The 115,343-nt window shown below is 53.2% G+C and carries 83 protein-coding genes, 3 tRNA genes and 1 riboswitch (2 of these 87 cut by a window edge); of the genes, 43 read left to right on the forward strand and 43 right to left on the reverse strand.

From position 1 onward, the window contains the following. Positions 1 to 1,920 carry the 5' portion of a bifunctional alpha,alpha-trehalose-phosphate synthase (UDP-forming)/trehalose-phosphatase gene (locus ABD920_RS03005; RefSeq protein ID WP_345156668.1) on the reverse strand. Its footprint begins 297 nt before the window's first position, so the window shows 1,920 of its 2,217 coding nt (coding positions 1-1,920); it begins with the start codon at positions 1,918 to 1,920; its stop codon lies off the left edge, out of view. Between the two features lie 319 nt (positions 1,921 to 2,239). On the opposite strand from ABD920_RS03005, the gene ABD920_RS03010 reads away from it, so the two are divergent. Together ABD920_RS03010 and ABD920_RS03015 are read left to right on the forward strand one after the other, a co-directional pair. Further along, positions 2,240 to 3,328 (forward strand): mechanosensitive ion channel family protein, encoded by a 1,089-nt coding sequence (locus ABD920_RS03010; RefSeq protein ID WP_345156669.1) that lies wholly within the window; start codon positions 2,240 to 2,242, stop codon positions 3,326 to 3,328. A gap of 48 nt (positions 3,329 to 3,376) precedes the next feature. Then, positions 3,377 to 3,976 (forward strand): DUF2179 domain-containing protein, encoded by a 600-nt coding sequence (locus tag ABD920_RS03015; RefSeq protein ID WP_345156670.1) that lies wholly within the window; start codon positions 3,377 to 3,379, stop codon positions 3,974 to 3,976. A gap of 156 nt (positions 3,977 to 4,132) precedes the next feature. Here ABD920_RS03015 and glgB read toward each other — a convergent pair whose 3' ends face one another. From glgB to ABD920_RS03030, 3 genes are read right to left on the reverse strand one after another with little or no spacing between them, the layout of a single operon-like run. Beyond that, positions 4,133 to 6,607, reverse strand: coding sequence for a 1,4-alpha-glucan branching protein GlgB (gene glgB / locus ABD920_RS03020; protein ID WP_345156671.1), 2,475 nt, complete (start codon positions 6,605 to 6,607; stop codon positions 4,133 to 4,135). Further along, a complete protein-coding gene (treS, locus tag ABD920_RS03025) occupies positions 6,600 to 9,929 on the reverse strand; it encodes a maltose alpha-D-glucosyltransferase (protein ID WP_345156673.1) in 3,330 nt (1,109 codons plus the stop codon). Before treS ends, glgB begins: the two co-directional genes overlap by 8 nt. Before the next feature lie 53 nt (positions 9,930 to 9,982). Then, positions 9,983 to 11,962, reverse strand: a complete 1,980-nt coding sequence (locus ABD920_RS03030) for an alpha-1,4-glucan--maltose-1-phosphate maltosyltransferase (protein WP_345156675.1) — start codon at positions 11,960 to 11,962, stop codon at positions 9,983 to 9,985. Between the two features lie 225 nt (positions 11,963 to 12,187). Between ABD920_RS03030 and treZ the strand changes: the two genes are divergently transcribed. From treZ to ABD920_RS03055, 5 genes are all read left to right on the forward strand, one after another. Beyond that, on the forward strand, positions 12,188 to 14,032 hold the full coding sequence (gene treZ / locus ABD920_RS03035; protein ID WP_345156676.1) for a malto-oligosyltrehalose trehalohydrolase: 1,845 nt from the start codon (positions 12,188 to 12,190) through the stop codon (positions 14,030 to 14,032). Then, the gene (locus tag ABD920_RS03040) at positions 14,029 to 16,500 is read left to right on the forward strand and encodes a DUF3536 domain-containing protein (RefSeq protein WP_345156678.1); all 2,472 of its coding nucleotides are present in this window, start codon (positions 14,029 to 14,031) and stop codon (positions 16,498 to 16,500) included. The genes treZ and ABD920_RS03040 overlap by 4 nt, the downstream gene beginning before the upstream one ends. After that, positions 16,454 to 19,165, forward strand: coding sequence for a malto-oligosyltrehalose synthase (gene treY, locus ABD920_RS03045; protein WP_345156679.1), 2,712 nt, complete (start codon positions 16,454 to 16,456; stop codon positions 19,163 to 19,165). Before ABD920_RS03040 ends, treY begins: the two co-directional genes overlap by 47 nt. Next, positions 19,162 to 20,691, forward strand: a complete 1,530-nt coding sequence (gene malQ / locus ABD920_RS03050) for a 4-alpha-glucanotransferase (RefSeq protein WP_345156681.1) — start codon at positions 19,162 to 19,164, stop codon at positions 20,689 to 20,691. The genes treY and malQ overlap by 4 nt, the downstream gene beginning before the upstream one ends. A gap of 106 nt (positions 20,692 to 20,797) precedes the next feature. Next, positions 20,798 to 21,355, forward strand: a complete 558-nt coding sequence (locus ABD920_RS03055) for a thioredoxin family protein (RefSeq protein ID WP_345156682.1) — start codon at positions 20,798 to 20,800, stop codon at positions 21,353 to 21,355. Between the two features lies 1 nt (position 21,356). On the opposite strand, the gene ABD920_RS03060 is transcribed toward ABD920_RS03055, so the two are convergent. Continuing rightward, positions 21,357 to 22,190 carry a murein L,D-transpeptidase catalytic domain family protein gene (locus ABD920_RS03060; protein WP_345156683.1) on the reverse strand — a complete coding sequence of 278 codons (834 nt, stop codon included), beginning with the start codon at positions 22,188 to 22,190 and terminating at the stop codon, positions 21,357 to 21,359. Positions 22,191 to 22,360: 170 nt separating this feature from the next. On the opposite strand from ABD920_RS03060, the gene ABD920_RS03065 reads away from it, so the two are divergent. Together ABD920_RS03065 and ABD920_RS03070 are read left to right on the forward strand one after the other, a co-directional pair. Then, positions 22,361 to 23,731 (forward strand): peptidoglycan DD-metalloendopeptidase family protein, encoded by a 1,371-nt coding sequence (locus tag ABD920_RS03065; protein WP_345156685.1) that lies wholly within the window; start codon positions 22,361 to 22,363, stop codon positions 23,729 to 23,731. A gap of 149 nt (positions 23,732 to 23,880) precedes the next feature. After that, a complete protein-coding gene (locus tag ABD920_RS03070; protein ID WP_345156686.1) occupies positions 23,881 to 24,780 on the forward strand; it encodes a Ppx/GppA phosphatase family protein in 900 nt (299 codons plus the stop codon). A 314-nt stretch (positions 24,781 to 25,094) separates the two neighbouring features. On the opposite strand, the gene ppk1 is transcribed toward ABD920_RS03070, so the two are convergent. Further along, positions 25,095 to 27,197, reverse strand: a complete 2,103-nt coding sequence (gene ppk1 / locus ABD920_RS03075) for a polyphosphate kinase 1 (protein WP_345156688.1) — start codon at positions 27,195 to 27,197, stop codon at positions 25,095 to 25,097. Between the two features lie 376 nt (positions 27,198 to 27,573). Between ppk1 and ABD920_RS03080 the strand changes: the two genes are divergently transcribed. Then, positions 27,574 to 28,515, forward strand: coding sequence for a DUF5996 family protein (locus ABD920_RS03080; protein ID WP_345156690.1), 942 nt, complete (start codon positions 27,574 to 27,576; stop codon positions 28,513 to 28,515). Between the two features lie 46 nt (positions 28,516 to 28,561). Here ABD920_RS03080 and ABD920_RS03085 read toward each other — a convergent pair whose 3' ends face one another. The 3 genes from ABD920_RS03085 to ABD920_RS03095 form a co-directional block, all read right to left on the reverse strand. Further along, a complete protein-coding gene (locus ABD920_RS03085; protein WP_345156691.1) occupies positions 28,562 to 29,683 on the reverse strand; it encodes a Fic family protein in 1,122 nt (373 codons plus the stop codon). Positions 29,684 to 29,879: 196 nt separating this feature from the next. After that, entirely contained in the window at positions 29,880 to 30,407 is a 528-nt protein-coding gene (locus tag ABD920_RS03090) for a hypothetical protein (protein ID WP_345156692.1), read from the reverse strand. Between the two features lie 86 nt (positions 30,408 to 30,493). Beyond that, positions 30,494 to 31,006, reverse strand: a complete 513-nt coding sequence (locus tag ABD920_RS03095; RefSeq protein WP_345156693.1) for a carboxypeptidase-like regulatory domain-containing protein — start codon at positions 31,004 to 31,006, stop codon at positions 30,494 to 30,496. A gap of 280 nt (positions 31,007 to 31,286) precedes the next feature. Between ABD920_RS03095 and ABD920_RS03100 the strand changes: the two genes are divergently transcribed. Then, positions 31,287 to 32,309, forward strand: a complete 1,023-nt coding sequence (locus ABD920_RS03100; RefSeq protein WP_345156695.1) for an IS110 family RNA-guided transposase — start codon at positions 31,287 to 31,289, stop codon at positions 32,307 to 32,309. Between the two features lie 101 nt (positions 32,310 to 32,410). On the opposite strand, the gene ABD920_RS03105 is transcribed toward ABD920_RS03100, so the two are convergent. The 5 genes from ABD920_RS03105 to ABD920_RS03125 form a co-directional block, all read right to left on the reverse strand. Next, positions 32,411 to 33,238 carry a DUF4304 domain-containing protein gene (locus ABD920_RS03105; protein ID WP_345156697.1) on the reverse strand — a complete coding sequence of 276 codons (828 nt, stop codon included), beginning with the start codon at positions 33,236 to 33,238 and terminating at the stop codon, positions 32,411 to 32,413. Continuing rightward, complete coding sequence (locus ABD920_RS03110) at positions 33,166 to 33,480, reverse strand: hypothetical protein (protein WP_345156698.1); 315 nt, start codon at positions 33,478 to 33,480, stop codon at positions 33,166 to 33,168. The genes ABD920_RS03105 and ABD920_RS03110 overlap by 73 nt, the downstream gene beginning before the upstream one ends. A 90-nt stretch (positions 33,481 to 33,570) precedes the next feature. After that, entirely contained in the window at positions 33,571 to 34,017 is a 447-nt protein-coding gene (locus ABD920_RS03115; RefSeq protein ID WP_345156699.1) for a hypothetical protein, read from the reverse strand. A gap of 78 nt (positions 34,018 to 34,095) precedes the next feature. Next, positions 34,096 to 34,812: a DUF6438 domain-containing protein gene (locus ABD920_RS03120; RefSeq protein WP_345156701.1), complete on the reverse strand. Its 717-nt coding sequence runs from the start codon at positions 34,810 to 34,812 to the stop codon at positions 34,096 to 34,098. Positions 34,813 to 34,974: 162 nt separating this feature from the next. Next, positions 34,975 to 36,429 carry a tyrosine-type recombinase/integrase gene (locus ABD920_RS03125; RefSeq protein ID WP_345156702.1) on the reverse strand — a complete coding sequence of 485 codons (1,455 nt, stop codon included), beginning with the start codon at positions 36,427 to 36,429 and terminating at the stop codon, positions 34,975 to 34,977. 114 nt (positions 36,430 to 36,543) lie between these two features. Between ABD920_RS03125 and ABD920_RS03130 the strand changes: the two genes are divergently transcribed. Then, positions 36,544 to 36,939, forward strand: a complete 396-nt coding sequence (locus ABD920_RS03130) for a DUF2116 family Zn-ribbon domain-containing protein (protein WP_345156704.1) — start codon at positions 36,544 to 36,546, stop codon at positions 36,937 to 36,939. A 78-nt stretch (positions 36,940 to 37,017) separates the two neighbouring features. Here the strand turns inward: ABD920_RS03130 and gyrB are convergent, their stop codons facing one another. Continuing rightward, complete coding sequence (gene gyrB / locus ABD920_RS03135; RefSeq protein WP_345156705.1) at positions 37,018 to 38,976, reverse strand: DNA topoisomerase (ATP-hydrolyzing) subunit B; 1,959 nt, start codon at positions 38,974 to 38,976, stop codon at positions 37,018 to 37,020. Between the two features lie 281 nt (positions 38,977 to 39,257). Beyond that, a complete protein-coding gene (locus tag ABD920_RS03140) occupies positions 39,258 to 39,896 on the reverse strand; it encodes a hypothetical protein (protein WP_345156708.1) in 639 nt (212 codons plus the stop codon). Positions 39,897 to 40,060: 164 nt separating this feature from the next. On the opposite strand from ABD920_RS03140, the gene ABD920_RS03145 reads away from it, so the two are divergent. From ABD920_RS03145 to ABD920_RS03170, 6 genes are all read left to right on the forward strand, one after another. Next, a complete protein-coding gene (locus tag ABD920_RS03145) occupies positions 40,061 to 40,390 on the forward strand; it encodes a DMT family protein (protein WP_345156710.1) in 330 nt (109 codons plus the stop codon). A 145-nt stretch (positions 40,391 to 40,535) separates the two neighbouring features. Next, positions 40,536 to 40,961, forward strand: a complete 426-nt coding sequence (locus ABD920_RS03150) for a DUF2267 domain-containing protein (protein ID WP_345156711.1) — start codon at positions 40,536 to 40,538, stop codon at positions 40,959 to 40,961. A gap of 408 nt (positions 40,962 to 41,369) precedes the next feature. Then, complete coding sequence (locus tag ABD920_RS03155) at positions 41,370 to 41,738, forward strand: hypothetical protein (RefSeq protein WP_345156712.1); 369 nt, start codon at positions 41,370 to 41,372, stop codon at positions 41,736 to 41,738. Between the two features lie 382 nt (positions 41,739 to 42,120). After that, positions 42,121 to 42,549 carry a hypothetical protein gene (locus ABD920_RS03160; RefSeq protein ID WP_345156714.1) on the forward strand — a complete coding sequence of 143 codons (429 nt, stop codon included), beginning with the start codon at positions 42,121 to 42,123 and terminating at the stop codon, positions 42,547 to 42,549. Continuing rightward, a complete protein-coding gene (locus ABD920_RS03165) occupies positions 42,533 to 43,225 on the forward strand; it encodes an SCO family protein (protein ID WP_345156715.1) in 693 nt (230 codons plus the stop codon). The genes ABD920_RS03160 and ABD920_RS03165 overlap by 17 nt, the downstream gene beginning before the upstream one ends. Further along, a complete protein-coding gene (locus tag ABD920_RS03170; RefSeq protein WP_345156716.1) occupies positions 43,212 to 43,628 on the forward strand; it encodes a c-type cytochrome in 417 nt (138 codons plus the stop codon). The genes ABD920_RS03165 and ABD920_RS03170 overlap by 14 nt, the downstream gene beginning before the upstream one ends. Positions 43,629 to 43,775: 147 nt before the next feature. On the opposite strand, the gene nudC is transcribed toward ABD920_RS03170, so the two are convergent. The 10 genes from nudC to ABD920_RS03220 form a co-directional block, all read right to left on the reverse strand. Next, positions 43,776 to 44,711, reverse strand: a complete 936-nt coding sequence (gene nudC / locus ABD920_RS03175) for an NAD(+) diphosphatase (RefSeq protein ID WP_345156718.1) — start codon at positions 44,709 to 44,711, stop codon at positions 43,776 to 43,778. Positions 44,712 to 44,842: 131 nt separating this feature from the next. Next, a complete protein-coding gene (locus ABD920_RS03180; protein WP_345156719.1) occupies positions 44,843 to 45,346 on the reverse strand; it encodes a cupin domain-containing protein in 504 nt (167 codons plus the stop codon). A gap of 291 nt (positions 45,347 to 45,637) precedes the next feature. Further along, complete coding sequence (locus ABD920_RS03185) at positions 45,638 to 47,680, reverse strand: kojibiose hydrolase (protein WP_345156720.1); 2,043 nt, start codon at positions 47,678 to 47,680, stop codon at positions 45,638 to 45,640. 215 nt (positions 47,681 to 47,895) lie between these two features. Beyond that, positions 47,896 to 49,263 (reverse strand): vanadium-dependent haloperoxidase, encoded by a 1,368-nt coding sequence (locus tag ABD920_RS03190; RefSeq protein WP_345156722.1) that lies wholly within the window; start codon positions 49,261 to 49,263, stop codon positions 47,896 to 47,898. Between the two features lie 49 nt (positions 49,264 to 49,312). Continuing rightward, positions 49,313 to 52,786 carry a VCBS repeat-containing protein gene (locus ABD920_RS03195; protein ID WP_345156723.1) on the reverse strand — a complete coding sequence of 1,158 codons (3,474 nt, stop codon included), beginning with the start codon at positions 52,784 to 52,786 and terminating at the stop codon, positions 49,313 to 49,315. Positions 52,787 to 52,843: 57 nt separating this feature from the next. Then, positions 52,844 to 56,176, reverse strand: coding sequence for a VCBS repeat-containing protein (locus ABD920_RS03200; RefSeq protein ID WP_345156725.1), 3,333 nt, complete (start codon positions 56,174 to 56,176; stop codon positions 52,844 to 52,846). Positions 56,177 to 56,300: 124 nt separating this feature from the next. Continuing rightward, a complete protein-coding gene (locus ABD920_RS03205) occupies positions 56,301 to 57,833 on the reverse strand; it encodes a RagB/SusD family nutrient uptake outer membrane protein (protein WP_345156727.1) in 1,533 nt (510 codons plus the stop codon). Between the two features lie 52 nt (positions 57,834 to 57,885). Next, the gene (locus ABD920_RS03210) at positions 57,886 to 61,044 is read right to left on the reverse strand and encodes a SusC/RagA family TonB-linked outer membrane protein (RefSeq protein WP_345156728.1); all 3,159 of its coding nucleotides are present in this window, start codon (positions 61,042 to 61,044) and stop codon (positions 57,886 to 57,888) included. An 805-nt stretch (positions 61,045 to 61,849) separates the two neighbouring features. After that, entirely contained in the window at positions 61,850 to 63,499 is a 1,650-nt protein-coding gene (locus tag ABD920_RS03215) for a DUF6377 domain-containing protein (protein ID WP_345156730.1), read from the reverse strand. A 316-nt stretch (positions 63,500 to 63,815) separates the two neighbouring features. Next, a complete protein-coding gene (locus tag ABD920_RS03220) occupies positions 63,816 to 66,821 on the reverse strand; it encodes a PA14 domain-containing protein (RefSeq protein WP_345156731.1) in 3,006 nt (1,001 codons plus the stop codon). 566 nt (positions 66,822 to 67,387) lie between these two features. Here ABD920_RS03220 and ABD920_RS03225 point away from each other — a divergent pair. From ABD920_RS03225 to ABD920_RS03235, 3 genes are all read left to right on the forward strand, one after another. After that, positions 67,388 to 67,579 (forward strand): CsbD family protein, encoded by a 192-nt coding sequence (locus ABD920_RS03225; RefSeq protein ID WP_345156732.1) that lies wholly within the window; start codon positions 67,388 to 67,390, stop codon positions 67,577 to 67,579. Between the two features lie 256 nt (positions 67,580 to 67,835). After that, a complete protein-coding gene (locus tag ABD920_RS03230) occupies positions 67,836 to 68,237 on the forward strand; it encodes a hypothetical protein (protein WP_345156734.1) in 402 nt (133 codons plus the stop codon). Positions 68,238 to 68,381: 144 nt separating this feature from the next. Next, entirely contained in the window at positions 68,382 to 69,263 is an 882-nt protein-coding gene (locus tag ABD920_RS03235) for an SMP-30/gluconolactonase/LRE family protein (RefSeq protein ID WP_345156736.1), read from the forward strand. A gap of 146 nt (positions 69,264 to 69,409) precedes the next feature. Here the strand turns inward: ABD920_RS03235 and ABD920_RS03240 are convergent, their stop codons facing one another. The 10 genes from ABD920_RS03240 to ABD920_RS03285 form a co-directional block, all read right to left on the reverse strand. Beyond that, positions 69,410 to 72,562, reverse strand: coding sequence for a transglycosylase domain-containing protein (locus tag ABD920_RS03240; RefSeq protein ID WP_345156738.1), 3,153 nt, complete (start codon positions 72,560 to 72,562; stop codon positions 69,410 to 69,412). 503 nt (positions 72,563 to 73,065) lie between these two features. After that, positions 73,066 to 73,332, reverse strand: a complete 267-nt coding sequence (locus ABD920_RS03245) for a hypothetical protein (RefSeq protein WP_345156739.1) — start codon at positions 73,330 to 73,332, stop codon at positions 73,066 to 73,068. Positions 73,333 to 73,581: 249 nt separating this feature from the next. After that, a complete protein-coding gene (locus tag ABD920_RS03250; protein WP_345156741.1) occupies positions 73,582 to 74,667 on the reverse strand; it encodes a Gfo/Idh/MocA family protein in 1,086 nt (361 codons plus the stop codon). 101 nt (positions 74,668 to 74,768) lie between these two features. Next, a complete protein-coding gene (locus ABD920_RS03255; RefSeq protein ID WP_345156742.1) occupies positions 74,769 to 77,840 on the reverse strand; it encodes a PQQ-dependent sugar dehydrogenase in 3,072 nt (1,023 codons plus the stop codon). Between the two features lie 439 nt (positions 77,841 to 78,279). Continuing rightward, positions 78,280 to 78,846, reverse strand: coding sequence for an HAD family hydrolase (locus ABD920_RS03260; protein WP_345156743.1), 567 nt, complete (start codon positions 78,844 to 78,846; stop codon positions 78,280 to 78,282). Positions 78,847 to 78,909: 63 nt separating this feature from the next. After that, positions 78,910 to 79,686 (reverse strand): SDR family NAD(P)-dependent oxidoreductase, encoded by a 777-nt coding sequence (locus ABD920_RS03265; RefSeq protein WP_345156744.1) that lies wholly within the window; start codon positions 79,684 to 79,686, stop codon positions 78,910 to 78,912. Positions 79,687 to 79,869: 183 nt separating this feature from the next. Beyond that, the gene (locus tag ABD920_RS03270) at positions 79,870 to 80,772 is read right to left on the reverse strand and encodes an NAD-dependent epimerase/dehydratase family protein (RefSeq protein WP_345156745.1); all 903 of its coding nucleotides are present in this window, start codon (positions 80,770 to 80,772) and stop codon (positions 79,870 to 79,872) included. 959 nt (positions 80,773 to 81,731) lie between these two features. After that, a tRNA-Arg gene (locus ABD920_RS03275) sits at positions 81,732 to 81,805 on the reverse strand. Positions 81,806 to 81,874: 69 nt separating this feature from the next. Continuing rightward, positions 81,875 to 81,948, reverse strand: a tRNA-Pro gene (locus ABD920_RS03280). A gap of 121 nt (positions 81,949 to 82,069) precedes the next feature. Further along, positions 82,070 to 82,156, reverse strand: a tRNA-Ser gene (locus tag ABD920_RS03285). A 352-nt stretch (positions 82,157 to 82,508) separates the two neighbouring features. On the opposite strand from ABD920_RS03285, the gene ABD920_RS03290 reads away from it, so the two are divergent. Both ABD920_RS03290 and ABD920_RS03295 read left to right on the forward strand, forming a co-directional pair. Next, complete coding sequence (locus ABD920_RS03290) at positions 82,509 to 83,480, forward strand: VWA domain-containing protein (RefSeq protein WP_345156747.1); 972 nt, start codon at positions 82,509 to 82,511, stop codon at positions 83,478 to 83,480. After that, positions 83,477 to 84,439, forward strand: a complete 963-nt coding sequence (locus tag ABD920_RS03295; protein ID WP_345156748.1) for an aerotolerance protein — start codon at positions 83,477 to 83,479, stop codon at positions 84,437 to 84,439. The genes ABD920_RS03290 and ABD920_RS03295 overlap by 4 nt, the downstream gene beginning before the upstream one ends. A 10-nt stretch (positions 84,440 to 84,449) precedes the next feature. Here ABD920_RS03295 and ABD920_RS03300 read toward each other — a convergent pair whose 3' ends face one another. Then, positions 84,450 to 84,839: a VOC family protein gene (locus ABD920_RS03300; protein ID WP_345156750.1), complete on the reverse strand. Its 390-nt coding sequence runs from the start codon at positions 84,837 to 84,839 to the stop codon at positions 84,450 to 84,452. A gap of 154 nt (positions 84,840 to 84,993) precedes the next feature. Between ABD920_RS03300 and ABD920_RS03305 the strand changes: the two genes are divergently transcribed. The 3 genes from ABD920_RS03305 (at position 84,994) to ABD920_RS03315 (ending at position 88,352) form a co-directional block, all read left to right on the forward strand. Beyond that, a complete protein-coding gene (locus ABD920_RS03305) occupies positions 84,994 to 85,440 on the forward strand; it encodes a PaaI family thioesterase (RefSeq protein ID WP_345156751.1) in 447 nt (148 codons plus the stop codon). 201 nt (positions 85,441 to 85,641) lie between these two features. Further along, on the forward strand, positions 85,642 to 86,826 hold the full coding sequence (locus ABD920_RS03310) for an acetyl-CoA C-acyltransferase (RefSeq protein WP_345156752.1): 1,185 nt from the start codon (positions 85,642 to 85,644) through the stop codon (positions 86,824 to 86,826). A gap of 215 nt (positions 86,827 to 87,041) precedes the next feature. After that, a complete protein-coding gene (locus tag ABD920_RS03315; RefSeq protein WP_345156753.1) occupies positions 87,042 to 88,352 on the forward strand; it encodes a toxin-antitoxin system YwqK family antitoxin in 1,311 nt (436 codons plus the stop codon). Positions 88,353 to 88,528: 176 nt separating this feature from the next. Here ABD920_RS03315 and ABD920_RS03320 read toward each other — a convergent pair whose 3' ends face one another. Further along, positions 88,529 to 89,341 (reverse strand): multidrug transporter, encoded by an 813-nt coding sequence (locus ABD920_RS03320; protein WP_345156755.1) that lies wholly within the window; start codon positions 89,339 to 89,341, stop codon positions 88,529 to 88,531. A gap of 122 nt (positions 89,342 to 89,463) precedes the next feature. Here ABD920_RS03320 and ABD920_RS03325 point away from each other — a divergent pair, with 122 nt between their 5' ends. From ABD920_RS03325 to lysA, 9 genes are all read left to right on the forward strand, one after another. Beyond that, on the forward strand, positions 89,464 to 89,682 hold the full coding sequence (locus ABD920_RS03325) for a hypothetical protein (RefSeq protein WP_345156756.1): 219 nt from the start codon (positions 89,464 to 89,466) through the stop codon (positions 89,680 to 89,682). Positions 89,683 to 89,726: 44 nt separating this feature from the next. Next, a complete protein-coding gene (bioB, locus tag ABD920_RS03330; protein ID WP_345156757.1) occupies positions 89,727 to 90,728 on the forward strand; it encodes a biotin synthase BioB in 1,002 nt (333 codons plus the stop codon). Positions 90,729 to 90,737: 9 nt separating this feature from the next. Then, positions 90,738 to 91,871: an aminotransferase class I/II-fold pyridoxal phosphate-dependent enzyme gene (locus ABD920_RS03335; protein ID WP_345156758.1), complete on the forward strand. Its 1,134-nt coding sequence runs from the start codon at positions 90,738 to 90,740 to the stop codon at positions 91,869 to 91,871. After that, positions 91,868 to 92,482: a dethiobiotin synthase gene (gene bioD, locus ABD920_RS03340; protein ID WP_345156759.1), complete on the forward strand. Its 615-nt coding sequence runs from the start codon at positions 91,868 to 91,870 to the stop codon at positions 92,480 to 92,482. The genes ABD920_RS03335 and bioD overlap by 4 nt, the downstream gene beginning before the upstream one ends. 63 nt (positions 92,483 to 92,545) lie before the next feature. Next, positions 92,546 to 93,862: an adenosylmethionine--8-amino-7-oxononanoate transaminase gene (gene bioA / locus ABD920_RS03345; protein ID WP_345156761.1), complete on the forward strand. Its 1,317-nt coding sequence runs from the start codon at positions 92,546 to 92,548 to the stop codon at positions 93,860 to 93,862. Positions 93,863 to 93,952: 90 nt separating this feature from the next. Then, positions 93,953 to 95,155, forward strand: a complete 1,203-nt coding sequence (locus ABD920_RS03350; protein WP_345156762.1) for a beta-ketoacyl synthase N-terminal-like domain-containing protein — start codon at positions 93,953 to 93,955, stop codon at positions 95,153 to 95,155. A gap of 577 nt (positions 95,156 to 95,732) precedes the next feature. Beyond that, positions 95,733 to 100,193: a beta strand repeat-containing protein gene (locus tag ABD920_RS03355; RefSeq protein ID WP_345156763.1), complete on the forward strand. Its 4,461-nt coding sequence runs from the start codon at positions 95,733 to 95,735 to the stop codon at positions 100,191 to 100,193. Positions 100,194 to 100,337: 144 nt separating this feature from the next. Then, positions 100,338 to 101,669, forward strand: coding sequence for an aspartate kinase (locus ABD920_RS03360; protein ID WP_345156764.1), 1,332 nt, complete (start codon positions 100,338 to 100,340; stop codon positions 101,667 to 101,669). Continuing rightward, on the forward strand, positions 101,662 to 102,807 hold the full coding sequence (gene lysA, locus ABD920_RS03365) for a diaminopimelate decarboxylase (RefSeq protein WP_345156765.1): 1,146 nt from the start codon (positions 101,662 to 101,664) through the stop codon (positions 102,805 to 102,807). The genes ABD920_RS03360 and lysA overlap by 8 nt, the downstream gene beginning before the upstream one ends. 200 nt (positions 102,808 to 103,007) lie before the next feature. Here lysA and ABD920_RS03370 read toward each other — a convergent pair whose 3' ends face one another. The 3 genes from ABD920_RS03370 to ABD920_RS03380 form a co-directional block, all read right to left on the reverse strand. Further along, positions 103,008 to 103,679: a S8 family serine peptidase gene (locus ABD920_RS03370; RefSeq protein ID WP_345156767.1), complete on the reverse strand. Its 672-nt coding sequence runs from the start codon at positions 103,677 to 103,679 to the stop codon at positions 103,008 to 103,010. Positions 103,680 to 104,135: 456 nt separating this feature from the next. After that, positions 104,136 to 105,197 (reverse strand): homoserine O-acetyltransferase family protein, encoded by a 1,062-nt coding sequence (locus ABD920_RS03375; protein WP_345156768.1) that lies wholly within the window; start codon positions 105,195 to 105,197, stop codon positions 104,136 to 104,138. 14 nt (positions 105,198 to 105,211) lie between these two features. After that, a complete protein-coding gene (locus ABD920_RS03380; protein ID WP_345156769.1) occupies positions 105,212 to 106,537 on the reverse strand; it encodes an O-acetylhomoserine aminocarboxypropyltransferase/cysteine synthase family protein in 1,326 nt (441 codons plus the stop codon). A 255-nt stretch (positions 106,538 to 106,792) separates the two neighbouring features. Continuing rightward, positions 106,793 to 106,900, reverse strand: a riboswitch (SAM riboswitch). A gap of 464 nt (positions 106,901 to 107,364) precedes the next feature. Here ABD920_RS03380 and ABD920_RS03385 point away from each other — a divergent pair. From ABD920_RS03385 to trpS, 7 genes are all read left to right on the forward strand, one after another. Further along, positions 107,365 to 108,321, forward strand: a complete 957-nt coding sequence (locus ABD920_RS03385) for a phosphoribosylaminoimidazolesuccinocarboxamide synthase (RefSeq protein WP_345156874.1) — start codon at positions 107,365 to 107,367, stop codon at positions 108,319 to 108,321. A 45-nt stretch (positions 108,322 to 108,366) separates the two neighbouring features. Further along, the gene (locus ABD920_RS03390; protein WP_115567158.1) at positions 108,367 to 108,744 is read left to right on the forward strand and encodes an STAS domain-containing protein; all 378 of its coding nucleotides are present in this window, start codon (positions 108,367 to 108,369) and stop codon (positions 108,742 to 108,744) included. Between the two features lie 14 nt (positions 108,745 to 108,758). After that, a complete protein-coding gene (locus ABD920_RS03395; protein WP_345156772.1) occupies positions 108,759 to 109,676 on the forward strand; it encodes a ribonuclease Z in 918 nt (305 codons plus the stop codon). A 110-nt stretch (positions 109,677 to 109,786) separates the two neighbouring features. Then, the gene (locus ABD920_RS03400) at positions 109,787 to 110,578 is read left to right on the forward strand and encodes a queuosine precursor transporter (RefSeq protein ID WP_345156774.1); all 792 of its coding nucleotides are present in this window, start codon (positions 109,787 to 109,789) and stop codon (positions 110,576 to 110,578) included. Positions 110,579 to 110,923: 345 nt separating this feature from the next. Then, on the forward strand, positions 110,924 to 111,832 hold the full coding sequence (locus tag ABD920_RS03405; protein WP_345156775.1) for an EamA family transporter: 909 nt from the start codon (positions 110,924 to 110,926) through the stop codon (positions 111,830 to 111,832). A gap of 392 nt (positions 111,833 to 112,224) precedes the next feature. Beyond that, positions 112,225 to 112,782, forward strand: coding sequence for a copper resistance protein NlpE (locus ABD920_RS03410; protein WP_345156777.1), 558 nt, complete (start codon positions 112,225 to 112,227; stop codon positions 112,780 to 112,782). 85 nt (positions 112,783 to 112,867) lie between these two features. After that, positions 112,868 to 113,842, forward strand: coding sequence for a tryptophan--tRNA ligase (trpS, locus tag ABD920_RS03415; protein WP_345156778.1), 975 nt, complete (start codon positions 112,868 to 112,870; stop codon positions 113,840 to 113,842). A gap of 81 nt (positions 113,843 to 113,923) precedes the next feature. Here trpS and ABD920_RS03420 read toward each other — a convergent pair whose 3' ends face one another. Further along, a complete protein-coding gene (locus tag ABD920_RS03420; RefSeq protein ID WP_345156779.1) occupies positions 113,924 to 114,295 on the reverse strand; it encodes a methylglyoxal synthase in 372 nt (123 codons plus the stop codon). Between the two features lie 221 nt (positions 114,296 to 114,516). Beyond that, positions 114,517 to 114,915 (reverse strand): hypothetical protein, encoded by a 399-nt coding sequence (locus ABD920_RS03425; RefSeq protein WP_345156781.1) that lies wholly within the window; start codon positions 114,913 to 114,915, stop codon positions 114,517 to 114,519. A gap of 146 nt (positions 114,916 to 115,061) precedes the next feature. Here ABD920_RS03425 and hppD point away from each other — a divergent pair, with 146 nt between their 5' ends. Then, a protein-coding gene (gene hppD / locus ABD920_RS03430; RefSeq protein ID WP_345156783.1) for a 4-hydroxyphenylpyruvate dioxygenase crosses the window boundary here: on the forward strand, positions 115,062 to 115,343 show its 5' portion. The gene runs 813 nt beyond the window's last position; only the first 282 of its 1,095 coding nucleotides appear in the window; it begins with the start codon at positions 115,062 to 115,064; the stop codon falls past the right edge of the window.

Consider the following 115,343-nt stretch of genomic DNA (forward strand, 5'->3'; position numbering starts at 1 on the left):
CTGAAGGTTACTGTTTGAGGCGATAAAATTAAGATGGTTTACCAACTCGCGGGCGCGCATTTCGCCGAGTCCGGTTTCTACGCGGCGGTAATGCCACACCAGTGAGTACTCTTTTTCCTCGATAAAAGAAGCGGGCGTACGGTCAACGTACAGATCCAGGATCAGGCGGATGTCTTTCTTCCAGTCATCCAGGAGGCTCAGCATCGTTTGCCAACCGGTACCGCGCTGCTTGATCCACACGCCATGCTCCGCTATGATATCGATGTTCAGGTGACCAAGCCAATCCTGCATCGTCGCTTTTTCACGGCTGCTCACCACCACCACCCTGTTCTTGGAGTTCTTGCTGAGTCTTTCCAGTAAATCCATCAGCTCATCATCCGGGCGTGCCATCAGCGGCCGGTTGCGGTAATCTACCAGGGCACCGTCGTACTCCAGGAAGAACAGGCGGGAACTGGCCGAGTCATAGGCATCGTTCATTTCCATAATCGTCGCCTCATCGAGATAAGATGTAGCCAACGACATCTGCTTGATCTTAACATAAGACAGGCGATCCATAAACATACTCACCCAGTGGTGAATGTTATACCGCTGCAGCGACTCCTGCATGGTGGTCATGTGGGCGATCTGCTCCTCTTCCGGCATCGTGAGCGCAGTATACAATGCCTGCACCATCTGGTTTATATCATTCGGGTTTATGATCAGCGCATCAGACAGTTCCTTAGAGGCCCCTGCCATTTCACTTAATATCAGGACACCCTTTTTGTCTGACTTGCTCGCCACATATTCCTTACACACCAGGTTCATACCATCCCGCATCGGTGTCACGAGGGCCACATCGGCCATACGGTAGAAGGCAGAGAGCGTCTCAAGCGGATAAGAGCGGTAGAAGTACTGTATCGGGTTCCAGCTGATCCGGCTGTAGCTACCATTGATGCGGCCCACCAATTCATCCACCTCCTCTTTCAGCTCCTTGTATTTCTCCACCGCATCACGGCTTGGCACCACCAGCATCAGCAGCGTCACCTTCTCATGAAACTCCGGGTACTTCTGTAGAAACAGCTCAAAGGCCTTCAGGCGCTGGGCAATGCCCTTGGAATAGTCAAGCCTGTCGATCGATAGGATAACTTTCTCAGCATTCAGATTGCCCCTGTATATCTGCTCCCGCTTCTTAACTTCATCCAGGTCGGCTGTTTTGCTGTACTTTTCATAGTCGATCCCCATCGGGAAAGAGTCGACAAGCAGCGAGCGGCTGTTGGTGTTGATCCAGCCGTGCATGCTGCCGTATCCCACCAGCCGGTTAACCGAGCTCAGGAAGTGGCGCATGTCGTCATAGGTATGGAAGCCCACCAGGTCAGAACCCAACATCCCCTCCAGCAGTTCTTTTCGCCATGGCAGCAGGCGGAACACTTCGTACGAAGGGAAAGGGATGTGCTGAAAGAAACCGATCGTGCTGTTAGGCAGCTTCGCACGCAGCATAGAAGGCAGCAGCAGCAGCTGGTAGTCATGCACCCAGATCGTGTCTTCCGGCCCGGCCTGCTCCACCACCGCATCGCAGTACTTCTGGTTCACTTCCACATATGTCTCCCAAAGCTGCTGGTTATACACAGCATACTGGCTGAAATAGTGAAAAGTAGGCCAGAGCGTCTCGTTGCTAAAGCCTTCGTAAAACTCCTTCACCTCGCTTTCCGTCAGGAAAACGGGCTGCATGCTTTCAGGCCGCAGGCCCTCCCTGATGCGCTGCTGAACCTTAGCATCCTCCACCACCAAACCAGGCCATCCAATCCAGAGATTGTCTCCTTGTTTGTAAATGGAGCCAAGGCCCGTGGCCAGTCCCCCTTCGCTTGTTTTGTATTCAAGCTCACCCTCCTTCTCTTGCAGTTTTACAGGAAGCCTGTTCGATACAATGATCAGTTTTGCCATGTGTTATGGATGTTTTTTGTCGGCTTTTTTCAATAGCGCTTTGGGTGCGATCACGCCACCTACTGAGCCCATCTATTTGCCTCTGTTTAAATTCAGGTTGGGAACAATAACCTATTTTATCATACGCAGAACAAAGCATTTACGTTCTGGGAATATATAAAAATAGCTATAATCAAATCAGTATCAAAGGTTTTTATGTCCTGTATGACCAAATCAAAACCTGAATCCGCCTTCTGCAGTAAGTTGTGTTTAAAACCCCCATATCGCCTCGCTCCTTGTTACCAACTGTTAAATTTATCAGAATATTTATTGAATCCAAATGGAGAAGCTAACAGCTTACGTGCACCAGCTCGACGATCTTGCCATAGGGCTCACCATCTTAACGGCCGCCGCGCTGGCGGGCATAGTTGTCAAGTACATCATTTTCTGGCTGCTGCATATATATAACCGACACGACAACCCGTACCTGGTCCGTTCCCTGACGGAGAACCTCAACAGGCCCCTGGCTTTTTTTATCCCGCTGCTTTTTGTGTCCATATCCCTGCCGGGCCTGCCCTTCTCTGAGCAGCGGGTGGAGATTCTGCGGCGCATTACCGAGATCCTGGATATCATCGCGTTTGCCTGGATCCTGGTGAAGTTGACTGACGTGGCCCGTGACCTGGTACGGCACCAGTACGCCATCGATAAGACAGACAACATCCGGGAACGGAAGCTGTTCACGCAGCTTACGTTCATGAAGCGGCTGGCGGTCACGATCATTATATTCATCGCCACAGCGCTTATCCTGCTCAGCTTTGATGCTGTCCGGAAGCTCGGGACCGGCTTGCTGACCTCAGCCGGTGTAGCCGGTATTGTGGTGGGTTTTGCCGCGCAGCGCTCCATCGCCAACCTGCTGGCGGGTCTGCAACTGGCTTTTACCCAGCCCATCCGCATCGACGATGTGCTGGTGGTGGAGGGAGAGTTCGGGCGTGTGGAGGAAATAACCATGACTTACGTCGTGCTCAGGCTCTGGGATAACCGGCGCCTGATCCTGCCGCTCAACTATTTTATCGAAAAGCCTTTCCAGAACTGGACGCGCACCGGCTCCGATATCCTGGCGACTGTTTATCTCTACACCGACTATACCGTGCCTGTGGATGCGGTCCGCAACGAGTTAAACCGTATCTTAGCGGGCACAGATTTATGGGACAAGCGCGTGTCTGGGCTTCAGGTGACGGACTCAAAGGAGCGGACGCTGGAGCTGCGTGCGCTGATGAGCGCCAACAGCTCCGGCATTGCCTGGGATCTGCGCTGCCTGGTGCGCGAGAAGCTGGTCTTGTTCATTCAGCAAAACTATCCGGGCGCGCTTCCTAAAACGCGGTCTGAGTTTGTAGGAGAAAATATACCAGCCATTGCCGAGGTTTCCTAGCCGGCTGTTGGTTAAAAGGCCCCTGCTGCTCAACCCTTACCGAATTACATGGATATTTTTGAAGGAATAGATCAAAACATCGTAAACTGGGTAATTATACCCGCCCTTATTTTCCTGGCCCGCATCTGCGACGTTACGCTGGGGACCCTCCGGATTGTTTTCATATCGAAAGGCGACAAGGTGATCGCCCCCCTGCTCGGTTTCCTGGAAGTGCTCATCTGGCTGATAGCCATCACGCAGGTAATGGAGAACCTGAGCAACGTGGTTTCTTACCTGGCGTGGGCAGGCGGTTTTGCCACAGGTAATTTCCTGGGTCTGCGTGTTGAGCAGAAACTGGCGCTGGGGCAGGTGGTGGTGCGGGTAATCACTGTCGAGCCTGCCGATAACCTGGTGGAGCGGCTGAAAGGCCGCGGCTACCGCCTGACCTGTGTGGATGCGCGCGGCACGCGCGGCAAGGTAAACCTCCTGTTCATGATTGTCAAAAGAAAGAAAATGGAAGAGGTGATCGGGATCATCCGGAGTTTTAATCCGCAGGCCTTTTATTCCATCGAGGATGTGCGCTCAGTGTCGGAGGGGGATATACACGAGAGCCGAACGAAAGGGCAAAACGGCCTGCGCAAACTGATCCCGCTGCGAAAAGGAAAATGAGCCTTTGGGCAGTGAGAACTTTCAGCCAAAGATCAGAATGCACTGCATAACAGTCAAACAGATTAACATATTATTCCCCATATAAAAGGGGCAGCGTGCTGTATAAAACACGCTGCCCCTTTATGCTTGAAGTCAAATCCGGTATATAGCTGTCCCTTAGATCTGCAGCTTGAAGTATACCACCGCCAGTGGGGGCAACTTCAATGTGATGGAATATTCGCGCCCATGGAATGCCTCCTGCACCGACTGGATAGGATCCAGGTTATGCTGGTCGCTGCCTCCGTAGCGGCTATCATCCGAATTGAACACCTGCACCCACTGCCCCGCTAACGGTACACCAAGCCGGTAATGCTCATGCATGGCCGGTGTAAAGTTACAAACCACCAGCAACACATCGCCCGGGTTCTCACCTTTGCGCAGGAAGCTGATGACGCTGTTATGGGCGTCGTTGTAGTCTATCCACTCAAAGCCGCGCTGGTCGAAGCTATAGGCATATAAAGCAGGCTCCTTCTTATATATGGCGTTGAGTTCACGGAGCTCTTCCTGTATGCCATGGTGGTAACCGTATTGCAGCAGGTGCCACTCCAGGCTTGTATCGTGGTTCCACTCGCTGCTCTGGGCGATCTCCGCGCCCATAAACAGCAGCTTTGCACCGGGGTGCGCATACATATAGGCATACAGGGTGCGCATGTTGGCAAAACGCTGCCACTCATCACCAGGCATTTTCTGCAGAAGCGACCCTTTCCCGTGCACTACCTCATCGTGCGACAGTGGCAGCATAAACTTCTCAGAGAAGGCGTACATCATGCTGAAGGTGATCTCACCCTGGTGGTACCTGCGGTAGATGGGGTCTTTGGAGAAGTAGTCGAGCGTATCATGCATCCAGCCCATCATCCACTTCATATCAAAGCCAAGCCCTCCGTGTTCCACTGATGCGGTGACACCTGGCCAGGCCGTAGACTCCTCCGCAATGGTTTTGACATCCGGGAAGCGCTCGCGAACGGCTTGGTTGAAGTCCCTTAGCAACGAGAGAGCCTCCAGGTTTTCGCGGCCTCCGTGCTCATTCTGTATCCACTCCCCTTCTTTTCGGCTGTAGTCCAGGTACAGCATGGAGGCAACAGCATCCACGCGCAGGCCATCCGCATGATACTTATCTAACCAGAACAAGGCGTTGCTGATGAGGAAAGAGCGTACCTCGCTGCGGCCGTAGTTGAAGATATAGCTGTTCCAGTCGGGGTGATAACCCTTACGCGGGTCAGCGTGCTCGTAGAGGTGCGTACCGTCGAAATAGGAAAGCCCATGCTCATCAGACGGGAAGTGCGACGGCACCCAATCCAGGATGACGCCGATGCCGTGCTGGTGCAGCGCATCGATCAGGTACATCAGGTCCTGCGGGGAGCCAAAGCTGCTGGAGGGCGCAAAGTACCCCGTTACTTGGTATCCCCAGGAACCTGCAAACGGATGGTACATGATCGGCATCAGCTCCACATGCGTAAATCCCATTTGCTGCATATAGACGGGAAGTACCTCAGCCAGCTCGCGGAATGTCAGCGAGCGGTTCTGCTCCTCAACCTTGCGGCGCCAGGACCCGAGGTGCAGTTCGTACACGCTGTACGGCTGCGCCTGGTCTTTCATGCTCATGCGGCGCTCCAGCCACTGCTCGTCTTTCCAGTCGTACTGCAGTTCGGTTACCACAGAGGCCGTCTGCGGTGCCTCTTCGCGGCAAAAGGCGAACGGGTCGCTTTTCTCGACGTGGTACAGGTGGTACCTCGACTTGATGTGGTATTTATATAACATACCGGTGGGCACATCCGCAATAAAGCCTTCCCATATACCGGAGCTGTCTAAGCGCAGGTACAACTGGTGGCTCTCGCGGCTCCAGCTGTTGAAGTCACCCATCACCGATACCTGTTCGGCATTCGGGGCCCAGACGGCGAAATAGGTTCCACGCCTGCCCTCATGCTCAATGGGGTGCGAGCCCAGCTTCTCATATAAAGTAAAATGCTTTCCTTCTTTGAACAGGTAAATGTCAAAATCAGTAAAACGGGTAGCAACTTGTACTGCCGTGCCCGCGCCCGTTTGCTCTTGTTGCGGCGGCGCGACTTCAGGGGATGCCTGTGCCTGTGATTGAGCTAATTCAGCAGGAGCTCCTGCAGTTGTTTCTGTCATTTGCCCTGTTGTTTTGCCACGTCCTTTAGGCTTCAGCACGATCCGCTCCTGCACCATGTCGGAGGAGGCGATCGGCACGACAATGCCTTCAGACGAAGATGTGTCCGTTTTAGATTTGCGGGCCCTTGCGGGTGCTTTGGGAGCGGCCCCGGCTTCCGTTTTCTTAGGCCTGCCGCGCTTAGAGCCCTGGGAAACGGCTCCCTCTTCGCCAGAGGCAAGACCGGTTACTGGGGAGCCCATTTCAGCCGCGGGGGCATCAGCTTTCTTTTTTCTGCCCTGCGGTGTAGCTGGCTGTGTCGCCCCCTCTCCTGGTGTAGCCTCTCCGGCAGCAGTTGCCGCAGTCTTTCGGCCCCTTCCGGGCTTGATGGCTTTGCTTGTCATTCCCTGACCTGCATCTTGCTGGCCGGTTGCTTGCGTTATATCAGTGGTCTCGGTGGTTGTGCTTTCTTTCTTCTTAGCCATTCTTATACTTTTTCATGATGTATTTGATGCCTCTGATGGGGATGAGCACCCAATCCGGACGATTATTTAATTCATACCCGAGTTCATAGATCGCTTTCTCCAACAAGAAGGTGTGGATCAGTATCTCGAGATCTGCCTCTTTAGCGGGCACTATGCCGGAGCCATTAATTTTGCCCAGGTAGCTGTGCATAAAGAAGCCGCTGGCGTACTGGTACCATTGCTCGGCCCACGCCTCCAGGTACTCTACATCCTCCCGTCGTAGCCCTTCCTGCTGTATCAGGGCGCTGTAGGCAGCGTAATGGAACGAGCGGATCATGCCTGCCACATCCCGTAGCGCGGAGCGCTTCAGGCGGCGCTCACTGAATGAGCGGGCGGGTTCCCCCTCGAAATCGATGATGTAGAAGTCCTTGCCGGTAAAGAGCACCTGGCCTAAGTGATAGTCGCCGTGTGTCCTGATCTTCAGGGTTTCGATTTTATGGGAGAAGATCATTTTCAGGCGCTCCAGCACTTCTTCGCGCATCTGCAGCACTTCCTCGGCCTCGTCCCGGACGCTATCGGGCAGGTTTGGCAGGTGCTTTTTCAGGCTGTCGAAGTTACTGCGCACCAGCGAGGTGAGCGATGAGTACAGCGAGCGCTGGTAGTGAAGCGAGAACTCTTCCGGCACAAAGTCCTTCTCATCGTTTATACTGCCGAGTGCCAGGTGCATCTCCGCGGTGCGCAGGCCCAGGAGTTCTACACGCTCCACATGGGCGCCCCCAATCTGCATCTGCACCTCCTCCGGGATATCCGAGAAGGGCTGCGGGCTGGTCAGTGAGCTCGTGGCCTGCTTCACCTTCACGCGGTCAGTCTGTGTCATCACGCGCTCATACAGGCGCTTGAGCGAATCGCCTATATAGCTCCAGGCGTCCCCCTGGTTTGGTACCAGTTCCTGCAGCATCACAAGCACCATCGGCTGCTTGCCATCCTCGTGCTGCTCCAGCGCACCCAGGAAACGCGGCACGTTGGCAAAGCCGACTTTATCAGTCAGCATCTGCACAACCTCCACATCCGGGTTCACGGTTCTGTCTAATTTGCGGTACACCTTCAGGAAGAGCGAATTATTATACACGATTGAGGTATTGCTTTGCTCTGCCGAAAGGATTTTAGACGTAAAAGCGCCCTCTGCTCCGCGTATTTCGGCGGCCACGCTGCGGTTACTGTACCCGATCAGCTCGGCCCCATCCTGGCGCACATGCTTCTTCTTCACCATCATCTGCAGCAGCGTCTGCCGGAACTCCTCGCTGAAGAGGGCATCATACAGCACCCCTTCCTTTCCATCAATGGATACCCGGGAGATAATGCTGCTCGGCGAATGGTCGCGCAGTTCCTGCTCCTGCTCCCCGGTGGCAAAGCCTACCGGCAGTTGGTACAGTTCGGGCAGGCCTTCGTTATAGCTCACCTCGATAAACAAAAGCGAGGCCCCTGTTTTACCCAGGGGAAGTGGCATGTTGTTTACCACCTGCATGCGCTGCACCGTGCGCGCCTTGCCGCCGAACCAGCGCCGCTGGAACACATACGGCGGCAGTACGCGCGCCTCCAGTTCCTTCAGGGTTTTGGCATCCAGGGGTGCCCTCAGGGTGCTTAACTGCACCGCTTTCTTCTGCCCGTCCTGCGTCTGCGCAACCTCCTGCGGCTGAAGTTCCATCCAGTAGTAACCATGCCCGCTGATCGTAAACAGGTAGTCGCTGTCTTTGATGCTCGGGAATTTGTTCTTGCTGAACACTTCCACCGGAGTATAGCCTTTGTAGTCGTGCAGGTCCAGCTCTACCGCCTCGGGGAAGCGTGATAGGTTGGCGATCACCAGGATTGTCTCGTTTTCGTACTGCCGCACAAAAGCCAGCACCTTGGAGTTGTTCGGCGACAGGAACTTGATCGTTCCCCGACCGAAGGCCTTGTAGCGCTTGCGCATGTTGATCGTGCGGCGCATCCACCAAAGCAATGAATTGGAATTGTGGTTCTGCGTCTCTACGTTGATCGACTCATATTTATATTCCGGGTCGATGATAACGGGCAGGTACAGCCGCTGCGGATTGGAGGTGGAGAAGCCGGCATTGCGGTCCTCGTTCCACTGCATAGGCGTGCGCACCCCATCCCGGTCCCCGAGGTAGTAGTTGTCACCCATCCCGATCTCATCGCCATAATACACCACCGGCGTTCCGCGCATCGAGAAGAGCAGCACGTTCATCAGCTCGATCTTGTTGCGGTCGTTGCCCAGAAGCGGGGCCAGGCGGTGCCGTATCCCCAGGTTGATGCGCGCCATGGGGTCCTTGGTATATACCTTGTACATATAGTCGCGCTCCTCGTCAGTTACCATCTCCAGTGTCAGCTCATCATGGTTTCGCAGGAACATGGCCCACTGGCAGCTTTCCGGTATCTCCGGAGTCTGGTTGTAGATGTCGATGATGGGGTAGCGATCCTCCATCTTCACCGACATAAACAGGCGCGGCATAATGGGGAAGTGGTAGTTCATGTGGCACTCGTCGCCGTTGCCGAAATAAGCGGCAGAGTCTTCCGGCCACATATTGGCCTCGGCCAGCAACAGCTTGCCTTGGTGCTTGCTATCCACATAGGCGCGCAGCTTCTTGAGGAAGTCGTGTGTCTCGGGCAGGTTCTCGCTGTTGGTCCCTTCGCGCTCGAACAGATACGGCACCGCATCCAGCCGGAAGCCATCCACCCCCAGGTCAAACCAGTAGTCGAGCACCTTGAACACCTCTTTCTGCACATCCGGGTTGTCATAGTTCAGGTCGGGCTGGTGCGAGAAGAACCGGTGCCAGAAATACTGCTTCGCCACCGGGTCCCAGGTCCAGTTGCTCTGCTCGGTATCGGTGAAGATAATGCGCACGTCCTTGTATTTGGTCGGGTCATCGCTCCACACATAAAAATCCCTGTGTCTCGAACCGATCTTGGCGTTCCTGGCGCGCTGGAACCACGGGTGCTGGTCAGAAGTGTGGTTGATGACAAGCTCAGTGATAACCTTCAGACCGCGGCGATGGGCTTCTTTTACAAAAAGCTTGAAGTCCTGCATATTGCCGTACGAGGGATTGATGCTGTAGTAATCAGCGATATCGTAGCCGTCGTCGCGGAGAGGTGATGGGTAAAAAGGCAAGAGCCATATGGCCGTAACGCCTAAGTCTTCCAGGTAATCAAGCTTCTGCATCAGACCCTTAAAGTCGCCGATGCCGTCGCCGTTCCCATCTTTGAAAGCCTTGATGTGCAGCTCATATATGATGGCATCTTTGTACCAATGGATGTTGTCGTCTAACAGGAATTTTTCTTCTGCCATAGTTGTGGTCAAGTTTCTCTTTTAGGTTTGGTATTTGGGGGTCCGATCAGCTCTTACTGTTCATGGCCTGGATCGACTTCTTCGATGCGCAGCACATGCACCGGCATCTCACGCGGACGAAGTTCGACATAATTCCACTCATCTGTCCAGGTGTACTTGCGCTCCGACAGCAGGTCCTGCACCACGTACTGGCCCGGGCCCATGTTCAGCTCAGAAAGGGGCACGCGCACCCATCCGGCGTGTGTCGTGTAGGGGTCCAGGTTCACAACCACCACTATCCTGTTTTTGAAGTCGCTGCTCCACTTGGCATAGCACAGGAGAGCCGGGTTGTCAGTATCGCCGAAGGCGATGTTCCAGGTGGTCTGCAGGGCCGGGTTCACTTTCCGAATGCGGTTGATCAGTGTGATCACCTCGCGAATCTTCGTGAGCCTTCCCCAGTCCCAGTGTTTTATCTCGTATTTCTCTGAATCGAGGTACTCCTCTTTGCCGGGTACCGGCGTGGCAATACCGAATTCATATACCGGGCCGTACAACCCGTAGTTAGAAGACATGGTGGCCGCCATCACCAGGCGGGTGATATGGGCCGCCTCGCCTCCATCCTGCAACACAGGGGGATTGATGTCCGGGGTGTTGGGCCAGAAATTCGGACGGAAGTAATCGCGCATCTCCGTCTGCGTCAGCTCCTGCATATACTCTTTCAACTCGGCAGGCGTGTGGCGCCACGTATAGTAGGTATAGGATTGCGTGAAACCGAGCTTAGCCAGGCGCTCCATCACGCGGGGACGAGTGAAGGCCTCTGCCAGGAAGATCACCTCCGGATGGCTCTTGTGTATATCCTCGATCACCCACTCCCAGAACGAAAAGGCCTTGGTGTGTGGGTTATCCACCCTAAAAATAACGACTCCCTGGTCGATCCAGTGCTGCAGCACCCGCCTCATTTCCGTCCACAGGTTCTGCCAGTCTTCCGTCTCGAAGTTTACAGGCAACACATCCTGGTATTTCTTGGGGGGGTTTTCGGCATATTGCACGGTGCCGTCCGGCCGCCACTTAAACCATTGCGGGTGCTCTTTCACATAGGGGTGGTCCGGGGAACACTGGATGGCAAAATCAAGCGCCACCTCAATACCCAGGTCCTTCGCTTGCTGCACAAAGTTCCTGAAATCATCAAGCGTGCCCAGTTCAGGCAGAATGGCATCGTGGCCACCCTCGGCGGCGCCGATCGCCCACGGCGACCCGGGCTCGCCCGGCTGTGAGGCAGGATTGTTGTTTTTCCCTTTTCTGAAGGCTTGCCCGATCGGGTGGATGGGTGGCAGGTATATGGTATCGAATCCCATTTCGGCAATGCGTGGGAGCAGCCGTTCACAGTCTTTGAAGGTCCCGTGATGGCCGGCCAACTGCGCCGCTGACCTTGGGAAGAATTCGTACCAGGCGCTGAAGAGCGCTTTCTGCCGCTCAACGTCCAGTTTCAGCCGCTTGTCGTAGGTAGTCACGTGCTGGCGCTCGCCACTGTTGTTCATCAGGTCAGTCACTTCGTGGCCGGTGGCAATTGCCACCGCATCGGCGGCAGAGTGGTTGTTGCCTATCTGGTAGGCCAGGCTGCGCAGGTGCCCCTGCTCGCTTTCCGTTGCAGTGGCGGCGTTTGCCTCTATCAGCTGTGCCCCGATCTGCAGTTCCACCGTCACGTCCTGGTTTGCCTCAAACTTCTTTTTCAGGCCTTTTTGCCAGGTGTAAAAATGATCCACCCACCCTTCAATTGTATATTCATATCGCCCCATTGCCTCGGGGGTAAAAGTAACCTGCCAGCGATCGTTCCCCAGGAACTTCATCGGCAAGGCTGTCCAGTTTTCAGATTCTGAGTTGCTGGTGTTGCGGTATATAAGTTGTGCTTTCACTTCATCGTGGCCATCGCCGAAAACATCGGCTGTCACGGTCATCTCCTCTCCTACTACCCGCTTGGCGGGGAATCTCCCGCAGTTTATTTCTGGTTTTACATTCTCAATTACGACGCGTTTTGTTCCTTCGAGTTGTTCCATGTAGTAGTTCTTCTTTGTCTCCTGTAGTTACTGTGCTCGGATAAATAGGTTGCGGACAATATTCTATAATTGCTAATATGCCCCGTAACCGCACGATTACCCGTAGTTAAAGGAGACATTTATTAGTATCACAATATCTGCTTATTCACTAAAAATACACAACCTTACGCTGAAGAAGCAAGTTAATACGTGCTGTGAAAAACTGTATATTTATGTAACATTTATATGTCAATTGTTAGAAAGATAGGAGCACATTACCAGGCCGGGAGAGGAACAACCTTCACTGTTTGGGCGCCTAAAGCGAGTCAGGTGGAATTGGCATTGCAGAGTCCCGCTACAAAAAAGATCCCCCTGCAGCGGGAAGCCTTCGGTTACTGGACGGCCCTCGAGGAGGAAGCCGGCCCCGGCACCCGCTATATGTACACCCTGAACGGTGAAAAAGACCGGCCGGACCCTGCCTCCCAGTCTCAGCCGGACGGTGTGCACGCCGCATCCGCCGTAACAGACCACGGCAGCTTCCCCTGGGCGGATCAGCAATGGGAAGGCCTGCCGCTGGAGCAGTTGATCATATATGAGTTGCATGTCGGCACGTTCAGCGGAGAAGGCACTTTTGACGGGGTGCGAAAGCAGCTGCCGGAGCTGAAGGAACTGGGCATTACCGCCATTGAGATCATGCCCGTCGCCGAGTTCCCGGGTGGCCGCAACTGGGGCTACGACGGCGTCTTCCCATTTGCCGCCCAGAGCACGTACGGCGGGCCGGAAGCCCTGAAGGAACTGGTGAATGCCTGCCATGCCCATGGAATAGCAGTGGTGCTGGACGTGGTATACAACCATATGGGGCCCGAGGGGAACTACCTGAACGAGTACGGCCACTACTTTACCCACAGGTACAACACTCCCTGGGGCGATGCGCTGAACTTTGACGATGCCCACTCCGACAATGTCCGCAACTTCTTTTACCAGAACGCGCTGATGTGGCTGCGCGACTTTCACATCGACGCCCTTCGCCTGGATGCCGTGCATGCCATATATGACACCGGCGCCAGGCACTTCCTGCAGGAACTGCGGGAGCACGTAACCCAACTGGAGGAGCAGGAAGGGCGAAAGTACCTGCTGATAGCGGAGAGCGACCAAAGCGATGTGCGCCTGATCAACCCCATCAATCAGGGGGGATATGGACTGGATGCCCAGTGGTTCGACGACTACCACCACGTCATCCATACCCTCGTGACCGGAGAACGGGACGGCTATTTTGAGGACTACGGCAAACCGGAGCAGCTGCAAAAGGCCCTGGAGCACACGTTTGTGTACAATGGCCTTTACTCCGAGCACAGGAAGAAGACCCTGGGCACCGATGCGACTGACAACCCGGCCAGCCAGTTTGTCGTCTGCTCCCAAAACCACGACCAGGTCGGTAACCGGATGCTGGGCGAGCGCCTTAGCCAGTTGGTGTCCTTTGAAATGCTGAAAGCTGTCGCCGGGCTGGTGCTGCTATCGCCGTATGTGCCCATGCTGTTTATGGGCGAGGAATATGGCGAAGAAAATCCCTTCCTCTATTTCGTGAGCCACACCGACAAGGAACTGGTAGAGGCGGTGCGGCGCGGAAGGAAAGAAGAATTTTCGTACTTTGCATCGAAAGGCGTAGCGCCGGACCCGCAAAGCGAGGATACGTACCTGCGTTCCAGGCTGCAGCGGAGCTACATGACCAACGAGAAGCAGGGCAAATTAAGGGAGTTTTACAAAGAGCTCATCCGGTTGCGCAAAACATCCCCCGCCCTGGCCCGTCCGGATAAGCCGTATATGCAGGTAAAGCTGGAGGAGGAGAAGCTCGTGCTGCACCTGATCCATACTGGTCAGGAACCGCACCTCTACTGCCTGTTTAACATAAGTAACCAAACACAGCAAGCGACGCTGCTGCCTGCAGCAGCGGGAACGTGGAAGCCTGTGCTGCACTCTGCTGACACCGCCTGGGGTGGCCCCGGTGCAGAAATGCCTCATTCGCTTCAGGCGGGAAAGTCTTACACCCTGCCGGCAGCAGCCTTTATCATCCTTGAACAAGAAACTAAATGAACAAGTACATTTGTATACACGGGCACTTTTACCAGCCCCCCCGCGAGAACCCCTGGCTGAATGATGTAGAACTGCAGGAATCCGCCTCCCCTTATCACGACTGGAACGAGCGGATAACGGACGAGTGCTATGCCCGCAACTCTGCCTCCCGAATTTTGGGCGAGCAAGGAAAAATAGTCGACATCATCAACAACTACGCCCGCATCAGCTTCAACTTCGGCCCTACGTTGTTGGAGTGGATGAAGAAGAAGGAGCCGGAGACTTACCAAGCCATACTGGAGGCTGACAAAGAGAGCCTGGAAAGGTTTTCGGGTCATGGCTCTGCGATGGCGCAGGTATACAACCACATCATTATGCCGCTCGCTAATGAGCGCGACAAGCATACGCAGGTGATATGGGGGCTATATGATTTCAAGAACCGCTTTGGCCGCGACCCCGAGGGCATGTGGCTCGCCGAGACTGCCGCCGATACTCCTACCCTGGAGGTGCTGGCCGCACACGGCATAAAATTCACGATCCTGTCGCCCTACCAGGCCCGGCGCTACCGAAAGATCGGGGATAAAGACTGGCACCATGCGGAGGGCGCCAACATTAACCCGCGACGCCCTTACCTGTGCAAACTTCCTTCGGGCAACGAGATCGTGCTGTTCTTCTATGACGGGCCGGTGTCGCAGGGGATCGCGTTTGAGAAGCTGCTGGAGCGGGGTGAGGACTTCGCCAACCGCCTGTTGAGCGCGCTGGACACCGACACCCGTGAGCCGCAGCTGATGCACATAGCCACAGACGGCGAAACGTACGGCCACCATCACCGCTTTGGCGAGATGGCCCTCTCCTACGCCCTTAACCATATAGAGGAAACACAGCAGGCGCAGGTAACGGTATATGGCGAGTTTCTGCAGAAATTCCCGCCGCTGTACGAGGCCGAGATCATTGAGGAAACCTCCTGGAGCTGTGCCCACGGCGTGGAGCGCTGGCAGAGCAACTGCGGCTGCAACACGGGCGGCAACGGCGGCTGGGACCAGGAATGGCGCGGGCCGCTGCGGCAGGCATTCGACTGGCTGCGCGACAGGCTCTCGCCGCTATATGAGCAGGAAATGGAGAAACTGGGAGCTAACCCCTGGGAAGCGCGCAACGCGTATATCCAGATAATCATGGATCGTTCTGAGAAAAACGTGGAAGCGTTTATCAAGCGCCACACCTCCTATGAGCTCACCCGGAATGAGAAAGTCCGTTTCCTGAAACTGCTGGAGATGCAGTACCATACCCTGCTGATGTACACCAGTTGCGGCTGGTTCTTCGACGAGGTGACGGGCCTGGAAACCGTGCAGGATATATTCTACGCGGCAAGGGCTATCCAACTGGCAGAGGACCTGAGTAAGCAGGACTACGAAGAAGACTTCGTGCGTTTGCTGGAGCGGGCCAGGAGCAACCACAAGGAGAAGGAAAACGCCGCCAGGGTATATATAAAATCCGTAAAGCCCACGATCATTGACCTGCTGCGCGTGGGTGCCCACTACGCCGTCTCCTCCCTCTTCGCGGACCATGCCCGGAAGCAGGAGCTCTACAGTTACCAGGCCATCTCGCAGGAGTATGAGCTGATGGAGGCCGGCCGGCAGAAACTGGCGGTAGGCCGGGCCAAGGTACGCTCACTTGTAACATGGGAGGAAGAGGTGATCACGTTTGGCGTGCTGCACTTGGGCGATCACCAATTGTTTGGCGGCGTGCGTGAGTTCATGAGCCTGGAGGACTATACCCACCTACGCGACGAGTTGCAAACCGCCTTTGACCGCGGCAATGTCAGTGAAGTGATTATGCTTTTCGACAAGCACTTCGAATCGCACAACTATTCATTCTGGCACTTGTTTAAAGACGATCAGAAGAAGATACTGGACCAGGTGCTGGAGCATGCCATGGAAAACGTGGAGAACAATTTCCAGCAGCTCTACGACAACAACTACCCCCTGATGGCCGCCATTAAAACCCTGGGAATGAAATTGCCCAGGCCTTTGCAAACCACCGTCGAATACATCATCAACACGAAGCTGCTGCGGGAGTTTGGATCGGAACAGCCGGATGTATATGAAATCAAAAGGCTGCTGGACGAGGCAAAGCGCATGAAGGTGAAAATTAATTTTGTCTCACTTGACTTTGCGGCTTCCCAACGGGTGGATCGCCTGATGAAACAGGTGCAGGAACACCCGGACGATCTTGAGAAGATGGAGTTGCTCATCAGCCTCCTGAAAGTGCTGGAGAAGTCGAAGCTGGATGCGGATTACTGGCAGGCGCAGAACATTGCCTTCCGTATGCAGAAAACCGATTACGGAAAATACAAAAAACACAGCGAACAAGGTGATATTGAGGCCGCCCTGTGGCTTGAAAAATTTGACATGCTCTGCTCTAACCTAAATTTGAAAACAAAAAATGGTCTACCTACCTTCAGCCACGTACAGGCTTCAAGTATTCTCTAAATTTACGCTTAAACAGGTGCGGGAGCTGATCCCGTACCTTCACGAACTGGGAATCAGCACCGTGTACGCTGCACCTTTCTTTTGCTCGCGCCCCGGCAGCGAGCATGGCTATGATGTCACCGCCCCCTATGACATCAACCCGGAGGTCGGCACGAAGCAGGAGCTGAAGCAGATAGCCGAGGAGCTGAAAAGCAAAGGGATGGGGTGGCTGCAGGACATCGTGCCCAACCATATGGCCTACCACCCGGCCAATGTTTGGCTGATGGACGTGCTGGAGAAAGGACCGCAGTCTCATTTCTATAATTTCTTCGACATCGACTTTCACCACCCGGACTTCTCCGGACAGGTGATGGTTCCTTTTCTAGGGGACCCGCTGGAGGAGGTGATCAGCCAAAACCAACTGAAGCTCACGCTCAGCGACAAGGGCTTGCAACTCAATTATTACGACAGCGCCTACCCCGTGAGCGTGGCATCTTACAAAACGCTTTTGCAGCAGGCTCAACAGGTGTCGGGGGAGCCGGAGGTGAGCAGCCAGACGCAGCAGTTGCTGAAGGAGTTGCAGGTACTGGAGGCGGAGGAGAGCCTCTCGCCGGCCGCCTGGGGCAATTTCAAGAAAAAGCTTGTTACAAAACCGGAGCTGAAGCAGGCGCTGGAGCAAGTGATAGAAGGCATCAACCAGGACCATTCTAAACTGCCTGCCCTGCTCGGACAGCAGCATTACATCCTTTGCCATTGGCAGGAGACAGAGAAACGAATTAACTTCCGCCGCTTCTTCACGGTCAACGACCTGATCTGCCTGCGCATGGAGTACCCGGAGGTTTTTGAGCAATACCATCAGTTCATCAAGCAGCTCTGTGACCAGGGGCTGCTGCAAGGCCTGCGGGTGGACCACGTGGACGGCCTCTTCGACCCCACCACCTACCTTAAGCGCCTGCGCAAGCTGGCCGGCCCCGAGGCCTATATCGTAGTGGAAAAAATACTCGAGGGCGAAGAGCAACTGCCGGAGCGCTGGCCGATCGAGGGGAACAGCGGCTATGATTTCCTGGCGTGGGTGAGCAATTTATATACCTCCGGTGCAGGCCGCCGCAAACTCACCCAGATCTACAACCGCCTGGTGCCGAACGCGCCCACCGACTACGAGCAGCTGGTGTTCGACAAGAAAATGTTTATCCTGAAAAACCAGATGCAGGGAGAGCTGCAGAACCTGCTTCGCCTGTTGCAGGAGCGCCACCTCATACCGCTGGAGCCGCAGGAGGAGTGGCGGAAAGCGCTGGCAGTGCTGCTGTGCGCCTGGCCCGTCTACTGCATATATGGCAACCGCCTGCCGCTGTCGAAGGATGAGATGGAGGTAGTGGACAGGGGTTTTGACGAGGCGCGCAGGCAGGCACCGGATATGGAGGAACGGTTCCGGCAGCTGCACAACCTGTTCACGCTGCAGCCCGGCGACACGGAGCAGACCATACACGACAAGCTTTACTTTGTGATGCGCAGCCAGCAGTTTACCGGCCCGCTCGCTGCAAAGGGCGTGGAAGACACCACGTTCTATAACTACAACCGCCTCATCTCCCTCAACGAGGTGGGTAACAGCCCGGACATCTTTCACCTGAATGACGACGAGTTCCATGAGCGGATGCTGTACAGGCAGCGCGTGTACCCGCACTCCATCAACGCCACCGCCACCCACGACACCAAGCGCGGGGAGGGTGCCCGTATCCGTTTAAATGTGCTGAGCGAGCTGCCTGAAGAGTGGGAAGCAAAAGTGCAGGAGTGGCTGGAGATCAGCAGGAAACACACCACCAGGATCACCACCAACGACCTCTACTTCTTCTTCCAGACGCTGGTCGGTGTCATGCCGCTGAACGGCGAGGCAGACGAATCGATTGTAGAGCGCCTGCAGGAGTACCTGCAGAAGGCCCTGCGAGAGGCGAAAGGGAAAACTGACTGGGCGAACCCGAATGAGGTATATGAGCAGGCTGAAATGGACCTGGTAAGGCAGCTGCTGCTGGAGGATGAGAGCTTTATGGCCTCCTTCCGGCCATTCCTCCAGCGGGTGTCGCACTACGGCTGGCTATATGCCCTCTGCCAGCCGCTGCTGAAAGTTACCTGCCCCGGGGTCCCGGATATATACCAGGGCACTGAGTTTTGGGACCTGAGCCTGGTGGACCCGGACAACCGTCGCCCCGTGGATTACGACCAGCGCCGGCAGTACCTGCAGGAACTGAAGGCGCAGGAAGAGCAGACAGGCAGCGAAAGCCTGCACCGGCAGCTGCTCCAGAACCCGGCAGAAGGCAAAGTAAAGCTGTACCTGCTCTACAAGGCACTGAACAAGCGCCGCGAGTTGCAGGCGCTGTTCAGCTTCGGGGATTATGTACCACTGCAGGTACAGGGCGTACACAAGCACCACATCCTCGCCTTCGCGCGCCAGCACCAGGGGCAGTGGGCGGTGGTAGCCGTGCCGCTGCACCTGGCCAGCATCATCAGCGAGCTGGAACTGCCGCTTGGCCAGCAGATATGGGAAGACACCTCTATCGTGCTGCCCGAAAGAGCCCCAATGCAATGGCAGCAGGTATTTGGAGGGGAAAGCCTTTCAGCAGACGGCGCTTTACAGATAGCCGACCTCTTTAAAAGTTTCCCAGTAGCATTTTTAACCGCAACAACTGTATGACCATATCAAACCGCAGTGCAGGTCTTTTACTGCACATAACCTCACTCCCCTCGCGTTTCGGTATCGGGGATTTAGGACCGGAAGCCTACCATTTCGCCGACTTGCTGGAGGAGGCAGGGCAATTATACTGGCAAATCCTGCCACTCAACCCAACCGAGGGCGGGTACGGGCATTCGCCCTACAGCAGCCACTCAGCCTTTGCCGGCAATCCGCTGCTCATCAGCCCGGAGCTACTGCTGGAGGATGGGCTGCTGCAGAAGCATGACCTGAAAACTGACATAGAGTTTACAGAGGAGCGGGTGGAATACGATAAAGTGATCGAATTTAAGCTTCAGCTGCTGCAGCAGGTTTTCAATAATTTCAGGGAGAAGGCTGACCCGGAGCTATTGCATAAGTACAGCGCTTTTCAGCGGCAACATCAAACCTGGCTGACCGATTTTGCCCATTTTGCAGCCTTCAAAAAGCGCTTCGACAATAAAAGCTGGGTCGAATGGCCCCACGAGATTAAAAAGCGGGAGAAGCACAGCGTGGAGGCGCTTGCTGAGGAGATGAAAGATGAGGTTGAGTTTGAGAAGCTGCTGCAGTTCCTGTTTTACAGGCAATGGGAAAAGTTGACGTATTACTGCCACAAGAAAGGCATCACCTTTTTCGGGGATATGCCCTTTTACGTGAGCCACGACAGTGCCGACGTGTGGTCGCACCCGAAATATTTTAAGCTGGACGACGAAGGAAATCCGACCGGCGTGTCCGGGGTTCCGCCTGATTTTTTCAGCGAGACGGGGCAATTATGGGGCACCCCCGTGTTTGACTGGGAGGCACTGGCAAAGCACAATTATGACTGGTGGATACGCCGCATCGACCATAACCTGCACGAGTTCGGACTCCTGCGCCTCGACCATTTCCGGGCATTCTCTGCTTATTGGGAGGTTCCTGCCGGGGAAGAAACAGCCGAGAAGGGCGAGTGGAAAAAATCCCCTGGAGCGGAGATTCTCCGGCTTGTGCAGCAAAAGTACCACAAGATGCCGATTATTGCCGAAGACCTGGGCGAAATAGACCAGCCGGTACGCCACCTGATGCAGGAGTTCGATCTGCCGGGAATGCTCGTGCTGCTCTTCGCCTTTGTCTCCGACGAAAAGGCCTTTGAAGGTTCGTTTGTACCCCATAACCATACCCGCAACAGCATTGTGTACACGGGCACGCACGATAACAGCACGGTAGTAGCCTGGTACAAGGAGGCAAGCGAAGGGGACAAAAAAAACCTCAGCGACTATGCTTTCCACGAACTGACTGAGGAGAACGTGCACGAGGTCATGTCGCGCTTAGCACTGGCTTCGGTGGCACAACTGGCGGTGCTCCCGGTGCAGGATGTGCTGGGTTTGGGGAAAGAGGCTACCATGAACAAGCCTTCCACAGCCAATGGGAACTGGGCATGGCGCCTGAAAAAAAACCAGTTTACAAAGGAGCATGCCCGGAAGCTGCAGGAACTCACCAGGCTATATGGCCGTCTCCCGGAGAGAGGGTATTAGCCCACCTTCCTGAGGAATAGCTTGTTATATGCCATGGAAATGTTTATTTTAGAAGCAAAGCCCCATAGCCATCGGCTGTGGGGCTGCCCTTTAAACTGCAAAAGCGATGGCATATACCAGCTCCATGGTTGATTTAGGCACCAAAGCGCCAAGCTTTGCGCTGCTGGACACTATCTCCGATAATCTTGTATCCCTTGATGACATTGCTTCGCCGAAGGCCACGGTGATTATGTTTATCTGTAACCACTGCCCTTACGTGCAGCATATACTGGACAAGGTGGTGGAGTTGGCAGGGGAATATAAAACGACAGGCGTCAGCTTCGCCGCCATCAGCTCAAACGACACGGCGGCTTATCCGCAGGACGGCCCGCGGCACATGAAAGCCCTGGCACTTGACTTTGAGTTCCCATTCCCATATCTCTATGACCAGACTCAGCAGGTAGCGCGCCTGTACCAGGCGGAATGCACACCTGAGTTCTTTCTATATGACGGAAACCTCAACCTCGCTTACCATGGCCAGTTCGATGATTCACGTCCAGGCAACACTCACCCGGTTACGGGAAAAGACCTGCGCACGGCTTTAGATGCCTTGCTGAACAGGCAGCAGGTGCCACTGGAGCAAAAGCCGGGCGTGGGCTGCGGCATCAAATGGCGACAGGCTTAACTCAGGAGGCTTTTGGCGCGGCGATCTCTTTGCTTCTTTCGCTCACCAGCTCGGCCATGGCCGTGACATGGTCGAGATACTGCGAGGTATAGGCATCATGAGCCGCGTGGGCATATACTGCCGTCCCCCCCATAACGGCACGGATAATCTCGTCGTGCTTCTCCATGGGAATGGCGGGGCATCCGAGGCTACGCCCTAACCGGCCGGCCTGCCTGATGAAATCCGCTGTAGCGTATTCGGCGCCATGCATCACAATGCAACGGTCCCTGGCATTGGTGTTAAAGCCCTGGTCCAGCCCTTCCAGTTTCAGGGAGAGACCGTGCTTTCCATAATAGGTGTTATCGGTCACATAAAACCCGATGCTGCTCATATAGGACTCGTTCTCGTTTGAGAAATACTCGGCGTACTCCTGGCCCGAGTTACGGCCATGGGAAACATATGTGTTGAAGAGCACTTCCTTTTTATCTATATCGACCACCCAGAGCCGCTTCTCATTGGATGATTTGGTATAGTCGATGATCGTAATGACCGGCTTGTCAGAAACCTGGCCTTTGCGTTTCATGTTGTAATACCCTGTGAGCGCCTTGTCAAACACCTCAAACTTTAGCCCTGTTTCCTGCAGGTTCATATAGCTGTATAGGCTGTAGGCAACCTGGTTAAACTTCATCACCCTGTAGCCGGAAACCCTGTCCTTGATCTTGCGCGTATCAGGCTTGCCCATCGCTGACCCGGTGTTTACGGGGGTCGCTAACGGCGTCAGCACCAATGGTGCAAACAGCGGCAGCAGGCTTTTAGCCAACTTACGCTTAGCACTTCTCCATCTCGGTCTTTTCATCTTGCTCTGTTTTTGGCTCAACTACATTGTACGCGCATAAGCAGCCACGGTTAATTACAATTTCCTTTATTATAGCATATATACCCCTGTTTGATAAATTATGGCTATGCAAGGCATCATTTTTGATCCGTTTGCTGTTAATACATCGTACCGGATCTTTAAAGCATATCATGACGCTTCTAAACAAAAACAATAATATTCACATATTATATACCCTCCTGTTCCTGCTGCTTGCCGGCTGTAGCAGCGAGAAAACCCTGCGCGGTGTGTTCAACAAAAACCGGACGCCCCACGAAAGGTATGCAGCCAGGCTGAAAGACGCCAAACTCGACGAAACAGCCCTCGGGCAGGAATGGCTGCAGGCGGGGCAAAGGGCATTGAAGGATTCAATCACGGTTTCTCTGCCGTTCAAGGAAACCGGCTATTTCTCAGCCGAAGAACCCAGGGCGCTCGGTTACCGCGTTGCCGCCAAACGGGGCGAGCGAATTATCGTGAACCTGGAACTGCAGGCAAGGGAACAGGTGCAGGTATTCCTCGACCTTTTTGAAGCCTCCGAATTCCCGACAGAGAAGGCCCGGCACGTTGCTTCCGCTGACACGGCTGCCACCTCCTTGCGCTACGAGGTGGACGAGGACCTGCAGCATATCCTGCGGGTGCAGCCCGAGTTGCTCCGTAGCGGTCAGTACACGGTCACCATCCAGTCAGAACCGACCCTCGCCTTCCCCGTGCAGGGGAAAACGAGCCGGAACATCGCCAGCATCTGGGGCGATCCGCGCGACGGAGGCGCCCGGCTACACGAGGGAGTGGATATTTTCGCCAGTCGCGGCACGCCCGCCCTCGCTTCGGCAGAAGGTGTTGTCTCCCGCGTGAACGTGACGCCGCGCGGCGGAAAAGTAGTGTGGGTCTCTGACATCAGCCGCAGGCAGAACCTGTATTACGCGCACCTCGACAGCCAGCTGGTGGCACCGGGGCAGCGGGTGCAGGTAGGCGACACGCTGGGGTTAATCGGAAACTCCGGCAACGCCATCACCACAAACCCGCACCTGCATTTTGGGATATACCGCTACGGCCACGGCGCCACGAACCCCTACCCTTACCTGCACGATTCGGGGGTGAAGGTGCCTGAGGTGACAATAGACGCGGCCTTGGTGGGTAACTGGGTGCGTATAGCGGCAAAGGCCGCCAACATACGCCTGCAGCCCTCCACCACGTCCGGCATATTCGCTACCCTGCCACGGCACACGCCCCTGCGGGTTACGGGCGGCGCCTCCGACTGGTACCGGGTTGCACTTCCCAACGGCACCGAGGCCTATATAGCTGCGAGCCTGGTAGAACCCGCCTCCCAACCTGTGGATTTTGCGAAACTTGCCGTTCGTACAAACCTGCTGGATGAGGCCCACCCGCTTGCTGCGGCAAAAGAAAGCCTCACTGCCGGCAGCAGCGTGGCTGTACTCGGTGATTATAACGGTTTCAAGCTGGTGCGCAATGCTGACGGGGAGCTTGGCTGGATAAACCCGGCAGGCACCATGCAGGTACGATAGTCGTTGTTTTCTTTCAATTAAACGGGCGGAAGCGGCTTTGCTTGGAGTGGCTATTTTTGGCATACGGTTCCGTAAACAGCGTTCCCGTCTTCCAGAAAGATATTTTCTGCTTATATTTACCCTGAGGATCACCAAAAACAGAAAAGCATTTGAAGTTAGCCGCCATAGACATCGGATCGAATGCTGTGAGATGCCAGATCTCCAGCGTGCTTAACCAGAACGGCCATGTGTTTTTTAAGAAAGTGGAGTATGTTCGCTACCCCATCCGCTTCGGCGAGGACGTGTTCAGCACAGGCCATATAAGCGAAGTCAAGATAGAGAAGTTTGTAAAACTGCTGCATGCCTTCCAACTGCTGCTGGACGTGCACGACGTGGACCACTATATGATCTGTGCCACCTCTGCCATGCGCTCCTCCCACAACGCGCCCGAGATCCTGGCGCGGGTGCAGCAGCAACTCGGCATGGAGATAGAGGTGATAGACGGCGAGACAGAGGCTGACCTGATCAACAAGGTAATCTATAACTTCCTGGATGAGCGCAACTACCTGCACATCGACGTGGGTGGCGGCAGCACCGAGTTTAACATCTATGTGAACCGGGAGAAGAAAGCTTCGCAATCTTTTGAGCAGGGCTCCATCCGGCACATGCACCACCGCGATTCGTCGCAGCTCTGGAACACCATGCGCGAGTGGATCGAGTGCAACGCGAAAAAATACCATCTGTCACGCGCCATCGGCACGGGCGGCAACATCAACAAAATATTTGAGATTGCCGGGAAGGTAACCGGCCGGCCAATTTTCAGGAAGCAAATTGAAGAGGTGGCAGCCCGGATCAGCGCCATGAGCATGGACGAACGCATCACAGAGCTTCTCCTGAACCCTGACCGCGCCGATGTGATCGTACCTGCCTCGGAGATTTACCTCTCGGCCATGAAGTGGGCAAAGCTGGAGAGTATGATCGTGCCTGCCGTGGGCCTGAAAGACGGCATGCTGCACGCCCTCTACGAACGCCACCACCCCGAGCGCTTCGTGATAGACAAAATTATTTAGCCCTGTAGCCTGGCTACTTCCATCAGGCCTGGTATATAATCCAAGCTGCGGTATACTTGCCATATCGAAACATGAACCAGCCCTAACCTACCCGTTGACAAAGTGACCCCAACCCTAAAGGTGAATTTGCTCAGAAAAGTAATTTTTATTCCCCTCTTGGGAGGGGCGGGGGTGGGTTTTAGTCAGCAGTTTTAGAGTAGATTTGTAAAGCGCAACTTGAGTTATATATAACAAAGCGCGGCTGCAGCGTATCTTCCAGAGAAGAGGCTGCAGCCGCGCTGGTTTATATATGCGGTCAGGTAACGGTTGTATGACTACACCAGCTCCCCCTCTGTCACCTCGTGGCAGTACCTGTTGAAGAACAGCTTGTGGATATCAACCACATCCTCGTTCACACCTGCGCGCTTCTTCAGATAGGTGCCGTCTTCGCGCATAATATAGGAGTTCTGGTTGTCCTGCAGGTTGTAGTAGAGTATGTTGATCACTTCCTTTTTGAGCTCCTCGTTCACGATCAGGAACAGGGCCTCAATGCGCCGGTCGAAACTGCGCACCATAATGTCGGCGCTGCCGCTGTACACCTTCGGGTCGCCGTTGTTGTGGAAGTAGTACAGGCGCGAGTGCTCCAGGTATTCACCCACGATAGACTTTACGGTGATGTTCTCGCTCAGCTCCTCGCGGCCGGGGCGCAGGCAGCAGATGCCCCGCACGATCAGTTTGATGGGCACTCCCGCTTTGGAAGCCTTATAAAACTCGTCTATCACCTCTTTATCCTCCAGGGAGTTGATCTTGATGACGATGCCGCTCTTGAGTCCCTTTTTGGCGTTGCGGGCCTCGTTTCGGATCAGCTCGATCAGGTGGTGCCGCATGCTTTTCGGGGAGGTCATCAGGTACTTGTACTCATTCGGGCGGGAGTGGCCGGTGATAACGTTGAAGAACTCCGACACGTCGTGCGCATATACCTCGTTTGTGGTCAGCAGGCTTACGTCGGTATATAGTCTGGCCGTCTGCTCGTTGTAGTTCCCGCTGCCGATATGCACATAGCGCGTCACCTTCTCCCCTTCCTTGCGGATGATCATAAGCATTTTGGTATGCGTCTTGTACTTGCTGATGCCATATATGACGAAACAACCAGCCTTCTCCAGGCGCTCGCCCTCCCGCAGGTTACGTTCCTCGTCAAAGCGGGCCTTCACCTCAAACAGCACCGACACGTGCTTGCCGTTTTCAGCCGCCTTCAGCAGCGCCGCCGTCACCCGCGACTGGTCTGCCAGCCGGTAGATCGTCTGCTTGATCCCGAGCACATAAGGGTCTTCGGCAGCACGCTCCAGCAAACTTACGACCGGCTCCATGCTGTTGTACGGGTGGTGCAGCAGCACATCGTGCTCTTTCAGGTAATCAAACAGATCCACGCCGTCGCTGGGCAGGCTAAGCGGGGGCACCGAGGCTGGCTGCTTCAGGCCTTTGTCCTTGAACTGGCGGTGGTTAATCACCTGCCACAACCCGCGAAGGTCCATCATGCTGTTGATCGTAAAAACGTTGGCGTTGTCTATCACCCAGCGTTCTTTCAGCACCTTCATCAAAAACTGGGAAGGGTTTCGCTCTACCTCCAGCCGCACGACACGCCCTTTTTTGCGGGTACGCAGCTTTGACTTAATCTCTTGTATGAAATCTGCCTCCAGGTCATCCGACTCCTCCAGGGTGAAATCACCGTTGCGGGTAATCCGGAACAGATTAACAGCCACGATCTCCACATTCCGGAAAAGCTTTTTTATCTTCCAGCGGATAATCTCCTCTATCGGCACAAAAACGATCTTATCCTTGCGGTTGATTTCAAGGAAGCGCGCCAGGTTCTGTGGTATTTGCACAAAGGTTACCCGGTCCTGCGCCTTTTGCTCTTCGGTGGTGCGGGTGACCACGCCAAAGGTCAGCAACTGGTTCATCAGCAGCGGGAAGCCGTGGTAGTTATCGTACACCATGGGCGTGAGCAGCGGGTAGATGGTGTTTTTGAAGTAGGAGTCCACTTTTTTCTGCTCGACCTCCGTCAACTCACTGATTTTCAGTATATCACAGCCGCTCTTCTCGAACAGGGGCTTCAGTTCGTTGTTATAGGTCAGGTACTGATCATTGACAAAGCGGTGCGCATAGTCCAGCAGTTTTTTACGGAAAGGCAGTTCCCGGAGCCCTGAGTAGTCGGTGCGCTCTTTGCCGTAGTCGAGGTAATTGTACAAACTACCCACCCGGATCATGAAAAACTCATCGAGGTTGGACGAGGTAATCGCCATAAACTTAAGCCGGTCGAACAGGTTTTTGTTGGTGTCGCGCGCCTGGTCCAGCACCCGGTAGTTAAAGCGCAGCCAGCTCAGGTCGCGGCTAATGTATTTACTCCTCTTTATTTGATCAGAAACCTTATTTATAAGCATGCCTTCGGTAATTTAGACCCCGGATCCTTCTTTTCTTCTCCTGGGGCCGCTTGTGTTGTGTATTCCAAAATATAACCAGAAAGTATAGTTATTCCTTCATATTGCAAATTTATATTTTTATCGCCTGCCAGTACTCCATCCCCTCCTGAACTTTACGTGCCTTTGTTATTTTCAGGCAAAAAAACCGACAGCCTATCAGCCCCCTGTGGAACGGAGTGCCAAAGGAACAACGGCTGCGTGTATTGCCTGTATTCCCGTTTTATATATCCCAGCCAGTGCCGTACATGGTGAAATTACACGAATACAATTCACTGATAATAACGTACCCTAAAAGCAGGAATTGCAAAGCAGTGTATACCCCCTAACAACAACCCGAATGGACACAACAGATATACCCGGAGAAGCAGCGTATGCCTTCCCGCCGCTGCCGCTGGAAGACTGGGAAGCGACAAAAGACACCCTGCACCTCTACCTGCAGGTGATCGGCAAGCTGCGGCTGAAACTGATGCCCCGCCGCAACCACTGGTGGAATGTGACGCTGTATGTGAACAGCCGCGGCCTTGGCACCGGCCCGATGCCCTATAAGTTTTATACCGTGGAGATAGACTTTGATTTTATCGACCACCAACTCCATATCCGTACCAGCACGGGAGCCTCTGAAAGTTTCGGGTTGCAGGATGGGCTGAGCGTTTCCTCGTTTTACACCCAGGTAATGAAAGCGCTGGAGGTGTTAGGCATTCACCAGGAAATCCTGTCAAAGCCGTACGACAATAAGAGCACCGTCCCGTTTGCCCAGGATCATACCCATGCCACGTATCACCCCGAACAGGTTAACCGCTACTGGCGCGTGCTTGTTACCGTGGGCCAGGTGATGGAGGAGTTCAGCGGTCGATTTTACGGCAAAGCCTGCCCGGTGCAGCTTTACTGGCACCACATGGACCTGACAGTGACGCGCTTCTCCGGGAAAAAAGTACCGGTAAAGCCTGAGGCCAGTACGGTAGAGAAGGATGCCTATTCACATGAGGTAATCAGCTTTGGCTTTTGGCCAGGCGATGACCAGGTGCGTTTCCCGGCCTTTTACTCTTACACTTTTCCCTCGCCGGAGGGGCTGGACAAGGAGCCGCTGAAACCGGCGCAAGCCTCCTGGGTAGATTCGAACGGGAGCCCGATGGCGCTGCTCAACTATGAGGAGTTGCGACTACTTGAAAACCCACGCCAGGCGCTGTTCGATTTCCTGGAGAGCTGCTACCAGGCCGGAGCAAAACTTGCAGGCTGGCCGATAGAGGAACTGCAGGTGAAGGCGTTGGAGGAATTGTAAGTAGGGTGGGCATATAGTGTGGTCCAACGATTGGGCTATGGTGCGTTTATGCACGATAGCTGGTGTTGTGCTTTCGGGCTTTTTCTTTATTCTCCAGTACTTCCATTAATCGCTGGTTTAGGTAAAGTTTTTCCTTTCCTAACTTTGTTGCTTTTAAAAAGCCTTCGTTCTCAAGCGCTCTCAGGTAATTCCCCACAGTCTTTGGTGTTCCCATGTTCGCGTCGATCAGAAACTGGCGTTTAGTATACGGCAACCTGAACAAGATCTCAATCAACTCCTTTGAATGCACCTTTGGGAGTTTCTCTTTTATTTCCTCTGAGGTGGCCTCCATAACAGCCATGATCTCCTCCAGTTTTTGGAGTCCGCTGGTGGCTGTTTTTTCAATCATGTCCAGCATGTAGAGTATCCAGCCCTCCCAGTCTGCTGCTTCCGTTACTGCCCTTAGCTTCTGGTAATAAGCCGCCTTGTTCTGAATGATATACTCACTTAAGAACAGTGCAGGCACATCCAACAGTTTCTCCATTTTCAGATAGAGCAGAAGCAAAATCCTTCCTGTGCGTCCGTTACCGTCAATGAACGGGTGTATGGCCTCGAACTGGTAGTGCATTACGGCCATTTTGATGAGCGGGTCCAGCGTGCTTTCCTCATTAATGAAGCGCTCCAGGTTTGCCATTTTTTCGCGTATTACTGTTTCCCCTGCCGGCGGCGTGTAGATAACTTGGCTCTCCGTATTGGATAAGGTCGTGCCCGGGGTAGCCCTGATACCCGATGTGTTCTGCTTGATACATCGCATGATATCTACACAGAGGTTTGTTGTGATAAATGGCCGCTCCTTGAGCTTTTCCAAGCCGTACCACAACGCCTCCTTGTAGCTTATAACCTCTTTTGCTGCCGTGGGTTCATACCTCTTTTCAGCCACGACTGATTTATAGAGGTCGTCATTCGTGGTGATAATGTTCTCTATTTCAGAACTTGCCTTGGCTTCCTGTAGATGGATTGTGTCTAAAAAGAGGCTTGGGTTAGGCAGGTTTATGATGGCTCCGTTAAGTTGCGCCAAAGCCCTGCTTGCCTTTACAGTCTTTCGCATAACTTCCTTTGTCTCAAGATCTACATTCGGAGGGAGCAAGGGTAAGTCATTGTAGGGTTCTTCTCTATGAAATGGGGCCATAAACAACGAGGGTAACAATTACTCTTATTCTAAATACAAAGGTAAAAATAATGATTTATTACACTTGTTGTTTATTCAGAGGTAACTATTACTCTTGTAAGTAATTTTCATACATGGCATGAGGCACAACGGTCTTGTGCATGAGGCGTGCAATGCCGTCGGCCGAAGCATGGCTTATGCACCTTGTTGGCAAGAGTTATTTTCTTTTTCTTAAGTAACCGAAAAGACCAATAATCAGGAAACCAGCTCCAATAAAATAGTCCTCATTCGAAGACGCAATCTTTTTCTCAATTTCAAGAACTCTATTTTTGTCTAAATAAGTTTTTCCTTCAACTTCGACTGAGGTAACATGAATATTCTTTTCTGAATCAAGGCTCTTAACTGATTTGCTTGGAATAGTAAATTTTATCTTGTCTCCTTGATTAACATTACTCAAAAAGTCCTTTCTGTTAAAAATATGCAAGTAGTCCGCCTTAACTTGAAAGGTATTTCTATGATTGTCAGTCCAGATGTAATATTCGTGAGTGAAATTCTTAAAACCTGTGTTGTCCTTGAATGAGTGTTTTTCGTAGGTTCCTTCTATTTCAACCAAGTCCTTTGGAGAGGTTATACTCTCTTTAGTCAATCCTATGTAGAGAAAGTAAGTAAATGCAGTTAAACCAAAGAGTAGTGCCAAATGGCCTTCATTCAAGAATCTCTTCATTTTCTCTTCTTTCGTACTCATTAATTATTGCCAACGTCTCGTGTATACCTTGTGCGAGGCAGTCAGCCGAAGTATAGGGTATAAACCTTGTTGTGCGCAGGTGTTCTTTATAGTTCTCTATTGTGAATTTTGCAGTAGTACTGTGGGTCACAATCTGTTACTATACATCCTGCCAAATGCACCAACCCTTTTTCTGCCTTTTTCATTGTCTTCTTTGTCGGCAGTCCATATACTATAGGTATGATTCCGTCAGAATGCCCACCGATACATTTTGGCTTCTGTCCCTTTTCATATGTGAACCTACAAGGCGGTGGATATGGCAGATTTAGAGTAGTAGTTTCACCGTCCGATACGACCACACTATCCGTTATTGCGTCTCTGAATCCAAGTTGTCTGATGAACAAAGTATAATTCCCTTCTGGTATATCGTTGATTACAAAGTGTCCGCTGTTATCTGGCACAGCACCGTTGACTGTTGATTCTCCTTTTTGCAGAAGCACTCTTAGATATTTGTATTCCATCAATGAGTCCTGCAAAGCTATTTGTCCTGTTACTTGTCCGTTCTGGCAGTAACCACTCAACGAGAGAAGGGAAAGTATAAGAACAATGAAGGTCTTCATCTATTTCTTTTTTATGATTTCGCTTACGCACAACCTTTAGATTAGCGCTATATCATTTTTCCAATAGCTATACTTTCCTTTTACCAGGCATAGAGCTAACTTTTACCTATACCTGAAGAGCAGCCAGTGAACTACTCGCTAACAAGGCGAAATTCCTACAGCACGAATCAGTCTGGCTGCTTTTAGTTTTAATTGCAGGCGAGGAGTCATATAGATTTTCGGGTTACAGGCCCATGATAAAGGTTTCGACTCGCAGCTTGCCTTATTTACATCAAAAGATATGGAAAAGCTAATACAACAGCAAGAGGCTTCTTTCATCCTGGGCATTGATGTCTCCAAGGACAGCCTGGACGTTTGCCTGACCCGAAAAGGTGACGCAGTTCTGCTCCACCAGAAGTTCAACAACAACAAGGAGGGCTTCCAGCGGATGAAGGCCTGGATGAAGCAGCAGGGCTGTGAGGCGAGAAAAGACACGCTTTGCTGCATGGAACACACGGGCATGTACACAAGGCAGTTGGTGCATTACCTGCTGGCAAGAGAGATACACGTGTGGCTGGAGAGTGCCCTGCAGATAAAAAGGAGCATCGGCATGGTCAGAGGGAAAGATGATAAAGTAGATGCGCAAAGAATTGCCCGCTACGCTCTTCTGCACCAGCACGAGGCTCAGTGCCTCTCCCTTTCAGGCGTAACGCTGGAGCGGCTGAAGGACTTGCAGGCAAGCAGAAATAGGCTCGTTAAGGCATTGAAAAGCATCAAGGGTACTATCAAAGAACTACTCTCTATAGACCCTGTGTCTGCCAAAACACTGGAGCATGTCAACAGGAAAGCAATTAGGGGCCTGGAGAAGAGCAAGGAACAGGTGGAGGAAAAGATGCAGCAGTTCATCGCAAAGGACGGTGAGTTGAAGTGCAAGTATGACCTGCTCACCTCAGTCAAAGGCGTGGGTAAAGTGCTTGCTATCTCCCTTCTGGTCTACACCCAAGGCTTTACCAGGATGGAGGACGGGCGCAAACTGGCCTGCTACTGCGGGGTGGCTCCCTTCGAGTACAGAAGCGGCACGAGTGTGATGGGTAAAACGGGAGTTTCTAAATTTGCCAATAAAGAATTGAAGCAGGTCCTGCACATGGCGGCCCTGAGCAGTATCCGCAATAACGGGGAGATGAGGACTTACTTTGAACGGAAAGTCGGGGAAGGTAAAAGCAAGATGAGTGTACTTAACGCTGTCAGGAACAAGCTGCTACACCAGGCAGTAGCCGTCATCAAGAGGGGGACTCCCTATGAGGTAAGATTGAACATTATTTAGAACAAAGCGCTTGCTTTTATCATAGATTTCGTGCTGGTGCAGCAGATGGGCGAGGCGTAGCCGAGCATAAAGGCTGCACGTGGTTAGCTGTGGTTTTTTCTTTACTCAAGCCCGTATTTTTGACCGTATTCTCTAACTGTCTCTAAAAAATGAGGATTCTTTATTTCACTTAAAGTTCCTGTGTATTCTGCCTTAGCTCTGTCGAGTTGCTTTGATTCTCCATAGACTATCAACTTAGCCAATGGAGCTACAATTAATTTTTCAGAATTGAGAAAGTCCAGAAGAGCTTCTTTTGTGTTTAATTGATTGAAATATGGAAGAATAAAGTTTTCAAGGTTCGCTCGCATTTCTGAAATCAGCTGACTCTCTTCTGTATTATCGTCAATGTCGTACCAAGTATCATTCTGGTTTCTTAGTTCTCCGATTCTTTTTCTAATCAAACATTCAGGTTCAGTCGGGAATGATGGTACTTCTTTGTCTTGATTGTAGAACAAGCCTTTCCAATACTCTGGCAAGAATATTCCAGTGTTAATGGTGAAATTGATATGGTCTTTTGAGTAATAAGAGCTTTTTTGAATATTTATTATCTGTCCTAAGTTTTCCAGTTGCAAATAGAAGTTGTTGCCTTTCTTCTTGAACCCAAGTGGTTTTAAAACTTCATGAAACCCTACTTTAACTACTTTGTCAAATTTAACTTCTGTAGGTGTCTTCATTTTTACTCGATTTTTTATTCTTAAAATCATAGCTAACGTCTCGTATAAAAACTGTGCGAGCGGGCGAGCGTGATTGTCCGCAGGACAATCCGCTAAGCAAGCGAGCAAGATGTTTCCATTCGAGACAGGTTTAAGCATTGTTTTTATATGTTGTTGTGCTTCGTTTTTTTCTCCTCCAAAATGGCATTTTTTAGATCCGTTGGAATATTTACCCACTCGGTTTGATCCGTCAGATGTAGCTGTATGTCAGCTTCTTTTTCAATTAAATCTACTATATGTTTAAACCACTTTAAATATGTCCATTCTCTTGGTGCAGGAGAGTAAACGGCATTTTTGTCCGCGTCCCAATGAACCTCCGCCGCCGATCTGTAGATCATCGGAAATCTACTTTTCAAAGGGTGAATCAGCATTTTTCCCTCAGCGTCAATTTCTATCCGTTTTATTTTATCCTGTTTCATATTTTTTAAATGAAGCACAACGGCTCGTACAGGCAATGTGTGAGGCATCAGCCGAACGTAATGCCTGTGCTTTGTTAGGAGCAGACATTTTTATTTAGTGACTACTTTGTGAAAATAATACCTTGTTGAGATACTATCACTTTCATTATAGGTAATAATCAACACCTTATCTGTCAGCATTTCAATTATAGTTAAGTCGCCAGTAATTGGATTATATATTTTATTCTGCTTCAACAGGAAAGGCTTAAATCTTAGCTCTTCGTTACTTCTGTAAGTACTATCTCTAACTTCAAGAGTAAAATTCTTTAAATCTACGACGCTTACTCTTTCTCCTTCCTTATTTAAAATTTTATAAGCAGACCAAAGTCCCTGTAGTTGCTCGAAATTTATCGCGTCATTATTTGCTGTTAACCTGTTTTCATAAACTTCCCATTCCATATTGTTTTGTGTTGCTGAAACTGTTTTTGAGCTTGTATGAGGAGTACAGCTTAGGAAAAGAAGATTAAACAGTAATGGAGTACGATAAATCAGTTTCATTCTTATTTTTTGTTTGCTCCTAACGTTACTCGTGCAGCCGATAGGCGAGGCGTAGCCGAGCATAAAGGCTGCACTTTGTTATGGGGTTTTGTTCTTCAATTCTACTATGCCATCCAAGTTGTACAGCACATTCAATAGCGCATTATACCTGACATCAGCCGCTCCATTTTCCACCTGCACAGCCTGATTGTTCTTAAGCTTAATTCTCAGTTCAGACTGAGGATTATCTGCTGGCGGTGGTAACTGATTTTCACTTACTTTTTGAAAGTCGATGTGGCTTAGCAATTCATTTAAGTTTTTCACTAACTGTTGAGGCAGCTGCCCATGGTGCTCTCCTAACTTTTCTGAATAAAGTTTGCCAACATATTCAACCTGTCCACTTCCATCAATTGTTAAATCGAAAACAGGACAATCCCCTTCGCAAGGACCAGTACTAAAATTTATTTTACTAAACGCTAATTCAGGGTTGACTGGCTTAGCTCTTGAATAGCGGAGAATTTTATTGCCCTGTTCGAGAACAAGAGAATCTGTGTTCAGTTTTAGGAGCTTTAGTATACTCCCTGTACTGTTAGCATTATCGACTGCCAACAAATCATCGGTCAATGTGTAGGTATGAAAGCCCCATGTTCTTTTAGTGGGATGAAGCATTAAAGAGTCCCAAACTACGAAAAACTGCTGTTCTCCTTCCCAATAGCCCTTTATTTCACTTGCGAGAACATCTCCATTTATTATTTCCTGCTGCTGTGAGCAAGAACCGAGGAGAATTATTGCCACAAGTGAAATTATTGCTTTCATAAATTATCAATTCCCCATAACTATAGTGTATAAGGAGTTATTCCGGTTATTGGCCCTTTAGCTGGTGTATGGTGAACCTGCTTTTTGCGATCTTCAGACTCCGCTCGGGTTTCGGCTTCAGCTTCATCCTTCTATACATTTTAAAGCTAATATATTACATTCCTACAGATTATCAAGTGGGCTGACGATACTTTCCAGCCCGTGGCTGGTGATGTGGGTGTAGATCTCGGTGGTCTTGCTGCTCTTGTGCCCCAGCAGCGATTGGATGTAGCGCAGGTTGGTGCCTTGCTCCAGCAGGTGGGTGGCAAAGGAGTGGCGGAGCGAGTGCGGCGTTACCTTCTTCTGCAAGCCGGCCTTCTCCACACACCCCCGGAACACGTTGCGGATGCTGTCGGTGGTGTACTGCCCGCCGTACTGCCCCTCAAACAGCCATACCTTCGGCCTGTATTTCTTATAATAGGTCCTGAGGCTCTCCAGCAGCTTCTGCGAGAGCAGCGTGGTGCGGTCCTTCTTGCCCTTGCCGCCGCGGATGAGCAGCAGGTTCCTGTCCGACTGCACATCCGTGATTTTCAGGTGGATAACCTCCCCGATCCGCAGCCCCCCGGCGTAAAGCAGCTGCAGCAGGCAGCGGTGCTTGAGGTTAGCCGTGGCCGAGAGGATTTTCGCGACCTCCTGCCTGCTGAGCACGGTGGGCAGCCGGTCGGCCTTCTCGGGCCGCTCTACCTGGCTCAGGTCCAGGGTATGGCGGCCCAGTATGCGGTGGAAGTAGAACTTGACGGCGTTGATGCTCTGGTTCACAAAGGAGTAGGAGTAAGTGCCGGCCTGCACCATCTGCCGGTGGTAGGCGTTGATCTCGTCCACCGAGAAGGCGTTGACCCTGTCCAGGCCCTCCTTTTTGTGGCCGTTGAGGAAGCGCAGCAGAAGTGAGTGGTAAGTGCGCACCGTATTTAGGGAGTAGTTGAGCAGGAAGAGCTTCTCAATATACGGCTGCGGGCAGGTGATGTAGCCGGTGTCTTTCCGGTAGGTCTGCTCCCAGAGCCTGCGCATGATGGCCATGTCACTTATTTTCATCGTGCCCGCGAGCCACACCTGCGCCGTGCCCTGCACATCGTCGAGCAGTTGGTGCAGGCTGGCGGCCTCGGTGTCCACGGCAAAGCACCTGGGCTCCTGCAGCCACCGGCAGCAGGAGCTGCACTTCAGGGTATTGTAGATCAGCTCGTTGTAAGGGAAAGAGAGCTGTATCAGCGTCTTGCCCCCGTGCTCGAGCGGCTGCAGGCGGAGGATGGGCAGTTCGGGCAGCTTAGCCAGCGGCTCCGACTGCAGGTTTCCCGATGTAATCACGACGCCCATTGCCGGCCTTAGCCTCTGGGGTCTGCTCAGGTAGCGCGTGTCTACCAGCGCCACCCCCTGGAAGTGCCGGTGCAGCAGCTCGATGGCCTCCGGGGTTTTGTGCGTCACAAAGCACTTGTAGGTCTTGCTGTACTTGACAAATCCGCTCTCCTTCAGGCACTTGGTGATGCGGTGGTCCGGCTTGTACCACAGGCGGATGTACTGCTTCCCCCCGTGCTCGAGCGTGTTCAGGTACAGGACGGGGGCCGTGTGATAAGTCTGCTGCATGGTTGTAGCCTTAAATTCCACCAAATGTAAACCCCACCGCTAAATCATCCGTTTTCTGAAGCACATAAGTGCGTTTATAAACGCAACTATGCGTTTCAGAAAACGGATACTCTCATGAAGGAGGAAAAACAGTGCCCGCAGTGCGGCAACACGCTGAGCGGCAGGTCAGACAAGCGCTTCTGCTCCAACCAGTGCCGGGCGCAGGCCCACAACGCCAACAGGCAGCAGAACGAGGGCGAGCAGCTCATGCTTCGCATCAACGCCCTGCTGCGCCGCAACCGTACCATCCTCCGGCAGGCCAGCCCCCAGGGCAAAACCACCACCTACCGACAGGTGTTGGAGATGGCCGGCTTCGACTTCCGCCACTTCACCCACCTGTACCGTACCAAGAGCGGCAACACCTACCACTTCTGCTACGACTACGGCTACCTGCTGCTGCCCGAGGCGGGAAAGGTGCTCATCGTCAACTGGCAGCCTTACATGGACAACAGAAGCCAGCCATTTCCATAGACCGGATATATAAACAAAAAAACGGCGGCTGTATATTTTATATACAGCCGCCGCCTCTGATTTAAAGATGCTCCTTTGTTACACGTCTACGCGGGCGTACTTGGCGTTGCGCTCTATAAAGTCGCGGCGCGGGCCTACCTCGTCGCCCATCAGCATCGAGAACAGGTGGTCGGCCTCAGCGGCAGAATCGATGCTTACCCGCTTCAAACTGCGGTGCTCCGGGTCCATGGTGGTGTTCCAGAGCTGCTCCGGGTTCATCTCCCCCAGACCTTTGTAGCGCTGCACGCCCACGCTTTCTTCGCGGCCTTTGCCCAGTTCCTGTATCGCATCCACGCGGTCCTGCTCGCTCCAGCAATAGCGCTCCTCCTTGCCCTTCTTCACCAGGTAAAGCGGCGGAAGCGCGATGTATATATAGCCGTTCTCGATCAGCTCCTTCATATAGCGGAAGAAGAACGTGAGGATGAGCGTCCGGATGTGCGAGCCGTCCACGTCCGCATCCGTCATGATGATAACCCGGTGGTAGCGCAGCTTCTCCATGTTCAGGGCCTTGTCATCCTCCTTCGTGCCGAAGCTAACGCCCAGCGCCGTGATCATGTTCTTGATTTCCTCGTTCTCGTAGATGCGGTGCTCCTGTGCCTTCTCCACGTTCAGGATCTTACCGCGCAGCGGCAGGATCGCCTGGAACTTGCGGTTTCGGCCCTGCTTGGCAGATCCACCCGCCGAGTCGCCCTCCACCAGGTAAATCTCGCAGTTCTCGGGGTTGCTGTCGGAGCAGTCGGCCAGCTTGCCGGGCAGGCTGGTGCTGGAGAGCACGCTCTTGCGCTGCACCATCTCGCGGGCCTTGCGGGCCGCAAAACGGGCCTGGGCCGCCAGTATCACCTTCTGCACGATGATGCGGGCTTCCTTCGGGTTCTCCTCCAGGTACTGCGTCAGCATTTCGCCCACGGCCGTGTCCACGGCGCCGGATACCTCCGAGTTACCCAGTTTGGTCTTCGTCTGTCCCTCAAACTGCGGCTCCTGCACCTTCACCGATATAACGGCCGTGAGTCCCTCGCGGAAGTCGTCGCCGGCGATTTCGATCTTCACCTTGTCCAGCATGCCGGACTTGTCGGCATAGGACTTGAGCGTGCGGGTCAGGGCGCGGCGGAAACCGGCCACGTGCGTACCGCCCTCAATGGTGTTGATGTTGTTCACATAGGAGAAGATATTCTCGGCGTAGGAGGTGTTGTACTGCAGGGCTATCTCTACGGGCACGCCGTTCTTCTCACTCTCCACGTAGATGGGCTCCGGGATCAGCGTCTCGCGCGTCTCATCCAGGTAGGCCACAAATTCTTTCAGACCGCCCTCCGACAGGAAGGAATCGCTCAGCGGCTCCCCCTGCTCGTTCAGTTCGCGCAGGTCCTGCAGGTTAATGCGGATGCCCTTGTTCAGGAAAGACAGCTCGCGCATGCGGCTGGCGATGGTGTCGTACTTGTACTCCGTGGTGGTGAAGATGGAGGCGTCCGGCTGAAAGCGAACGGTGGTTCCGGTCTTGTCCGTTGTGCCGATCTCACGCACCGGGAAAGCGGGCACCCCGATGTTGTAGTGCTGCTCGAAAATCTTGCCGTTGCGGTGCACCGTCACATGCAGGTCGGTGGAGAGCGCGTTCACGCACGACACGCCCACGCCGTGCAGACCGCCGGATACTTTGTAGGTGTCTTTGTCGAACTTACCCCCGGCGTGCAGCACCGTCATCACCACTTCCAGCGCAGAGCGGCCTTCTTTGGTATGGAAGTCCGTCGGGATACCGCGCCCGTTGTCAGACACGGTAACAGAGTTGTCTTCGTTGATGGAAACAGAGATCTCGTCGCAATGGCCGGCAAGGGCTTCGTCAATGGAATTGTCTACCACCTCCCAAACGAGGTGGTGCAGGCCTTTGATTCCGATATCGCCGATGTACATGGCAGGTCGCTTGCGCACTGCTTCAAGCCCCTCTAATACCTGTATGCTATTTGCTGAATAATCGTTTGCTCTTTGTTTTGCTTCTACTTCACTCATGGGTGTGTCAAAAGGTAGATTAATAGGTAAAATTACCACTTTTATTTTGTTTATGCTATACTTTGGGAGGCATATAGCCTGCTAATTAAGCCGCCCCCGATCCGGGGCGTGCAGGGGGCCTCAACCACCCTATTAACTAAACATTTCAGAAGCCTGATTAGTGCCTGCACCGCCTACTCCTTCCCCTGTATAATACAAAAAAACCACCTGCGCCGGCAGATGGCCTCTGGCTAATCTTATATGAGAAAATGATTGCATGCACTGGCCCAGAAGGGGATTTGCTAAAGCCGGCGGGCTTTCACTTTGAGCCGCGATACCATGCGGCGGTTGAAATCGTAATACTCCGGCCCATACGGCACCGTGTTGTCCATCTCCTCCACTCCTACTATCGCATACTTGTCGTCGCCGTTCGCCAGGAAACTGAGTTTTGTTTTGGCGTGTGCCAGCGCCTCCTGCATCAGTTTCTGCTGTACCTCCCGGCGCCTGGCAAGCTCCAGTTGCGTGCCGGAAATATTGAGGTTGAAGGGAATGTTGCGGCGCAGCAGGTCCCTCAGGATGCGGCCATATACCACGCTGTCAGCCGCTATAATGTTGTAGGAGATGTTTGATTGCATCATGGCCGGCTGTATTTTCTCCTGCCCCATCTGCTCCGGCATGTAATTTATATAGATGTTGTCGCTGGTGAGCACCATGTCGGGCACCTCCTGCTGCAGGGAGTCTGCCCAGGCTGTGAACTTGCCGCGCATGCTCAGGGGCCCGTTGTAAGACAGGTTGAGCCGGAACCCGGCATCGGACATGGTTTGCTCGGCCTCGCCGATCACCTCCAGGTAATCCTCGGTGGCGTTGCTGCGCATGTCGCAGCCGCTCATGGTGCCGAAACCGGTCAACAGTGCCAGCACCCAAACAAATGGTTTTCTCATGTTATATAGCACGAAGATATATAGTGGATATAGAACGGAAATCATGCCACAAAATTGTTAAAAAACTGATACTCCTGCCTCCCTGCGGCTAAATAGAAAAAATACGGGTACGGAATACTAACTGTGCCTAAAATCAGCAGATTTGTGCTTTGAATTCCGGTGCTATGCGAACTGTTCTCCTGCTGCTCATCTCCAATGTTTTCATGACGTTTGCCTGGTATGGCCACCTGCGGTTTAAAGAAGTTTCGCTCTGGAAAGTCATTCTGGTCAGCTGGCTGATAGCTTTTTTCGAATACTGCTTTCAGGTACCCGCCAACCGGATCGGGCACGGGCAGTTCAGCGCGTTTCAGCTCAAAACAAAACAGGAGGTGATCACGCTGGTGGTGTTTATCGGCTTCTCGGTGCTGTACCTGCGCGAGGAGCTGAAGTGGAATTACCTCGTCGGGTTCCTCCTGATCTTGGCAGCCGTGTTTTTTGTATTCAAGAAGTGGTGACAGCTTTCGCCGCCTTTGGTGGTGGTGCTGGTTTTCGATCTGCTGCTATGCAACGCTTATCTTTCCAAATTAGCGTCGTCCTAAACCCTCTAAGGCTGTGCGCGTTTCTTTTATATATGTTTCACGCTTAAAACGGAGGTAATTTATGGCAATGAATTTTGATAATTATGCACGGGACGCAAAAACGTGGCTTCATGAGTTTTGCACTTACCTGGGCATATCGGATGAGCAGAAAGCAGCCAGAATATTCAGATCGGTGTTGCACGCCATCCGCGACCGCATCCCTACCGGGGAGGCGGTACACCTGGCAGCGCAGCTGCCTATTCTGTGGAAGGGAATTTACTACGACGGCTTTACCGTGCACGAGCCGGTGCGCATCCGCCACGAGGACGAGTGGCTGGAGTATATACGCAGCAAGGACTCAGGCGCCGGAGAAGCCGACTTCCCGACACTGGACCACGCCTACTACGCCTTTCATGATGTTATGGCCTTTCTGCGCAAGCACCTTTCGGAAGGGCAATACAAACAGGTAGCGCAGGCGCTGCATTCTGAATTCACCGTGCCTGCCTGACCGGAAAACAAACAAGACACGCGCATAGAATGCCCGGCTTCCGCCGGGCATTTTTTCTGTTACCGGTGCCTTGCCGCCCCTTGGGTGCATATGATCACCCGCCCTATATATACCCCCGCTGCGCGTATCAGGCTGCCGGCAAATCCATACTTAAAAAAGATATATAAATTCATTATACTTAATTTTATTATATTTATCATTGCGATTATATTATTCTCCATCTTTATATTTCCTACTCCGAATCCAATTTTGCTTATCAGGTATATGAATGGAAGCTTTGAAATCAGAACTGCCTACGTGTTTGGTTTTGCGGGCAATTTCTGGCTTTTATTTCTGGGGATCTCCGTGCTTTTGTGGATAAGCCCCTCTTTCGCTGAACAGGGGGTTTCAAACCTAAAAGCAACGGTGTTGGGAACAGTTGCGTTCCTGATCGGACTATGCCTGCGGTTCTCGTTTCATGGCGTGGAGGTAGATGCTGAATCGGGAAGACTAAGGGAATTCACCTCTATTTTAGGATATAAGACCGGCGAGTGGAAACCACTGACCGACCTGACGAAGCTACGTCTCAGTTCCTATAGCACCAGTTCCTGGAACACCCCAAACGGCACTTCGCCCACCTTCCGCAGCACCAGCACCATATATACCATCACATTGGTATCCGAAAAGCCCCTCACAGATTACAGCATCAGCCTGACAAACCGAAAACAAGCCCTGCATACGGTACAGGCGCTGGCACGTTTGCTTCACCTGCCCGTGGAGGAGGAAGGCATAGCCTGAGCAAGCTCTTTCGCAAAAGAGCCTTCCGTGTTAAAAATGCACCTGTGCCCGGTGTTGTGACGTTATGCGCCGCAAGCCACAACTACAGCGTGCCGTCAGGCAATAGAAGCCTAAGTGCTTATGTTTTATATATGGCAGCCCAATGCATCCCTCTGTCCTTCAGCGCGGCAACGCACCAAGACAGATTTGCTCTTGCCGATAGCCGGACCTACCTTTGCAGCATATAGCTTTGCCAGGGCAACTGCGCAGGCCAGCCAGCTTCTTTTAAACAGGCAGCCGGCGTACTGTGTATTCTGAACCACAATCCGAATGAAAAATTTCAATGCTGAGCGGCTGTTCTAAACTTTTTCAACCTCTCATTCCTTTTATAGTGAAGTATGCCATGAAAAGAAAACTCCTCTTGTTTGCACTGCCACTCCTGTTACTCCTGGGCTGTACCGAAGGAGGTGCATCGGAGCAGCAGGAGCTGGAAGCCACGGTACTGGCGAAGCATGACAGCGCCATGGCCAGAATGGGCGACATCTTTAAGCTCCGCCGCAACCTGCGCACGCTCCGCGACACCCTGGCCACCCACGAAACCGACTCCGCCACCCTGCAGGCACTGTCGAAAGAGCTGGAAGGGTTGAACAGAGCGGATGAGGTGATGATGGATTGGATGCACAACTACAAGGCACCCGACAGCCTGCAGCATGAGCAGGCAATGACGTACCTGCGGCAGGAGTTACAGAAAATTGAACGGGTACAGGTAGTGATGGACAGTACCATTGCGGCTGCCCAGAAAACATATAAAACATATGAGCAACAACAGTAAATACCTCGCCATCCGAAAAGGAGTGATAGCCGCCGCAGTTGTTCTGTCGGCAGGCCTGGCTTCCGGCTGCTCCGAAAGCGGGGCCAATGGCAAAACCCTTCCCATACTGGGCGAGCGCGAAGCGGTGGAGCGCGAGTTGAACGGCAAAACAGTAGTGGATACCCTCTATCACCAGATCCCGGATTTCGCTTTCGTGGACCAGGACAGCCAGCAGGTGACGCAGCAAACGGTGGAGGGGAAAATATACGTGACGGACTTCTTCTTTACCTCCTGCCCTTCCATCTGCCCGAAGATGAAAAGCCAGATGCTGCGCGTGTACGAGAAGTTTGAAGACAACCCGGATTTGCTGCTGCTCTCCCACTCCATCGACCCGCAGCACGACACAGTAGCCGTATTGAAGGACTATGCGGAGCGCCTTGGGGTGAAGGCGGAAAAATGGCATTTCCTGACCGGCGAGAAAGACAGCATCTACGATATCGCCATGAAATACCTGGTGGCCGTGCAGGAAGAGGGCGATGCGGCAAGCGGTGGTTTTACCCACGGCGGCCACTTTGTGCTAGTGGACGGGCAGCGCCGGATACGGGGAGTGTACGACGGCACCAAAGAAGCGTCTGTCGACCAGCTGATACAGGACATCCCGCTACTGCTGAACGAGAAACGGCATGCGAAAAAATAGATGGCGCACGTCAGCGCTGGGCCTCCTGCTGCTCACCACCCTCACACAGTGCTTCACCGACAAGCAGAACGAGGGCCAGCGCCTGTACGCCGCAAACTGCCAGAGCTGCCACATGGAAGACGGCAGCGGCCTCCGCAGCCTGATCCCGCCTCTTGCCGGGGCAGACTACCTGCAGCAGCACCGCCAGCAGCTGCCCTGCCTGACGCGGCACGGCATTGAGGGGCCCATGGTGGTAAACGGCATTGAATACAACAGGGCCATGCCGGGTGCCGAGCAGCTCGGCACCGACGAAATCACGAACCTGCTCAATTACATCCAGACAAACTTCGGCAACAGCAACCCGCGCTATACCATGCAGGAGGTGGAGCAGCTTTTAGAACCCTGCCCGCCGCACCATAATTGAAAAAGAGACCGGTTAACAGGATAAAACGCGCAGCGTATCATCAGTGCGCCATGCTGCACTTCCCTCTTATAATTTATTTGGTAAGGCAATTGGCAACTCTGTGCCCAATACGCGTTACCTGATTCCAATTGGCCCTGTTCCCCTCGGCTACCTTAGAACCTCCTCCAGTTTATACGCCGGGTCCGCATTGAACCAGTCGCGGATAAGGCGGTAGGAAATGGAAATAGCGGTTGGAAGGCGCAGGGAACCGTCCTGCAGGCCACACGCCAGCTCGCTTCGGGAAAACCAGCGGGCATCCTCCAGCTCGTCCGTCTCCCTGTATATAATCCGGTTGCTGGCCGTAGCGCTGAAACCGACCATGATCGAGCTCGGGAATGGCCAGGGCTGTGAGGAGTGGTACGTTATCGTCTCAAGCTCCACGCCTGTCTCTTCTTTTGCCTCGCGCGCCACCGCCTGCTCCAGCGTCTCGCCGGGCTCCAGGAAGCCCGCGATGGTGGCGTACATTCCTTTCGGCCATATGGCCTGCCGTCCCAGCAGGCAGGCGTCTCCTTCTGATATGAGCACGATTACGGCAGTATCCGTGCGCGGGAAATGGTGGCCGTTGCAGGCAGTGTTGGTGCACTCGCGCACATGGCCCGCATGGGTGCTGCGCGTCGGGCTGCCGCAATTGGGGCAAAACCGGTGGCGCAGGTTCCAGTGCACCATGCCCCGGGCGTAAGCGAGCAAGGCAGCGTCCGGCTCCGGCAGTTCCGGCGCTGACGCACGGAGGTCTGCAAGGCTATATCCCGCTCCCAGCATACCCGGCAACTGTTCCTGCATCCCCTCCAGCCCAATAGCGAAATGCGGCACGCCATCCTCCGAGCCGAGATACACCAGCACCTCCGCCTGTGTGGCGAGCAGCTCTGCCTCCCGGCCATATAGCTTGGCCGCCTTCGTACCCGGCCCCAGTTCCTGGAGCAGGCTGAGCGTCTCGTGCACCACCAGCACCCGCGCCTCCTGCTGCCTCCAAAGTGCCTGTATATACTCCGCGTCAGGCCGCAGCTCTGAGAAACGGTTCAGGGGGTTGTGCGAAAAGAAGTTCATCGTTGGGTGTGGTGGTTTGGTCTTCGTATATATAGGAATAGGAAGATGCGACACATTACAAACAAAAGAGCCAGCCTGGGTTACAGAATGGCTCTTTTATATAGTTTCAAAAGCGGAAGTTAGGCTACAGCTTAGCGACCGAAATCATCCTGCACGCGCACAATGTCATCTTCGTTCGATGGGTTCTCTGCATCAGTGTGCTGCCATATCTCGGCTAGCACGCCCCACTCCTGCAGCCCCACCAGGCGGTGGCGCTCGCCTTGCTTCAGGGTGATGACCTCGCCGGGCGCATAGGATCTCAGTTCCCCTTCTTCGTCAGTGTCGCTGGTCACGACGCCTACCTTGCCGCTTACTACTCTCCAGATCTCGGCGCGGCGGTGGTGGTACTGCCACGACAGCCGCTTTTCCGGGGCCACCACCAGTATCTTCGGGCTTAGCTTGCCTGCTATCTTCAGTTTGTCAACGGACATGCCCTCAAAATAAGTGTCGGCGAATTTCTGCGCCTGGTTTTCATCGATCACAAAAAACCCGCCCCAAGGCCTGGTCTGGTCCTGCTTGTCGATGTTGAAGCCCTGTGCACTTAGTTGTTGCTCTATTTCCTTAAAAAGCTGCTGCTTGTCGTTTTCGTTCGGCATGATGTGTTATCGTGTTTCGTTTACTTGCAAAACAGGGTGAATGTCCTCAGCACACTCCACCCTGCGATTGAGGTGTAAAAGTAAAAGTATTTGCGGTCTTCTGCACAACAGGTTCAAATTTTTGAGCGCCGCACCTCGAATGCGGCTGCCTTACCACCCCGCCCCTCTCCCTCCCTGCGGACAAGCGCCTGCTTCAGGAAAGCAGAGCCTCAACTTTCAACGTCCGTTGCCGGGAACACTGCAAAAGCGTGCAGCAGACTTCTTTAAAGCAAAATCGCTGCCGCATCAGGGTCACTTAACCGTAAAGGTTTTTTTGTCTGGCCCCACCCCCGTAATCGTAAGGCTTTTCCAGCTTTTCGGCAGTACCGATTTCACCTGCTTGATGCCGTTTGGGGTAATCTCTACACCTCCAAACCCCATGATCACAGCCTGTAGCACGCCCCCTGCCCCAGTGGCAAAATAGGGGTTGGTGCCTCCCTTGGTCTCGGCGATCACCCGGAACGGCGGGTTGAGATTGGGCTCATACGCCTCTTTGAACCAATGGTAGGCTTTATCTGCGTTTCCGAGGCGCGCATATAATAAAGCGAAGACGCCCTGCGTCATCGCCGGTGTGCCCTCGTCCGGCACGCGTGTCTCGTAATACTCCAGGTCTTTCCGGATCTGCTCCGGAGCAGTGACTTCTTTCAACGGATAGGCCAGCAGATTCACATCCGCCTGCTTGATGCCTTCCCCTTTGTAGGTGGCGTGCTCCTTCGTCACGCCGTTCTCCAGTTTCAGGATAGGGATGTTGTCGGCCACCTGCATCCAGTCTTTGTCAGCAGGCACACCCAGTATTTTAGCCGCCTGTGTCGCGTACTGCAGGTTTGCTTTAGCGGCGGCGTTGGTAAATGCGTTGTTGTCCACGTTCTCGGCCCACTCGTCCGCCGCTACCACGTTTTTGATGTCGTACCTGCCGGGGCCGTTGCGCTCTACGCGGCTCGCCCAGAAGTCGGCGGTCTCTTTCAGCATCGGCCACCCCTTCTCGCGCAGCCACTGCTTGTCCTGCGTCACCAGGTAGTAGTTCCAGGCGGCAATCGCCACGTCAGCGGTAATATGGTGCTCAAACGGGCCGCTCAACGCCCAGACCGGGGTTTCCTCTACGCCCGTATCGGCACTCTCCCACGGGTACATGGCGCCCTTGAATCCTTTGGAGAAGGCATTGCGTTTGGCAGCCTCCAGTCGCTGGAAACGGTACTCCACCAGGCTTTTGGCCATTTCGGGGTGCATGACCAGCAGCGCCGGGTACATCCAGATCTCCGTGTCCCAGAACACGTGGCCGTTGTACCCCAGCCCGCTCAATCCCATGGGCGATGGCGAAAGGGCTGTATTCTCCCGCACAAAGGAATACAGGTGGTACAGCATGCTGTGCACATCCTGCTGCGACTGCGGATCGCCTTCTATTTTTATATCGCTTTGCCATATGGCATCCCATGCTTTCTGATGAAACTGGAGCAGGCGGTCCCGTCCCTCTAGGCGGGCATATATGGTCAGGCGCTCGGCTTCGTTCAGGGGGTCGTCGTGGTGCGCGGAGGTGATGGAGGAGCCTGCCACAGAAAAGGTATAGGATTCGCCGGCCTTCAGCTGCTTCCCGAACTTCATGAGGTGCATGTTGTTGTCCCACATCTCATGGATCACGCGGGGCTCCTGCCCGTGCGGCTCCTGAAAAAGGAACGTGTTGCTGGCCGCCATCAACAGTTTGCCCGTCGGGCTTTTAGCGGAGGAGGTGAGCAGGCTGAGTACCACGTGTGGGCGGTCGATCTCATTGTAGTAGTTCTGCACGTCGCGCAGGGCGTCCGGTGCTTCCATCACGCTGCTGGCCGAAAGGTTCACATCCTTCTTCGCGGTAATGGTGATGTTCATCAGGACGGTAAACGGAAGATGCCGGAGCGCATAATAGGTGTAGCTGACGGTGGCTTCGTCGCCATAGTCGAAGGAGGTGGTGAATTTTGCCTCCCGCATGTCCAGTTCCTGCCGCATGTTTGTTGCGCTCCTGCCGTCGATGCGCCGGCCGTTTATATCCAGGTTCATGTTGAGCAGGTTGAAACTGCGCAGGAAGTTGCTCACTCGGCCACGACCGTACTGGTCGTAGGCACCTGCCAGCACCACGTCCTTCACTTTAAAAGGCTCGGGAGAGGAAACCACCCCGATCATGCCGTTGGCGACTGTCACGCCATAATAGTTGGCAGGGTCGATCTTGTCGGCCTTCACCACCCACGGATCAACGGACTGTGCAGATACGGCAACAGGAAACAGGATAGCACTGAACATCAGCAGGAAACAGTAAATTTTTATCATGTATGGGCGTTATAGGATTTCCTTGAATGAGCACCAGGAGCTATCTATCGCATATATAGGCTCCCGGTAAATGAGCGGTAAATTGTAGAGGCAACGGCAGAAATGATGGGAACAGCCGGGCAAACTGAAAAAGGCGCCTGTGCCCGGCGCAGCACGCAACAAACCATGGCTGTTGTGAAACCAGCTGCGGCCTCTTATAGTCTGCCTTCCCTGGCCTATTCCATTACAGCCACAGCTGCCCCTTCCCCGGTGCGCTTGCGCGTGTTGAGCTTCGACACGATATAGCTCCCCACCTGCTTGCCCTCTTCCGCACCGTTTACTATGGCTGGCATAAAGTGGATCCCCCCGTAGAGCCTGCTGATGGCCGCTTCGCCGGCAGCCTGCGAAAAGGAGGTGAAGGACCTTGCCGGCAGCCCGTACGCTACTTCTGTAGAGTCGACATACGAAAAGGAGTCACCGTACAGGTCGGTGAGGACCACGGCGGCGGCGTTGGAGATTACGCTGTGCCCGCTGGGGTACTCCGGGAAAGGGGGCGTCTGCAGGAGCGGCACCCACTTCTCGTCTACCAGCGTGTTGATGGCTGTTTCCGGGCGGATGTTGTCACTGCGGTACTTCTCATCCCAGCAGCTGATAAACCCGTCTGCCAGCGATACGGCCACGCGCGTGTACGCTTCCAGCGTCTCCATCATGTCGGCGTTTGCCTGGCGGGTGGCAATGCCGGTAATGCCCAGCCAATGGCCCCCGGGCGTTATCTTTTTGGTGGCGTACATCACATGGCCTGTGGTGTGCATCACAAAGGGGTTGCAGTCCCAGAAGCTGGCAATCTGCACCTGCTCCTCCGAAAGGTTGGAGGTAACGGTATGCACCTCCATCACCTCTTTATAGAAATCGCTCTCTTTGTCAGTGCTGTACGGGGCGGGCTTGGCCGGGGCGAACTGGTTGCAGGAGTCGATCACGAACGGGCGCAGCTTGAACCAGAACGGCTCGATGGCATCCATATAGGCAGGCGGGGTGGGCACCCAGTGCCCCGGTGCCTGCGACACGGTATGGCGGAAGCCCCGGGTCTGTTTGTAACCGTCTTCCGCGGCGTATGCGATGATACTTTTGGCGGCTGTCTGCCCATACCGGATGGAGCGGGCGAAAACGTCCTCCGGCACACCTATTGCCCGGTATTTTTCATATAGCTGCGCTTCGTAGCCATCAAACATTTCCGAGGAAAAGGTGAAGCTGCGGCTCACGGTCAGGAAGGCGTTCAGACTGGCCAGCGGAAAACAGTAAACTGAGTCTGGCGCGGGCTGCGGAATGCCCTTAAAATCGGTGAGCTGCCCCGCCAGCGACCGGTACTCCGGGTAGTCGTGCAACAGCACCTCGTAGGCCGCTATCTGAGGGTAAGCATAGATTCGGCTGGCCACCGGCGGCGAAAAGATATCGTGCGTGATCACCTCCGTCAGCTTGTCCACTGACTGGCGCAGAAAAGCAGGGTCAGCGGCCGCCTTTGAGTAGTCAATATCCTTTTGCGCGCAGCCGCTTAACGCTCCTAATATGATAAAAAGAATGGCGGTAAGTATCTGTTGCTTCTTCACGTTCGAGCTATATTCTTTAAAAATGATATATAATTTCACAAACCCGGAATTATTTTTTGGCGGAGGCCGGCTTCATGTCCCGCGCCGCAAGCTGTGCCGGGGGAGTAGCCTTATCTCTTTTCTTAAACACCTGCAGGGGCTCGTTGTTGCGGGCCACCAGCAGCAGTTCCCCGTCAGCGGTGCGCAGCGTTTTTATATCCCGCACCTCGCCCTCCATCACAAGCCCGGAATCGGCCAGGCCCCTGGCCGCGAAGCCGCCTTTGCCATTCCCCTGCAGCAGCACTCCGTAGCTGCTGTCGTACCTGCCCTGGTAAGTGCTCACCCCATATAAATTCCCTCCTGCTATGACATCCATATTCCCATCCTGGTTCACATCTGCCACCTGGAAAGCGAACATCTTGGAAACCTGCGCCTCGCGGGGCAATGCGTGCTTCTTAAACTGCCCGTTGCCCGTGTTCTCCCAGTAAACAGACTCAAAAGTATTCACTTCCAGCAGGCGGGCGTCCTTCAGTTCGTCTTTCCCGAAAATATCCTCCACTGCTTTTCCAGCGTAGCCTTGGTAGTCGGTGAATCGTTTATTGATGAGTGGGAGCTGCTTTCCTAACTCGTCCTTGGTGGCCACCGGGTACCAGTTGTTTTGCTGGCTGTATGCCAGTATATGGTCCAGGCTTTCGTTGCCGTCCATGTCCTTCACATACATCCGCAAGGCGCCACCATCCCGCTTCCTGAATTTGGTGTTGGTGCCAAGGTTGCCTGCCACAAAATCCATATCCCCGTCCTTGTCGAAGTCCGCCGCTTTCACTGTTTGCCAGAAGCCCCTTGCCTCGTTCAGGCCGTTTGCACCGGTTACTTTCTCGAACCTGTTTCCCTTGTTCCTGTAAACAGTCAGCGCCATCCAGTCGCCCGCCACGATCAGGTCCGTCGCGCCATCGTTATCATAATCCGCCCACACGCCGTCGGTTACCATACCGGCCTTGCGAAGCCCGGGCGCCAGTGCGTCCGTCCGGTCAGAGAAGCGGCCTTTGCCATCGTTCACCAGCAGGTAAGAATCCGGGGAGTTGCCGTACTGGTAGCCCAGCACCCGGCCACCGACAAACAGGTCCAGGTCGCCGTCGCTGTCGAAGTCATAGGGGCGCACGCAGCTCTTGTTGTCGTACATCGCGGGCAGGGTGTTGCTCCGGCTGAAGTTGCCCTTGCCGTCGTTCAGGTACAGGCGGTCGAACTGCTCCGGCATTTTGCCATAAAACTCGTTCCCCCCGCTCACCACATATAAATCCGGGAACTTGTCGTTGTTCGCGTCGAAGAAAACGGCGTCCACATCCTCATAGGTCGAGTCCGCCTGGAAGAGCGCTTGGTTCGTGGCTTCAAACTTCCCGCCCGGCTGCTGCAGGTAGAGTGCCCCGGCCTGCCATTTGGCTCCCCCTATATAAAAGTCGTCAAGCCCGTCGCCGTTCACATCCCCCACTGCTATTTTAGGCCCTTCGGTGGATGTCTGGAAAGGGATCAGGCTCTCACGGTAGAAGTCGAGGTAGTTGTTCTCCTGGTGCCTGTAGTTTACCTGGAACGTTTCCGTCACCTCTTCGAAAAGGGGAGCTGGTGTTTGGAACAGGCTGTAGTAGTGCGAGGACGGGAGTTGTGCTGCGTCTTCTTCCAGTACGAGGGTGGTGTTTGCCTTGATATTTGTCTTCACCTCCACCTGCTGGTTTCCCCATATCACCACCAGTGTGTCAACGCTGCTTAGCTTGCCCAGGCCGAAGTTCAACACAGGCTCCACCGACGACATAAAGCCCCGCGTGGGCATCAGCTGTTGCACCTGCACCTTTCCCTTGCTCTTCAGCAGCACCTTCGCCCCGTAGCCGAAGGCATTGGGATTCTGGCCCTTCAGCTTTACTTTCAGGTAATTGTTGCCGAGCAGCTGCCCGCCTTTGTTCCGATAGATGCCGGCCGGCTGGTTGATGTTGTTTGTGATCAGCTCCAGGTCGCCGTCGTTGTCCAGGTCAGCGTATACCGCCCCGTTGGACATGGTGGGGGCGGCAAAGCCCCAGCTCTGCGATTTGTCATCAAACCGCAGGCTATCCGTGCCTTTGTAGAGGTAGTTGTGCACTTTTCCGTCCGGCATCATGGCCACGGCTTTCTGGTCCAGGGCCTTCGAGATCTGGGGGGCGTGCAGCATCGAGTCCGAAGAGGCGAACTTAATGTAGTCCATGTTGTTCGGTCGCCGCACGATGCCGTTGGTGATAAAGATGTCCTTGATGCCGTCGTTGTCGTAGTCGGCGAGCAGGGTGCTCCAGCTCCAGTCGGTCGCCGCCACGCCCGCCATAAGGCCTATGTCGGAGAACTTCTGGCCCGAGTGGCTCAGCTGCAGGCAATTGCGGCTGTACTGGTTGAAGTACCCGAACTGCAGCTTATACAGGAAGATATCGAAGGGATCCTCGCCCATGGAGGTCTTCTCCACTACCTCGTCCTCGGGGTACATGTCCAGCGTCATCACATCCGGATACCCGTCGTTGTTCATGTCCGCCGCGTCGCAGCCCATTGAGAACCTGCTCAGGTGCCGGAAGTGTTCTTTCACGCTCTCCGTGAAGGTGCCGTTGCCGTTGTTTATATAGTAGTAGTCGTCCTCATGAAAATCATTGGAGACGTAGATGTCGTCCCAGCCATCGTTGTTCAGGTCCGACACCACCACGCCGAGCCCATAGCCCATCGCCGCGCCATATATGCCCGCTTTCCCGCTCACATCCCTGAACTTCACCACCTGCCCCTGCGGCGCATTCCCTTCCTTTGAAACCAATTGGTTTTCGAAGAGGACATCGCCCGCCTCGTTGTTGCGGAGGTTGCGCGCGTTCACGCGGTCATAACTGCGGGAGGTGTGCACGGCGTGGTTCAGCAGGTAGATATCCAGGTCACCGTCCCGGTCATAGTCGAAGAAAGAGGCCTGGGTGGAGAAACCGGTGAAATCCAGCCCGTAGTCAGCGGCCATTTCAGTGAAGCTCACCTGCCCGCTGGCGTCCGCGCCGTTGTTTATATATAGCTCGTTCGCCCCTTCCAGGCCTTTGTAGTCCCCCACCGCGCAGACATATATATCCAACCAGCCGTCGCCGTTCACATCGGCCAGGCTCACGCCGGTCTGCCAGTCGGAGTAGCCTTCCACCCCGGCTTGCTCAGACACATCATCGAACTTCAGGTTTCCCTTGTTCAGATAAAGCTTGTTTTTTCCCTGATTCGAAACGAAATAGAGATCCGTCTGCCCATCGTTGTTGAGGTCGCCGGCGGCCACACCGGCCCCGTTGTAGAAGTACAGGTAGCTCAGGATGTTCAGTTTGTCCGTATCCTGCAACTGGTTCGTAAAGCTGATGTTGGTTTGCGTGGAATCAACAGGCTCAAAGAGAGCATTCTCCGGCACAGCAGGCTTTTTCTGGCAACCGGCGAGAAACACCAGGGTGGCGAAGGCGCAAAAAAAGGCGCTCATGGCCGGCTTTCGGCTGGTGCCCTGTTTTGTGAATGGGGTAATCGGGTATTGCATAAGTGGCTAATCAAAATATTGTATGCGTACTGCAAGCCTTCTTCCGGCTTATGATATTTACTTCTTCCGGAGACCGAACACCTGCAGCTTGTCGTTGTTCTTGGCCAGCAGGAGATACGTCTGCCCGTTGGCCCCTGTCACCTGCTGCATCTTCCGGACCTGCCCCTTGGTGAAAAAACCGGTTTCTTTCGGGGGCTTCACCTCAAACTTTCCTCTTCCTTTGCCTTCCAGCAACAGCCCGTAGTTGGCGTCATAGCGGCCGATCTCGGGCAGCACGTCGAAGAAATTACCGGCCAGCAGGATATCCAGGTGTCCGTCCTGGTTATAATCCAGCGTTTCGATGCCATGCACCGGGGAGAACTGCGCCTCTACCGGCAGCGCCTCCAGCGTAAATCGCATGCTGCCGTTGTTGAGCAGCAGGGACGAATTCGGGTTGTTGACCTGCTTCACCACCGCCGCCTTCAGCTCCTCCTCCGGCAGTATCTCGTGGATCTGCTTGCCGGCGTAGTCGTTGAATTTCACGAACTTCTTCTTGATGCTCGGCACCTGCTTCTGGAGGTCCTGCTTCAGCACCATGGGGTAGGCTTTGCCGTCCTCGGTGTAGCAGTTGATGATCTGCTCTACCGTCCCGTTATTTTCAAAATCGTGCACATACAGCTCCACCGGCTTGCTCTCGCTGGCCGTCAGCCGGCTGTTGCGGCCCAGGTTACCCAGCACAAAATCCATATCCCCATCACCGTCCGTATCCGCCGCCTTGATGGTGTTCCACCAGCCCGATGAATTGGGCACCTCGTATTTCTCGCTTAGGCTGCGGCCTCCTTTGTTGGTGTAGATCGTGACCGGCATCCAGTCTCCCACCACCACCAGCTCGGGGAACTTGTCCCCGTTCAGATCAGCCCAGGCCGCACCCGTGATCATACCCAATTCATTCTTCGGCAGGTAGCGCTTGGTGTAGTTTTTAAAATTACCGGTGCCGTCATTTATATATAAATAGCTGGCTGCATCATAACCGTAGCCCCCCGACACCATGCGCCCCCCGATGAACAGGTCCAGGTCGCCGTCCTGGTCAAAGTCTTCGGCGGCCACGCACGAGGCATTGGTCGTAATGTTGGGCAGCAGGGCCTCTTTCTGCAGGTTTCCGTTGCCGTCGTTTAGATAGAGCCGGTCGAGAAGTTGCGGCGCGCTGGCGTCAAACTCGTTGCTGCCGGTCACGACGATCAGGTCCAGGTCGCCGTCTTTATCGGCATCAAAAAACACGGAGGCAACATCCTCCGAAGCAGCGTCCGCGTCAAAGGCACGGGTGGCGCTTTCGCTGAAAGTACCGTCCTTCTGCTGTATATATAGCTTTTTGGCACTGTCGGAAGCCCCGCCTATATACACATCCTCCAGCCCGTCGCCTGTCAAGTCGCCCACGGCCATTGCCGGCCCCGGGGTCGAGAACATCTGCTTGAGCAGGGCGTCGCGGTTGTAGTCCACGAAATTGCTTTCCTGGTGGGTATAGTCGAGTTTCACCGCCCGGGTCGCGTCATAAAAGGGGGTAACAGGTTTTACCACCTCCGGTATATACAACTGGTCGGCCTGCTGATAGCTCAGCGTCATGTCCTGGTCTGGCTTCACGGTGCGCAGCACCTGCATCTTGTCGTCCGGCCAAATCACTTTCACAGAGTCGATCGCGGCCTCCTTGCCCAAACCGAACACCAGGGTCAGGTCCACAGACGACTCGAAGCCGCGGTTCGGCATCTGCTGCAGGTACACCGTTTTCCGTGGCTGGTAGACATATACCTTGGCGCCAATGCCGTTCAGATTCTGGCCTGTGCCCTGCAGCTTCACACGCAGGAAGTGATTGCCCAGCGTTTCAGAGGTTTTGTTTTTATAAATCGAAACGGGCATGTTGACGTTGTTCACCACCAGGTCCAGGTCGCCGTCGTTGTCGAGGTCGCCGTAGGCGGCACCGTTGGAGAAGCCGGGTTTGCCCAGGCCCCATGCGTCCGCCTGGTTCACGAACTTCAGGTTGCCTGTGTTCCTAAACGCGTAGTTGGGGATCGGCGTGGAGGTCATCTTGGCGATCAGTTTCTTGTTGTAATCGTAGCCGCCGCCTTCCACCGCCTTCTGCATCGTCTCTTCGTTGCCCAGGAAGTTCACAAAGTCCTGGTCCGTCAAATCCTGGTAGATGCCGTTGGCCACGAAGATGTCCTTCAGGCCGTCGTTGTCCATGTCAAAAAGAAGCGCCCCCCAGCTCCAGTCGGTGGCATGCACGCCAGCAAGACGGGCCACCTCGCTGAAGGTGCTGTCGCCGTTGTTGAGGTGCAGCATGTTCTGCATGTACTGGTAATGGAAATCGCGGGAGAGCTTGAGCTGCTGTAAGTCGTGGTTTTCGTACATCGAGGTCTTCTTCAACCGGGTGTCGTCGCCGGGCAGCATATCGGTCACGAAGATGTCCTGATTGCCGTCGTTGTTGAGGTCGGCAATGTCAGCGCCCATCGAAGACAGGCTTTCGTGCGGCATCCAGGCTTTGCTGTCTTCGCTAAACGTGCCGTTTTGATTATTTATATATAGATAATCCCGCTCATAGAAATCATTCGAGATAAAGATATCGGGCCAGTTGTCGTTGTTCACATCCCCAATCGTGATGCCCAGGCCGAAGCCGATGAGGCTGCCATATATACCGGCGGCTTCGCTTACATCCTTGAACTTGCCGTTGTCGTTGCGCAGCAGTTTGTCGCCGCCGAGTTCGTCGCGCCGCTCGCGGAGATTCGTAAAGCCCAGGCTGCCTACGGGGTACGAGCTGTTGTTGAGCAGGTACACGTCCAGGTCGCCGTCCCGGTCATAGTCGAAGAAGGTGGCGTGCGTGGAATAACCCTCGTCGTCGAGGCCATAGGCAGTGGCTTGTTCCGTAAAAGCTGGCGCGCCTTTTCCGGGGGTGCCGTTGTTGATAAAAAGTTCGTTTTTGCGGTTGTCGCCGTTCACTTCGCCGGCGTTGCAGACATATATATCGAGGAAGCCGTCGGCATTCACGTCGGCCATGGTCACACCCGTGCTCCAGGCCTGATTGCCGCCAACGCCCGCCTGCTCCGTTATATCCTCGAACTGCATCCCTCCCTTGTTCAGGTACAGGTGGTTCTTGCCGGTGTTTGCCGTGAGGTATATATCTGCCAGGCCATCGTTGTTTATATCCCCTATCGCCACGCCACCGCCGTTGTAGAAATTGCGGTAGTTAAAGATGTTCATCTCCTCCGAGCTCTCCACCTTATTGATGAAACCGACGTTGGTGCGGGATGCGGAAAGCTCCTCAAAGAGTGTGTCCTGTTCCTTGGTTGTCTTTTTGCTGCAGGCGAAGGAAGAGAGAATGAGAAGGGCGAGCGCTATGGGATGTTTGTACTTATACGCCATTTTGTAATCGGCCTAAGTTTGGTATGAGGAAGCCGTTAGCAGCTTCCAAGCTAAAGAAAGAAAGCAAGTTTTACAACTTGCTTTCTTGATAAAAAGAATCAGAAGATATTAGTTCACTAAGTGATTAATAACCCGGGTTTTGTTTCAGGTTCGGGTTGCTGGAAATCTGCTGCGACGGGATCGGGAACAGCTGACGGAAGGGCTGTGTGTTTGTTTTAAACTGCCAGGTACTGCCCGTGTACTTTCCAAACCGGATCAGGTCGTTTCTGCGCCATCCTTCCCAGGCCAGTTCTCTGCCGCGCTCTTCTAAAAGCGATTCCAGGGTCACCGTAGCGATCGGGTCAACACCGGCACGTTCGCGTACCAGGTTCACAATCTCCACGGCCTCTCCTGCCCTACCCAGTCGGACAAGGGCCTCGGCCTTCATCAACAGCACATCGGCAAAGCGAAACACCACCAGGTCATTGTCCTGGTCATTGCGGGTGTTATTGCGCTGCACCTCATACTTCACGTTACGCACCCCCTCGTTACCGAAGGCCTTCTCCAATGAGTTAATTTGTGGTGTGAAGACAAGATCCTTCAACTCACCATCCACTGCATCCACAAAAGTGATCACTTCCCCCGCTGCATTCAGCTGCGGACCTTCCAGCCACATGGCTTTGCGTTGATCCTCGTCTGAGAACTTGCTGTAAAACTCCGCCCTGGTGGCAAAACCGTTCCAGGGGTTTGAAGACAGGCCATATGCTGCGCCCTGGGCATAGTGCAGGGTGCGCATGTGCATGTTCATACCGCCGGCCAGCACTTTATCATACGGGATGGCAAAGATATTCTCCTTGTAGGTGTCGGTGTTGCTGCCGTTGTTAACCGCAAAGTTTTCCAAATACTCCGGGTTAAGTTCATAGCCAGCCTCTGAATTGATGACAGCGTTCGCCGCCTCCAGTGCCTTTTCCCATTGCGGTGTGCCTGTGTACACTTCGGCGTTCAGGTAAAGCTTAGCAAGTAGCGCGTTGGCAGCCCCCTTGGTGAAGCGGCTGTAAGCAATTACCCCGATTTCATCTTTCAGGTTCGGCAGCGCCTCTGTAATTTCCTGTTCAACGAAAGCATATACTTCCTGCCGTGTGTTCTGAGGTGGGTTACCGGCGGGAGTGTCTTCCGTAAGGAGCGGCACATTGCCAAACATGTCCATCAGCCAGAAGTAGGCGAAAGCACGCAGCATTCGCAGCTCGGCTACGACCGTTTCTTTACCTTCTACCTCCAGCTCGCTCGCCTCCAGCGCCGCCAGGTTAATGTTTGCACCGGCAATTACGCGGTAGGCCCACTCCCAGGAGCCGTTGATCTGCCCGGGTGATACCGGCGACCATTCGTGCTCAGCCATCTGCTGCCACGATCCGTTGTCGTACCAGTCCGGCCCTCGGGTTGGCACGACCAGTTCGTCAGTAGTGGCTTCATTTAAAACAAGCACAGGGTCCAGGAAGCCGCGCAGCTGCCCGTAGGTAGAACCTACCGTGGACAAAAGCTCCTCCTCATTCGCAGGGAATTTACTGGCTTCTGCCCTGTCAAACACCTCAGCGTCCAGGTCGGTACAGGCCTGCCCACCCAGCAGCAAACTTGCTACAGAGGCGGCGACCAACACTTTTTTATATTTATATTTTTTCATAAGTAAATTCGATTTCTCTATTTGATTCCGAAACATGCTATGGGTTACGATCCTACAGGGTCAAAGAAAGTCCGAGTGAGAAAGAGCGTGTTCTTGGGTAAAAAGTAACAGGCTCTATACCCGGTGAAAGATTCACTGCGATGTCGGAGCCGCCATATATGTCACGCGTCGCACCCAGCCTTGGCTCCGGGTCAATGCCACGGTACCCTGTGATCACGAAGGTGTTGTTTCCGGCGATATACACCTGGGCGTTGCTCAGATACTTCCAGAAAGACGGTAATCTGTAAGACAAGCGCCAGTTATCCAGGCGTACAAAATCAGCATCCTCTACCCACAGGCTGGAGAAAGCAGGTGATAAACCATCCGGTATGCCTGTCTCAAAAGCGTCCTCAATCACGTTGTTGCTTGGGAACCGGTTCGGGTTGGCCGAGTAGATATAAGGCCCGTTCACGATCTGGTGCCCTACCGCTCCCCTGAACAGGAAGTTCAGGTTGAAGTTCTTGTAGGTAAAATCGTTGCCCCAGCCAAAGGTCAGGTCAGGGTTTGCATCCCCCAGGTACGTACGGTCACCTCCGAAAGGCTCGATCACGCCGTTGCCGTCCACGTCCTGGAACTCATAGGAGGGGTTGCCGTCACCATCGGTGCTAAAGCCTTCGAATACCGGCCCGTAAAACTGGCCAATCGGGTAACCTTCCTGCAGTACCACAGGCTGGGCGATACCTCCCTGCCCGCTTCCGAACCCACCATACGTGCGGGGTGTGGAAGGATCGTATTCAAAGATGCCGGAGCTCAGCGAAACGATTTTGTTTTTGTTATGGGCCAGGTTCACGTTTGTGCTCCACTGGAAATCAGTATTGTCCAGCACAACATAATCCAGGGCCAACTCAACTCCTTTGTTGTTGATCTCACCCACGTTTGCCAGGATGCTGTTAGTTACGGCAGTTAACTGGCTTGAGCCGTACTTCGTACCGATCGAGATCGGGTAATCAAACAGCAGGTCTTCGGTGTCTTTGTTGTAAAACTCCAGGGAACCGTTGAGGCGGCCACCCAGGAAAGAGAAGTCTAAACCAATGTTCGTCATCGCAGAGGTTTCCCACTTCAGGTCCGGGTTGGAGTTCTGACTGTAATTGTAAGCTGTCTGGAAGCCGCCGCTTGTGAAATAGGAGCCGCTTGGCCCGAATAACAGCCGGGAGGCGTAGTCCGCAATTCCCTCCTGGTTACCGGTCACCCCATATCCGACACGCAGCTTCAGGTCATCCACGAAGGTAACGTCACGCATAAACTCTTCCTGCGTAATGCGCCAGCCAACTGAAACTGACGGGAACCAACCCCACTGGTTGTTCTCACCGAAACGGGAAGAACCGTCGCGCCGGATGTTGGAGGTCAGCAGGTACTTGTCTTTATAAGAGTAGTTGATGCGCCCGATGAAGCCGATCAGGATGGCTTCTGACTTATAGGAGCCTACTTCTCTGTTAGTTGAGTTGGTGTCATCGATATTGGCGTTACCAGCACTCAGGTTGTTATAGCCGAACACATTTGGGAAGCGGCTGTTGCCGGCGCTAAGCCCTTCGTTTGAAAGCTTCTGGTAAGTATAACCACCCAACACGGAGTAGTTATGGTCACCGGCCTCTCCCTCATACTGTGCCGTCAGTTCCGTCAGGTAATCAATTACCTCCCGCTGATTGCGGGTGGCATAGGAGGTGTTGTTGCTGCTCGCCTTGAAGGTGCTTGGCCTGAAAAAGCCATACAGGCTGTTAAAGTTGTTGATAGAGGAGTTAACTCCCAGTCGCAGGCCTTCCACAGGCATCAGGTAAACCTTCAGGTTTGCCAATGTCTGTTTCTCGCGGGCCTCGTTGGTGAGCTGCTCCATCCTGGCTACAGGGTTTTCAATTTCAAAGCCACCTGGAATACCTCGTCCGTTAAACTGGTCAAAGCCGGCTACCCCTGGCTGCAGGTAAGTACCGTCATCGTTCAGAACAGGGAAAGTAGGGTTCAGCCTGCCTGCCGTCAGGAAGGAGAAGTAATCCACGAAGTTTTTGTTGCTCACCTGCTGCGATAACAAAAGCTGTACCTCCAGCTTATCGTCTAAGGCCTTCTGCGACAAGTTCAGACGGGCGTTCAGACGGTCGAAGCCCGAGTTCAAAGCGATACCAGGCTGGTCGAGGTATACCACCGACCCGCGGTAGCTAAACTTATCTGTGCCGCCGGAAACGGCCACGTTGTAGTTCTGACTGACAGCCTTGCGGGTGATCTCGTCGAACCAGTCCGTGCGGGCGCCAAAGTCATAGGCCGAAGGATCAAGGCCCATCTCGCCCAGTTTTGAAACATATTCGTCCGGAGAAAGGAAAGGAAGCGTATTAGACACCTCTTCCAAGCCAACATAGCTGCTCAGCTCCACGGTGGTTTTGCCGGCCTGGCCACGCTTGGTGGTGATGATGATAACGCCATTGGACCCCCTGGAACCATATATGGCAGCAGAAGAAGCGTCTTTCAGGATATCCATGGAGGCGATGTCCTCCGGGGCAACGGTACTGAGGGAAGCGCCTGCCACCCCGTCGATCACGATCAGCGGCTCACTGTTGGCGCTCAGCGAAGAAGTTCCTCTCAGGCGGATAACAGGGCGATTGCTTGTCGGGTCGCCGCCGCCGGAAACTACGTTAAGTCCGGCCACTTTACCCTGCACGGCCTGCATCGGGTTGTTGATCACCCCTGCGTTAAGGTCTTTTGAATTCACGGTAGCGGTCGCACCGGTTACGTCAGCTTTTTTCTGAGTTCCGTATCCCGTTACCACCACTTCCTCCAGTGCCTGCGCATCGGTTGAAAGGGTCACGTTCACCGACGAGCGGTTATTAATAGGAACTTCCTGGGTTTTGAAACCGATAAAAGAAACCACGAGGGTTCCGCTGCCGCTTGGCACGTTCAGCACGAAGTTACCCTCGGCATCCGTGGCGGTGCCCACGCTGGTGCCCTTTACCACAACAGTGGCCCCGGGCACTCCTACGCCATCATCGCCAACTACCTTGCCCCTCACTTCCGTTGCCTGCAGGATGGACAGCCGGTTCATGTTGTAGCCAGCCAGCGTGGAAGCCTCTGCTGCCCCTTGCGTCAGGCACAGAGCCGCTAAAAAAATAGCGAGCCTTCTCTTTTGTGATGGACTACCTGCCTGGGTGCGTTTGGGATGCACCTGAGATGTAGTGTAATCTTTTTTCATACATTGGTCTTAAGATGGTGAAACTTTAGTTTCCGGAGCAAAAAATGAAAGCAGGCCTTTTTTAACTGACCTGTACTTTAGTAATTGTTGATTCTGTAAGATATTACATATTATCAGCAAGGCATCGGCAGGTGTCGGAGGAGGGGAGATAGTGGCTTCGCCATAAAGTGGGGGTGTCTGCCACTGCCGCACTTGCATTTTCCGTTACGCTTGTTTCTCCAACTATCCGCACTACCCAGCAATAACTCGCTAAATATGCAAAAGATTTTCAGTATATACAATTCTATGGCAAGGATTGAATGAGCACTTACTTATTGCTCATTAACCCATTCCTGTGCTTACTCGCATTATGCCGTAAAAGAAGCAGGATAAGCACAAACCAGCCATACTTACGAATGATAATACGCAAATTAAGCCCCTTCTATCAGCAATATCAATTGTTTAATATAAAAGGTAAATAGTAACTACTCACCTCTCTCATAACAACCTTGTTATAAGTATGTTATGAATTTTATTTATTTGTAAAAAGTAACTGCCTGGTAACCTATAAAAGGCTTCCAATGCGTGGAGATGGGGTGTATTTTTGGAGAGTAGTTCCCGATGTTATACCACTGGTTTCAGCGCCGATCCATATGCCATCCAACCTAAAAAAACAATCAGAGCAACTTTAAAATGAAGGCATCCATCACCTCACTTTTCCCTGAATTCAGCGATGGCTGGGCATGGGCTGGACTGTTACCGACTCTGGTTTGCTCTCGGAAAGACGGCCACCTCTCCTCTTCACTTCAACCAGGAATGAAACGGTTCAGAAGGCTTTGATCTCCATCACCTTTCGCTCAAACTCCTCGTTTGAAAGGATGGATTTGTTTTTGACCTTCGTCTTGTAGTTATAGATGGTCCTGACGGAATACTCCAGGATACTTGCGATTTGCTCATGGTCGTTGATGCCAATGCGGATGAGCGCGAAAATCCTCAGCTCGATGCACAGCGACTGGTTGTCTTTTAAAACAAACCTGTCCTCTTCCCTGAAAAAGGAATTGAAAGCGGACACAAAATTGGGAAAGAGCTTCAGGAAAACCTTGTCAAAGCTGAGGTAAAGCGCCTCCCGCTCTTTCTTCAGGTTTATGGTCTCCATCACATGGCCAATGTCATCATACTTTTTTGCCATCACCCGCCTGTCGACGGCTCTTTTAAGCTTCTCGATCTTGTCGAGATACTCCGAGTACATGTTGAAGGAGTAGCCGATGTACTCTTCCTTGATCTTGTTGGCCTCCAGGAGTTCTGCATTTGTCTCCTGAAGCCTTTCATTCATCTGCTTCAGTTTGTCGTTCGCCTCCTGCAGGCTGGAGTTTGCCTCCGTCACAATCTTTTTAGCCTGCCGCAGCTGTTTTAGCTGCTTAAAAATGATGAATGCAAACACAACCACCAGCAACGACAACAGCGAGACGGCCACCGCATATATCACCAGGCGGGTCCTCTGGCTCTCTACCGTTGCCAGCCGCTCCCCTTCTATAATCGGGAGTATGGCGGCTACCTGGATCTTGCGCAGCCGCGAACCGTAAAAATCCGCGTCCGCCAGCGCCTGCTTTATATAGGAGTAGGCCCTTGCCTCTTCCCCGTTGTTATACAACAGCTCCGCCAGATTCATCAGTGCGATAGCCTCCTTGGTTGAAGACCTGATATCCGCTATGGCCGCTCTGGCCATCATCTCTATCGCCTTATCGGTGTCCCCGGTTGCCCTGTAAGCGTTGCCCAGCGAGTACGCCGCCATGGCATACTGGTGGTAGGTGGGGTTAAACTTATCCAGCACAAGCTGAAAATCGGCCTTCACTTTCTCATAGTCCCCGTTACTCTCGAATTTGCCGCCTCTTAAAGTATAAAATCTCAAACTGTTCGTATCCGCCAGGGCTATGGCTGAGTCGGTATACTTCCCTCCCTGTTTTATATACCGGCTGGAGAAATGCTTGTCCTGGTTGTAACTGGCCAGGTCATAATACCCCCGCGCCCGCTGGGCATAGTAGTCGATCTTTATGCTGTCGGGCATGTTCGCCAGCTTCACGGAGTCCAGGGTGCTAAAGGCCTCTTTGAACATGCCGGACGAGAGCAGGATAAAGCTCAGGTTCAGCCGGGCGTGGGTGATTCTGGCGGGGTCACCGAGTTTGCGGGCCGTATCCTGGAGTTTGAGCGCGTAGGTAAAAGCCGAGTCGTACTGGAAAGACCGGTATTCTGTATATAGTTCGTTGTAGAGGTTAAACTGTTCCAGCAGGGAGAGGTCCTCTGCCTGTAGTACTTGCTGAAGCCGTTCGATCCGCTCCTGCTTTTCCCCAATATAGATCTCGCTGTTCTCGATTGTTTGACTGAGTTCGTTGAGCAGACTATCCGTTTGGGCGGAGGAAAAGGCTGTTGAGGAGTAAAGCAGAAAAAGGAAGATAAACAAAATTCCCTTTGAAATCATATCGGTTTGGTGAGTAGGGCACGTTAAGCCCTACAATATACCGCTACTTACGCTTTTCTCAAAGTTTAGCCCACGCCCCTGTCAGTACGAAGACCTGTGTTATCACTGTTGAAAACGCACAGCAGCTGTAAAAACAGCAGCTCTGCCCGGGTAGACAAAGCCTGCTATGTAGCCCCTGTATGCCTGCAGCCACCGGTACCGCCTCTCATATATACCAAAGGAGCTGGCCTATATAAAAAAGGGGCTGGCCCGAAAGTCGGAACAGCCCCTTTGGGAGGAAATAAATATTTACGATAGATTACCAGGAACCAGCCCTTTATTTTTTTGCCGTTGGGCCAGAGGCAGTCGGAATATTGTTCATCGTGTACCAGGCCTCCGTGGACCACAGGTTTTGCCCCGTGCTGCTCGTGAACGTTTTGTTGTTCAGCCTGATATATACCATATGCCGGGGCTTCATGCCACCCAGCTCCAGAAATGCTTTCTTTCGGTCTGCTGAAAGCGTGATCTTGCGGATATCCAAATCTGTCTCGTCCAGTTTGGGCCCGCCGTACTCGGCTGTAGGCTTATACCACCACTGTTTGATAGTATAGTCCGAGGCCTTGGTGCCCACTCCCGCCTTCAGCGGCTCCGTAAACTCGATCTCAATGCCCGTCGGCTTTGCCCGCACAGCCAGCATCTCAAACGCCACCTTGTCGTTATACGTCAGCTTTTGCAGCCCGTAACCCAGCTTCCCGTAATGCTGCCAGTTTCCGGTGGAGCCTACGCCGCCTATATACAGTGCGTTGTCTGGTCCCCACGCGAGGCGGTTCACGCCTGCTTCCAGGCCCTGCGTAAACCTGAATACCACCCCCTGGTAAGCGCCATTCACTTTTTCGGCGAACACCCGTTTGATGCCGCCATGGGTAACCTCGCCGTGCAGCATCTGGTTTTTGTAGGGCCCCACGTTAATTTTTACCGGCTGGCTCGGTGAGTTTCCGATCTCGTCCTGCGGCAGCCACACGACCGGCAGGGTTTCTGTCTTGCCGGCCGTCCCTTCAAAATCCACGGAGCGTGACCCGTACCAGGCATTTTCCTGCAGGTGGATGATTTTGCTCGCCGGGAGCCAGTCGCCCTGGTTATCGGCTATAAAAATCTCGTTGTCCACGCCAAAGCCAATGCCGTTCGGGGTGCGCAGGCCGCTGGCGATCAACGCATAAGAGCCGTCTTTTTTAGAGATCTTCACCACTTTGCCGCGGTCCGGGATCTGCGGCTGCGTGCTCGCCCCACCCGGGTTGATGGCGGTTGCCAGGGTGCCGTAGAAATAACCGTCTTTATAGACCAGCCCAAACGCAAACTCATGGAAGTTAGCCGACACTTTCCAGCCGTTGCACACGGTTTGGTATTCATCAATGACATCATCGTTATCCAGGTCCACGAGCTTGGTCAGTTCCTGCTTCTGGAGCACGTAGATCTCGTCGTCCACTACCTTCAGCCCCAAAGGCTCGGCCAGCCCGAAGGCAATCCGCTTCACTTTGATATCCGACGGCTTGGCTCCCTGCACACCGTCCAGGATGAAGACGGACCCCAAGGAGTCCCAGGTGCTGACCACCATCCGGCCGTCTGACAGGAAGTCCATGCCGCCCACTTTCGGATGGAAACTGTCTGGGCGGGCCTGTGCCAGCGTAAAGCTTGGGTGCACCGCCTCTAATGGCGCAGCGTCTCCGGGGGTGAGTTTCTTATTGGCGGCAATGGGTGCGGTCTGTGTCTTTTTGATAGCCGCGCTGTTGAAGGTGAACACTTCCGGCGGCACCACCGCGAACGCTTCCGCACCATGAGGCATCCACTGCAGCGAAAGGCCTTTGCCTGCCCCTGCCTGGAAGTACTCCACTTTGAAAGGGTGTTTGCCTGCCTTCAGGATAATCTCGCCGTCTTTCGGCTCCAGCGCATGGTTGCCGCCGTTGTCCACCACCAGCTTATCGTCAATGAACAGCCGCGCCCCATCATCGCTGACCAGCCGGAAGACGATGTTGGTGGTCTTCTTCAGCGTGATGAAACCAGTGGCGTGCAACACGAAGTTGTCTTTCAACTCTCCGAAGTCTTTGTCGCCGGCATGCAGTGCGTTAACCGAGCCGGAGAAGACGGGCAGCATTTCCTCGTTGATCTCCGGGAAATCGCTGATCACATCCCCGAACTGGTACACATTCAGGGCAATGCCTGGTTTCTCTGCTGCCGTGTTTCCCGGCGCCGGGCTCACTTCACTGAATGTGATGTCGTATTCGGGCTTCGGCATCAGCTTACTGGCCGTCTCCTCTTTCTCCTGCTCCGCATCCAGCGACAGCACATAGGAAACCATCAGCTCCGCGTCTTCTTTGGGCAGGTCGGGGTGCGGCGTCATCGGGATATCGCCCCAGCTTCCGGCACCACCGGTTATGATTTTGTTAACCAGCTTCGTCTTGTTCTCCTCCTTGTTCTCATAGCGTTCCGCGATGGCCATATAGGCTGGGCCCACGGTTTTCACGTCCTTGTTATGGCAGGTGTTGCAGTCGCTCTTCGCCATCAGGGCAAAAACCGCCTCTTCGCCGGACAGCTGCTCCCCGGCCGCCACGGCAGCGGGTTTTGGAGCTAGCTGCACCGAAAGGCTTGTCTCCTCGTTGCTGTTCAAGGCCAGGCGCCCGCGCAGGGCATGGTATTTTCGTCCCTCCAGCTCTTCTACATTTTTTTCCACCGGCACGAACTCTCCGTTTGTCTCATAAGCTGTTTCTGCGGGCAGCGAGTTCAGTTGCACCAGGAGCACAACCTGTGCCCCGGACGGAACGCCCGATGTTTCGAACACCCGCTCAAACCCAACCTGGCTCCCCTTTGCGGGGATAAACTCAGGCTTTTCCGTTACCTTGATGCTTTGCCCCCCGCTCACCAACTCATAGGAAAGCGCCACTTTGTTGTTCTGAATGGTATGCCCCTTGTAAACTACTTCCGGGGTGGTTTCCTTGCCATTCACCACAATGCGCCAGGGAATCCCGTCTTCTTGCTGCATATAGGTAACGCCCTTTGTGGTAGGCTGCGGGCCATGCGCAGCAGTGTACACCGGCCCGTCGAAGTTGATGCCGCCGGCCCATGCCTTATAGAGCGCCGCTGTCTCGGTGCTGTAGGCAACCCACAGGCTGTCGTTCAGCGCTATGCTCAGCATCCTGGGCTTCTGGTCCAGGACGGACCGCACCACCCAGGCCTCCCGTGGTCGCTCTACCTGCTGCTGGTTACCGCCAAGGTGCGACACCTCGTTACATGCTCCTGTTCCGAGCAGCAACGCGCACGCTGAAACAAACAATCCGGTTTTTAACTTCATTTTATTTCTGGTTAATCTATTTATGCTCACGTTCACAATTTTTCTATTCGGGATTCATAATCAGGGTGACAGGGCCATGGACACTTTACTCCTGGAAAGGCTCTTCACTTGGCCTGTACTTCCTGAAACGGGCGGACTCAAAGAGAATACATGGAGAATACATGCTCCTGATACAAAGTAATCGTAACCCGACTGCAAGGTCAATTTATTGAGGCGAAAGGTAAAAAGTAACTACTCACACATAAGTTTAAATACTTGTATTTCAATAACTTATATCATTTATATATAATACGCAAAGTAACCTAAATGCAGGCAGGACAAGCCTCGGGAACGCCACCATAACGCGGTTTTCCGTAGATCGACAGGCCTGTCTCCCCTCGCTTATCTATCCAGGACACCTCATTTCTGAACCGGCTTTGCTGATGCGCGCGCAGTTGCTCCTGCCAAAACAAGGGTTTTGTTAAAAGCTTCTCCATTACGGAGCGTATGCTGCATCTGATATATATAGAACGCTGCGCCGCCCCGTACGTAAATGCATATATATAAATCAACTAAAAAATAGCACCATGAACGAAGCAGAATATAGAACCAGAGGAAACTGGAACGAGCTTAAAGGTAAATTGAAGCAGTCGTACGGTGACCTGACCGATGATGACCTGACCTATGAAGAAGGTAAGCAGGACGAGTGGCTTGGCAAGCTGCAGCAAAAAACGGGCAAGGCGAAAGGCGATCTGAAGAAGTGGATCGACTCGTTATAAACCTAGATAAATAACTGAAATCCCCGTATCGTGGCGAAAGCCCTGTACGGGGATTTTCTTTTTCAGATAGATGGTACCATATAGGCGGGCGTAGAACCTACCGACATTGAGTTATGCCCTTACAACCGACTGCACCGCCAGAGGTTCCTGCTGGTATCTAAAACGGTCTGACATTAATCTACCGCCTACTTGTTGATTTAACAAAGGATTTATATATATCTTTGGACTGATTACTTCCTGCTGACGCTTTACACGCATGGTTTTATTTGACAGTCCCATCATCCGGCTCAACTACACCCCGGCAACTGATATCCTGGTTGCTGACCTGTCGAACAAACATGAGTTTTATGCCCTGGAGGTGCGCGAAACCCTGAAAACCATTGTAGAGCACGTGCGGCATTACGATGTGCGGCGTCTCCTGATGGATTCACGGAAAAGGGTATTGGTGATAGACCCGTTAGAATATGTCTCCCTCATGTCGGAGTTTACGCGGGCGCTGCAAACCACCCGCCTGCAGAAGCTAGCCCGCATATATACCGGCATCTCCAGCAGAGAAGACCTGGTGCAGGCCATAAACCTGCAAATGTCCCCGACCTATACCCTCAGAACTTTTCCCAGTCACGACCAGGCGTTGGCCTGGCTGGCAGCAGAGTCCTAAGCCCCGAAGTTGGTTTGCCCAGAATAACAGATGTGTTTTTAGAAATAAATTCTAGTTATGGCTGGCAATGTTTCAATTTCGTATGACGAAATTAATTTGTAATATGGCTATTGAAATTTTGTCTTACACCTTAACTAACTGACTATGAAGAATACCTTCCCCCTCTTATTCCTGGCGACTGCCCTGTTTTCCTGCTCCGGCGAAACCGAAAACCAGGAAGCTTTGGAAACTGAAGCGGACGTAACCGAAACCACAACTGCCCCCACGCTTACCAAGGCCTGGGAAACGGACACGGTCATGACCACTGCCGAATCAACCTTATATGACGAAGACGCCGACATCATATATGTCAGCAACATAGAGGGCGACCATTCCACAAAGGACGGAAAAGGATTTATCTCCCGGATGAGGCCGGATGGGTCTGTTGCCCAGCTCAGATGGGTGTCGGGGTTGAATGCGCCGAAAGGGATGGCCATGCTGAATGACAAACTCTATGTGACGGACATCGACGAACTGGTTGAGATCAACATAGCCGACAGCACCATTGCCAAGCGCTACCCGGTGCAAGGGGCAACTTTCCTGAACGATGCAGCGACGGATGGTGAGAAAATCTACTTCACGGACTCCAGCAAAGGCACCGTGCATGTGCTGGATAACGGAAAAGTGACCACCGTTGCAGAAGGCATGGAAGGAATCAATGGCCTTGCCTTTAACGAGGCAGGCGAGATGTTTGTGCTGGACGGCAAAGGGCTGCGCAAGTACAACATGCAGGACAAAACTGCTACGCCAGTAAACGAAACGGTAACCGGAGGTGATGGCCTGGTGATCATCGACGACAGCACATACATTGCCAGCCGCTGGCAGGGAGAGATTTACCTCATCCGCAACGGCAAAGAGCACTTGCTGCTCGACACCAAAGGAGAAGAATCCAACACGGCGGATATCGATTACATAGAAGAAGAGAAACTGGTACTGGTGCCAACCTTCCTGAAGAACAGGGTGGTGGCCTACAAACTCGATTACTGATCTATCGACGGCAGTTCCACTGCCAGCATATATACCAAGAACTTTTAGACGCAAACAGAAAGGCAGCAATCGTCATCAGCGGTTGGTGCCTTTCTGCTAGCACTTTTTTTGATCCTTTGGAATCAATATCACTGGTGTGTACAACATCAGTTGGAATTCGCTTGCTGAGCGTTTGTTGAGCCAGGCATTCCGGCATTCTGCTCCCCTTCCTGTACGGTAAGCAGCTGGCCTTCCATTGCAGCAGCCTCCGGTATATCCCGGCATAAAGTGTTGGCTCCCGGCTCCAGGTAGGGTTGCAGCAGGGGGGCCATGCCGCGCAGCACCTGGATCGGCAATGACGAGGTGAAGTGAAAATCGTCTGCCTGGCGGCCTGGCACAAAGGCGGTCAGGGTGCCAAAATGACGATCACCCAGAAAAAAGACGAACGTGGCTGTTCGGTTCATGGCGCGGGAAGTCAGCCGGTGCCCTCCCCTGCTCACCGTCACTAGGCGGTTGTCACCCGTTCCGGTTTTGCCGCCTACCGGCAGCGGTTGCCCGGCAGCCGTGGTGAAGCCCCCCCGCAACCGGCGTCCCGTTCCTGAGCCCACAACATCCGCCAGCGCCTCGCGCACAGCGGCGGCTACTTCTGGAGCTAACACCTGCTTTCCTGTTGTCTCCGGTACTTGCAAAATGGTTTCATAGGGCGTGTTGGCAGCAAAGTGCAGCTTCTCGACCCGCACTGTCTGCCTGCGCACCCCGTTATTTAGGATAATTCCCATCAGTTCCGCGAGTGCGGAGGGCCGGTCGCCGGACGATCCGAGTGCGGTCGCGTAGGACGGCACCAGTTTGCCGAACGGATAACCGAGCTTTTCCCACCGCTTCTGTATGTCCGGGAAAGCGTCCAGTTCCAGCATCGTCCGGATGCGCGAATCGCGTGCATGCTTAAAACGCGTGCGGAAAAGCCAGGCATACACCACCTGCCGTTCGTCCTTGCTGGCTTCCACCACGTCGTCCCATCGTGCGTCCGGGTGCTGCCGCAGGTAGCTCAGCAGCCACAGTTCCAAGGGGTGGACGCGGGCCACATAGCCCTGGTCGGGAAGGTTGAAAGCGTCCGGACCGTACATATGGTAAAGTTCCATCACTCTTTTGTGGGTGAGTTTCTGGCCGGGTAAGCGCTTGCGCAGCAACTCCCCGAAGGTGACAGAATCCGTTTCCGGGTACAGGTACCGGTACGAAGCGGCTATACGGACCGGGTTCTGCCGCAAACCGCTTAACAAAAGCTCCAGGCGCTCCTCCGGCTTCCTGCCTTCGTACTTGCGCCAGAAGCGCAGCAGGTAGGTGCTCCCTTCGCGGTCGGCGAATCGGGTCAGGTACTCCCGGCGGCGCGGGTCGCGGTCGTTGGCGAGCAATTGCGCGGGGTTGCCCGCGGTCTGGTAGGTACTGTAGCGCACCAGGTCCCGCATCAGCCGCACAAAAGGCAGGTTGATAGACTCCAGGAGCGCCTCGCGCACCGTAGGCTTGCGCCCGTTGTCTGCGCTGCTGAAGTTGTGAAAGGTATGCTGCCCGCCGCCGGTAAAGAACACTTCGTTCGGGTTTGCGGAATAGCGGCGCTCCATGGCCGCATGCAGCGTGGCCGGCAGGCTCTTGTCTTTCGCACTGTCCAGGTACCTCAGCACCCAAAGCGTCAGGTTATCCTGCGGTTTTTTCAAGGCTTTGCGTAGCGCCAGTTGCGACGCACCTTCATAGCGCTTGTGTATTTCAGCGATCACTTCCAGGTAGGTGATGAACACCCGCAACTTGGCGGTGGAACCCAACTCCAGCTTGCTGCCTTCATTGATGTCAAACGGCTGATCCGTGTTGTCTGTCTGAACCCGGACCACGTTCCCCTGCGGGGTGCTTTCGAACAGGTTAAAGCTGTAGCGCACCTGCCCCGTGCCGCCGGCTGACAGCAGGCGCTCCCCAACAAGGCCGGTGGCCTTAACAAAGTCAGGGTCGCTCAGGCGGTCGAGATAGGCCGTGACCTGTTCCTGAAGGTCGTACTGCATGGTGGTGGTCGCGGACAAATCCAGTCGGTCGAGGTCGTAGAGAGGCGCGCCGAGCAGCCCGGAAAGATGGCTGCGCACCATAAGCGCTCCCTTATCCGTCTCCTTCGGCGTAACGGGGGCAGCCACGCTGAAGTCACGGAAAGCCACTTCGCTGTTGAGGCCGGCGTCCCGCAAGGCAGGGCTGATGTAGCCGTTGGCGGCCATCAGGCGCAGGTAGCTTGCTGTCAGTGCGCTCAGACTAGCGCGGCCGGCGGGGCTCAGGTAGAACGTGGGCCGGCGTTGTGCGATCATCAGGGATATCACCTGGCGCAGCGCCAGACCCTGCGCCAGCAGGCTGTCCCCCTTTGCCTCCGGGATGCGCAAGAGCTGGCTCACTTCCCCGAAATCACCGCCAAACCAAACGTGCAACCCATCTGCCAGGCCATGCACCTCGCCGTATCCGGGTGCTGCAGAGAGCGGCACGGAGTTAATGTACGAAAGCACCAGTGCCTTCCGCGCAGGGAAAGTCTCCGGCCCGCCCTGGTAAGCACGCACGCTGGCGGAAACCATCTGCCGCAGTTTCTCGCGGGGATCGGTCGTGATGCCTGACGGGGAGTGGCGGTACTTCTCCATCTGGGTGGACAGGGTGCTTCCACCAATCGTCTTGTAATCAAGGCCGATGGATCTGCCCGCCTCGAGCAGGATCGCCCGCGAGAAGCGCACCCAGTCAACGGCCGGGTTCATATAGATCCTGGCCGTGTCCAGCAGCTCCCGGTTTTCGATGAAGAGCAGCGTCTGCACCATCAGAGGCGGAAGGGACTCAAAACTGGCAAAAACCTGTCTGGGGTACAGCGACTGGTAAACAATTTCGTCGCGGCAGTCGGCAATTTTCAACCCGGCCTGGGCCTTCTCCGGATAAGGCGTAAAATAACCGCGGGACGTGTAATCCATCAGGGCGGAGGAGAAACGAGTCTGAGACGCGATCTCCATGCCACGCTGGCGAGCCCGGTCCAGCAGCTGCGGCAGCTGGGCGTAGCCGAGGCGTTTGTCGAAGGGGCCGCTTCCCGCAAACATGATCGTGTCACTTGGTCCGGGCGCCAGTCGATAGGTTAGGGAAGCTGCATAGCTGGAAATCTCTCGGGCCTGAAACTTCGAGGTATGCGCCTCATACAGCAGAGCGGCGATAACGGCACCAACTCCCAGCAGCAGCACTCCCAACAATATCCACTTCAACCAAAATCCACGTTTCTTCTCCTTCCTGTCCTCGTAGGTGGGAATGTAGTTGTTGATGACCATTTCTGGACGAGTTTAGGGTGAGTACAAAGTGAATAGAAAAAGGCTTTGTAATTTTTTCTACGTTTATTTAGACGTAAAGGTGATTTATAGACTGAAAAAATATGCGCAACCCGCGGCAAGAATTGCTTTTCAAAAAGCCGGTGCAAGGATGAGGATAGAAAGATGAGAATGCTGAATTATTTGTATTGTTTACCTTAAAAACTGCTTTTAATGCCGGTTTTATTTGCAATTTTCCTGATAAACAAACGGACACCGAGACTTTGACTTTATTGCAACAGCGGGGTCTGCAACGACAAACACTGTAAGCAAATTTAATGTCTTTCTGTTGGTGTGGCGGCGGTATAGGGCTTTAGATTTCAACTTGTGAGGTCGCGAAAAAGCTGTGGGCAAAAATCAGAAAAGCCACACACCAGGGCGCGGGTACCCGGTGTTATATATCTATTTGTGATCGTGCCCAATATGATCTTATTAGCTGCCTCTCCTATAGGTACAGCGTGGGTCGGTTATTTTAACAACCTTACTTTATACCGGTACAAGGTGCCTTCCACATGCTTTTTTGATACAACCTTACCTAGTCCTTTCTTTGTCATCAATAGCCCGTCGTATGACCCGTGGTGGTCCCCATGGTGAAACTCATATATGATATTCTCCCGCTCATCCACTACCCTGTAAGCGATGAAAACAATGGAAAGGATGATTAGCAACCCTAATCCTATCCATACCCGGATATCGTACCGATATAGTTCGATCAGCCTTTCTATTTCTTCCACAGCTGTGTATACCTTAGTTAAAAATGCGTAGTTGTGCCATTTTGTAAGTTTCGGATAGCATCAACCGGGTTTCTTCCTCAAACCCACATACCGAATAGTATATATGTCAAGCCATTAACGCGTGCAATCCCCCAAGAATTGCCATGAAGGAGGAGGAGACGGGCCTATATATAACTGCGTGATTTTAAAAGAAGCGGGTCAGGTCGCTTTTGCCATTATATGCAATCAAGGGGATACCCGTCGGGTAACTTACAGAAGCGACACAACCTGCCCTGTTCTCACAGACTCATCACAGGCGAAGGCGATCCGCAGGCTGTTGATTGCATCCTGTATATGGTCTGTCAGGTCCACATCCTCCTGTATGGCCTTAAGGAAAAAGCGTTGCTCCCGGTTGCAAAGTTCCTGGTGGTCGGGCTCGTCTTCCAGGCTGATCCAGGTATCTTCCTGCAGGAACTGATCCGCTTTGTCCAGCGCGGCATGATGAAAGCGCAGCGATTCCGTTTTGGTGTGGTCTGCCACCGAATCCGATTTTCCGGCCCCGCCTGCTTCCCTGGCTACAATCGACACCGACCCTTTGGGTCCGATCACGTCCTTCATAAAAAAAGCGGTCTCGCTCATCATCGGCCCCCAACCGGCCTCATACCACCCTACGGATCCATCCTCAAACCTGATCTGCAGCTGACCATAGTTATAATTGCCTTCCGGTATTTCCTCGGTGAGCCTGGCGCCGATGGCGCTCACCTGCACCGGCTTGGAGCGCGTCATCTGGCACATCACATCGATGTAGTGTACCCCGCAATCCACAATGGGGCTCAGGCTCTTCATCAGGTTGCGGTGGACTGTCCACATATACCCGTGGCTTTGCTGGTTGAGGTTCATGCGCATCACCAGCGGTTTGCCCAGTTCCTGGCTTAGCTGGATGAAGCGCTCCCAAGACGGGTGATGGCGCAGGATGTACCCCACCACCAGCTTTTTGCCGGCTTTACGGGCGGCCTCCGCCACCCGCTCGGCACCAGAGACGGTATCGGCCAGCGGTTTTTCGATGAACACATGGCACCCCTGCTCCAGCGCCCTGACTGCAAATTGCTCGTGGGTATCAGGGTATGTGGAGATGCAGACGGCCGCCGGTTGCGTGGCATTCAGCGCCGCTTCGAAATCCTGGAACAAAGGATAGCCGCCGCCCAGCTTTTCATTTAATGCTTCTTTGCTGCTGCCGGTGGAGACGAGTCCGCATATCTCGAAGCCGCCCAGCGTGTGGTAGGCCCAGGCATGAGCAGCGCCCATGTTTCCGCAGCCCACCACCAGGATTCGTAAAGGTTCTGTTTTATCGCGCATCGCTGAAGTTTATATATGGTCTCTTCTCAGGGTAAACCATCAGTCATGACAGTTATCGAAGTTATCGCCCTATCTCTTATATGGAAATCTCGTCCGGATTGTTATTTATTCGAGAAGTACAGCCAGTCCAGATGGAACAGGTTCTTTTGCGGGGCCTGCTCATTCGAGAACACCAGAAACACATCGTGTTTCCCTTTGCTTTCTTTCAGCGGTGCATCCAGCTCTATCCAGTCTTTTTTTGCATCAGCTGCTTTGCCTCCGGGCACAGCGACAGTACTAACCAGCGGCCCATCCACCCGATCTAACCTGACTGCTATATGGCCGCCTTCCCCTCCGGGTCGCAGGCGATACCGGATACGCTTCAGATGGGTCAGGTCGATTTGATTAAATTGCACGAAGTTTCCGTGCCTCGCGCTGGCGTATGTGAGTGCCTCTGTTGTAACAGTCTGCAGTGTGATGTCGCCGCTATCGTAATCCTCGATCTGCACCAGGGGGTTTCGCAAGGCTATATAGCTGCGCGCCGACAACGGCCCGATCCCGTTTGCACCTTTATCGGTATAACTCGCCAGCAATAAATACGACCCCTCGCTGCCCTTGCCTATATGGTCGCGCAGGGACAGGGCGCCCTGCAAGGGAAGCGATTTCTTGGTATCGCTCAAGGAAAGGATATAGCGCACAACTTCCCTGGCATCGTCAACCGACAAGTCCGGGTGGGAGGACATCATCCGCTGCCCCCAGTTGCCGCTCCCCCCTTCAATCACTTTCTGAGCCAGAATATCCGCCACGCCTGCCTTTCCTGCATACCTGGCGGCGATGGCCGTGTAGCTGGGCCCTACAGATGCCTCCTCAAACGAATGACAGGCTTTGCAATCCAGGTTGCTGAGCAGGTACTGGCCTTTCACGTGCTGCAGGTTGTCAGGGGCCTGCGGGTTGGCTAAAGCAACCGCCACATCTTTCCCGCGTGGAAGGAAGGTTAAATTCACAGCGACCTGATGGGTATCAATCGCCCCATCTTCCAGGTCGCTTACTTTCACGCTGTAGTCCAGCTCGGTATTGTCCCAATAGAAAGACTGGTTGGCAGTTGTTGCTATCGCCATCTCAGGAGGCGCATTCCCGACCTTCACTTCCACGGTGGAGGTGCTTGACTCCCCATGGTTGTCAGCTACTGTTAGGGCGACTGTATATATCCCCGGCTTGGCGAAGGTGTGCGAGACGGTTTCAGCATTTGTCTCTTTGCCTTCTATCCGCCATTGGTAGCGCAGCTTGTCCTGCTTGTCAAAGTCCTTCGAACCGGCGGCCGAAAAGCTGGCGGTGAAAGGGGCAGCCCCCTGGAAGCTACTGGTTTTGATGGTTGCCACCGGTTTCCGGTTACCTTCCGCATATTCTACGCGTATCAACCTGGCGTCCGAGTTCTTGGCAAACCAATTTGTTCCGTATTCCAGGATATAGATGGCGCCATCGGAGGCAAATTTCATGTCAGTGGGGGCGGCAAACGCTATATGGTCCAGGAAGGGCTCCATCCGCAGGTAATTCATTTCGGCATCAAAGGTCACGGCCATAAACCAGCGCCGGACCCAGTCATATATAAACAGCTTCCCATCGTAGTACTCCGGCAGCTTGTACGGGGCATCCGGATACAGATCGGCATAATAAACCGGCCCGGCCATGGCGCTCTCTCCGCCTTTGCCTACCAGGGGAAATTCTTCCGAGACGCCGTCGCCATACCAGATCATGGCGGGCTGGGCGGGCGGCAACTCGCGTATGCCAGTGTTGTTGGGGGAGTTGTTGAGGGGCTGTAGCGGGTTAAACTTCGGTCCTTCCTGCTTTGTGGCGAAATCGTAGTAAGGGAAAGCTTCATTCTGACCTAAAAAATAAGGCCAGCCAAAAAAGCCCGGCTTCCTCGCCTGGTTTATCTCATCATAGCTTAAGGTTCCGCCAGAGGCCGGCACTTTGGTATCCGGCCCTATATCCCCCCAGTACAGGAAGCCGTTTTTCATGTCCACGCTGAACCGGTATGGGTTACGATGCCCCATGGTATAGATTTCAGGGCGGGTGTTGGGCGTGCCTTTGGGGAACAGGTTGCCCTCCGGGATAGAGTAGGTGCCATCCGGCTCAGGCTTAATCCGGAGGATTTTGCCTCTCAGGTCGTTGCTGCTGGCAGCGGTGGCCTGGTCATCGGCAAGTGCCCTCCCCGGCCGCTCGTCAATTGGTATATAGCCTTCCGTTTCCTCTGCGTTTGTATTATCCCCGGTGGAAAGATAAAGCAGCCCATCAGGCCCAAACTGTATATAACCGGCCGAGTGGCAGCAGTATTGCCGCTGGGTGGGTATCTCCAGCAGCACTTTCTCCGATGCCCTGATAAGGTTGCCCTCCTTCAGTTCTAAGCGGGACAACCGGTTTACCGCTTTATCTCCGGCCACAGCATAGTAGAAGTACACCCAGTTGTTCCGGGCAAAGCCCGGGTCAAGCGCCACCCCCAGCAAGCCGTCCTCGATGCCGCTGAAAACCTCGAAATTAGCGATGGTGCTGGTCTGGTTGGTGCTGGCGTCATAAAGCTTGACGGCGCCTTTCCGCTCCACGAATAAAATATCCTTGTCAGGAAGTATTGCCAGCTGCATGGGCTCGTCCAGCCCCTGTGCCAGGGTTTGATAGGTATAGCGGCTCTCATCCGGCACCGCAAGTGTCGGGGCTTTGCTGTAATCAGGCAAGGTGTTGCCTCCGATGGCATAGGTTAGGGCGCTTTGCAGGTCTTCGGCCGAAAATCCCCGTTTGAGAATTATCAGATTGCTGGCATCCTGTTTCAGGTCTTGTCCAGCCTGCAAATCATTCCAGGCCATGAGCCAGGGCCACCCCTTTTGGGTAAGCACAGTGTCTTTTATGGCCACCACGCCCCCTCCGCCCGCCTCCAAATAGCGCTTCAGGGCGGTTATGGCCCTATGGTCTGTTGTGTTCAGGGCTGAAAAGGTGACAAGAATGCTGCTATATCGCTCCAGCGAATCCTCCCGGAAATAATGTTGGGCAGCTGCCCTATTAAAGCGCCATCCGTTGTTCTCCGCTGTGCCGGTCAGCAGTTCTTCCAGGGTTGAGTCAGTGCTGCCAGTATAAAGCAGAACCGTGGTTGCCGGGCGTCGCGAGGTGGAGGTACAGGCGGAAAAACCGAGAATTAATAACAATAGCAGGCAACTGAACCTCATGATCGTGTTTGTAGGTGGCTATAACTATATATATCAGAGAAAATTAGCTGAAACGAGAAGGAACTTGAAATATCATCTTTCTATCTCCTGACTTTGGGTGTCAGTTGCTAAAACGGTTTGCTATACTTCTCTCAATCCGTAACTGCCTACTGGAAGCGCGCTGGATGCCTCTCCTGAAGCTGGGTATTTTCTGACAGAGACTGCCAAAAATAAACACTCCTTTGTTTGTCGCTGTTGTTTTCAAGTTAGGCTTGGTCATTTATTTCAGGTTGTTCTTAAAACAAACCATCCTATATATACTTAATTCACATTCCCCCTTCCCCAGCCAAGCAATTTCACTTGATCAGGTGCCGCTCTATGTGAGCAAATACTGGAAAATGAATATAGTCTTTTACACACTACAACACAAGTAACAAAGTTAACTGAACAACTCCGTGAGGAGTGTTGAAACTGACGGACAGTAAATTTGCCTGAACGAGGTGGTGGTGACGGGTAAGGGGTGGCTGCGCCGGGCGCGGCTCCTGCAGTAAGCAGTTAGTTCATCTTTACCAGCTTCTCTGTGAGCTCCAGCAAAGTGGGGGCCGCCAATTCCGGTGCAGGGGACAGAGGATACAGCGCCTGCCCCGGGCGGGAGATAAAGGCAGCGCGCGCCGGCACGCAGAGCACCAGCCACATCCCAACCGTGGGCAGTTATCATCAGGTCGCCCAGCTGCTTTGCAGCGAAACGGTAAGGGCTTCCCTCCGGCTTAAACCTCTCCACGCTGCCCACGCTCAGGGTTTCCTCGAAAAAGCCCATCAGGCCTACCGCCTCAAGGTGCGGCACACTTGACTTAGCAGGAGAGTTTGAAAGCGTAGCCATTCGAAAGCCAACTCCCCGCAGCCTGTTAAACCCTGGTACTACGTCCGGGTGCGGCTTTGTCTCCTTTACCATCTCCACCAACTCCTTTGCATTGCCTCCGAAATGTCCCGGCCTGCTATTTTTCAAACCGGAATGGCTTCATCATTTATTAATCGCAACTAATTCCCAACTTGAATTAGCTAATAGGATTTATACTGTTACCCAACCACCATCTACTGAGAAACCTGCGCCTGTCACATAACTGGAGGCAGGACTGGCGAGGTAAAGGGCCATGCCCGCAATCTCATATAACTCACCCCAGCGCCCCATCGGAATCTTAGCAATAAAAGCCTGATATTTTTCGGGGTCGTTCGTAAGTGGTAGGTTCAAATCAGTAGCAAATGGCCCCGGTAAAATAGCGTTGACCGTAATCTGCTGCTTAGCTAACTCCATCGCCAAGGCTCGGGTCAGTTGTAGTATAGCGCCCTTACTTGTAGCATAGGGTGTGCGTTCTGGTAGGGCCGTTAAAGAGAGCATCGAACCCATGTTTATAATCCGGCCGTATCCATTCCTTTTCATGATAGGAACTACTTCCCGGCAAGTAAGCCAGGTACCAGTGACATTAATTTGCTGTACTTTATTAAAGTCATCCAAAGATACATCTTCTATAGCTCCTCTGATATTGATACCCGCAGAGTTGATTAGGATGTCTATTTTGCCAAATCTGTCGACAGTTCTTTTTACAGTTTCTATTACACTTGACTCCTCCGTCACATCGCAGCATGAACTCATACATTCGACGCCATAAGTAGATCTTATAAGCTCTTCGGCATAGCCATTTTGTTTCTTATCGCGGGCTGCAATAGAGATATTAGCGCCGGCTTCGGCTAACGCTTTCACCATGGCTAAGCCAAGTCCCCGGTTACCACCCACCACTAATGCCGTCTGCCCGTTTAATTTAAATAAATCAAGAATGCTTCCTTCCACTATATATCAGATTAAGATTTATTGTCTTCCTAATTTTCCTTTTAATGCTATTTCAAGTTCCCTCTTCAGTTCATCGACTATGTTTTGTATATGATTTCCTGCTGAACTATTTTTGTCACACCGTTAAAGCCAAGTTCATCGGGATAAATAAAGTCAATTTTTTTTGGCTTACCCAATTAGCAATTAGTCCACCTTCAAGTATTTCTGCCAGTTATGTTGTTCTCTGAACCCCAAAACTTCACGGATTTTGCGGTTGGAAAACAATGCCTCATGCTCCTCCAATTCACGGGTAATGGGCACACCAGGGAAAAACTGTTCCGCCAATTCTTTGCTGGGGATAATTGCACCGTTATGATCATTTCCAGCATTGAAAATCTGATAGCCCAGATTATCTTTTTTCAAACATAAATCCACAATTTGTCCCAGGTCCCGCGCATCAATATAACAGAACGCATTCCTGCGACGCACTTCAGGGTTTTTAAAATAATAGGGAAACAGTTCAGCGTATTCGTGCGGCTCAATCACGTTTCCGATACGAAGCGCATAAATATCAAAGCCTGACCGTCGCTGGAAGCTGCGTGCCGTTTTCTCATTCACAACCTTCGATAATCCATAGCTATCCATGGGATCAACATCATAGTCCTCCTCCAAAGGCAGCGCATGAGGGTTGGTTTTGCCGTCTGAAAAACAAATACCGTAGGTGGTCTCTGACGAAGCAATAATAATCTTTCTAATTCCAAGCTTAACAGCTGCTTCTATCACATTGTATGTGCCTATAGTATTAACTCGAAAAGTTTCATTATCAGGTTTGATCAAGATCCTGGGCACAGCAGCAAAATGTACTACAGCATCAAATTGCGGTACGCCATTACCTGGTTCCAACTCATCTAACCCGGCATACGAACTCATGGCATTGAACATTTGTCCGGAATCCGTAATATCCGCTATCAGGTTATCCACCCCTTGGTAATCTAAAGGCACCAGATCTACATTCATTACTCTATGCCCTTGGTCGAGAAGGTAAGGTATTACATGCTTTCCTGCTTTTCCCGATCCCCCTGTAAAAAATATTCGCTTTTTAGTCATATATTCTCCTGATTAATAATGATTTCATTTTTTCACCAGCTATATAGGTGCGCGCTGCCTGTTTCAGGTTAGTTTCAACATTAGTGTTTACAAATGTAGGATTGATGGAAACCCAGGTTTAGTGACTGTTAATGATCAATTAACCTGGATTTGATGTTTCTTTCTATATGCAAAGGCCTCTGCGTAGCAACGGTTTGTAAATTCATGGTTGCGCGTTCGTTATCCTTTCTTGTGTCTTTTGTTAACCTACCTATGAGCCCCTGCTTTTGAATCAAAGGATAACCTTTGTCTATTAATGATCTTAACTTTCCTGCCTCGCAGAGTTCTTTTAAGCAAGATCAGTTCTTCAACCTTTAGCTTAAAATTGCTTGATGAAGAAAGCCTGTTTAGATAGATTCCTGACTTCGTCATAGATCTTTTACGTTTAGAGGATGTAATCTTGCCAACTGCATCAAAAATAACGTCATAAATATTACTGCTATGTGTAAAATCTTCCAGTCTGTAATCAATAAGCTTATCGGATCCCAGAGATTTTACCACTTCTAAATTCATAGTACTTCATACTCCTGTGATTTCTGCCCAAAAGTGCTCGGCAAGCTGTATTGCAAAAGTTCCAACACTACCAGAAGTTCCATAAATTAACACCTTTTGGTCCTTCTAAATAGTAGCTTTTTTAAGATTAAGCAAGGCGACTAATCCACCATTAGAAAGCATAGCGGCCTCCTCATAAACAAATTGGTTGGCTTTATCGAAAAAATCTCATTTTCAAGTACTATATAAATAAGATCAGCAAAAATATTATGAAAAAAATCAGGGGCACACCTCTTGAAGAGCCATGATAATACATCCTTGTACAAGAATGCGAATCAGTAAAGTTTAAGGAAAAATAAAGGAGAAACGTTGTGTGCGAATAAAAAAAGCACTTACAAGTTATACCTTATAAGTGCTTTATAATGAAGTGATCCCGTTTGGATTCGAACCAAAGACCTACTGCTTAGAAGGCAGTTGCTCTATCCAGCTGAGCTACGAGACCATTGTTTGCGGGGAAGCGATGAACTTCCTTTAAACAAAAAATTTCGGAATCGCTTCCGAAATTTTTTAGTCGGGGTGGCAGGATTCGAACCTACGACCTCCACATCCCAAATGTGGCGCGATACCGGGCTACGCTACACCCCGAACTATTTTGCTCTTAATCACAACAGCTTTCTGAGCGGCCGTTACAACTAATTGCGGTGCAAAGATAAGTGAAGATTTGAAAGTGGCAAACACTTTTCACAGAATTAAAATCATTCACTTGCGGAGAGGGGGGGATTCGAACCCCCGGTACCCTTACGAGTACGGCAGTTTAGCAAACTGCTGGTTTCAGCCACTCACCCACCTCTCCGGGCTCATTCTGCTAATGAGAATGCAAACATACTACATTCGGTTTAACCCTGCAATAGCCCCTTTCAAAATTTAAGCCGCCGCACAGCAATTTGTCAATCCGCCGCAGGGTAACTGTTTGATTCCTTTCTGCTTGCTCTGCCCATTATTCTTAAAAAATATTCCGAAGGGCCCGGTGCACGGCGGCGGCTGGCTGGGGCCCTTTGCCTGCCCTGCACGGGGCATGCAAGAAACAGGCTCCCACCCGGTGCCGGCAGAATAATAAATATGGCGCGCTTTCGTATATTTGTAAGTGGCAGCGCCCGCAAGTTATATATACAAAGCTGTCCGTTCATCTTCCGCTGCCTGTAAACATGACCTGGTACCAGACCCTGACCCTGCTCGAACTCCTGTTCGGCGGCCTGTTCTTCGGGCTGTACGTGGGCTACCTGCTCCGCGTGCGCCGGGTGGCGCTCTTTTTCAGGCAGCGGCCGTATGTTGTCTGGTTTAAGTTTGTGCTACGCCACCTCTACGTGCTCCTCCTCCTTGTTGCCCTGCTGGGCCCTTCTTTCGGGGCGATGAAAAAAGAGATCAGGACCATCGGCAAAGACCTGTACATCGCCGTGGACCTTTCGCAGTCGATGAACGCGACGGACGTGCAGCCATCACGGCTGGAAAAGGCGAAGCACGAGATCCAACGCCTGATCGCACGCTTCAACTCCGACCGGATCGGCCTGATGATCTTCTCAGATGAGGCCTATATCCAGAGCCCCCTCACCTACGACCAGAATGCCCTGCAGCTGTACACGCACACCCTCACCACCAGCCTGGTGCCCCACTCCGGCACCGACTATCAACCCGTGCTGCAGCTCACACTTGATAAGCTAAAACAGGTAGACCAACCCGGGGCGGCCGAGCAAAAGGCCCGGGTGCTGGTGCTCATCAGCGACGGCGAGGACTTCGGCGGAGAGGTGGAGGCGCTGGCCGCGCAGCTACAAGCGCAGAATATCCGGGTATACACGCTGGGGATCGGTACGGTGGAGGGCGGCCGCATACCGGTAGGCAATGGCTACAAGAAGGACCGTGAAGGCCAGTTTGTGACGACAAGCCTCAACCCAACGCCCCTGATGCAACTGGCCGACCTGACCGGCGGGCAGTATTTTGAGGTAAGCGACCGCGTGAGCGAAGTAAGCAGGCTCATCACCGCCATCAACAACATAGAGGGCGAGCTGCGCGAAAGCAAAACGATAGATGTGACCGCGAACAAATATATTTACCCGCTGGCGGTGGCGCTGTTCCTGATTGTACTGGATGTGCTGATCACCGTGAAGCTGATCCGCATATGAAGCCCCTGCTCCTCCTTCTTTTTGTGGCCAGCATCTTCAACGGCGGCCTGAACGTGATTTCACGAATCAATGAGTACTCCCGGCGCGCCGCCGCCGCCTACGCACAGGGCGCGTACCTGGAGGCCGTCACTGCCTACAGATACCTGGTGCACGACCTGCAGGTACACGACGAACAATTGCAGCTGAACCTGGCGCATGCCAGTTACCGGGCTGGGCTGTGGGCCGAGGCACAGGAGGAGTACGGTCTCCTGGCCAATTACGACAACCGCCGCTTGCGGGCCGTTGCAAGCCTGCAGCTCGGCAACATCGCCACGAAACAGAGAAAATACCGGCAGGCGCTCGCGCTGTTCAAGGCGGCGCTCGTGGCAGCGCCCGAAAACGACGCAGCACGTTATAATTACGAACTGCTGCGGAAGTACATCGCCCTGCACCCTGAAACCCCCGAAGACACCCCTGAAAAGGAACAGCACGCCCCCGAGGAAGGGCAGGGAGCCGACAGCCTCGCCTCGCCTCCACCGGCCGGGGAGCTGGAGCCACAGCCCAAAAAGAAGCCGGATGCAAACGGCACCACAGAGGAGGAGATAGAGCAGCCTGCACCGGCAGCGAACGGCCGGCAGCAGCAGAGCGCGGGTGCGGACAGGCAGGACAATGGCAGAAGCACCCCTGGCGGGGAACAGGAACGGGCCCAGGAAAGCGGCAGGGAAGCCGGTGAAACGGAAGGCATCAACCCGGAGGGGCAGCCCGATAGCGGGCAACAGCAGCGGGGCAGCAGCGCAGAGGGCGTATCGGAGGGAGATGCGCGGGCGCAGATGCGGCGGACGCGTTTGCAGCAAATGAACATGAGTCCCGAGAAGGCGCGCCTGCTCCTCGATGCCATGCGCAATGCGGAACTTCAGTATCTGCAGCAGCTCCCCAAAAAATCGAGCAAGGCACCGGATCCGTCTAAGCCCGACTGGTAGCGTACCGCTGTCAGAGCCGGATGTCCGGCGTATGCGCCACCTCCAGCACAAACCCGTTCGGGTCCCGGAAATCGACGGTATAGTATGATGCGTTGTACTGCGGCATCGGCTGTGGACCGCGGATAACAGTGCCGCCCGTGCTTCGGAGCCACGCCCCCACCCTGTCCACCACGTCGCGGCTGGCGGCATGGAAACAGATATGGCGCACGCCCAGGCTGTCTTGCAGCGGCACCGGCACCTCTTTGAAGTAGATCTCATGCACACCGCAGCTAAAAGAGGTGCGTGTGAGCTCGTGCCACCCGATCAGGGGGAAAAGCCGGCTGTAAAACGCAAGGGATTCCTCCAGGTCCTTCACCCAGAACTCGAGGTGGCTGATGCCCACGCCGTATTGGTAACTCATATCGTAGACCGTTTCGAATTATGATCGAAGCTATAAAAGCGCCGGGATATATAAAAATAGAAAAACAGAAGGCGCACGGTACAACCCATAGCGCTGTTCTGAACATTATTTTACCGTAAACGCCAACAAACCCAACCATCTCTAAACCCGAAGAATGAACGATACCAACCATTACCGCCGGCTGGAGCGGCTCTACCACCAGGCCAACGTACAGCAGCTGTTTCATGGCAGCAGCATCCGCGTAACCCAGTCCGGGGCGGAGATCTCCTTGCCCGTGGACCCGGCATTTTTCCATGGGGCTGGTGCCGTACACGGCGCGGTCTACTTTAAGCTGCTCGACGATGCGGCTTATCTCGCGGTGGCGTCGGTCGTACGGGACGTTTTTATCGTCACCTCCTCATTTCAGCTGAACCTGCTCAGACCCATAACCGGTGGCACCCTGAAAGCGGTAGGCACCCTCCGCTCCAGAAGCAGGCAGCTGTTTGTAGCAGAATCCACGCTTTACAATGAGCGCGGCAAGGAAGTGGCGTTTGGCACTGGGCAGTTCCTAAAGACAGAGCAGCCTCTGGATCGGCTGGAGGGATATATGGACCCGTTCTGACATGGGGCTGGGAGGACCCATATACAGCGGGGAATTAACTCTAACCCATATACAGCTTCCTTCTCCACCATATATAATATCCAAGCCTTGGCGTTCATATTTAAGCATCTCTCTGGGGCTACTCCCCTTGCCTAGCGAACGTTTGGTTTTATGTCTGAATCTTGGTAATTTCAGGGGACAAAACCAATGAACGATAAAACGATGCAAACGAGAGAAGTATATATAATATCGGCTGTCAGAACGCCGATTGGCAGTTTCGGGGGAGCGTTGGCGAGCCTCTCAGCCACGCAGCTGGGTGCTGCAGCCATAAAAGGCGCTCTGGAGAAAGCCGGCCTAGACAAAGGCCTCGTGCAGGAGGTGATCATGGGGAACGTGCTCTCCGCCAACCTGGGCCAGGCACCTGCCCGGCAGGCCGCCATATTTGCCGGCCTAGGCTATGAAGTGGAATGTACCACCGTAAACAAAGTGTGTGCCTCAGGCTCGAAAGCCATTATGTTCGCCGCTCAGGCCATTATGCTGGGCCACAAGGATGTGATCGTGGCGGGAGGCATGGAGAACATGTCGAATGTGCCGTATTACCTTGAGAAGGCCCGTTTCGGTGCCAAGCTGGGGCACGGCGAGATGACGGACGGTTTGCTGAAGGACGGCCTTTGGGACGTGTACAACAACTTCCATATGGGCAATGCCGCCGAAAATACCGCCCGCGAAATGAAGATTACGCGCGAGATGCAGGATGAGTACGCCATCGGCTCCTACAAAAAAGTGGCGGCGGCTAATGAGGCCGGCTTGCTGAAAGACGAGATTGTGCCGGTAGAGGTTCCGCAGCGGGGCAAGGACCCGATCCGGGTGACGGAAGACGAGGAGTTCCGCAAAGTGAACTTTGAGAAGATACCCGGCCTGCGCCCGGTGTTCGACAAGGAGGGAACCGTGACGGCCGCCAATGCCTCCACGCTGAACGACGGTGCCGCGGCCATCCTGCTGATGAGCAAGGAGAAGGCAGATGAGCTAGGCCTGAAGCCGATTGCCAGGATCCTGGGCTTTGCAGACGCAGAGCAGGACCCGATCTGGTTCACCACCACCCCATCGCTGGCCATTCCGAAGGCGCTTAAAAACGCCGGCGTCGACGCATCCGACGTGGACTTTTATGAAATTAACGAGGCCTTCTCCGTGGTGTCTATCGCCAACAACCAGAAGCTTGGCCTGGAAGGCGGCAACGTGAACGTGTTCGGCGGCGCCGTATCGCTGGGCCACCCGCTGGGGGCCTCCGGCGCCCGCATTGTGGCCACGCTCTGCAACGTGCTCGACAAAAAAGGCGGCAAGATCGGGGTAACCGGTATCTGCAACGGCGGCGGCGGGGCCTCATCAATCGTGCTGGAAAAAATGTAGCTTTCCCCTTCAAGGCATATAATTTGCAGGAAGCCTTACGTTCATCACGTAAGGCTTCCTTTTTTATACCGTTTTATATATAGAAGACCGGCTTAAGCGACTTGATTGAATCCTTGTAACCGGAATCTTGTTCCTGCATTTGAATATTCTGCAGATGAAAACAGCTTGTCTTCCTCTGCTCAATACATAAAAAACCTGCTATCAATAAGTTATATATGTTTAAGCTGCTGCTGATCCCGATGCTGTGCCTGCTCTACACCTTTTCAACGGCGCAGACCAAAGTCACCACCTACCACGACGAAGCCCGGACACAGGTGAAAGAGGTGTACTATATGACGGAGGATTCGTCAATCGTCGGCTATTATAACCGCTATTACCCTACGGGGGAGCGGGAGGCGCTGATGAAATTTGTGGCGGGAAAGAAAGACAGTGTGTATACAGAATTTTACCCGGACGGCACCCCGAAGCTGCAACTAAGCTATGTGCAGGATGTAAAACAGGGTCCGTTCAAGGCCTACCAGCCGGACGGGACCCTGCTGCAGGAAGGCAGCTACGAAAACGACAAGCAAAGCAAGCTGTTCAAAACCTTCTACAACGACGGCAAGGTGAAAAAAGAGACGGAGTTCGTGAACGGTTTCCCGGAGGGGCTGGTGCGGGAGTATTACCCGGATGGGAAGCTGAAGTCTGAGATCACGTACAGCAACAGCAACCAGAACGGCCCGGCCAAAACCTATTTCCCGAATGGGAACATCGAAACGGATGCCACCTACCGGAACGGCATGCTGGAGGGCTCCTACAAAACCTACTTCGACAACGGCCAGCTCCAGACCGAGGTGCAGCATGCTGCCGGTGAGAAAGACGGCACTTTCAGGAGCTACTATAAATCGGGCAAACTGAGCACGGAAGGCGGCTTTATGGCCGGCAAAATGCACGGACAGTCAAAGTCGTACTATGAGAACGGCAGCCCGCGCAGCGTTATCAATTACAGGAACGGCAACCCGGCGGGGCTCACGCAGTTCTTCTACGAGAACGGAAGCCTGCGCGAAGAGGCCAGCTACAGCAACAACGGCAGCGACAGCAAAATCACCACCTACTATGCCTCCGGCCATCTAAAGGCAGAGGAGCAGTTCAAGGATAAAAAGCGCAGCGGCAACTGGAAAATCTATTTCGATGCCCCGGGCAAAAAAGTGGAGGTCAGCGAAAGCTACAGCAACGACAAGCTCACCGGCGACCGCCTGACCTACCATGAGAATGGCGCGGTTAAAACAAAAGTAAAGTACGAAGCGAATAAAATCGTGGGCATCAGCAATGCGTTTTACCCGTCTGGCGAACTCAAGTCAGAAACTAACCACAAAGACGGCCTCCGCTTCGGGCCTTACAAACAGTATTTTGAAAGCGGCAAAATAGAGGTAACGGGCCAGTTCCGGAACAACAAGGAGACCGGCGCCTGGAAATATTTCGATGAACAGGGAAAGCTACTAAAAACGGTTATATACCGGAACGGTGAGGTGCAGGAGGAAAAATAAGCAGCCGTGAAAGCCGCTGGATTGTGGCGGCTTTCCCTTTGTCTCCTATAAAACTAAAGTTGCGATTTACCCGCCCCTCCGAGGAGGTGAATAGATTACCTCTTTTCGGGATTTCCCTCCTCGGAGGGGCAAGGGGTGGGTTACATTTCTGAAAATACAGTTAATCGTCAATCGGGTTATATATATTTTTCCCTCACCACCGCCCCAGTTGCCTTTTGGTCATATACCCGCTCCCCTCTCCCGGTGGCCGGCTTTTCAGCAGCGATATATACCTGCGCCCTGGCAGCAGCCAGATAGTCGAGCAGGGCATATATAAACACCACCACCGCGCTCATCTCCAGCAATTCCTCGGCACAGTATAACACTTTGTTGTATATATGGTTGAGGCCGTACATCTTATAGAAGTACCCTTCAAACAACTCCAACCCGATCGCGCCGGCCACAAACATAAAACCTGAGAGCAGGAACAGATTCCGCGTAAGGGCAGGCAGCCGCAGCACGAAACCGATGAAATAGGCGGCTACCGCCAACGCCAGCACGCCGTAGGGCACCACCCACGCCCAATACAGCAGCCCCCGAAGGTCTGTTGGCAGGCGCGGCCTGACCACATCAGCCAGAAACTCGTGTATCTGCACGGTTTCGTCAACAGCCATGAAAAGCAGGACGAAACCCAGGAGCAGCCATTTACGCCTATCCACTTTGTCGTCCTTTTTCAGCGCGTGCACCAAAAACAGCAGCCCCGCCGCCACAAGCAGGATGACGGATGAGAAAAAAGTGGGCACATTGTGCTCCTCGTTAAAGTCGAAACTGCGGGACAGGGAAGAAAGGAACCTGGATTCCATTCCGGAATAGTTCTCATAGTAAATACTCACCAGGTTGGCAAGCAGCAGCAGGAATATGACGATAGCCAGCGCTTTTGTGATCTGGTAGGGAGAGAGGTGAAAGGCTTGCCGGGGTGTGAGCGAAGCGTGCGTAGAGGGTTCTTGCATACGGGTGGTGTTTGGTAGGCTGATAATTCCTGAAACGCCTGCTTACGATAGAGCGCTGCAACTTGTTATCAACCGCAAACAAAACTGTACTAACCATATATAGCCTGAGACTCTCAGACCGCATGTCTGAAGAAGGGGCTGCTTTAGAGCATGCAGGCCACCGCGCTTGCTTCCGCGGGAGCGCGATGAGCGGCAAGGCAATGAACAGGAAAGCCGTAGGTGCAAACGCCGGGCTGCAGGGAATGCACAAATTCACAAACCAATTTTTCCACAGAAAAGCATCACAAGCAGAATTACTTAAGGAATTATCCACCAAAACCGCCCTTACTTTTGATTTTTAATTCCTAAATCTTCAAATTACCTTCGTAACCTAAACACGAGTAGCATGACCGAAAACGGACCGAAAGCAGACATCAGAACCGACTGGGATCTGGAGGAGATAAAAGCGATTTATTACAAGCCCGTGCTGGAGCTGATAGTGGAGGCAGCCAATGTGCACAAGCAGTACCAGGCCACCGGCGAGGTGCAGGTTTGTACCCTTTTGTCCGTTAAAACAGGTGGCTGCCCGGAGGATTGCGCTTACTGTCCGCAGGCGGCCCGCTACCACACTGAGGTGGAGGTGCACAAACTGCTGAGCCAGGAGCAGGTGCTGGCCTCTGCCCGCCGCGCCAAGGAAGGCGGCTCCACCCGCTTCTGCATGGGCGCCGCCTGGCGCGAGGTGCGCGACAACCGCGACTTCGACAAGGTGCTGGACATGGTGCAGGGCGTGAACGAACTGGGGCTGGAGGTATGCTGCACCCTGGGTATGGTGAACGAGTACCAGGCAGAGCGCCTGAAAGAGGCCGGCCTATATGCCTACAACCACAACCTCGACACCTCCGAAGAAAACTATTCGAATATCATTACCACGCGCACCTATGGCGACCGCTTAGACACGCTTGACAACGTGCGCAAGGCGGGGATCTCTGTTTGCTCGGGCGGCATCATTGGCCTGGGAGAGACGGACGAGGACCGCATCGGCATGTTATATACCCTCTCCACCCTGGAGCAGCACCCGGAATCGGTGCCGGTGAATGCACTGGTGCCAGTAAAAGGCACGCCGCTGGAGAACCAGCCGCGCGTGTCGGTTTGGGAAATGGTGCGCATGATTGCCACCGCCCGTATCCTGATGCCGAAAACCATGGTGCGCCTCTCGGCCGGGCGCGAGCAGATGGACGTAACGGAGCAGGCGCTCTGTTTCCTGGCGGGCGCCAACTCCATCTTCACCGGCGAAAAACTGCTCACCACACCCAACCCGGATTTTGACCAGGACAAAGCCATGTTTGCACTGCTTGGTCTTTCTCCGCGCAAATCATTCAAAGAGGAAACACAGCCGGAGGTGGTTTAACAACCGCTTATGGACCTGCATATACGCTTACAGCAAAAGCTGGCGGAGCGGGCGGCGCAGGGCAACCTGCGCCAGCTCAAAACCACCGCCGGCCTCACCGACTTCTGCTCAAACGACTACCTGGGCCTTGCCCGGTCCGAAAACCTGCGGGCCTATATAAAGGCGGCGGAGCAGCAGTACAACCATTTACCGTTGGGGGCAACCGGCTCCCGGCTCCTCTCCGGCAACCATCTGCTGTTTGAGGAACTGGAGGAAACGATCGTGCAATACCACCAAGGGGAGGCAGCCCTGCTGTACAACTCCGGGTATGCGGCAAATGTCGGGCTCCTGTCTGCCCTGCCGCAGCGCGGCGACACGGTATTCTACGACGAGGCCAGCCACGCCTCCATGAAGGATGGCCTGCGCCTGAGCTTCGCCAAAAGCTACAGTTTCCGGCACAACAGCGTGCAGGACCTGCAGCAAAAAATGCGGCTGGCCACCGGGCAGGTATATGTGGTGGTGGAGTCGGTGTATTCCATGGAGGGTGACCGGGCGCCGCTGCAGGAACTGGCACTGTTGTGCCGCACCTATAACGCCGCCTTGATCGTGGACGAGGCCCATGCCGTGGGGCTCTATGGGGAGAAAGGAGAAGGACTGACGGTAGCCCTAGGGTTAGAAAACGAGGTATTTGCCCAGGTCATCACCTACGGCAAGGCCATGGGAGCCCATGGGGCCGCCGTCGTCGGGCCGCGGGTGCTGCGCGACTTCCTGATCAACTACAGCAGGGCCTTTATCTATACCACCGGTTTGCCGACGCATGCCCTGATCGCGTTGAAATGCGCCTACCAATTGCTGCCGCAACTAAATGAAGCGCGCAGCCAGGTGAAAGCGATGGCCAGCTACTTGTTTGAGCAACTGAACAAGATAAACGGCCTCCGCTGCGCACCCGAAGCGAGTGTGATCCTCTCGGTATATATGGAGGAAGGCGGTCCCGGCAAGCTGAAGGCGCTGGCTTCGTTTTTACAGGCGGAGATGTTTGACGTGCGCCCCGTGCTAAGCCCCACCGTGCCGCAAGGCCGGGAACGCCTGCGCGTGATCGTGCATGCCTATAATACGACAGAAGAAATTGAAGGCCTCGCAAAGGCCATAGCCAAAGGAATATGAAAAGTTATTTTATCACCGGCATCGGAACGGATGTGGGCAAAACAGTTGCCGCCGCCATCCTCACCGAGGCCTTGCAAGCCGACTACTGGAAACCTGTGCAGGCAGGCGCCCTGGACTTCACCGATACCGACACTGTCAGGAGCCTGGTGTCTAACCCTGTCTCCGTTTTTCACCCGGAAGCCTACCGCCTGAAGATGGCAGCTTCCCCGCACCGTGCCGCCGCCGCCGAAGGCATTGAGATTGATGTGCACAACATGCACCTGCCGCAAACAGAGAATAACATCGTGGTGGAGGGTGCCGGTGGGTTGATGGTGCCCCTGAACAAACGCTTCCTGATGCTGGACCTGGTGCAGCAACTAGGGCTGGAGGTGGTGCTGGTGTCGCGGAACTACCTGGGCAGCATCAACCACACGCTGCTGACGGCCGAGGTGCTGCGCTACCGCAAAGTGCCGGTGGCCGGCATAATCTTCAACGGCGAGGAGAATGCCGCCTCCGAGGATTTTATCGTAAAGTACACCGGCCTGCGCCGGCTGCCATCTATCCGCCAGGAAGCTGACTTCTGCAAAGAAGCCGTGGCCGCCTACGCCAAAGAGTTCGAGTCCAGTTTGTAAATTGAAATCAGGCTAATTTGAAAGAACCACTACATACTTAATATTACCTCTTACCCCAATACCATGAGCTTAGCCCACCGCGACCAGAACGTGATCTGGCACCCCTACACGCAGATGAAGACGGCCGCACGGCCGATTCCCATCGTTCGGGGGGAAGGGGCTTTGCTATACGCAGAAGACGGCAAGGCCTATATAGATGCGGTGTCGTCGTGGTGGGTGAATTTGCACGGGCACGCGCACCCTTATATAGCCGGCAAAGTGGGGGCGCAGCTGCAAACGCTGGAGCACGTTATTTTTGCCGGTTTCACCCACGCACCGGCCGTAGAGCTCGCCGAGCGCCTGCTGCAGATACTCCCGTCAGGCCAAAGCCGCATGTTTTATTCTGACAATGGCTCCACGGCGGTGGAAGTGGCCCTGAAAATGGCCATCCAATACTGGAACAACCTCGGAAAACCCAGGAAGAAAATCATCGCCTTCCGCGACAGCTACCACGGCGACACGTTCGGGGCGATGGCTGTGAGCGCCCGAAGCGCCTTTACGGCTCCCTTCTGGCCGTACCTGTTTGAGGTGGAATTTGTGGAGGTGCCTGTTTCCGGGAAAGAGGAAGAGGCGATCAGGCAATTAGAGGCATATGCTGTACGTGGTGATGTGGCTGCTTTTATATATGAGCCGCTGGTTCTAGGCACCGCGGGCATGGTGATGTACACGCCGGAGGTGTTGGATAAACTTCTCCATATATGCCGGCAGCACGGCATCCTGGCCATCGCGGACGAAGTGATGACCGGCTTCGGCCGCACCGGCCGAACCTTCGCCTCTGATTTCCTGCACCAGAAGCCGGACATTGTCTGCCTTTCGAAAGGGCTGACGGGCGGTACGATGGCCTTGGGCGCAACCACCTGCAACGAGCGGATATATGCGGCTTTCCTGGATGAGGACAAAAGCAAAACGCTTTTCCATGGCCACAGCTACACCGCAAACCCGGTGGCCTGCGCGGCCGGCTTGGCCAGCCTCGACCTGTTGCTGCAAGAAGAGACGCAAACCAGCATCAGCCGCATCTGCAATAGCCATGGGGCTTTTGCACAGCGCATCAGCCACCTTCCCTCTATACAAGAGGTGCGGCAGCGGGGCACCATACTGGCCGTGGAATTCAGAGACACTTCTGCTTCTTATTTCAGCGAGCTGCGGGATACGCTCTACAGCTTTGCCTTAGACCATGGCGTGATTCTCCGACCGCTCGGAAACATCATCTACGTGATTCCCCCCTACTGCATCACAGCAGAGCAGCTCGGGCAGGTGTATCAGGTTATATTGGGAATGCAGGAGGTGGTTTCCGGGGAAAAAGCGTACCCGCGCCCGGAGCAAACGATGCTCCACGATTAGCACATACAAAAAAGTTACCTATCCTACTTATTCTCCACTGCTTCTGCCGTTGAAATAGTCTGCGATTAATCTTTTACCTTTGCGCAGGCATTGGAAAAAGAGAAATCATATATCGTTATTAGGGGGACCGGTGTTATCTCGCCGCTCGGGCATGATGCACCCTCTGTTGCGGCTGCATACAGCACAGGTGCCGCTGCCTTTTCTAATGTGACCCACTCTGAGCAGCTTGTCCCGGTTTCCGCACTGCCCGCCACCGCTGAGGCAGCCCTGCAACAGCTACTCCTGGCTGAGCAGGGTTACCGGCAGCTCGACCGTTCCGTGCAGCTGGCCATATATGCCGCCCGACAGGCAGCTGCGGAAGCGGGATGGCTGCAGTCTGGGAATGCCATCGCAGACGACCTGGGGGTGAATATCGGTTCTTCGCGTGGCGCTACGGGCTTGTTCGAGCAGCATTATGAGGCTTTCCAGCAGATGTCGCTCTCTGCCAGCGCCTCCCCCACCACCACATTGGGCAACCTCTCGAGTTGGGTGGCGCATGCCGTGAATGCCGGCGGAGCCCAGATCAGCCATTCCATCACCTGCAGCACCGCGCTCATGGCCATAGCCAACGGAGCAGCCTGGCTGAAGGCCGGGATGGCCCGAAGGTTCCTGGCCGGTGGCACTGAGGCGCCGCTAACGCCCTTCACCATCGCCCAGATGAAGGCGATCGGCATCTATTCGAAATTAAGTGAACACCCTTACCCCTGCCAGCCTTTTGCGCTGGAAAAGCAGCACACGTTTGTGTTGGGGGAAGGGGCCGCCGTGTTCGCCCTGGAGCAGGTGCCACGGGAGCAGCTCAACCCCGGCGATATAATCGTTGAAGCGGTTGGAGTGGGCTTTGAGAAAATTGTGAGTAAAACAGGTATTTCTGCGGAAGGGCTGAACTTCCAGAAGTCGATGCGGCATGCGCTGGCGCAGTTACCGGCGAACGACCGCCAGGTGGACCTGGTGCTCACCCACTCCCCCGGCACCCGCGCTGGCGACAGCGCAGAGCTTGCCGCCATCGAGGCCGTTTTCGGTTTCCCGACTCCGGCCATTACCACGAACAAATGGTTGCTTGGCCACACCCTCGGTGCCTCTGGCGCCCTTAGTATACAATACGCCCTCCATATACTCCGGCACCAGCAGTTCCCAGCTATCCCCTATCCCAATCTTCTGGCTGTTCTACATCCTGCCAGTTTCTCGCGCATCCTGATTAACGCTGCCGGCTTTGGCGGCAATGCGGCAAGTGTTATGCTGCGATATAACCCATAATATAAGACAAATCACTATGGTATCGGGGAGGCCAGCTATATATGCTGGCAGGTAATCTTTTGGATTCCACTGTTCAAACATCTAAAAAAATTTGCCAAAATCCCACCAAGGCCATTTCATCAAATAATTATAGTCCTATTTTATATCATTAAAGTTTTACAAAATAGTGCAATTTTTTTAATTCAATAATAAAAAACAAACAATCATTATTTTACATACAACGCTCACATAAAAGGCTTTACACAATCAAAAAGCCTTCATTACTCTTTTCTCAAATAACATAAATAGCAAAATATTTAAAACTTGCAACTCAGACTTCGCGCAAAGAGTACAATACAGAAAAAACAGCAGCCATTTTCTGATGCTACTGTTTTAGCGCTGGAACCTCTTCCTTCAGCAGCCTAAACTGAAACATTATAGCGAATACCTGAATCGTATGAACCAAATCTGGCACTCATCCCCCCGGCAGTACCCGCGTGGGAAAATTTTCTTTTCTGAACATTCCCTCCTCCAAATGATTATTCAGCCTGATAGCAGCATCTAAAATTATCATAATCAAAATAACAGTAGCACCTATATGAAACAGAACTACAATTGTCATCATTTCTTAATTCTCCTTCTCTTTTTTGTTTTTTTACCTCTCCTCACACACGCGCAGACACCCGGGTTGATTTACAGCCCGGCAACCGCAGGAGGCGCAAAAGTACTTGACCCGAACGGAGATGGGTATGTATCGCGCACTATAAGCGGATTTACCGGAACATCTGACGAAGGCGCCAGCTTCAGTGAGATCGCCTACCGCCCGTTCCCGGCGCTTCTGACAGAGCCTTTGGGTGACCTGAACACGGGCTCAACCGGAGGGCACACCGATCTTGCCCCTCCCGCCTCCACGACCCCTCCTTCCACAGGCTCGCCCATCACAGCCTTTTTTGATGGAACAAACCTCATGTTCAGGATCAGGTTAGGCGGTTCTTCCACGGCCTCGAAAGGGTATAGCGTGCTGATTGACAGCGATAACACATTTAACGGGACTGGCACAAACCCCGGGTTTGAGTACGAGGTGCTGCTGGCGTCAAACTTCGCGGTGCAGGTGATCAACCACGGAGCCAGCGGAAGCCCGGTTATCTTCAGCGGCTCGTCTGCCCAATACTCTCACAAAGCGGTGGCAGCTTCTGTTTCCGGGGGAAACGCCGATTATTTTTACGATTATTATGTGCCGCTAACAGCTTTCAAAGGCGGGATCACGGCTACAACGCCGCTTCGCATGAGCGGCATCACGATTACCAGCGCACAAAGCGGCTTGACAGGAACGGTTTCGGATGTGGGAGGCGTGAACTTCCAGGCCTATAACTACGATGCTCCCGCTGCCTGGCGGGCCTTGATCGGCGCCTTCCCGGCTACAAGCCTGACCACGCTGCAAACCACAGGCTTCCCTCCCATAGCGGCCGCACCGCCTGTTGTGAACAGCACTATATTAGCTTACAGCACCACAATATCCGGCACGTCTACGGAGGCTGCAGGTTCGGTTATAAACGTTTACAGAAATGGTGTATCCATTTGTGGCGGCACCGGCCAACCGACCTGCCCTACCGTCAGCGCCACCGGAACATGGACCTTGACAGGTATCTCCAGCACCTTACTAACCGCCGGGAATACGATAACCGCAACAGTGACTGCAGTTGGCAAGAGTATATCGCCTTTATCCAATACAGTCACTGTTTTGAGTGGAGTTTGTATTGCAACAACGCCTCCGATAATTACAGGAGTAACAGGGGGCCAGGGTAACTCCACCCGTCAATTCGTAGGAACCACCTCTTATGCAACTAACCAAAGGATAACCATCTACAGTATTGCTACCGGTGCCTCCATCGGTAATTTCATTTTCAACCCTACAACAACAGGCTCCTCTACCTGGACGTCCCCCACACCTTACTCAATCGGGGATAACAATTACTATGCTACAGTAACACCCTTAGAAGCATCAGGCAATATAGCAGGATGCGAGTCTTTACGGTCGAACCAAATCTGTATCAGGAATGGTAGTGGAACAATAAACTCCGAAAAGGTCTCTATAACCGAAGTTACTTATGATGGGGTCACGCAGAATAGTGCAACCTCGACCACCTGGTCAGAAATACCAGTTAATACAGCCACAATTAAAGGAACTGTGGCGCCGACTGCCAGCAGCGTCGCCACAACGATAGTGCTTTTTATAAATGGTGTTGAGCAGACCAGTACAAACTTAAGAACATCGATCACAACATCTACGACATCTGCAATTAACTGGACTATAACTACTCCTGCCGGCACATTAAAACTAGGAGACGCTGTAAGTGTTCGCACTGTCAGGACCCTGACCGGAGGTGGAACTGTAAGTTGCCCCAACTCATTTTCCAGCCCTTCCAACTTCCTAAATGTTCAGGAAACTACTTCCGCTCCGACAATCACCGCACCTAAATGTGGATTGGTAACAACTTTGTCAGGTACTTCTTCTGAGCCTGCCGGAACGGTACTACAGTTTTACACCGGTGGAACTGCAGGACAGCGTGATGGAGCAATCATTAACCAGAGCGGTACAAGCACCCCTATTACTGCAACGGTTACAAGCGCAGGAACCTGGGCGGCGAGCTTCACAGCCGCGGCAGGTGGCGGCATTGCTGCCGCTACCCCTATCACCGCAAGGGCAAAGGCAAGCGGAAAAGTAAGAAGCGTCAATTCAATTGCAGTACAGTCTTCTGCTGCGCCAGCCGGCGTCTTAACCCTGACCGGCCCTATTTCAGAAGGGGCTACCAGCGTGGCGGGAACCGGACCTACCAGTGCGGCAGGTGCCAAAGTAACTTTATATATAGAAGGCACGCCTTTCACAACACCTGTTTTAGTGGCCACTGACGGCACCTGGAACGTGACGGGTATCTCTTCGCTGGAGCTATTTGCAGGAGCCTCCGTGACCGCTACTTTCACTCCGACAGATGGCTGCGAAAGTGCGAAGGCAACACCCTTGGTAGTAACCTGTAGTACGCCACTTGTCAGCTTTACCATGTCAACGTCATCGCCTTTGACTATATGCGGAGGCGGGTTAACAAGCGTAACGCTTTCAGGTTCTGAGTTCGGAATATCCTACAGATTGTTGGTTAACGGGGCAGAGTCGGGCAGCTCAGTGCTGGGAACAGGAGGACCAATCACTTTGGTGTCAGGCCCGATCACCAACCTGACGATCGTCAACACAACGGCAAACCTTACCTACAGAGCCAGGAAAATCAACGGCACCGTCTGTGATGCAACTTCCCCTACTTCAGCTTCGGTAACAGTCCGTCCGCAGCCAGCCACTACGGATTTAACATTTGTCAATAACACCCAAAACGTTTGTGCCAACGCAAGTGCAAGCTTCTCCCTGAATGGCACGAATAGTAATTATAATTACCAGCTTGTGAACGAGGCCACCAATGCGTTGGTAGGTAGTGCTCTACAAGGCGTGACTTCCGGTTCCATTGAGCTTTCTTCCGGACCTGTCACGACTAACACTACATTCGGGTTGCGGGTTACGGTAAGATCCAGTGAAACCACGCCGTGCAGCACAACGCTTCCAACACTAGCGTTTGCCAATATTACAAGTCCTTCTACTACGCGCGCCGTTTTCTCCGAAAACAGTAAAACATGCGTGGGTGGATCAACCAGCATCAGTGTATCAACAGAGCCGAATAATGACTTTGAGTATAAGGTATACCGAAGAGTGGGTGCCAGCCCAAACACGGCAACTGACCCGCTGCTGGGAACCTTCCGGGGTAATGGCAACATCCAGTCAGTATCAACAGGCACGTTGAACACTGCAGGAACCGAGACGTTCTATGTTACGGTGAGAAGACTTACCAACAACAGCTGCGGTACTTTAACCATAGTGAACACTGCCCAGGTAGAGGTAACTAACAATCCGTTAGGAGCTAGTGCAGGCGCTGATATAACCGCATGCGGTAGCTCTGTCGTGCTGAACGGAAATGATGTGTCACCGGGTATTGGTACCTGGTCCAGGATCAGTGGCCCAACAGAAGTCACTTTCAGTTCCCCCAATAATCCCAATGCTACGGTGCAAGGCCTTCGCACCGGTACATACGTACTGCGATGGACGGCACAAACAACGTGTGGAAACAGCAGCGCCACCACATTTGATGATGTGTCTGTGACCATTAACTGCGATGCCAGCTATACCTTAGCAATACCAAAATACAAAGATGAATATATTAGAGGGGAGGCACTAGCAACAGCCACAGACCCTGACGGGGCTATTACCGGAGCAAGCATCACGGTAGGCTCTGTGCCTCCCGGAGTAGTGTTCAATGCAGTGACTGGAGCATTTACGGTTGATGTTCCGAGTGCTTTGGTAGAGGGAAACTATAGGCTATCGGTACGGTTGGTGGATAATTTAGGGGGAGTCACACTTACCGCTATCACCCTCCGTATCTACGGCATGTCTCCAGCCATCGTACCGCTCCCGGTTGAACTGGTGTACTTCACGGCCACCGTGCAAAATGGCACCGTGAATCTGCAGTGGCTTACGGCTTCTGAAAAGGATAACAAGGAGTTTGTGGTGGAGCGCAGCGCAGACGGCAAGACCTTTGAGGGCATCGGCACCGTGCAGGGCAACGGAAACAGCAGCGTACCAATCAATTACAGCTTTGCTGATAAAACCCCAATGGCTGGCACGGCTTACTATCGCCTGAAGCAGGTGGACCTAAGTGGAGAATTCGCTTATAGCAACGTAATAGCGGTGAGCGCCGAAGGCCTTGCCTCCGACATGCAGCTGCAGGCGTATCCGAACCCGTTCCAGGATGAGTTAAACATTACGGTTACCGCACCGAACAATGGCAGTGCCTCGCTGAAACTATTTGATGTGCAGGGCCGATTGGTGCACACAGGGACTATAGAATTGCAAGCCGGGCTGAATGAATATACCCTCCCGCTCCGGTCTGTGAGAAAAGGCATGTATATTCTCCGCCTAACCGGAAACGGCATTAACGGGACTATAAAGGTGCTCAAAAACTAAACAGCTGTAAAGCTGCAAACCCAAAAGAGGCCCGCCAACAGGTGGGCCTCTTTTTTTACGGGTATAGTTTAGATAAATTAAAGTTGGTGCGGGGTTTTTTGCTATTTTTGCGACATATCTATCATTCATTTTTCAAATACATAAATGAGAATCCTGAAGTTCGGTGGTACCTCCGTAGGATCTGCTGAGAGAATGAGGTCGGTTGCCTCGCTCATCCAGGGCGATGAGCCGAAAATTGTAGTGCTGTCCGCCATGTCGGGCACTACCAATGCATTGGTACAGATAGCTGAAACGCTGTACCAGAACAAGAATGCCGAAGCGAATGCGCTGATTGATGCGCTGCACGATAAATATAAACAGGTGGTGGAAGAACTCTACACCACTGCTGAGAAAAAGAAACAGGCCAACGACCTGCTGACTAACCACTTCGATCACCTGCGCGCCTTTACCCGGGATCTGTTCACGGTGCACGAGGAGCGGGCGGTACTGGCGCAGGGCGAACTACTTTCCACGGCGCTTTTCCAGTTCTTCCTTGAGGAGAACGGCATTCCGTCAGTATTGCTGCCAGCGCTCAACTTCATGAAGATTGATGAGAACGAGGAGCCGGACGCTGCCTATATAGCAAAGCAGTTGCAGGTGGAGCTGGCAAAATACCCGGATGCCACGCTTTTCATCACCCAGGGGTATATATGTCGCAATGCGTTCGGGGAGATCGATAACCTGAAGCGTGGCGGCTCCGACTACTCCGCCTCGCTGATAGGCGCCGCCGCCGATGCAGACGAGATCCAGATATGGACGGACATTGACGGTATGCACAACAACGATCCGCGGATTGTGAAGGGTACTTACCCGATTGCGCAGCTTTCTTTTGACGAGGCGGCAGAGCTGGCTTATTTTGGGGCTAAAATTCTGCACCCGAGCAGCGTGACACCCGCCAAGCAGAAGAACATACCCGTTCGCCTGCTCAATACCATGGAGCCGGAAGCCCGGGGCACCACCATCTCTGCAGAAAGGATTGGCGGCAGCATCAAAGCAGTGGCTGCAAAGGATGGCATCACCGCCATCAAAATAAAGTCTGGCCGCATGCTGCTGGCCTATGGTTTCCTCCGCAGCGTGTTCGAGGTGTTTGAGCGCTATAAGACGCCGATCGACATGATCACGACCTCCGAGGTAGCGGTATCGCTGACCATCGACAACGACAGGTTCCTGGATGAGATCGTGGCTGAGCTTGAGAAATTCGGCCAGGTGGAAGTGGACCGCGACCAGACGATTGTTTGCGTGGTAGGTGATTTTATCGCCAAGAACAGCGGCTCTGGCCTAAGGATATTTCAGGCGCTGAAGGATATCCCGCTCCGCATGATCTCGTTCGGCGGAAGCAGGAGCAACATCAGCGTGCTGATAGACACCGGCAATAAAGTAGAGGCGCTGACGAAACTGAACGAAGGAATTTTTGAGAGAACAACACCGAATGCTTGACCTGAACTTAGCGGAGCTACAACAGCACCCTACCCCTTTTTATGCGTACGATTTGAACCTGCTGCGCCAGACGCTGCAGGCTGCAAAGCACGAAGCTGCCAAATATGATTACCATGTACATTATGCGCTAAAGGCGAATAGCAACGCGCCACTCCTGGACCAGATGCGTGAGCACGGCTTCGGAGCAGACTGTGTGAGCGGAAACGAAGTAAAAGCCGCCATTGCCAATGGCTTCGCTCCAGAGGAAATTGTTTTTGCGGGTGTAGGCAAATCGGACGAAGAGATTAACTACGCGCTGGACCAGGGCATCTTCTGCTTCAACTGCGAATCGAGCCACGAACTGGAGGTGCTGAACGACCTGGCGGAGCAGAAAGGGCAAGTGGCCCGGATCGCGCTGCGCATTAACCCGAACGTTAACGCCAACACGCACAAGTACATCACCACGGGGCTGGAGGAGAACAAGTTCGGCATCAATGCGTGGGAACTGGAGCGCGTGCTGGCACAGCTGCAAACTCTCCGGCATATAGAGCTGATCGGCATACACTTCCATATCGGCTCCCAGATAACGGACCTGACGGTGTTCCGCAACCTGTGCACGCGCGTGAATGAGTTTCAGGAGTGGTTCCTGGCGCACAACATACAGCTGCAGCATATCAACGTGGGCGGTGGCCTTGGCGTGGATTACTATCACCCGGAGCAACAGCCGGTGCCTGACTTTGAATCTTATTTTGCCCTGTTCCACAAGTTCCTGGAGCTAAGACCGGGGCAGGAAGTGCATTTTGAGCTTGGCCGCGCCCTGGTGGCGCAGTGCGGTACGCTGATTTCGAAAGTGCTGTACATTAAAAACGGGCAGAACACAAACTTCGCTATCCTGGATGCCGGGATGACAGAACTGATTCGCCCGGCGCTGTACCAGTCGTACCACAAGATCGAAAACCTGAGCAGCGCGAAGGCGGAGGTGCGTTACGATGTAGTAGGGCCGATCTGTGAGTCTTCTGACTGCTTCGGAAAAGCCGTGCTGCTGCCTGAGACGAACCGGGGGGACCTGATTGCCATCCGCACCGCAGGTGCCTACGGAGAGGTTATGTCCTCGGCTTACAACCTGCGCGACAAGGCAAAGGCTGTTTACTTCCAGTAAGGACTGCCAGCCTATATAACCAAACGGCCCCGCCTCCAGAAAGGAAACGGGGCCGTTTGGTTATATAGGCTTTATATCCTCATTATCGTCAGCATATAGCATGAATGTTATTTTTCAGAACAAGTACTAAAAAGTAAACATCAGAAGCAACCATTGACATGATAGCCACAGTGGAGAGGTTTGCTGTACTGCCTCTTTGCCTATCGGTTCAGCGAAAGTACAAAATCAGGCTCGGCCAGCGCAATCCCTTTCTTACCTTGCAGGAAGTTCGCCAATGCCAGCGCATTGCCCTCTGAGCTTTTATCAACTTTTAATATATACTTTCCGTCAACAGACGCATTCAGCACCTCGGCATTATATTGTTCCGCCAGTTTCTGAAGTTCTCCCCTGTCTCCTTTTTCCAGTGTTACAAGAACCTGGTTACTGACTCCAATAAGACGTTCCCCATCCATGAAATAGGGTGCAGCATAGTTGATGTTAGGATCTCCCGCAAGCTCTTGTAAAGCCTGTTCTACCTGGTTGCAATTCAGTCCGTCTGTTAGCTCCACCCGATGCAACAGGCCTGTACTCATTGCGACCTGCCCGGCTCCATGCTTTACAAATCCGTACTGTGCTAAGACAGCCTGCTCCTGCGCGGCCGATAAACCATTCGCAAAAGAGACTAACACCTGCTTGGTGTATACGTTCCCCAGGTTCCGTTGCTGACGGTTGGAGATATAGGTGTAATTTGTAAAGGAACCTCCTGCCTGAGCACGTAATAATTTTGGTCCTGCTTTCACATTACGTATGGGGGCAGGCCCGTCCTGCCGGCATGATGAGAAAACAAAAAGAAAGATGATGCAGGTGAGGTAGGGTAGAATGTTTTTTTTCATGTCCGTACAAGATAAATCGCCTCCTAGATGCTTATATGTACGGTCAAACAGACTTTTTAGCTATAAAAATGACAATTTATATAACTATATAATATTGCCATTATCCTATTTTAAAAATACAATTAATTTTTATAATAATTTTAATTATTTGATTTATAACATTCCTTTATTCACGCATCAACTTTGTAGGTGAAAAAGCCAGTGCACCCATCCATATCCTGCTACTGGAACTAAGACTTATAAATCGGAGTGTAGGCGAGCTACCTGTCAATATGGTACTTCGATCTCAGATTCACAACCGGCTGTAACATCAATTCAACAAAGCAGAAGCTGGCAAACCCCAGTGAAGCGCTTCTGAAAATTGCTGTGACTGTTGCAAGCTATTATGCTATCCTGTGCTGGTTCACAGGGCCAGGCGCCATATAACCTGCCTGATTGAAGTGCTAACAGATGCGTTTACAACTCTTGCTGCTCATAATCCAGTGACTCTACCTTCTCTTCTTCCTGATAAAATTGTTTAATGGCCTCATTCAATTGAGGAAACTCCACCAGAAAACCGTCATGCCCGTAGTTGGAGCGGATCAGGTAAAAGGACGAGCCGCTTACATGCTCATGCAGGAAACGCTGCTCCTCCACCGGGAACAACAGGTCCGTATCAACCCCAACAAATAGGCAACGGGTTTTCAGCTGCGCGAGCGCCTTCTCCAGCCCCCCCCGCTCACGGCCCACGTGGTGAGAGTCCATGGCTTTGGAGAAAAGCCAGTATGTGTACGCATTGAAACGCTTGGCCAGCTTCTCGCCCTGGTGCACCTGGTAACTGGAAGCCCTGTAATTGTCCGTGATACTGTTGCCGGGTTCCTGTTGCGTGGCGGCATAGGTATTGTAATGCCGGTAAGAAAGCATGGCGATGGCCCTGGCTGTTTTCAGCCCATCGTTACCGGCCTTTTCCGTGTCTGTAGCCCAGGTAGGATCCTGCCGGATTGCCATGCGCTGGCTCTCGTTGAATGCGATTCCCCAGGGAGAGTGGCGCGCGTTGGAGGCCACATGTACCAGCCTCTCAAACACACGCGGCTTCAGCAGTGCCCATTCCAGGGCCTGCTGCCCGCCCAGCGAGCCGCCGATCAGGGTATGCACTTTCAAAAGGCCAAGGTCCTGCCGCAGCAGGTCAAAAGCAGCCACCACATCCCGGTTGGTTACCTGCGGAAAAGTGTGGTAATACGGCTGCTGTGTCTGCGGATTAAGGCTTAGTGGCCCGGTAGAGCCGTAGCAGCCGCCCAACGCATTCGCGCACACCACAAACCACTCCCGCGGATCGTATAGCTTGCCTTCGCCAAACAGGTCGCACCACCAGTCAGTGAAGTCGGAGCTGCCGGTAAGGGCGTGGCACACCCACACCACATTGTCGCGCTGCTCATTTAAGGTACCGTAAGTGGTATAAGCCAGCTGGAAGGCGGGCAGCGCAGCGCCCGACTCCAGCTGGAAGGTATTATTATATGTAAAAACGTGATGTGTCGGCATATTTAAATTTAAGTTTATCGTACTGGCTCCGGCTGCGCCTCCCGCACCTTGGCAAAAGCCTGTTCAAAATCTGCCTTGATGTCGTCGATGTGCTCAATTCCGGCAGACACGCGCAGCTGCGTCGGCTCTACGCCTGCGCTTAACTGCTCCGCATCCGAAAGCTGCTGGTGCGTGGTGGAGGCTGGGTGAATGATCAGTGTTTTGGCATCGCCAACATTCGCCAGGTGGCTTACCAGCTCCAGGCTGTTCACAAACGTCTCCGCCTGCTGCTTCTCTCCCTTGATGGTAAAGGACAGCACCCCGCCAAACCCGCGCTTCAGGTATTTTTTTGCTAGATCGTGGTATTCGCTGCTCTCAAGCCCCGGGTAGTTGACCGATTCCACCTGCTCGTGCTGCTCCAGCCACTGCGCCAGTTCCAATGCGTTCGCTACCGTTCTGTCCACGCGCAGCGACAGTGTCTCCAGGCCTTGCAGCAGCAGGAAGGAATTGAAAGGGCTCAGCGCAGGCCCGAAATCACGCAAGCCCTCCACGCGGGTGCGGATGGCAAAGGCGATATTGCCAAAGGGCCCGTCCGTGCCGAACACATCCCAGAATTTCATGCCGTGGTATCCTTCCGAAGGCTCCGAGAACTGCGGGAACTTGCCATTGCCCCAGTTAAAGTTACCGCCGTCCACGATCACGCCGCCAATGCTCGTGCCGTGGCCACCAATCCATTTTGTGGCGGCCTCTACCACCACGTTCGCGCCATACTCTATCGGGCGGAACAGGTAGCCGCCCGCACCGAAGGTATTGTCCACTACCAGCGGCAGATCATGTTTTTTAGCCAGTGCGGCCAGCGCCTCAAAATCGGGGATGTTAAAACGTGGGTTACCGATGGTCTCCGTATAGATCGCCTTGGTGTTCTCGTCAATCAGCTTTTCATAATCTTCGGCCTTATCCGATTCTGCAAAGCGCGCCTCAATTCCCAGTCTTTTAAAGGATACTTTAAACTGGTTGTAGGTACCGCCATACAGGTAGTTGTTGGTAACGAAATTGTCGCCGGCTGCCAGGATGTTGTTTAGCGCCAGGAACTGCGCCGCCATACCGGAGGCCACCGCCACCGCTGCCACACCGCCTTCCAGGGCTGCCACGCGCTTCTCAAACACATCCGTGGTGGGGTTCATGATGCGGGTGTAGATGTTACCGAACTCTTTCAAGGCGAACAGGTTTGCGCCGTGCTCCGCGTTTTTAAAAGCATATGAAGTCGTCTGATAAATCGGTACCGCACGGGACTGCGTCGTTGGGTCTATTTCCTGTCCGGCGTGTAACTGAAGTGTTTCGAAGTGCAGTGGATTTGGCATGTTAGTAGAAATTATGGGTTGGAGTTAGGTTTTGAAACTGGTGCAGCGCCGAAGCGCCTATAGGGTAAGGCAACAGCAGGAACTGCTGGAAAGGCAGGTTTGCCTGATTTAGCAACAACAACACCGCCTGTTGCACAGGGCAATGCGCATGCTGCTGAAAGTTATGGGTAATTCTAATATGTGCGGCAGCGGCGTGGCTGACGTAATAAGTAATTTGTGATGTGTCGGATTGGTTCCCTTTTTCATGCTCGTATCAATTTATATCCTTCCGGATGTTCCGGAATCAGGAATTAGCACCTTAACCTCGGTAGTTAGGTTGCTAGAGTTTCACAGAGCCTGTCTCTCCACTCTTCTTTATAAATCAAATTCCCGAAGGGATGATTGACTTGATGTTGCAATTATAAAGCCCGGAAAAAGCAAATCCAAATAAAACACCGTTTTTCTGCCTTTTCGTTTCGGTTTGCCTTCTTCTCCCCACGTACGGCAGCGCTTCATAAATCGTTGCCCGTACAGCGCGGTTGGTTACTGAGTCCGCAGATTATGCACACTTTTGCTTGATCATGGTCAAATTCAGCACCTATTATGAGGTATAGGATTTCGCCTGATCACATAGCACAATAAGGAAAGTTCATAAGGTAATAATCAGTCTAAAATACCATCTATAGCTTTTATATTATAAAACTTCCTGCATCATATCAAAGTATAATCCAATATGGCATCCTAACCGGAAATACCCCTCTTGGAGTGTGAAATACAACAAGGCCGGTAAAAATTTCCGGACCTATAAAATATAGTTAACTTTGCCCGTCTATCATGACACTGACTTAATGGAGGCCATCAAAGAAACCAATTTCTCATTTGCAGGACAAACCGGATTTTACAGAGGCAAGGTTCGTGACGTTTATTACTTTGGTGACAAACTGGCCATTGTAGCCACAGACCGCATCTCTGCCTTCGACGTGGTGCTGCCACGCGCCATCCCCTACAAAGGACAGGTGCTGAACCAGATCGCCAGCCTGAACCTGAAAGCTACTTCTGATATTGTGCCCAACTGGGTGCTCTCGACACCAGACCCGAACGTGACGGTTGGGTTTATGTGCGAGCCTTATAAAGTTGAAATGGTGATCAGGGGTTACCTGGCCGGGCATGCCTGGCGGGAGTACAAGGCGGGCAGGCGAAGCGTATGCGGTGTTCCGTTGCCGGAGGGCCTTCGTGAGAATGACAAACTGCCCACTCCCATCATCACGCCTACCACCAAAGCCGGCGAAGGGCACGACGAAGACATTACGCGAGAAGAGATTTTAGCAAAAGGCCTTGTATCGGAGCAGGATTATGCTATCTTAGAGCAATATACGCGTGCGCTATTCGCCCGTGGCACCGAGCTTGCCAAACAACATGGCCTGATTTTGGTTGATACAAAATACGAGTTTGGCCGGCATGCTGGTAAAATCTACCTGATCGACGAAATCCATACCCCCGACTCATCCCGTTACTTCTATACGGAAGGGTATGAAGAGCGGCAAAGCAGAGGTGAGCCACAACGGCAGTTGTCGAAGGAGTTCGTGCGGCAGTGGCTGATTGAGAATGGGTTTCAGGGCCAGGAGGGTCAGGCGGTGCCGGAAATGACGGACGCGATCATTGCTGGCATCTCGGAGCGTTACATTGAGCTGTATGAGGTGTTTACAGGGCAGCGATTCGAGAAAAACAGCTACGAAAACGTGCTAACCCGCATAGAGGAGCACATTCGGAACAATAATTTTAACACTGAGAATAGAGAATATTAAAGTACTTTTTGGTACATTCGCATCTAAATGTTTACTGGTAGATCTATGAAGTACACGATTGATAAGAAAGAAAATTATACAATTATCACGATCGACGAGAAGAAGCTGGACACTTCCATTGCACCAGACCTCAAGTCGGAATTCGTGAAGTTGAATGCCGAAGGGATCACCAACCTGATTCTTGACCTGAGCAACGTAAAATATACTGACTCTTCAGGTCTGAGCTCTATCCTGATCGCTAACCGCCTGTGCAATTCATCCAGTGGACTTCTGATCCTGACTGGCTTGCAGGACCATGTGATGAAGCTGATCACGATTTCGAAGCTGGAGTCTGTGTTGAACATTCTGCCTACGGTAGAAGAAGCCATCGACCGTGTGTTTCTGCATGAGATTGAGCAGGACCTGACCAACAAGGAAGACTAAGCAAAACGCCCGCTGTGGATTTCGAACTCAGGATTCTGGGCAGTTCGTCGGCCACACCCTCGGCAAACAGACACCATACCGCACAGGTTCTTACCATTGACAACCAGTACCACCTGATTGATTGCGGTGAAGGGACGCAGATGCAGCTGATGCAATACAAGATAAAGCATCAGCGCATCTGCAATATCTATATAAGCCACCTGCACGGCGACCATTACTTTGGTTTGCCGGGGCTTCTCTCCACGATGCACCTGCAGGGCCGCCAATCGCCCCTGCACCTCTTCGGCCCTCCCGGCCTCTGCGAGATTTTGAGCCTGCAGTTCAGATACTCCGGCACCAACCTCTGCTTCCCGCTGATTTTCCATGAACTGGAGACAACCCTACACAAGAAAATATTTGAGAACAAGCAGATGACGGTGCACACCATCCCCATGGAGCACCGTGTTCCCTGCTGCGGTTTCCTGTTCCGGGAGAAGCAGAAGTCGCGGCCGCTCATCAAGGAAAAACTGCCGTCGTTCCTGACTCCGCCACAGCTCGTGCGCCTGAAGTGGGGCGAAGACATCACAGACGAGCAGGGCCATGTACTGGTTTACAACAAGGATGTGACCATGGAGCCAAAGCGAAGCCGCAGCTATGCCTATTGCTCCGACAGCCGCTATAAACCATCGCTGCTCCCCTACCTGCACCGCGTGGACCTGCTGTACCACGAGGCCACTTTTGCCGACGACCTGCGCGAGCGCGCTGAGTACACGTTCCATAGCACCGCGCGGCAGGCTGCTGAGCTGGCCACTGCCGCGCAGGTCCGTTATTTACTCATCGGCCACTTCTCGGTGCGCTACAAAGACCTCACCCCCCTACTACATGAGGCAAGGGCCGTTTTCGCACGCACCGACCTGGCAACGGAAGGGAGTATCTTCAGCATCACCGCCTAACCGCTTTTCCAGACCCCGCCTGCTTTTTCTATAGAAAATCAATTTTTGCTACTTTATATATAATTTAGCAGCCAATATTCATATAAATCAAGCTGCATTTCCTTCATCACATGGTGCCCAATATCCCTACTTTACATAAAAAACGCACTAACCTGTTTTTAGTGCTCAGCGGAATCTTTGTCGCCAATGCCATGCTGGCGGAGTTGATCGGGGTGAAGATATTTTCCGGGGAGGCCGTCTTTGGGTTGCCGGGTGCGCAGTTGCCGGTGCTGGGCGGCACAAAGCTGGACTTTAACCTGACGGCCGGCGTGATCATATGGCCGGTTGTGTTCATCGCCACCGACATCATCAACGAGTACTTCGGCAAAGCCGGCGTTAAAAAAGTGAGCCTGCTGACGGTGCTGCTCATCCTGTACGCGTTCTTGGTCATTACAATCGTAACAGGCTTGCCACCCGCCCCCTTCTGGCTAGAGGTAAATAAGTTGGATGCTGCTGGAAACCCTTTTAACATAAACTACGCCTTCAACAGCGTGTACCGCCAGGGACTGGGCATTATCATCGGTTCCGTGGTGGCTTTCCTGCTCTCGCAGTTCCTCGATGCCACAGTTTTCCATTGGCTGCGCCGCTTCACGGGCAGCAGGAAGATCTGGCTGCGCGCAACGGGCTCCACCCTGGTCTCGCAACTGGTGGACAGCTTCGTGGTGCTGTATGTGGCGTTCTTCCTCTTCGGTAACTGGCCCCTGCAGCAGGTGCTGTCTGTTGCCTTCATCAACTACATCTATAAATTCTGCATCGCCATCCTGCTCACCCCGCTCCTGTATATAGCCCATTATTTTATTGATAATTACTTAGGGGAGAAAGCAGCGGCGCAGCTGATGGAAGAAGCCAGCGTTGAAAACTGATATAGAGACCAAATACTATATAAATTTCTTTCTTCAAGCTGATCATATTAAAAGTCGCTTGCAACGGTTGTTCCTGGGCTTTAGCATGATATATAAACCTAAACCCGTAGGAACTGGTAAACAGAACAGGTCCATATATAAAATCCAGACAGAGCCGCTTGGTTTAAGTAACCGGTTATGGTTACTTTTGCAGCCATGCCAAAGCAGATGCCACAGTCTTTTAGCACCTATACAAATCCTGATCACGGGCTACGTTTGACACAATCTGTAGACGCTCCCCCCCATCCTACTCCCGGAGGCTGCTGCCTGTCTCTTTTTCATTTTCTTCATATATAAGGATTTTTCATGTACAGAGGAATCGTCTTGGTTTTTCTTGGCGCGTGTAGTTTTGGCATACTATCCACGTTCGTAAAGCTTGCCTATCAGGAAGGCTTTAGCGTGGGCGACGTAACCGGCACCCAGGTATTTTTTGGGTTAGTCGTTCTCTGGACGATCGTGTTGCTCCGGCGGCTACTCGGCCACAGAGGGAACAGCACACCGGGCAGGGAGAAAATCAAACTAGTGGCCATGGGCACAAGCTCGGGCCTGGTCAGCATCTTCTACTACCAATGCGTGCAGGCGGTGCCCGCCTCTATCGCCATCCTGCTGCTGATGCAGTTTACCTGGATGAGCCTGGTGCTGGATGCGCTCATCAGCCGCAAACTTCCGTCGCTGCTGCAGATGGGCACAGTAGCGTTGATACTGTTTGGCACTGCTTTGGCAGGGCGGCTTTTCTCCGGCAGCATCCCGGATTTTGATATACTGGGCATCGTATATGGCTTGCTTTCCGCATTCTTCTACACCATTTTCCTGATGATAAACGGAAAAGCCGGCAACAGCATGCACCCTACCATGAAAAGCGCCTTGATCTTGACCGGCGCCTGTATACTTATCTTCACTGTTTTTCCGCCTGAGTTCTTGGTGAACGGAGCATTGGCAAACGGCCTGTTTAAATGGGGGCTTGTTCTGGCACTGTTCGGAACTATTATACCGCCGTTGTTCTATGCCTACGGAGCGCCTAAGACGGGTTTGGGGCTAAGCGCTATCCTCAGTGCCGCAGAACTGCCCGTGGCCGTGCTCATGTCGAGCATCGTGCTGCACGAGGAGGTATGGGCCATGCAATGGCTGGGCGTCGCGATCATCGTCGGTGCCATCATCCTTTCCAACATAGGTTCGCTCCGCCAACGCCGGCGGAAGAAAGCCGTGACGGCTTAGCGTAGACAAAGCAGCTATATATAACATCTTAAAATGGCCAGCTGAAATAGGCCTGGCACTTAGCGAAGGTTAACTGCCAAACCTATTTCAATTATATATCCCCTCTTTCCACTACATCAACACAGACTATACAACTCGCAGCTCTCGTTCAGCGCCGCAACACTCGGACAGATTATGCGTATGGTACACCTTTGCCGACTATCTCCGGGCGCTGCCAAGAGTGCCGTGGCTGCTCGCCAGCACAATAAACCACTAAATTCCTGAGTTAAATAGCAAGAGCGCCAACCAGCCCAGCAGCGGGAAACAGGCACTATGAAGCGCCGCTGCAACGATGTGGAGTTGGCAAAGCTGGCGCGATTTCTCCGTTGTTTTACTCTGTTAAACACCTCTTTATGAAAACGATTCTCACACTATGCATCCTTTTTTCGATGACATTCGGCCTGCAGCAGGTACAGGCACAATCGGCCATGAGCTACGATGAGTGGCGGGCGTCAGCAGGGGGTGGTAAAAAAGCCGCCAAAAAGCCTGCGAAGGCAACCAAAGCAAAATCTTCCACAAAAGAAGGTAAAGCGGAGGCAGCTGCGCCGAAAACTGCGATGGCCGCGCCGGCGGGCACCTTTCGCGGCACCATCCCCTGCACTGACTGCAAGGGCATCGATACGGAGCTTGTGCTGAACGGCGACGCCAATGGCTCCAGCCGCACCTTTACCATGAGGCAAACTTACCTTGGCAAACCCGCCGATAAAAACGTGGTGGTCAGTTCAGGGAAATGGTTCCTGGCCAAGGGCAATAACCAGGACCCGGACGCCATGACGCTGCAACTTATCCCGACGGAGGGAATTAATGATATGCTATATTTCGTGCAGGTAAGCGACACGGAGATAAAGCTGCTTGACAAGAAGCAAACAGCGATACAGCGAAACCACAACTACTCCCTGAAGAAGCGGTAGCACCCCGGAGCAGAATAGTACGCGGTTTGGTGGGCGTGTTTTCAGCATTTTGCGTTACTTTGCAATCGCAAACATCATCCAGACTATGGCACGTTATCTTACAGGAATCCAGAGCACGGGACGCCCGCATTTAGGCAACCTTTTAGGCGCAATCATTCCTGCTGTGGAGCTATCAAAAGCCTCTGAAGAGGCTTCGTTGTACTTTATTGCCGACATGCACTCGCTCACGTCTGTGCGCAATGCGGAGGAGCTGCGGCACAACACTTACTCGGTGGCGGCCGCCTGGCTAGCCTTCGGTTTCGACACGGACAAGCATATTTTTTACCGGCAGTCGGATGTGACGATGGTGACGGAGCTGATGTGGTACCTGAACTGCTTCGCGCCGTTCCCGATGCTGGCCAACGCCCACTCCTTCAAAGACAAATCATCCAGAAGAGGGCTTGCGGATGTTAACGCCGGTCTTTTTACCTACCCGGTGCTGATGGCTGCCGACATCCTGCTATATGAGGCCAATTTTGTGCCGGTGGGAAAAGACCAGATCCAGCACCTGGAGATCACCCGCGACATTGCCAGCGCCTTTAACCATACATACGGTGAGACGTTTGTGCTGCCTGAGGCAAGGGTAGACGAGACAGTGATGACGGTGCCGGGCGTGAACGGCGAGAAAATGAGCAAGTCGTATGGCAACATCATCGATATTTTTGAGGCCGACAAACCGCTGCGCAAAACCATCATGAGCATCATCACCGACAGTACGCCGCTGGAAGAGCCAAAGGACACCGAGAATGACACGGTGTTCAAGCTCTACAGCCTGCTGGCTTCGCCGGAGGAGATTGAGGTGATGCGCGGCAACTATATAGCCGGCGGCTACGGCTACGGCCACGCCAAGCAGGCGCTGTACGAGCTGATCGTCCGGAAATATGGCAAAGAGCGCGAACTATTCAATTACTATATGAACAACCTGCCTGAGATCGACAAGAAACTATTGGAGGGAGCTGAAAAGGCCAAAGCCATCGGCGGCCCCGTGCTGCAGCGCGTGCGCCAGAGGGTTGGATACTGAGGCATATATAATCTTTATAAAAAAGACGGCAGTTGAGGATTCAGCTGCCGTCTTTTTTATATATAATCAGCCGGGGAAAGGCTATTTCTCCAGCACAATCAGATCAGCGGAGGCACGGTTAAGCGCGATGGGAATGTTGTTGAGCACCGCCGTCCGGATAAGCGTCTGGATATCGTGCTCGTGGCCGTGCGGTGTTTCAGCGTCTATGAAGAAGATTATTTTATGCACCTCGCCCTGTAGAATACGAGCCGCCAGCAGGATATCCCCCCCACTTGGGCCGTGGCCAAAAGGCTGCACGTTCAGGTCCAGCAAATCGTTGATGAGCCGGGAGGTATTGGTAGTGCCGATCAGGGTATGCCCTTCCAGGGCCTTGTGGTTCTCTTTTACCCAGTTCAGCAGGTCGTTTTTGCGGTTATTGTGCGCTACTAATGCAATGGTGGTTGTGGTTGTCATATAGCATGTTCTAAAGTTTAAAGGGCCTCTATAAAGAAGCCACAGCTAAATTAGCATAATATGCGGGAACATATATACTGCTTTACAAAAACTTAATCCGCACCTGACAGCAAAAAACCTGTCGCACCAGCCTTTGCCATATATAGCAGCAAAGGCTGGTGCGACAGGAATAGCTGGTGCCCGAAAAGGCATGGCAACGGTTCTTATATATAGGTCAGGGCTTACTCTGCCGTCCAGAGCACACGCTCCTGGTCAGCCAGGATCAGCAGCACGCGCGGCGGGTTGGCCACGATCACGAGGCGCATCTCCACACCCGGGAAAGAATCGGACTCCACCCACACCCCTTCTTTCTCGTCATGCTCCAAGTCAGCCTCCGGGTCCAGGGTGCTGGCCAGGTAAGCGGTGGGCAACAGAATATCCGCATCCGATTTCAGCTTGCCGTGCACATCCTCCAGCACATCCTCCAGGTAGTCGCCGTACTCCTCGTTGAAATCATCCTCCAGGTCGTGGAGTTCCTCTTCCATATCGTCATAACGCGCATCGTTGTAGTCCAGCGAGTTCAGTTCCTGCTTCTTTGCCAGGATCGCAACGATGGATTCGTTCAAAGCATTTACATTCATGAGATCGTGTTTTTTACAAAGTTGACAACATGCCGTAGCAATTGCAAGTAATACGTTTGATTATTTGAACAGGTGCGGCTCCGGTTTTGATAAGTCCCTAAAAGGTGTATTTTTACAAAGATCACCTGAAAAAAACCTATATAGCTATGGCAACAGACCTTCTGCCCCTCAACGGCACCGACCATATCGAGTTTTATGTGGGCAATGCCAAGCAGGCGGCGCACTTCTACCAGACAGCCTTCGGCTTCAAGCTGATTGCCTACGCAGGGCCTGAAACCGGCGTCCGCGACCGCGCTTCGTACGTGCTGGTGCAGGACAAGATCCGGTTTGTGCTCACCACCTCCCTCGACCCTAACTCTGCTATCTCGAAGCACGTGCTGCAGCACGGCGACGGCGTAAAGGTGCTGGCCCTGTGGGTGGATGACGCG

Origin of the sequence: Pontibacter saemangeumensis (genome assembly GCF_039541895.1) — a bacterium.
GTDB lineage: Bacteria > Bacteroidota > Bacteroidia > Cytophagales > Hymenobacteraceae > Pontibacter > Pontibacter saemangeumensis.

Excerpts from the sequence above, each read along its gene's own strand:
- ABD920_RS03360 (WP_345156764.1), top strand. The coding sequence starts at position 100,338 with ATGAGAATCCTGAAGTTCGGTGGTACCTCCGTAGGATCTGCTGAGAGA.
- glgB (WP_345156671.1), bottom strand. The coding sequence starts at position 6,607 with ATGGCTAAGAAGAAAGAAAGCACAACCACCGAGACCACTGATATAACG.
- ABD920_RS03055 (WP_345156682.1), top strand. The coding sequence starts at position 20,798 with ATGGCATATACCAGCTCCATGGTTGATTTAGGCACCAAAGCGCCAAGC.
- ABD920_RS03160 (WP_345156714.1), top strand. The coding sequence starts at position 42,121 with ATGAAAAGAAAACTCCTCTTGTTTGCACTGCCACTCCTGTTACTCCTG.
- ABD920_RS03205 (WP_345156727.1), bottom strand. The coding sequence starts at position 57,833 with ATGAAAAAATATAAATATAAAAAAGTGTTGGTCGCCGCCTCTGTAGCA.
- ABD920_RS03145 (WP_345156710.1), top strand. The coding sequence starts at position 40,061 with ATGCGAACTGTTCTCCTGCTGCTCATCTCCAATGTTTTCATGACGTTT.
- ABD920_RS03080 (WP_345156690.1), top strand. The coding sequence starts at position 27,574 with ATGGACACAACAGATATACCCGGAGAAGCAGCGTATGCCTTCCCGCCG.
- ABD920_RS03010 (WP_345156669.1), top strand. The coding sequence starts at position 2,240 with ATGGAGAAGCTAACAGCTTACGTGCACCAGCTCGACGATCTTGCCATA.
- ABD920_RS03150 (WP_345156711.1), top strand. The coding sequence starts at position 40,536 with ATGGCAATGAATTTTGATAATTATGCACGGGACGCAAAAACGTGGCTT.
- ABD920_RS03400 (WP_345156774.1), top strand. The coding sequence starts at position 109,787 with ATGGTGCCCAATATCCCTACTTTACATAAAAAACGCACTAACCTGTTT.
- ABD920_RS03195 (WP_345156723.1), bottom strand. The coding sequence starts at position 52,786 with ATGCAATACCCGATTACCCCATTCACAAAACAGGGCACCAGCCGAAAG.
- ABD920_RS03110 (WP_345156698.1), bottom strand. The coding sequence starts at position 33,480 with ATGAAACAGGATAAAATAAAACGGATAGAAATTGACGCTGAGGGAAAA.
- ABD920_RS03100 (WP_345156695.1), top strand. The coding sequence starts at position 31,287 with ATGGAAAAGCTAATACAACAGCAAGAGGCTTCTTTCATCCTGGGCATT.
- treS (WP_345156673.1), bottom strand. The coding sequence starts at position 9,929 with ATGGCAGAAGAAAAATTCCTGTTAGACGACAACATCCATTGGTACAAA.
- ABD920_RS03410 (WP_345156777.1), top strand. The coding sequence starts at position 112,225 with ATGAAAACGATTCTCACACTATGCATCCTTTTTTCGATGACATTCGGC.
- ABD920_RS03375 (WP_345156768.1), bottom strand. The coding sequence starts at position 105,197 with ATGCCGACACATCACGTTTTTACATATAATAATACCTTCCAGCTGGAG.
- ABD920_RS03085 (WP_345156691.1), bottom strand. The coding sequence starts at position 29,683 with ATGGCCCCATTTCATAGAGAAGAACCCTACAATGACTTACCCTTGCTC.
- ABD920_RS03120 (WP_345156701.1), bottom strand. The coding sequence starts at position 34,812 with ATGAAAGCAATAATTTCACTTGTGGCAATAATTCTCCTCGGTTCTTGC.
- ABD920_RS03060 (WP_345156683.1), bottom strand. The coding sequence starts at position 22,190 with ATGAAAAGACCGAGATGGAGAAGTGCTAAGCGTAAGTTGGCTAAAAGC.
- lysA (WP_345156765.1), top strand. The coding sequence starts at position 101,662 with ATGCTTGACCTGAACTTAGCGGAGCTACAACAGCACCCTACCCCTTTT.
- ABD920_RS03325 (WP_345156756.1), top strand. The coding sequence starts at position 89,464 with ATGTCTGAAGAAGGGGCTGCTTTAGAGCATGCAGGCCACCGCGCTTGC.
- ABD920_RS03305 (WP_345156751.1), top strand. The coding sequence starts at position 84,994 with ATGAACGATACCAACCATTACCGCCGGCTGGAGCGGCTCTACCACCAG.
- ABD920_RS03335 (WP_345156758.1), top strand. The coding sequence starts at position 90,738 with ATGGACCTGCATATACGCTTACAGCAAAAGCTGGCGGAGCGGGCGGCG.
- ABD920_RS03420 (WP_345156779.1), bottom strand. The coding sequence starts at position 114,295 with ATGACAACCACAACCACCATTGCATTAGTAGCGCACAATAACCGCAAA.
- ABD920_RS03030 (WP_345156675.1), bottom strand. The coding sequence starts at position 11,962 with ATGGAACAACTCGAAGGAACAAAACGCGTCGTAATTGAGAATGTAAAA.
- ABD920_RS03170 (WP_345156716.1), top strand. The coding sequence starts at position 43,212 with ATGCGAAAAAATAGATGGCGCACGTCAGCGCTGGGCCTCCTGCTGCTC.
- ABD920_RS03225 (WP_345156732.1), top strand. The coding sequence starts at position 67,388 with ATGAACGAAGCAGAATATAGAACCAGAGGAAACTGGAACGAGCTTAAA.
- bioA (WP_345156761.1), top strand. The coding sequence starts at position 92,546 with ATGAGCTTAGCCCACCGCGACCAGAACGTGATCTGGCACCCCTACACG.
- ABD920_RS03215 (WP_345156730.1), bottom strand. The coding sequence starts at position 63,499 with ATGATTTCAAAGGGAATTTTGTTTATCTTCCTTTTTCTGCTTTACTCC.
- ABD920_RS03200 (WP_345156725.1), bottom strand. The coding sequence starts at position 56,176 with ATGGCGTATAAGTACAAACATCCCATAGCGCTCGCCCTTCTCATTCTC.
- ABD920_RS03310 (WP_345156752.1), top strand. The coding sequence starts at position 85,642 with ATGCAAACGAGAGAAGTATATATAATATCGGCTGTCAGAACGCCGATT.
- ABD920_RS03370 (WP_345156767.1), bottom strand. The coding sequence starts at position 103,679 with ATGAAAAAAAACATTCTACCCTACCTCACCTGCATCATCTTTCTTTTT.
- ABD920_RS03185 (WP_345156720.1), bottom strand. The coding sequence starts at position 47,680 with ATGATAAAAATTTACTGTTTCCTGCTGATGTTCAGTGCTATCCTGTTT.
- ABD920_RS03320 (WP_345156755.1), bottom strand. The coding sequence starts at position 89,341 with ATGCAAGAACCCTCTACGCACGCTTCGCTCACACCCCGGCAAGCCTTT.
- ABD920_RS03290 (WP_345156747.1), top strand. The coding sequence starts at position 82,509 with ATGACCTGGTACCAGACCCTGACCCTGCTCGAACTCCTGTTCGGCGGC.
- ABD920_RS03230 (WP_345156734.1), top strand. The coding sequence starts at position 67,836 with ATGGTTTTATTTGACAGTCCCATCATCCGGCTCAACTACACCCCGGCA.
- ABD920_RS03250 (WP_345156741.1), bottom strand. The coding sequence starts at position 74,667 with ATGCGCGATAAAACAGAACCTTTACGAATCCTGGTGGTGGGCTGCGGA.
- ABD920_RS03065 (WP_345156685.1), top strand. The coding sequence starts at position 22,361 with ATGACGCTTCTAAACAAAAACAATAATATTCACATATTATATACCCTC.
- ABD920_RS03390 (WP_115567158.1), top strand. The coding sequence starts at position 108,367 with ATGAAGTACACGATTGATAAGAAAGAAAATTATACAATTATCACGATC.
- gyrB (WP_345156705.1), bottom strand. The coding sequence starts at position 38,976 with ATGAGTGAAGTAGAAGCAAAACAAAGAGCAAACGATTATTCAGCAAAT.
- ABD920_RS03405 (WP_345156775.1), top strand. The coding sequence starts at position 110,924 with ATGTACAGAGGAATCGTCTTGGTTTTTCTTGGCGCGTGTAGTTTTGGC.
- ABD920_RS03315 (WP_345156753.1), top strand. The coding sequence starts at position 87,042 with ATGTTTAAGCTGCTGCTGATCCCGATGCTGTGCCTGCTCTACACCTTT.
- ABD920_RS03015 (WP_345156670.1), top strand. The coding sequence starts at position 3,377 with ATGGATATTTTTGAAGGAATAGATCAAAACATCGTAAACTGGGTAATT.
- malQ (WP_345156681.1), top strand. The coding sequence starts at position 19,162 with ATGACCATATCAAACCGCAGTGCAGGTCTTTTACTGCACATAACCTCA.
- ABD920_RS03095 (WP_345156693.1), bottom strand. The coding sequence starts at position 31,006 with ATGAAGACCTTCATTGTTCTTATACTTTCCCTTCTCTCGTTGAGTGGT.
- ppk1 (WP_345156688.1), bottom strand. The coding sequence starts at position 27,197 with ATGCTTATAAATAAGGTTTCTGATCAAATAAAGAGGAGTAAATACATT.
- ABD920_RS03125 (WP_345156702.1), bottom strand. The coding sequence starts at position 36,429 with ATGCAGCAGACTTATCACACGGCCCCCGTCCTGTACCTGAACACGCTC.
- trpS (WP_345156778.1), top strand. The coding sequence starts at position 112,868 with ATGGCACGTTATCTTACAGGAATCCAGAGCACGGGACGCCCGCATTTA.
- ABD920_RS03380 (WP_345156769.1), bottom strand. The coding sequence starts at position 106,537 with ATGCCAAATCCACTGCACTTCGAAACACTTCAGTTACACGCCGGACAG.
- treY (WP_345156679.1), top strand. The coding sequence starts at position 16,454 with ATGGTCTACCTACCTTCAGCCACGTACAGGCTTCAAGTATTCTCTAAA.
- ABD920_RS03425 (WP_345156781.1), bottom strand. The coding sequence starts at position 114,915 with ATGAATGTAAATGCTTTGAACGAATCCATCGTTGCGATCCTGGCAAAG.
- ABD920_RS03240 (WP_345156738.1), bottom strand. The coding sequence starts at position 72,562 with ATGGTCATCAACAACTACATTCCCACCTACGAGGACAGGAAGGAGAAG.
- ABD920_RS03165 (WP_345156715.1), top strand. The coding sequence starts at position 42,533 with ATGAGCAACAACAGTAAATACCTCGCCATCCGAAAAGGAGTGATAGCC.
- treZ (WP_345156676.1), top strand. The coding sequence starts at position 12,188 with ATGTCAATTGTTAGAAAGATAGGAGCACATTACCAGGCCGGGAGAGGA.
- nudC (WP_345156718.1), bottom strand. The coding sequence starts at position 44,711 with ATGAACTTCTTTTCGCACAACCCCCTGAACCGTTTCTCAGAGCTGCGG.
- ABD920_RS03130 (WP_345156704.1), top strand. The coding sequence starts at position 36,544 with ATGAAGGAGGAAAAACAGTGCCCGCAGTGCGGCAACACGCTGAGCGGC.
- ABD920_RS03115 (WP_345156699.1), bottom strand. The coding sequence starts at position 34,017 with ATGAAACTGATTTATCGTACTCCATTACTGTTTAATCTTCTTTTCCTA.
- ABD920_RS03180 (WP_345156719.1), bottom strand. The coding sequence starts at position 45,346 with ATGCCGAACGAAAACGACAAGCAGCAGCTTTTTAAGGAAATAGAGCAA.
- ABD920_RS03295 (WP_345156748.1), top strand. The coding sequence starts at position 83,477 with ATGAAGCCCCTGCTCCTCCTTCTTTTTGTGGCCAGCATCTTCAACGGC.
- ABD920_RS03040 (WP_345156678.1), top strand. The coding sequence starts at position 14,029 with ATGAACAAGTACATTTGTATACACGGGCACTTTTACCAGCCCCCCCGC.
- bioB (WP_345156757.1), top strand. The coding sequence starts at position 89,727 with ATGACCGAAAACGGACCGAAAGCAGACATCAGAACCGACTGGGATCTG.
- ABD920_RS03385 (WP_345156874.1), top strand. The coding sequence starts at position 107,365 with ATGGAGGCCATCAAAGAAACCAATTTCTCATTTGCAGGACAAACCGGA.
- ABD920_RS03355 (WP_345156763.1), top strand. The coding sequence starts at position 95,733 with ATGAAACAGAACTACAATTGTCATCATTTCTTAATTCTCCTTCTCTTT.
- ABD920_RS03210 (WP_345156728.1), bottom strand. The coding sequence starts at position 61,044 with ATGAAAAAAGATTACACTACATCTCAGGTGCATCCCAAACGCACCCAG.
- bioD (WP_345156759.1), top strand. The coding sequence starts at position 91,868 with ATGAAAAGTTATTTTATCACCGGCATCGGAACGGATGTGGGCAAAACA.
- ABD920_RS03220 (WP_345156731.1), bottom strand. The coding sequence starts at position 66,821 with ATGAAGTTAAAAACCGGATTGTTTGTTTCAGCGTGCGCGTTGCTGCTC.
- ABD920_RS03270 (WP_345156745.1), bottom strand. The coding sequence starts at position 80,772 with ATGACTAAAAAGCGAATATTTTTTACAGGGGGATCGGGAAAAGCAGGA.
- ABD920_RS03235 (WP_345156736.1), top strand. The coding sequence starts at position 68,382 with ATGAAGAATACCTTCCCCCTCTTATTCCTGGCGACTGCCCTGTTTTCC.
- ABD920_RS03090 (WP_345156692.1), bottom strand. The coding sequence starts at position 30,407 with ATGAGTACGAAAGAAGAGAAAATGAAGAGATTCTTGAATGAAGGCCAT.
- ABD920_RS03140 (WP_345156708.1), bottom strand. The coding sequence starts at position 39,896 with ATGAGAAAACCATTTGTTTGGGTGCTGGCACTGTTGACCGGTTTCGGC.
- ABD920_RS03300 (WP_345156750.1), bottom strand. The coding sequence starts at position 84,839 with ATGAGTTACCAATACGGCGTGGGCATCAGCCACCTCGAGTTCTGGGTG.